This is a genomic window from Virgibacillus sp. L01, assembly GCF_052246775.1.
Classification (GTDB): Bacteria; Bacillota; Bacilli; order Bacillales; family Amphibacillaceae; genus Lentibacillus.
On record NZ_JBQQCP010000004.1, the window covers coordinates 173,014 to 288,356 of the forward strand.

At 36.8% G+C, this 115,343-nt stretch carries 125 protein-coding genes, 6 pseudogenes and 1 riboswitch (2 of these 132 only partly in view); of the genes and pseudogenes, 110 read left to right on the top strand and 21 right to left on the bottom strand.

The genetic code is table 11. The features are described from left to right. The 10 genes from ACTWQM_RS09645 to ACTWQM_RS09690 form a co-directional block, all read left to right on the top strand. Positions 1-1,341, top strand: the 3' portion of a protein-coding gene (locus ACTWQM_RS09645; protein ID WP_443257967.1) for a sigma 54-interacting transcriptional regulator. The gene continues 738 nt to the left of window position 1, outside the view; 1,341 of the gene's 2,079 nt are visible here — the last part of the coding sequence; its start codon lies beyond the left edge, outside the window; its stop codon occupies positions 1,339-1,341. Between the two features lie 106 nt (positions 1,342-1,447). Beyond that, positions 1,448-2,350 carry a phosphate butyryltransferase gene (yqiS, locus tag ACTWQM_RS09650; RefSeq protein WP_443257968.1) on the top strand — a complete coding sequence of 301 codons (903 nt, stop codon included), beginning with the start codon at positions 1,448-1,450 and terminating at the stop codon, positions 2,348-2,350. A gap of 13 nt (positions 2,351-2,363) precedes the next feature. Further along, positions 2,364-3,458: a Leu/Phe/Val dehydrogenase gene (locus tag ACTWQM_RS09655; RefSeq protein ID WP_443257969.1), complete on the top strand. Its 1,095-nt coding sequence runs from the start codon at positions 2,364-2,366 to the stop codon at positions 3,456-3,458. Between the two features lie 30 nt (positions 3,459-3,488). Beyond that, positions 3,489-4,574 carry a butyrate kinase gene (gene buk, locus ACTWQM_RS09660; protein ID WP_443257970.1) on the top strand — a complete coding sequence of 362 codons (1,086 nt, stop codon included), beginning with the start codon at positions 3,489-3,491 and terminating at the stop codon, positions 4,572-4,574. A 21-nt stretch (positions 4,575-4,595) separates the two neighbouring features. Next, the gene (lpdA, locus tag ACTWQM_RS09665) at positions 4,596-6,017 is read left to right on the top strand and encodes a dihydrolipoyl dehydrogenase (protein WP_443257971.1); all 1,422 of its coding nucleotides are present in this window, start codon (positions 4,596-4,598) and stop codon (positions 6,015-6,017) included. A gap of 21 nt (positions 6,018-6,038) precedes the next feature. Next, positions 6,039-7,031, top strand: coding sequence for a thiamine pyrophosphate-dependent dehydrogenase E1 component subunit alpha (locus tag ACTWQM_RS09670; RefSeq protein WP_443257972.1), 993 nt, complete (start codon positions 6,039-6,041; stop codon positions 7,029-7,031). Between the two features lie 15 nt (positions 7,032-7,046). Next, positions 7,047-8,030: an alpha-ketoacid dehydrogenase subunit beta gene (locus tag ACTWQM_RS09675; RefSeq protein WP_443257973.1), complete on the top strand. Its 984-nt coding sequence runs from the start codon at positions 7,047-7,049 to the stop codon at positions 8,028-8,030. 59 nt (positions 8,031-8,089) lie between these two features. After that, complete coding sequence (locus ACTWQM_RS09680) at positions 8,090-9,364, top strand: dihydrolipoamide acetyltransferase family protein (RefSeq protein WP_443257974.1); 1,275 nt, start codon at positions 8,090-8,092, stop codon at positions 9,362-9,364. 89 nt (positions 9,365-9,453) lie between these two features. Further along, positions 9,454-9,885 (top strand): BrxA/BrxB family bacilliredoxin, encoded by a 432-nt coding sequence (locus ACTWQM_RS09685; protein ID WP_443257975.1) that lies wholly within the window; start codon positions 9,454-9,456, stop codon positions 9,883-9,885. 170 nt (positions 9,886-10,055) lie between these two features. Beyond that, the gene (locus tag ACTWQM_RS09690; protein WP_443257976.1) at positions 10,056-11,042 is read left to right on the top strand and encodes an aromatic acid exporter family protein; all 987 of its coding nucleotides are present in this window, start codon (positions 10,056-10,058) and stop codon (positions 11,040-11,042) included. Positions 11,043-11,062: 20 nt separating this feature from the next. Here ACTWQM_RS09690 and prli42 read toward each other — a convergent pair whose 3' ends face one another. Beyond that, positions 11,063-11,194 (bottom strand): stressosome-associated protein Prli42, encoded by a 132-nt coding sequence (gene prli42, locus ACTWQM_RS09695; RefSeq protein WP_443257977.1) that lies wholly within the window; start codon positions 11,192-11,194, stop codon positions 11,063-11,065. Between the two features lie 115 nt (positions 11,195-11,309). On the opposite strand from prli42, the gene ACTWQM_RS09700 reads away from it, so the two are divergent. From ACTWQM_RS09700 to ACTWQM_RS09720, 5 genes are all read left to right on the top strand, one after another. After that, positions 11,310-12,962, top strand: a complete 1,653-nt coding sequence (locus tag ACTWQM_RS09700; protein ID WP_443257978.1) for an acyl-CoA mutase large subunit family protein — start codon at positions 11,310-11,312, stop codon at positions 12,960-12,962. 16 nt (positions 12,963-12,978) lie between these two features. Then, the gene (mce, locus tag ACTWQM_RS09705) at positions 12,979-13,803 is read left to right on the top strand and encodes a methylmalonyl-CoA epimerase (RefSeq protein WP_443257979.1); all 825 of its coding nucleotides are present in this window, start codon (positions 12,979-12,981) and stop codon (positions 13,801-13,803) included. Further along, positions 13,803-15,350, top strand: a complete 1,548-nt coding sequence (locus ACTWQM_RS09710) for an acyl-CoA carboxylase subunit beta (RefSeq protein ID WP_443257980.1) — start codon at positions 13,803-13,805, stop codon at positions 15,348-15,350. Before mce ends, ACTWQM_RS09710 begins: the two co-directional genes overlap by 1 nt. 21 nt (positions 15,351-15,371) lie before the next feature. Further along, a complete protein-coding gene (locus ACTWQM_RS09715) occupies positions 15,372-16,499 on the top strand; it encodes a M20/M25/M40 family metallo-hydrolase (protein WP_443257981.1) in 1,128 nt (375 codons plus the stop codon). A 186-nt stretch (positions 16,500-16,685) separates the two neighbouring features. After that, positions 16,686-17,933, top strand: coding sequence for a DNA polymerase IV (locus ACTWQM_RS09720; RefSeq protein ID WP_443257982.1), 1,248 nt, complete (start codon positions 16,686-16,688; stop codon positions 17,931-17,933). 371 nt (positions 17,934-18,304) lie between these two features. Here the strand turns inward: ACTWQM_RS09720 and ACTWQM_RS09725 are convergent, their stop codons facing one another. From ACTWQM_RS09725 to ACTWQM_RS09740, 4 genes are read right to left on the bottom strand one after another with little or no spacing between them, the layout of a single operon-like run. Then, positions 18,305-19,675 (bottom strand): aldehyde dehydrogenase, encoded by a 1,371-nt coding sequence (locus ACTWQM_RS09725; RefSeq protein WP_443257983.1) that lies wholly within the window; start codon positions 19,673-19,675, stop codon positions 18,305-18,307. 14 nt (positions 19,676-19,689) lie between these two features. Continuing rightward, positions 19,690-20,613, bottom strand: coding sequence for a ribonuclease Z (rnz, locus tag ACTWQM_RS09730; protein WP_443257984.1), 924 nt, complete (start codon positions 20,611-20,613; stop codon positions 19,690-19,692). A gap of 1 nt (position 20,614) precedes the next feature. Beyond that, a complete protein-coding gene (gene namA / locus ACTWQM_RS09735) occupies positions 20,615-21,631 on the bottom strand; it encodes an NADPH dehydrogenase NamA (protein ID WP_443257985.1) in 1,017 nt (338 codons plus the stop codon). Positions 21,632-21,652: 21 nt separating this feature from the next. Next, positions 21,653-22,396 carry a glycerophosphodiester phosphodiesterase gene (locus ACTWQM_RS09740; RefSeq protein ID WP_443257986.1) on the bottom strand — a complete coding sequence of 248 codons (744 nt, stop codon included), beginning with the start codon at positions 22,394-22,396 and terminating at the stop codon, positions 21,653-21,655. 67 nt (positions 22,397-22,463) lie between these two features. On the opposite strand from ACTWQM_RS09740, the gene ACTWQM_RS09745 reads away from it, so the two are divergent. From ACTWQM_RS09745 to ACTWQM_RS09755, 3 genes are all read left to right on the top strand, one after another. Continuing rightward, on the top strand, positions 22,464-24,092 hold the full coding sequence (locus tag ACTWQM_RS09745) for a M20/M25/M40 family metallo-hydrolase (RefSeq protein WP_443257987.1): 1,629 nt from the start codon (positions 22,464-22,466) through the stop codon (positions 24,090-24,092). Positions 24,093-24,168: 76 nt separating this feature from the next. Beyond that, positions 24,169-25,131 carry an MBL fold metallo-hydrolase gene (locus tag ACTWQM_RS09750; protein ID WP_443257988.1) on the top strand — a complete coding sequence of 321 codons (963 nt, stop codon included), beginning with the start codon at positions 24,169-24,171 and terminating at the stop codon, positions 25,129-25,131. Then, positions 25,121-25,915 carry an SDR family NAD(P)-dependent oxidoreductase gene (locus ACTWQM_RS09755; protein ID WP_443257989.1) on the top strand — a complete coding sequence of 265 codons (795 nt, stop codon included), beginning with the start codon at positions 25,121-25,123 and terminating at the stop codon, positions 25,913-25,915. The genes ACTWQM_RS09750 and ACTWQM_RS09755 overlap by 11 nt, the downstream gene beginning before the upstream one ends. A gap of 328 nt (positions 25,916-26,243) precedes the next feature. Here ACTWQM_RS09755 and ACTWQM_RS09760 read toward each other — a convergent pair whose 3' ends face one another. Both ACTWQM_RS09760 and ACTWQM_RS09765 read right to left on the bottom strand, forming a co-directional pair. Beyond that, positions 26,244-27,494 carry a DNA polymerase IV gene (locus ACTWQM_RS09760; protein ID WP_443258109.1) on the bottom strand — a complete coding sequence of 417 codons (1,251 nt, stop codon included), beginning with the start codon at positions 27,492-27,494 and terminating at the stop codon, positions 26,244-26,246. Between the two features lie 825 nt (positions 27,495-28,319). Beyond that, complete coding sequence (locus ACTWQM_RS09765; protein WP_443257990.1) at positions 28,320-29,240, bottom strand: aldo/keto reductase; 921 nt, start codon at positions 29,238-29,240, stop codon at positions 28,320-28,322. Positions 29,241-29,641: 401 nt separating this feature from the next. Here ACTWQM_RS09765 and ACTWQM_RS09770 point away from each other — a divergent pair, with 401 nt between their 5' ends. The 21 genes from ACTWQM_RS09770 (at position 29,642) to ACTWQM_RS09870 (ending at position 47,253) form a co-directional block, all read left to right on the top strand. After that, positions 29,642-30,187 (top strand): NUDIX hydrolase, encoded by a 546-nt coding sequence (locus tag ACTWQM_RS09770; protein ID WP_443257991.1) that lies wholly within the window; start codon positions 29,642-29,644, stop codon positions 30,185-30,187. A 3-nt stretch (positions 30,188-30,190) separates the two neighbouring features. Further along, positions 30,191-31,366: an endonuclease Q family protein gene (locus ACTWQM_RS09775; protein WP_443257992.1), complete on the top strand. Its 1,176-nt coding sequence runs from the start codon at positions 30,191-30,193 to the stop codon at positions 31,364-31,366. 92 nt (positions 31,367-31,458) lie between these two features. After that, positions 31,459-32,100, top strand: a complete 642-nt coding sequence (spoIIM, locus tag ACTWQM_RS09780) for a stage II sporulation protein M (RefSeq protein ID WP_443257993.1) — start codon at positions 31,459-31,461, stop codon at positions 32,098-32,100. Between the two features lie 110 nt (positions 32,101-32,210). Beyond that, the gene (gene fur, locus ACTWQM_RS09785; RefSeq protein ID WP_443257994.1) at positions 32,211-32,672 is read left to right on the top strand and encodes a ferric iron uptake transcriptional regulator; all 462 of its coding nucleotides are present in this window, start codon (positions 32,211-32,213) and stop codon (positions 32,670-32,672) included. Between the two features lie 227 nt (positions 32,673-32,899). Continuing rightward, entirely contained in the window at positions 32,900-33,106 is a 207-nt protein-coding gene (locus tag ACTWQM_RS09790; RefSeq protein ID WP_443257995.1) for a DUF4227 family protein, read from the top strand. A 5-nt stretch (positions 33,107-33,111) separates the two neighbouring features. Then, positions 33,112-34,005: a site-specific tyrosine recombinase XerD gene (gene xerD, locus ACTWQM_RS09795; protein WP_443257996.1), complete on the top strand. Its 894-nt coding sequence runs from the start codon at positions 33,112-33,114 to the stop codon at positions 34,003-34,005. A 93-nt stretch (positions 34,006-34,098) separates the two neighbouring features. Beyond that, complete coding sequence (gene deoB / locus ACTWQM_RS09800; RefSeq protein WP_443257997.1) at positions 34,099-35,277, top strand: phosphopentomutase; 1,179 nt, start codon at positions 34,099-34,101, stop codon at positions 35,275-35,277. A gap of 15 nt (positions 35,278-35,292) precedes the next feature. Then, positions 35,293-36,114 (top strand): purine-nucleoside phosphorylase, encoded by an 822-nt coding sequence (locus ACTWQM_RS09805; RefSeq protein ID WP_443257998.1) that lies wholly within the window; start codon positions 35,293-35,295, stop codon positions 36,112-36,114. A gap of 17 nt (positions 36,115-36,131) precedes the next feature. Then, positions 36,132-37,436 (top strand): pyrimidine-nucleoside phosphorylase, encoded by a 1,305-nt coding sequence (locus ACTWQM_RS09810; RefSeq protein ID WP_443258110.1) that lies wholly within the window; start codon positions 36,132-36,134, stop codon positions 37,434-37,436. Between the two features lie 577 nt (positions 37,437-38,013). Continuing rightward, entirely contained in the window at positions 38,014-39,183 is a 1,170-nt protein-coding gene (locus ACTWQM_RS09815; protein WP_443257999.1) for a D-alanyl-D-alanine carboxypeptidase family protein, read from the top strand. 112 nt (positions 39,184-39,295) lie between these two features. Next, positions 39,296-39,649, top strand: coding sequence for an anti-sigma F factor antagonist (gene spoIIAA, locus ACTWQM_RS09820; RefSeq protein WP_443258000.1), 354 nt, complete (start codon positions 39,296-39,298; stop codon positions 39,647-39,649). Then, a complete protein-coding gene (gene spoIIAB / locus ACTWQM_RS09825; RefSeq protein WP_443258001.1) occupies positions 39,646-40,086 on the top strand; it encodes an anti-sigma F factor in 441 nt (146 codons plus the stop codon). The genes spoIIAA and spoIIAB overlap by 4 nt, the downstream gene beginning before the upstream one ends. A gap of 8 nt (positions 40,087-40,094) precedes the next feature. Next, positions 40,095-40,847 (top strand): RNA polymerase sporulation sigma factor SigF, encoded by a 753-nt coding sequence (gene sigF, locus ACTWQM_RS09830; RefSeq protein ID WP_443258002.1) that lies wholly within the window; start codon positions 40,095-40,097, stop codon positions 40,845-40,847. Positions 40,848-41,378: 531 nt separating this feature from the next. Further along, complete coding sequence (locus ACTWQM_RS09835; protein WP_443258003.1) at positions 41,379-41,522, top strand: hypothetical protein; 144 nt, start codon at positions 41,379-41,381, stop codon at positions 41,520-41,522. A gap of 124 nt (positions 41,523-41,646) precedes the next feature. Beyond that, positions 41,647-42,264: a stage V sporulation protein AA gene (locus ACTWQM_RS09840; protein ID WP_443258004.1), complete on the top strand. Its 618-nt coding sequence runs from the start codon at positions 41,647-41,649 to the stop codon at positions 42,262-42,264. Further along, complete coding sequence (locus tag ACTWQM_RS09845) at positions 42,242-42,670, top strand: stage V sporulation protein AB (RefSeq protein ID WP_443258005.1); 429 nt, start codon at positions 42,242-42,244, stop codon at positions 42,668-42,670. Before ACTWQM_RS09840 ends, ACTWQM_RS09845 begins: the two co-directional genes overlap by 23 nt. A 25-nt stretch (positions 42,671-42,695) precedes the next feature. Then, positions 42,696-44,186, top strand: a complete 1,491-nt coding sequence (locus tag ACTWQM_RS09850; protein WP_443258006.1) for a spore germination protein — start codon at positions 42,696-42,698, stop codon at positions 44,184-44,186. Positions 44,187-44,289: 103 nt separating this feature from the next. Beyond that, on the top strand, positions 44,290-45,597 hold the full coding sequence (lysA, locus tag ACTWQM_RS09855; protein ID WP_443258007.1) for a diaminopimelate decarboxylase: 1,308 nt from the start codon (positions 44,290-44,292) through the stop codon (positions 45,595-45,597). Positions 45,598-45,687: 90 nt separating this feature from the next. Continuing rightward, on the top strand, positions 45,688-46,128 hold the full coding sequence (locus ACTWQM_RS09860; protein WP_443258008.1) for a peptidylprolyl isomerase: 441 nt from the start codon (positions 45,688-45,690) through the stop codon (positions 46,126-46,128). A 6-nt stretch (positions 46,129-46,134) separates the two neighbouring features. Further along, positions 46,135-46,584 (top strand): site-2 protease family protein, encoded by a 450-nt coding sequence (locus ACTWQM_RS09865; protein WP_443258009.1) that lies wholly within the window; start codon positions 46,135-46,137, stop codon positions 46,582-46,584. A 300-nt stretch (positions 46,585-46,884) separates the two neighbouring features. Further along, entirely contained in the window at positions 46,885-47,253 is a 369-nt protein-coding gene (locus ACTWQM_RS09870; RefSeq protein ID WP_443258010.1) for a GNAT family N-acetyltransferase, read from the top strand. Positions 47,254-47,356: 103 nt separating this feature from the next. On the opposite strand, the gene ACTWQM_RS09875 is transcribed toward ACTWQM_RS09870, so the two are convergent. After that, a complete protein-coding gene (locus ACTWQM_RS09875) occupies positions 47,357-47,440 on the bottom strand; it encodes a YjcZ family sporulation protein (protein WP_092492662.1) in 84 nt (27 codons plus the stop codon). A 172-nt stretch (positions 47,441-47,612) separates the two neighbouring features. On the opposite strand from ACTWQM_RS09875, the gene ACTWQM_RS09880 reads away from it, so the two are divergent. The 5 genes from ACTWQM_RS09880 (at position 47,613) to ACTWQM_RS09900 (ending at position 51,577) form a co-directional block, all read left to right on the top strand. After that, entirely contained in the window at positions 47,613-48,344 is a 732-nt protein-coding gene (locus tag ACTWQM_RS09880; RefSeq protein ID WP_443258011.1) for a segregation/condensation protein A, read from the top strand. Between the two features lie 2 nt (positions 48,345-48,346). Further along, positions 48,347-48,910, top strand: coding sequence for an SMC-Scp complex subunit ScpB (gene scpB / locus ACTWQM_RS09885; protein WP_443258012.1), 564 nt, complete (start codon positions 48,347-48,349; stop codon positions 48,908-48,910). A gap of 455 nt (positions 48,911-49,365) precedes the next feature. Then, a complete protein-coding gene (locus ACTWQM_RS09890) occupies positions 49,366-50,457 on the top strand; it encodes a D-alanyl-D-alanine carboxypeptidase family protein (protein ID WP_443258013.1) in 1,092 nt (363 codons plus the stop codon). Between the two features lie 2 nt (positions 50,458-50,459). Beyond that, the gene (locus ACTWQM_RS09895; protein ID WP_443258014.1) at positions 50,460-51,044 is read left to right on the top strand and encodes a nucleoside recognition domain-containing protein; all 585 of its coding nucleotides are present in this window, start codon (positions 50,460-50,462) and stop codon (positions 51,042-51,044) included. 2 nt (positions 51,045-51,046) lie between these two features. After that, positions 51,047-51,577 carry a spore maturation protein gene (locus tag ACTWQM_RS09900; RefSeq protein WP_443258015.1) on the top strand — a complete coding sequence of 177 codons (531 nt, stop codon included), beginning with the start codon at positions 51,047-51,049 and terminating at the stop codon, positions 51,575-51,577. A 147-nt stretch (positions 51,578-51,724) separates the two neighbouring features. Here ACTWQM_RS09900 and ACTWQM_RS09905 read toward each other — a convergent pair whose 3' ends face one another. From ACTWQM_RS09905 to ACTWQM_RS09930, 6 genes and pseudogenes are all read right to left on the bottom strand, one after another. Then, positions 51,725-52,048 carry a tyrosine-type recombinase/integrase gene (locus tag ACTWQM_RS09905; RefSeq protein ID WP_443258016.1) on the bottom strand — a complete coding sequence of 108 codons (324 nt, stop codon included), beginning with the start codon at positions 52,046-52,048 and terminating at the stop codon, positions 51,725-51,727. A 120-nt stretch (positions 52,049-52,168) separates the two neighbouring features. After that, positions 52,169-52,312 (bottom strand): hypothetical protein, encoded by a 144-nt coding sequence (locus tag ACTWQM_RS09910; protein WP_443258017.1) that lies wholly within the window; start codon positions 52,310-52,312, stop codon positions 52,169-52,171. Next, positions 52,309-52,524: pseudogene (locus ACTWQM_RS09915) on the bottom strand (XtrA/YqaO family protein). Before ACTWQM_RS09915 ends, ACTWQM_RS09910 begins: the two are co-directional and overlap by 4 nt. A gap of 270 nt (positions 52,525-52,794) precedes the next feature. Then, positions 52,795-53,022, bottom strand: coding sequence for a hypothetical protein (locus ACTWQM_RS09920; RefSeq protein WP_443258018.1), 228 nt, complete (start codon positions 53,020-53,022; stop codon positions 52,795-52,797). A 101-nt stretch (positions 53,023-53,123) separates the two neighbouring features. Next, positions 53,124-53,387 (bottom strand): RusA family crossover junction endodeoxyribonuclease, encoded by a 264-nt coding sequence (locus tag ACTWQM_RS09925; RefSeq protein ID WP_443258019.1) that lies wholly within the window; start codon positions 53,385-53,387, stop codon positions 53,124-53,126. A gap of 105 nt (positions 53,388-53,492) precedes the next feature. Beyond that, on the bottom strand, positions 53,493-53,693 hold the full coding sequence (locus ACTWQM_RS09930) for a hypothetical protein (protein ID WP_443258020.1): 201 nt from the start codon (positions 53,691-53,693) through the stop codon (positions 53,493-53,495). Between the two features lie 106 nt (positions 53,694-53,799). Here ACTWQM_RS09930 and ACTWQM_RS09935 point away from each other — a divergent pair, with 106 nt between their 5' ends. From ACTWQM_RS09935 to ACTWQM_RS09980, 10 genes and pseudogenes are all read left to right on the top strand, one after another. Continuing rightward, the gene (locus ACTWQM_RS09935; protein ID WP_443258021.1) at positions 53,800-54,246 is read left to right on the top strand and encodes a CBO0543 family protein; all 447 of its coding nucleotides are present in this window, start codon (positions 53,800-53,802) and stop codon (positions 54,244-54,246) included. A 136-nt stretch (positions 54,247-54,382) separates the two neighbouring features. Continuing rightward, a complete protein-coding gene (locus tag ACTWQM_RS09940) occupies positions 54,383-54,727 on the top strand; it encodes a hypothetical protein (RefSeq protein ID WP_443258022.1) in 345 nt (114 codons plus the stop codon). A 445-nt stretch (positions 54,728-55,172) separates the two neighbouring features. Beyond that, positions 55,173-55,415, top strand: a complete 243-nt coding sequence (locus ACTWQM_RS09945) for a hypothetical protein (RefSeq protein WP_443258023.1) — start codon at positions 55,173-55,175, stop codon at positions 55,413-55,415. 78 nt (positions 55,416-55,493) lie between these two features. Then, the gene (locus tag ACTWQM_RS09950) at positions 55,494-55,808 is read left to right on the top strand and encodes a hypothetical protein (protein ID WP_443258024.1); all 315 of its coding nucleotides are present in this window, start codon (positions 55,494-55,496) and stop codon (positions 55,806-55,808) included. Between the two features lie 156 nt (positions 55,809-55,964). After that, on the top strand, positions 55,965-56,174 hold the full coding sequence (locus ACTWQM_RS09955; protein WP_443258025.1) for a hypothetical protein: 210 nt from the start codon (positions 55,965-55,967) through the stop codon (positions 56,172-56,174). 106 nt (positions 56,175-56,280) lie between these two features. Then, complete coding sequence (locus ACTWQM_RS09960; protein WP_443258026.1) at positions 56,281-56,454, top strand: hypothetical protein; 174 nt, start codon at positions 56,281-56,283, stop codon at positions 56,452-56,454. A 158-nt stretch (positions 56,455-56,612) separates the two neighbouring features. Further along, complete coding sequence (locus tag ACTWQM_RS09965; protein WP_443258111.1) at positions 56,613-56,867, top strand: HNH endonuclease; 255 nt, start codon at positions 56,613-56,615, stop codon at positions 56,865-56,867. Positions 56,868-57,001: 134 nt separating this feature from the next. Further along, positions 57,002-57,316: pseudogene (locus ACTWQM_RS09970) on the top strand (P27 family phage terminase small subunit). Continuing rightward, positions 57,288-57,422, top strand: a complete 135-nt coding sequence (locus ACTWQM_RS09975) for a hypothetical protein (RefSeq protein WP_443258114.1) — start codon at positions 57,288-57,290, stop codon at positions 57,420-57,422. Before ACTWQM_RS09970 ends, ACTWQM_RS09975 begins: the two are co-directional and overlap by 29 nt. Positions 57,423-57,449: 27 nt before the next feature. Next, positions 57,450-59,053, top strand: a pseudogene (locus ACTWQM_RS09980) (terminase large subunit). Positions 59,054-59,121: 68 nt separating this feature from the next. Here ACTWQM_RS09980 and ACTWQM_RS09985 read toward each other — a convergent pair. Further along, positions 59,122-59,658, bottom strand: coding sequence for a DUF3231 family protein (locus tag ACTWQM_RS09985; RefSeq protein WP_443258027.1), 537 nt, complete (start codon positions 59,656-59,658; stop codon positions 59,122-59,124). A gap of 143 nt (positions 59,659-59,801) precedes the next feature. On the opposite strand from ACTWQM_RS09985, the pseudogene ACTWQM_RS09990 reads away from it, so the two are divergent. The 14 genes and pseudogenes from ACTWQM_RS09990 to ACTWQM_RS10055 all read left to right on the top strand — a co-directional run. Next, positions 59,802-60,868: pseudogene (locus tag ACTWQM_RS09990) on the top strand (phage portal protein); the annotation flags it as partial. 1 nt (position 60,869) lies between these two features. Then, positions 60,870-61,208: a head maturation protease, ClpP-related gene (locus ACTWQM_RS09995; protein ID WP_443258028.1), complete on the top strand. Its 339-nt coding sequence runs from the start codon at positions 60,870-60,872 to the stop codon at positions 61,206-61,208. Continuing rightward, entirely contained in the window at positions 61,157-61,651 is a 495-nt protein-coding gene (locus ACTWQM_RS10000; protein ID WP_443258029.1) for a hypothetical protein, read from the top strand. Before ACTWQM_RS09995 ends, ACTWQM_RS10000 begins: the two co-directional genes overlap by 52 nt. Before the next feature lie 1,058 nt (positions 61,652-62,709). Further along, positions 62,710-63,447 (top strand): pseudouridine synthase, encoded by a 738-nt coding sequence (locus ACTWQM_RS10005; RefSeq protein WP_443258112.1) that lies wholly within the window; start codon positions 62,710-62,712, stop codon positions 63,445-63,447. Positions 63,448-63,543: 96 nt separating this feature from the next. After that, positions 63,544-64,116, top strand: a complete 573-nt coding sequence (gene resA / locus ACTWQM_RS10010; RefSeq protein WP_443258030.1) for a thiol-disulfide oxidoreductase ResA — start codon at positions 63,544-63,546, stop codon at positions 64,114-64,116. A 27-nt stretch (positions 64,117-64,143) separates the two neighbouring features. After that, positions 64,144-65,781, top strand: coding sequence for a cytochrome c biogenesis protein ResB (resB, locus tag ACTWQM_RS10015; protein WP_443258031.1), 1,638 nt, complete (start codon positions 64,144-64,146; stop codon positions 65,779-65,781). Between the two features lie 29 nt (positions 65,782-65,810). Beyond that, positions 65,811-66,998 (top strand): c-type cytochrome biogenesis protein CcsB, encoded by a 1,188-nt coding sequence (gene ccsB / locus ACTWQM_RS10020; protein ID WP_443258032.1) that lies wholly within the window; start codon positions 65,811-65,813, stop codon positions 66,996-66,998. A gap of 54 nt (positions 66,999-67,052) precedes the next feature. Continuing rightward, positions 67,053-67,769, top strand: a complete 717-nt coding sequence (locus ACTWQM_RS10025) for a response regulator transcription factor (protein ID WP_443258033.1) — start codon at positions 67,053-67,055, stop codon at positions 67,767-67,769. Next, positions 67,769-69,532 (top strand): ATP-binding protein, encoded by a 1,764-nt coding sequence (locus ACTWQM_RS10030; RefSeq protein ID WP_443258034.1) that lies wholly within the window; start codon positions 67,769-67,771, stop codon positions 69,530-69,532. The genes ACTWQM_RS10025 and ACTWQM_RS10030 overlap by 1 nt, the downstream gene beginning before the upstream one ends. Positions 69,533-69,555: 23 nt before the next feature. After that, positions 69,556-69,739, top strand: a riboswitch (cobalamin riboswitch). A gap of 312 nt (positions 69,740-70,051) precedes the next feature. Next, complete coding sequence (locus ACTWQM_RS10035) at positions 70,052-70,483, top strand: DUF4430 domain-containing protein (protein WP_443258035.1); 432 nt, start codon at positions 70,052-70,054, stop codon at positions 70,481-70,483. Between the two features lie 5 nt (positions 70,484-70,488). Then, positions 70,489-71,004, top strand: coding sequence for an ECF transporter S component (locus tag ACTWQM_RS10040; protein WP_443258036.1), 516 nt, complete (start codon positions 70,489-70,491; stop codon positions 71,002-71,004). Between the two features lie 96 nt (positions 71,005-71,100). Continuing rightward, complete coding sequence (sigX, locus tag ACTWQM_RS10045) at positions 71,101-71,625, top strand: RNA polymerase sigma factor SigX (RefSeq protein ID WP_443258037.1); 525 nt, start codon at positions 71,101-71,103, stop codon at positions 71,623-71,625. Then, positions 71,622-72,809 carry a hypothetical protein gene (locus ACTWQM_RS10050; protein ID WP_443258038.1) on the top strand — a complete coding sequence of 396 codons (1,188 nt, stop codon included), beginning with the start codon at positions 71,622-71,624 and terminating at the stop codon, positions 72,807-72,809. The genes sigX and ACTWQM_RS10050 overlap by 4 nt, the downstream gene beginning before the upstream one ends. A 177-nt stretch (positions 72,810-72,986) precedes the next feature. Then, positions 72,987-73,247 (top strand): annotated as a pseudogene (locus tag ACTWQM_RS10055) (helix-turn-helix transcriptional regulator); the annotation flags it as partial. Positions 73,248-73,280: 33 nt separating this feature from the next. Here the strand turns inward: ACTWQM_RS10055 and ACTWQM_RS10060 are convergent. Next, entirely contained in the window at positions 73,281-73,535 is a 255-nt protein-coding gene (locus ACTWQM_RS10060) for a ferredoxin (protein ID WP_443258039.1), read from the bottom strand. A 153-nt stretch (positions 73,536-73,688) separates the two neighbouring features. On the opposite strand from ACTWQM_RS10060, the gene ACTWQM_RS10065 reads away from it, so the two are divergent. The 4 genes from ACTWQM_RS10065 to ACTWQM_RS10080 are packed head-to-tail and all read left to right on the top strand — an operon-like array spanning position 73,689 to position 77,189. Further along, positions 73,689-74,735: a helix-turn-helix domain-containing protein gene (locus tag ACTWQM_RS10065; RefSeq protein WP_443258040.1), complete on the top strand. Its 1,047-nt coding sequence runs from the start codon at positions 73,689-73,691 to the stop codon at positions 74,733-74,735. A gap of 13 nt (positions 74,736-74,748) precedes the next feature. Then, complete coding sequence (locus ACTWQM_RS10070) at positions 74,749-76,284, top strand: RecQ family ATP-dependent DNA helicase (RefSeq protein ID WP_443258041.1); 1,536 nt, start codon at positions 74,749-74,751, stop codon at positions 76,282-76,284. Continuing rightward, positions 76,277-76,864 carry a lysostaphin resistance A-like protein gene (locus tag ACTWQM_RS10075; protein ID WP_443258042.1) on the top strand — a complete coding sequence of 196 codons (588 nt, stop codon included), beginning with the start codon at positions 76,277-76,279 and terminating at the stop codon, positions 76,862-76,864. Before ACTWQM_RS10070 ends, ACTWQM_RS10075 begins: the two co-directional genes overlap by 8 nt. Beyond that, complete coding sequence (locus ACTWQM_RS10080; RefSeq protein ID WP_443258043.1) at positions 76,857-77,189, top strand: hypothetical protein; 333 nt, start codon at positions 76,857-76,859, stop codon at positions 77,187-77,189. Before ACTWQM_RS10075 ends, ACTWQM_RS10080 begins: the two co-directional genes overlap by 8 nt. 37 nt (positions 77,190-77,226) lie before the next feature. Here ACTWQM_RS10080 and ACTWQM_RS10085 read toward each other — a convergent pair whose 3' ends face one another. From ACTWQM_RS10085 to ACTWQM_RS10095, 3 genes are read right to left on the bottom strand one after another with little or no spacing between them, the layout of a single operon-like run. Further along, a complete protein-coding gene (locus ACTWQM_RS10085; protein WP_443258044.1) occupies positions 77,227-77,796 on the bottom strand; it encodes a manganese catalase family protein in 570 nt (189 codons plus the stop codon). Between the two features lie 36 nt (positions 77,797-77,832). Then, positions 77,833-78,096: a spore coat protein CotJB gene (locus tag ACTWQM_RS10090; protein ID WP_443258045.1), complete on the bottom strand. Its 264-nt coding sequence runs from the start codon at positions 78,094-78,096 to the stop codon at positions 77,833-77,835. Further along, positions 78,089-78,313 carry a spore coat associated protein CotJA gene (locus ACTWQM_RS10095; RefSeq protein WP_443258046.1) on the bottom strand — a complete coding sequence of 75 codons (225 nt, stop codon included), beginning with the start codon at positions 78,311-78,313 and terminating at the stop codon, positions 78,089-78,091. Before ACTWQM_RS10095 ends, ACTWQM_RS10090 begins: the two co-directional genes overlap by 8 nt. Before the next feature lie 150 nt (positions 78,314-78,463). On the opposite strand from ACTWQM_RS10095, the gene ACTWQM_RS10100 reads away from it, so the two are divergent. From ACTWQM_RS10100 to ACTWQM_RS10115, 4 genes are all read left to right on the top strand, one after another. Further along, entirely contained in the window at positions 78,464-79,222 is a 759-nt protein-coding gene (locus ACTWQM_RS10100) for a metallophosphoesterase (protein ID WP_443258047.1), read from the top strand. A gap of 232 nt (positions 79,223-79,454) precedes the next feature. Next, the gene (locus tag ACTWQM_RS10105; protein ID WP_443258048.1) at positions 79,455-80,039 is read left to right on the top strand and encodes a genetic competence negative regulator; all 585 of its coding nucleotides are present in this window, start codon (positions 79,455-79,457) and stop codon (positions 80,037-80,039) included. A 154-nt stretch (positions 80,040-80,193) separates the two neighbouring features. Then, on the top strand, positions 80,194-81,474 hold the full coding sequence (locus ACTWQM_RS10110) for a Glu/Leu/Phe/Val family dehydrogenase (RefSeq protein WP_443258049.1): 1,281 nt from the start codon (positions 80,194-80,196) through the stop codon (positions 81,472-81,474). Between the two features lie 248 nt (positions 81,475-81,722). Continuing rightward, positions 81,723-82,697, top strand: a complete 975-nt coding sequence (locus ACTWQM_RS10115; protein WP_443258050.1) for a YpdA family putative bacillithiol disulfide reductase — start codon at positions 81,723-81,725, stop codon at positions 82,695-82,697. Between the two features lie 312 nt (positions 82,698-83,009). Here ACTWQM_RS10115 and ACTWQM_RS10120 read toward each other — a convergent pair whose 3' ends face one another. Continuing rightward, positions 83,010-83,981: an asparaginase gene (locus tag ACTWQM_RS10120; protein WP_443258051.1), complete on the bottom strand. Its 972-nt coding sequence runs from the start codon at positions 83,979-83,981 to the stop codon at positions 83,010-83,012. Between the two features lie 85 nt (positions 83,982-84,066). On the opposite strand from ACTWQM_RS10120, the gene prsW reads away from it, so the two are divergent. From prsW to hepT, 18 genes are all read left to right on the top strand, one after another. Beyond that, positions 84,067-84,747 (top strand): glutamic-type intramembrane protease PrsW, encoded by a 681-nt coding sequence (gene prsW / locus ACTWQM_RS10125; protein ID WP_443258052.1) that lies wholly within the window; start codon positions 84,067-84,069, stop codon positions 84,745-84,747. A gap of 120 nt (positions 84,748-84,867) precedes the next feature. After that, positions 84,868-85,737: a spore cortex-lytic enzyme gene (gene sleB, locus ACTWQM_RS10130; protein ID WP_443258053.1), complete on the top strand. Its 870-nt coding sequence runs from the start codon at positions 84,868-84,870 to the stop codon at positions 85,735-85,737. Positions 85,738-85,752: 15 nt separating this feature from the next. Continuing rightward, complete coding sequence (gene ypeB / locus ACTWQM_RS10135; protein WP_443258054.1) at positions 85,753-87,114, top strand: germination protein YpeB; 1,362 nt, start codon at positions 85,753-85,755, stop codon at positions 87,112-87,114. 195 nt (positions 87,115-87,309) lie between these two features. Continuing rightward, positions 87,310-87,960 (top strand): flagellar brake protein, encoded by a 651-nt coding sequence (locus tag ACTWQM_RS10140; protein WP_443258055.1) that lies wholly within the window; start codon positions 87,310-87,312, stop codon positions 87,958-87,960. A 253-nt stretch (positions 87,961-88,213) separates the two neighbouring features. Further along, positions 88,214-88,894 carry a (d)CMP kinase gene (gene cmk, locus ACTWQM_RS10145; protein WP_443258056.1) on the top strand — a complete coding sequence of 227 codons (681 nt, stop codon included), beginning with the start codon at positions 88,214-88,216 and terminating at the stop codon, positions 88,892-88,894. Between the two features lie 13 nt (positions 88,895-88,907). Continuing rightward, positions 88,908-89,513: a lysophospholipid acyltransferase family protein gene (locus ACTWQM_RS10150; RefSeq protein WP_443258057.1), complete on the top strand. Its 606-nt coding sequence runs from the start codon at positions 88,908-88,910 to the stop codon at positions 89,511-89,513. A 74-nt stretch (positions 89,514-89,587) separates the two neighbouring features. Then, positions 89,588-90,718: a 30S ribosomal protein S1 gene (gene rpsA / locus ACTWQM_RS10155; RefSeq protein ID WP_443258058.1), complete on the top strand. Its 1,131-nt coding sequence runs from the start codon at positions 89,588-89,590 to the stop codon at positions 90,716-90,718. Between the two features lie 611 nt (positions 90,719-91,329). Further along, positions 91,330-91,932: a YphA family membrane protein gene (locus ACTWQM_RS10160; protein ID WP_443258059.1), complete on the top strand. Its 603-nt coding sequence runs from the start codon at positions 91,330-91,332 to the stop codon at positions 91,930-91,932. Positions 91,933-92,035: 103 nt separating this feature from the next. Continuing rightward, positions 92,036-93,346 carry a ribosome biogenesis GTPase Der gene (der, locus tag ACTWQM_RS10165; protein WP_443258060.1) on the top strand — a complete coding sequence of 437 codons (1,311 nt, stop codon included), beginning with the start codon at positions 92,036-92,038 and terminating at the stop codon, positions 93,344-93,346. A 13-nt stretch (positions 93,347-93,359) separates the two neighbouring features. Next, the gene (locus ACTWQM_RS10170) at positions 93,360-94,397 is read left to right on the top strand and encodes an NAD(P)H-dependent glycerol-3-phosphate dehydrogenase (RefSeq protein ID WP_443258061.1); all 1,038 of its coding nucleotides are present in this window, start codon (positions 93,360-93,362) and stop codon (positions 94,395-94,397) included. Between the two features lie 59 nt (positions 94,398-94,456). Beyond that, complete coding sequence (locus tag ACTWQM_RS10175; protein ID WP_443258062.1) at positions 94,457-94,717, top strand: stage VI sporulation protein F; 261 nt, start codon at positions 94,457-94,459, stop codon at positions 94,715-94,717. A gap of 213 nt (positions 94,718-94,930) precedes the next feature. Then, entirely contained in the window at positions 94,931-95,128 is a 198-nt protein-coding gene (locus ACTWQM_RS10180; protein WP_443258063.1) for a DUF2768 family protein, read from the top strand. A 10-nt stretch (positions 95,129-95,138) separates the two neighbouring features. Then, entirely contained in the window at positions 95,139-95,867 is a 729-nt protein-coding gene (locus tag ACTWQM_RS10185) for a hypothetical protein (RefSeq protein ID WP_443258064.1), read from the top strand. 206 nt (positions 95,868-96,073) lie between these two features. After that, on the top strand, positions 96,074-97,552 hold the full coding sequence (spoIVA, locus tag ACTWQM_RS10190; RefSeq protein WP_443258065.1) for a stage IV sporulation protein A: 1,479 nt from the start codon (positions 96,074-96,076) through the stop codon (positions 97,550-97,552). Between the two features lie 365 nt (positions 97,553-97,917). After that, on the top strand, positions 97,918-98,190 hold the full coding sequence (locus ACTWQM_RS10195) for an HU family DNA-binding protein (RefSeq protein ID WP_092492704.1): 273 nt from the start codon (positions 97,918-97,920) through the stop codon (positions 98,188-98,190). A gap of 348 nt (positions 98,191-98,538) precedes the next feature. Further along, positions 98,539-99,312, top strand: a complete 774-nt coding sequence (locus ACTWQM_RS10200) for a heptaprenyl diphosphate synthase component 1 (RefSeq protein ID WP_443258067.1) — start codon at positions 98,539-98,541, stop codon at positions 99,310-99,312. Positions 99,313-99,316: 4 nt separating this feature from the next. Continuing rightward, positions 99,317-100,027 carry a demethylmenaquinone methyltransferase gene (locus tag ACTWQM_RS10205; RefSeq protein ID WP_443258068.1) on the top strand — a complete coding sequence of 237 codons (711 nt, stop codon included), beginning with the start codon at positions 99,317-99,319 and terminating at the stop codon, positions 100,025-100,027. Positions 100,028-100,070: 43 nt separating this feature from the next. Then, on the top strand, positions 100,071-101,042 hold the full coding sequence (hepT, locus tag ACTWQM_RS10210) for a heptaprenyl diphosphate synthase component II (protein WP_443258069.1): 972 nt from the start codon (positions 100,071-100,073) through the stop codon (positions 101,040-101,042). Between the two features lie 78 nt (positions 101,043-101,120). On the opposite strand, the gene ACTWQM_RS10215 is transcribed toward hepT, so the two are convergent. Then, on the bottom strand, positions 101,121-101,306 hold the full coding sequence (locus tag ACTWQM_RS10215; protein ID WP_443258070.1) for a hypothetical protein: 186 nt from the start codon (positions 101,304-101,306) through the stop codon (positions 101,121-101,123). Positions 101,307-101,729: 423 nt separating this feature from the next. Between ACTWQM_RS10215 and ndk the strand changes: the two genes are divergently transcribed. The 16 genes and pseudogenes from ndk to ACTWQM_RS10295 all read left to right on the top strand — a co-directional run. After that, a complete protein-coding gene (ndk, locus tag ACTWQM_RS10220; RefSeq protein WP_443258071.1) occupies positions 101,730-102,176 on the top strand; it encodes a nucleoside-diphosphate kinase in 447 nt (148 codons plus the stop codon). A 58-nt stretch (positions 102,177-102,234) separates the two neighbouring features. Further along, positions 102,235-103,008: a CheR family methyltransferase gene (locus ACTWQM_RS10225; RefSeq protein ID WP_443258072.1), complete on the top strand. Its 774-nt coding sequence runs from the start codon at positions 102,235-102,237 to the stop codon at positions 103,006-103,008. A 647-nt stretch (positions 103,009-103,655) separates the two neighbouring features. Beyond that, positions 103,656-104,822, top strand: a complete 1,167-nt coding sequence (gene aroC, locus ACTWQM_RS10230; RefSeq protein WP_443258073.1) for a chorismate synthase — start codon at positions 103,656-103,658, stop codon at positions 104,820-104,822. Then, the gene (aroB, locus tag ACTWQM_RS10235) at positions 104,822-105,889 is read left to right on the top strand and encodes a 3-dehydroquinate synthase (RefSeq protein WP_443258074.1); all 1,068 of its coding nucleotides are present in this window, start codon (positions 104,822-104,824) and stop codon (positions 105,887-105,889) included. Before aroC ends, aroB begins: the two co-directional genes overlap by 1 nt. A 28-nt stretch (positions 105,890-105,917) precedes the next feature. Next, a complete protein-coding gene (gene hisC / locus ACTWQM_RS10240) occupies positions 105,918-107,018 on the top strand; it encodes a histidinol-phosphate transaminase (protein ID WP_443258075.1) in 1,101 nt (366 codons plus the stop codon). Between the two features lie 2 nt (positions 107,019-107,020). After that, complete coding sequence (locus ACTWQM_RS10245) at positions 107,021-108,121, top strand: prephenate dehydrogenase (protein WP_443258076.1); 1,101 nt, start codon at positions 107,021-107,023, stop codon at positions 108,119-108,121. 28 nt (positions 108,122-108,149) lie between these two features. Further along, positions 108,150-109,436: a 3-phosphoshikimate 1-carboxyvinyltransferase gene (aroA, locus tag ACTWQM_RS10250; protein WP_443258077.1), complete on the top strand. Its 1,287-nt coding sequence runs from the start codon at positions 108,150-108,152 to the stop codon at positions 109,434-109,436. A gap of 115 nt (positions 109,437-109,551) precedes the next feature. Further along, positions 109,552-110,817 (top strand): tetratricopeptide repeat protein, encoded by a 1,266-nt coding sequence (locus tag ACTWQM_RS10255; RefSeq protein WP_443258078.1) that lies wholly within the window; start codon positions 109,552-109,554, stop codon positions 110,815-110,817. Between the two features lie 41 nt (positions 110,818-110,858). Further along, entirely contained in the window at positions 110,859-111,431 is a 573-nt protein-coding gene (locus ACTWQM_RS10260) for a ReoY family proteolytic degradation factor (protein WP_443258079.1), read from the top strand. 98 nt (positions 111,432-111,529) lie between these two features. Continuing rightward, positions 111,530-112,000: a YpiF family protein gene (locus ACTWQM_RS10265; protein WP_443258080.1), complete on the top strand. Its 471-nt coding sequence runs from the start codon at positions 111,530-111,532 to the stop codon at positions 111,998-112,000. Positions 112,001-112,157: 157 nt separating this feature from the next. After that, positions 112,158-112,673, top strand: a complete 516-nt coding sequence (locus ACTWQM_RS10270) for a ubiquinol-cytochrome c reductase iron-sulfur subunit (RefSeq protein ID WP_443258081.1) — start codon at positions 112,158-112,160, stop codon at positions 112,671-112,673. A 3-nt stretch (positions 112,674-112,676) separates the two neighbouring features. After that, complete coding sequence (gene qcrB / locus ACTWQM_RS10275) at positions 112,677-113,351, top strand: menaquinol-cytochrome c reductase cytochrome b subunit (protein WP_375053156.1); 675 nt, start codon at positions 112,677-112,679, stop codon at positions 113,349-113,351. 19 nt (positions 113,352-113,370) lie between these two features. Beyond that, entirely contained in the window at positions 113,371-114,147 is a 777-nt protein-coding gene (locus ACTWQM_RS10280; RefSeq protein ID WP_443258082.1) for a c-type cytochrome, read from the top strand. 83 nt (positions 114,148-114,230) lie between these two features. Then, a complete protein-coding gene (locus ACTWQM_RS10285; RefSeq protein WP_443258083.1) occupies positions 114,231-114,809 on the top strand; it encodes a DUF1405 domain-containing protein in 579 nt (192 codons plus the stop codon). A gap of 227 nt (positions 114,810-115,036) precedes the next feature. Further along, positions 115,037-115,147, top strand: a pseudogene (locus ACTWQM_RS10290) (sporulation protein YpjB); the annotation flags it as partial. A 67-nt stretch (positions 115,148-115,214) separates the two neighbouring features. After that, positions 115,215-115,343, top strand: the 5' portion of a protein-coding gene (locus ACTWQM_RS10295; RefSeq protein ID WP_443258084.1) for a zinc metallopeptidase. 558 nt of this gene lie beyond the right edge of the window; the window shows 129 of its 687 coding nt (coding positions 1-129); it begins with the start codon at positions 115,215-115,217; the stop codon falls past the right edge of the window.

Below are 115,343 nucleotides of genomic sequence, written 5' to 3' on the forward strand. Positions count from 1 at the left end.
GAGGCGATAACGGTTGTAGATGAAAATGGAACTGGTATTATGATTAACCCAGCATACACAAGGATCACCGGCTTAAAAGAAGCAGATATTGTGGGTAAGCCAGCAACTGCTGATATTTCTGAGGGAGAAAGTATGCATATGAAGGTTCTCAAGACACGACGTGGTGTACGGGGAGTTCGTATGAAAGTAGGGCCAGCTAAAAAAGATGTTTTAGTAAATGTTGCACCGGTTATTGTTGATGGCAAATTAAAGGGAAGTGTCGGAGTTCTGCATGACGTATCCGAAATCCAGTCGTTGACAAGCGAGCTTAAACGTGCACGACAGATTATTCGTAACCTGGAAGCCAAATATACGTTTGATGATATTATAGGGCCATCATCTGAAATGAAAATTGCACTTGAACAAGCAAAGGTAGGAGCAAAAACACCTGCCACAGTCCTGTTGCGCGGTGAATCTGGCACAGGTAAAGAATTATTTGCACATGCAATTCATAATGAGAGTGATCGAAAGCATAATAAATTTATTCGTGTTAACTGTGCAGCAATTGCCGAATCTATACTGGAAAGCGAACTATTTGGATATGAAGAAGGTGCATTCTCAGGTGCCAAACAAGGTGGTAAAAAAGGTTTGTTTGAAGAAGCTAATTACGGCAGTGTATTTCTTGATGAAATTGGTGAACTATCTCTCCATATGCAGGCGAAATTGCTTCGGGTTTTACAAGAGCAGGAAATTGTTCGGGTAGGAGGAACAGATCCTATTACAATTGATGTTCGCATTATTACTGCAACAAACGTCAACCTCGAAAAAGCGATTATGAATAAAACATTCCGGGAAGATCTGTATTATCGTTTGAATCGCTTACCAATCTACATTCCATCATTGAAAGAGCGAATAAATGACTTACCAAGTCTAGTTGAACATCTAATTCGTAAAATTAACCAGGATTATGGAAGGAATGTTAAAACAATTAACCACGATGCAAGTGAGTATTTAAAAAATTATCATTGGCCTGGTAATGTACGTGAATTGGAGAATATGATTGGACGAGCAATGATCTATATGGATATGAATGAAGAGGTAATTAAAAAAGAACATATACCCAACTTATTGTCAGCTCCTAACTCTTCTAAAGAAGAGAAAGTAAAAGATAATGGAACGGAACTTAGAACATTGCAGGATGCTGTTGACCATTATGAAAAAGACTTTATCCGAAACGTATTTAAAGAAAATAATTATAACAAAACACAAACCGCAAAAGAATTAAATATTTCAATACGTAACCTGTACTATAAACTTGAAAAGTATAAAATTGAAAAAGATGACATGCAAAATTTTTCATAAGCGCAATGAATTGCATGGATTAATCCGCCTGAATAAAGCGCTTTCAGTGATTAAGGTGTTGGCACGGAATTTGCATATATATTTATAGGGAGGTTGGAAGGACCTGATGGAAACATTAACAGAGCTTAAGCAACAGGCTCAACGTCAAAAAGATCACGTAGTCTCAGTAGCTAACGCAGCAGATGAAGAGGTGTTGCTTGCAGTTAAAAAGGCTATAGAACAATCATTATGCTCTTTTTTACTAGTAGGCAGTAAAATAGAGATAGAGAAATTGGCACGAACGGTCGAATTGGATTTGACAAAAGAACAAATAACAATCATTCATGTCGACAGCAACCCTTCACGAGCCGCTGTTAAAGCAGTTCATGATAGAAAAGCTGATATCCTGATGAAGGGGAATGTTTCCACAAAAGATTTGCTGAAAGCAGTTTTGGATAAAGAATGTGGGTTACGTACTGGTGGCGTGTTATCACATGTTGCACTGTTTGAAATTCCGAATCAGGAGCGACTAGTTTTTTTAACAGATGCTGCAATGAACTTAACACCTACATTGCAGGAGAAAGAACAAATTATAAACAATGCCGTTCAGATTGCTAGGGGAGTTAATATATCTAACCCGAATGTAGCGGTTCTTGCTGCGGTTGAAGTTGTTAACCCAGCAATGCAAGCGACGATAGATGCTGCTTTGTTAACTCAGATGCAAAAACGTAATCAGATTAAGGGGTGTACAGTTGATGGACCTTTAGCATTTGATAACGCTGTATCTCGTAAATCTGCCAATCACAAAGATATTTACTCTGACGTAGCAGGGAATGCAGATATTCTGTTGGTGCCTACGATTGAAGTAGGTAATGCACTATATAAATCATTTATGTATTTTGCCGAGGCTAGGGTTGCTGCTGTCATTAGTGGAGCAAAAGCACCAATTGTATTAACATCTCGAACCGACTCGAGTGATAGTAAATTAAATTCTTTATCTTTAGCACTCGTATCTTCAAAAACATTCTAGGAGGAACATTATAATGGAAATTTTTACTTATATGGAAAGTTATGATTATGAACAACTGGTTTTTTGTCAGGATAAAAATTCTGGATTAAAAGCAATTATCGCCATTCACGATACTACACTTGGACCTGCTCTTGGTGGAACAAGGATGTGGACATACGATTCTGAAGCTGATGCTATTGAGGACGCACTGCGTTTAGCAAAAGGTATGACATACAAAAATGCAGCAGCTGGTCTTAATCTTGGTGGTGGAAAGACAGTAATAATTGGTGATCCCAAAAAAGATAAAAATCCAGAGTTATTCAGGGCCTTTGGCAGATATATTCAAAGTCTGAATGGACGTTATATTACTGCTGAAGATGTGGGGACTACGGTCCACGATATGGATTTAATTCATATGGAGACAGATTTTGTTACTGGGATATCACCAGAGTTCGGATCGTCCGGTAACCCTTCACCAGTAACGGCTTACGGCGTTTATAAGGGAATAAAAGCAGCCGCAATGGAAGCGTATGGTAACGATTCTCTTGAGGGTAAAACAGTGGCGGTTCAAGGTGTAGGTAATGTAGCTTACACAATGTGTGAGTACTTGCATGAAGAGGGTGCAAAATTAATTGTTACAGATATAAATAAAGAAGCAGTTCAGCGTGCTGTAGATGCATTTGGTGCTGAAGCTGTCGGGCCAAACGACATCTATGCTGTAGATTGCGACATTTATGCTCCATGTGCTTTGGGAGCAACAATAAATGATGAAACAATACCGCAATTAAAAGCTAAAGTCATTGCTGGATCTGCCAACAACCAGCTTAAATCAACAGAACATGGTGATATCTTACATGAAAAAGGAATTGTTTATGCACCAGACTATGTTATTAACTCTGGTGGGGTAATTAATGTTGCGGATGAACTTAATGGCTACAATCAGCACAGAGCAATGAAAAAAGTTGAAACGATATACGACAGTTTAACTCGTGTATTTGAAATCTCCAGACGCGATAATGTACCAACATATGTTGCAGCAGACCGTATGGCTGAGGAACGAATTAAATCAGTTAGTGCATCACGAAGCCAATTTCTATTAAACGGTCATCATACTCTAAGCAGACGGTAAATATCGTCTCAGGTTGTGGAGGTAGTCGAATTGTTAAATCAACTCTTTAGAATATTAGTCATCAACCCAGGGTCAACATCAACGAAGATTGGTGTGTTTGATAATGAAAATTGTATTTTTGAAAAAACACTTCGTCACGAAGTTGAGAGTATATCAGATTTCAGTCGTGTAATAGAACAATATGATTTTCGCAGAAGAGTAATACTCGACCAATTAGATTATGAAGGGATAAACATCTCGAAATTGAGTGCTGTTTGCGGCCGAGGGGGTCTTTTACGTCCAATTGAAGGCGGAACTTATGGTGTTAACGAGGCAATGCTGGAAGATTTAAAATTGGGCTTTAACGGCGAACATGCATCGAACTTAGGTGGGATTATTGCTTACGAAATTGCTGCAGGTCTGAATATTCCTTCATATATCGTAGACCCAGTTGTGGTAGATGAATTCAGTGAAATTGCACGGTTTTCAGGTGTTCCTGAAATTCCCAGAAAAAGTATTTTTCATGCATTAAACCAAAAAGCTGTAGCCAGAAGAGCTGCTAAAGATATCGGGAAACCTTACACAGATATTAACCTTATTGTAACGCATATGGGTGGTGGTATTACAATAGGGGCTCACCAGAATGGTAAGGTGATTGATGTGAATAATGGGCTTCATGGAGACGGACCTTTCTCTCCTGAACGTGCAGGCACGGTACCAGCAGGCGATTTAGTTTCATTATGTTTCTCAGGGCAATACTATCGTGATGAAGTAATGAAAAAACTAGTAGGCCGTGGTGGGCTGATGGCATATTTACAGACAAATGATGCTGTTGAGGTGGAAAACCGCATTGAAGCCGGCGATGAATATGCAGCTTCCATCTATGATGCAATGGCATATCAGATTGCTAAAGAGATTGGATCTATGAGTACTGTGTTGCAGGGGAATGTTGATGCGATCGTGTTAACTGGCGGACTGGCTTATGGAAAGCATTTTGTCGATATGATTTCAGAACGGGTAAAATGGATTGCTGATACAATTACTTATCCAGGCGAAAATGAATTACAAGCACTTAATGAAGGTACATTACGTGTGCTTAGAAGAGAAGAGTCAGTCAAAACTTATCAAGTAAATTAGAGATAAAGGAGTGTGTAACAAATGGCAAAAGATTATGATCTTGTCATCCTCGGAGGAGGAACAGGCGGATATGTTGCAGCAATACGAGCATCACAACTTGGTATGCAGGTTGCTGTTGTGGAAAAAGGAGATCTTGGTGGAACATGTTTACACCGTGGATGTATCCCGTCTAAAGCATTGTTACGAAGTGCCGAAGTTTTTAAACAGACAAAAGAAGCAAGCGAATACGGTGTCGACACAAAAGATACGACACTAAACTTTGTGAAAGTACAGGAACGAAAAGATAGCATTGTAAAAAATCTGCATCAAGGCGTACAAGGACTTATGAAAAAAGGAAAGATTGATGTATATGAAGGGTTTGGTCGTATATTAGGTCCTAGTATTTTCTCGCCAATGCCTGGGACTATCTCGATTGAGTATGAGAATGGCGACGAGAATACGATGATTGTGCCCAAAAATGTAATGATTGCAACGGGGTCTAAGCCTAAGTCACTTCCAGGATTAGATATTGATGGCGATTTGGTTATGACTTCTGATGAAGCCTTACATATGGAAGAATTACCGGCGTCTATTATTATAGTTGGTGGTGGTGTAATTGGTATTGAATGGGCCTCCATGTTAGCGGACTTTGGGGTCGAGGTCACTGTAGTTGAATATCTCGACCAAATTTTGCCAAGTGAGGATGAGGCAATTGCAAAAGAAGTGGAAAAGCTGCTTAAGAGTAAAGGAATTACATTTGTTAAAAATGCAAAAGTGTTACCTGACACACTCCAAAAAGAAAATGGCATAACCGTAGATGCTGAAATTAATGACAAAAATGAAACGTTTAAAGCTGATAAGATGCTCGTTTCTGTTGGTCGTGAAGCAAATACGACGAATATTGGCTTGGAGAATACGGATATTGTTGTTGAAAAGGGAGTCATTCAAACAAATAAACATTACCAAACGAAAGAATCACATATTTATGCTATTGGTGATGTAATTGGTGGTATGCAATTAGCGCATGTTGCATCACATGAAGGAATTGTTGCTGTCGAACATATGGCAAATGAGAATCCACTGCCATTGAATTATGACAATGTGCCAACATGTATTTATTCCAATCCTGAGGTTGCAAGTGTTGGATTAACCGAGAAACAAGCAAAAGAAAAAGGCCTGGAAATAAAAGTCGGTAAGTTTCCTTTTAAAGCAATTGGGAAAGCATTGGTCCATGGTGAATCAGATGGATTTGTAAAAGTAATTACGGATAAAAGTAACGAGGACCTAATTGGTGTCCACATGATTGGTCCACATGTAACCGATATGATATCAGAAGCAGGACTGGCAAAAGTACTTGATGCAGCATCATGGGAAGTTGCTGATACGATTCATCCGCATCCAACATTATCTGAAGTAATGGGTGAAGCGGCACTAGCAGTTGATGGAAAGCAAATTCACGGATAATCCGAAAAGGAGGGATTTTATATGGCTGAAAATCGCCATGAATCATTGGGCTTAACCAATGCCCAAGTTATTGACATGTATAAAACGATGCTCTTGGCTCGAAAAATTGATGAGCGTATGTGGTTATTAAATCGCGCAGGGAAAATTCCTTTTGTGATTTCCTGTCAAGGTCAGGAAGCTGCACAAGTAGGAGCTTCCTTTGCGCTAAATCGGGAAGTAGATTATGTAGCACCATATTACCGTGACATGGGAGTAGTTCTCGCTTTTGGAATGACTGCTAAAGAACTAATGCTCTCTGGCTTTGCTAAAGCGGAAGATCCAAATTCCGGCGGACGTCAAATGCCTGGGCATTTTGGACAAAAGAAAAACAGGATCCTGTCAGGGTCATCACCTGTAACGACCCAGCTTCCACACGCGGTAGGAGTAGCCCTCGCAGCAAAAATGGAAAAGAAAGATATCGCGTCATTAGTTACACTAGGTGAAGGTTCATCAAACCAAGGAGACTTTCATGAAGGTTTAAATTTTGCTGGTGTTCATAAATTACCAGTTATCACGATGGTAGAAAATAACAAATATGCTATTTCGGTTCCTATGGAAAGACAAATTGCGAGTGAAAAGGTTTCTGACCGTGCTCAAGGGTATGGAATGCCTGGCTTAACAGTTGATGGTAATGATCCTCTTGCTGTGTATGAAGCTGTCCATGAAGCAAGAGAACGTGCTACTAAAGGCGAGGGGCCAACATTAATAGAAGCAGTATCATACCGTTTGACTGCACATTCAAGTGATGATGATGATAGTCAGTACCGCGAGAGTGAAGAAGTAGAAGAAGCCAAGAAAAAAGACTCAATTTTTACATTTGCAGCTTATTTAAAAGAGGCAGGTATTCTTACAGAAGAATTGGAAAAAGAAATTAATGAAGAACTCGTTGAAATAGTAAATGAAGCGACAGACTATGCGGAAGATGCAGCCTATGCTGAAGCTGAATCAGCATTAAACTATGTATATGAAGAGTAGGGAGGGAAAATTAAAATGCCAGTAATGTCATATATTCAAGCAGTAACAGCTGCACTAACTGAAGAAATGAGACGAGATGAAAAAGTTTTTATTTTAGGGGAAGATGTGGGTAAGAAAGGTGGCGTATTTGGCGCAACCAAGGGATTATATGATGAATTTGGTGATTACCGTGTACTGGATACACCATTAGCAGAATCTGCAATTGCAGGTGTAGGCATCGGTGCTTCGATGTATGGAATGCGTCCGGTTGCTGAGATGCAATTTGCTGATTTTATTATGCCTGCAGTAAATCAAATTATTTCAGAGGCAGCAAAAATGCGTTACCGTTCAAATAATGATTGGAACGTACCGATGACAATTCGTGCTCCTTACGGTGGTGGCGTTCATGGTGCACTATATCATTCACAATCAGTAGAAGCTGTGTTTGCTAATCAGCCAGGCTTAAAAATTGTCATGCCATCAACTCCGTATGATGTAAAAGGTTTATTAAAAGCTGCAATTCGAGACAATGATCCTGTCTTGTTTTTTGAACATAAACGTGCGTACCGTTTACTTAAAGGGGAAGTTCCAGAAGACGATTATGTACTGCCAATCGGTAAAGCTGACGTAAAAAGAGAAGGTGCTGATGTTACAGTTATCACCTATGGCCTATCTGTACATTTTGCTCTTCAAGCTGCAGAAAAGCTGGAAGAAGAAGGCATTGACGCACATATTCTTGATCTCAGAACTGTCTATCCACTAGATAAAGATGCAATTATTGAAGCGGCTACAAAAACCGGAAAAGTACTGCTTGTCACAGAAGATAATAAAGAAGGAAGTATTATAGGTGAAGTAGCGGCTATTATCGCGGAGAATTGTCTGTTTGACCTGGATGCACCTGTACAGCGTTTGGCTGGACCGGATGTACCATCAATGCCGTACGCACCAACAATGGAGAAGTACTTTATGATTAACCCGGATAAAGTTGAAAAAGCAATACGTGAACTAGCAGAATTTTAGAAGCAAAAGTGAAACGCTTATCATTATTATATTTAAATGGATTAAAGGAGGGACCTATTATGGCTTCTGAAAAAATCAATATGCCGCAGCTAGGCGAAAGTGTAACAGAAGGAACAATAAGTTCATGGCTTGTCGGTGTCGGCGATAAGGTGAACAAATATGATCCTATTGCTGAAGTTATGACAGATAAAGTAAATGCTGAAGTTCCATCATCTTTTACAGGTACGATTAAAGAACTCGTAGCACAAGAGGGAGATACCATTGAGGTAGGCGAATTAATGTGTTATATCGATACAGAAGGCGGTTCATCTTCTGATAAAGGTTCAGAATCTAAGTCAAGCAGTGAAAAACAAGAAACGGTGAAAGAAGAAGAACCATCTGAAGATCAGTCAATGAAAAAGCGGTACTCACCAGCTGTGTTACGAATGGCGCAGGATAATGACATTGATCTAAGCCAAGTTAATGGATCTGGCCGGGGCGGCAGAATTACGAGAAAAGATATTGAGAAGGTCATTGCTTCAGGAGAAGTTCCGAAAGCAGATGAATCAAAAACTGATTCAAAAGCTGCACCAGTACAAAAGTCTGAGCCAAGTCAGGAAAAGCCAGCATCAGCACCACAGCCAACAACACAAACCGGTGACATTGAAATTCCTGTTACTGGTGTTCGGAAGGCAATTGCACAGAACATGGTACGATCCACACAGGAAATTCCGCATGCATGGATGACTGTTGAAGCAGATGTTACTGAACTCGTTAAATATAGAGCTGAAATTAAAGATGAGTTCAAGCAAAAAGAGGGCTACAGCCTAACATTCTTTGCATTTTTCGTAAAAGCAGTTGCTCAAGCTCTAAAAGAATATCCTCAGCTTAATAGTACATGGGCTGAAGACAAGATCATCCAACGTAAGGATATTAATTTATCAATTGCTGTGGCGAAGGATCAGGAACTTTTTGTACCTGTTATAAAAAATGCAGATGAGAAGAGTATTAAAGGTATTGCAAAGGACATCTATGAGCTTGCGATGAAAGCACGTTCGGGTAAACTAACATCAGATGATATGAAAGGCGGAACATTCACCGTTAACAATACTGGGTCATTTGGATCGATTCATTCCATGGGTGTTATTAATCATCCACAGGCAGCTATTTTACAAATTGAATCAATCGTTAAACGACCTGTCATTATAAATGATATGTTCGCTGCCCGTGATATGGTGAACTTGTCATTATCTCTTGACCATCGAATATTAGATGGGCTTGTTTGTGGGCAATTCTTAGCCAGAGTAAAAGAAATATTGGAAAATACCAATAAAGAAACAACGAAAATTTATTAGCAAGTAATATGAATTGAAATCGGACAATAAAATTGATAAGCTGATTATAGTTAAACTATAATTACTCTTTAAAGGGGATGGATGTTCATATGGATTTTAACTTATTCATGAACGACGTTGTAGATGCAGCGCGTAAAGACATAAAAGAAGCAGGTTACGAGGAGTTACATACTCCGGAATCGGTTGATGAAGTAATGAAACGTCAGGGGTCCACATTAGTTATGGTCAATTCAACTTGTGGATGTGCTGGAGGTGTAGCTCGTCCTGCAGCAGCAAACGCGATACATTATGATAAGCGACCTGAACATTTAGTTACTGTTTTCGCTGGACAAGATCGTGAAGCTACTGAAAAAGCCAGAGAATATTTTGAGGGGTATCCACCTTCATCACCATCATTTGCATTATTGAAAGATGGCAAAATAGTTACGATGCTTGAACGACACGATATAGAAGGTTTTAGTGCAGTAGATGTAATAGGCAAGCTTCAACATGTTTTTGATGAGCATTGTGAGGAAATATAGAATAAAACTAGTTTAACTAGTTATAATGAGGCTGTCTCAAGGTTTAAAGGGTCAGCCTCATTTTATTAGCAGATAGTTTAGTACATACGTGCGGCTAAGGCTAGGCGATAAGCTACGTTTTCTAAACCAATTTAATAATAGTGCTCATTGGCAGCAGGGGAGATTTTAACGTGAAAATTGGCTCTCGAACAATAAAGACAGCAATTGGTACGCCTATTGCTATTTCGATTGCCCAATTATTGGGTCTAACAAATTTCGTTTCAGCTGGTATATTAACCATATTATGTATCCAGCCATCCAGGAAAAGATCTGTATTAAGTGCGTGGCACCGATTTTTAGCATGTGTGACAGCTAGTATTTTTTCTATTATATTTTTTGAATTAATGGGGTATAACCCAATTGTTGTTGGTGTGATGCTTGCCTGCTTTATACCAGTAACTGTTTTACTTAAGGTAACACCAGGAATAGCAACTAGTTCAGTTATTATTTTGAATTTATATAGTTCGGAAGGAATATCATTATCATTTTTAACAGATCAATTCCTATTGATAATTGTCGGAATAGGCACAGGCTTACTTGTGAATTTATATATGCCTAGTCTGGAGAAAAACCTCAACCAGAAACAAGAAGAACTAGAAAATAAGTTTCAAGCTATTTTGTTTGAAATTGCTTTATACATAAGGGATCGAAATGATAAGTGGGATGGGGAAGAGCTTACAACTTGTGAGAATTTATTACAGGAAGCTGAGACTTTGGTATCCTTAGATAAGGAAAATCATCTATTACGCAGTAAGCATCCATATCACGATTATTTCACCATGCGCAGGAAGCAGTTTGATTTGCTTCAAAAAATGCTTCCGTTGGTTAGCAGACTCCCTAATACAGACTCTATCTCAATACAAATAGCAGACTTTTTTGAGAAACTATCTAACGCTGTTCACCCAGGTAATACTGCTATCTTATATTTAGAGGAACTTAAGAGATTACGTGAGACTTTTAATGCAGAAGATCTTCCTGAGACCAGGGAAGAATTTGAGACACGAGCAAATCTTTTTCGCCTTCTTCATGAAATAGAAGATTATTTAATACTTAAGAAAAAATTTAAAGCAAGTGATGTTTCGGAAAAAAGGAAAATAAAAAAGACTGGAACTAATTAGTCCAGTCTTGTAATATTTTATTATAAGAACATTACTAGTCCAGTTGTTAGTGAAGATAAAACCATTGCAATAATCATGATATAAATTACAATTTTCATTTTACGTTCACGCTTTGATCTTTTTCTTGTTGCTTGTGTTTGATTTTTAGCCAATCTTAATCCTCCTTCAATTCCATTTCCTAATTGTATTTTATCGTTATTTGTGGATTTGGACAAGTGCAATACTATATTATGTGTTTAATTATTAAAAAATGGGGGCCTTTATATTATGAATGATGAAAATTTACAATCTTCAAAGGAAAGCTGGAAAAAGTCAGTTGATAGAACGTTAGAACGATTTCCGGAAAGAAAAGATACATTTAAAACATCTTCTGATATCAATGTGGAACGATTATATTTTCCAGAAAATGATAATGAATATGAAAATAAGCTAGGTTATCCAGGTACATATCCTTTTACAAGAGGTATTCAGCCAACGATGTATCGCAGCAGGTTTTGGACAATGCGGCAATATGCAGGATTTGGTTCAGCTGAAGGGACCAATAGACGATTTCGTTATTTATTAGATCAGGGACAAACCGGGCTTTCAGTAGCTTTCGATTTACCTACACAAATAGGGTATGACTCTGATGATGTCATGGCAGAAGGTGAAGTTGGAAAAGTTGGTGTGGCAATTGATTCATTACAAGACATGGAAAGATTACTTGATCAAATACCACTTGATAAAGTAAGTACATCTATGACAATTAATGCACCTGCATCTGTTTTACTTTGTATGTATATTGCAGTAGGGGAAAAGCAAGGTGTTCCATTGGAGAAACTAACTGGAACGATCCAAAATGATATCCTGAAAGAGTATATTGCCAGGGGAACGTATATTTTTCCGCCAAAACCTTCGATGCGCCTTATTACCAACATTTTTGAATACTGTCAGCAAAATGTTCCGAAATTCAACACCATTAGCATTTCGGGATATCATATTCGCGAGGCAGGTTCTACAGCTGTCCAGGAAGCTGCATTCACTATTGCAGATGGAATGGCATATGTTGATGCTGCATTGGAATCTGGACTTGACATTGACACGTTCGCACCAAGACTTGCCTTTTTCTTTAATGCCCATAACAATTTCTTTGAAGAAGCTGCTAAATTTCGTGCAGCTCGGAGAATTTGGGCTAAAATCATGAAGGAACATTATCAGGCAAAGGATCCAAAAAGCTGGAAGATGCGTTTTCATACACAAACCGGTGGTTCCACTCTAACGGCACAGCAGCCAGATAATAATATTGTTCGTGTAACAATGCAAGCGCTTGCTGCTGTGCTTGGGGGCACGCAAAGCCTGCACACCAATTCCCGTGATGAAGCATTATCACTGCCTACCGAAGAATCTGCCCGTATTGCGCTTCGTACACAGCAAATAATTGCAAATGAAAGCGGAGTAGCAGATACTGTTGATCCACTTGCTGGTTCCTATTATGTTGAAGAACTTACTGATCAAATTGAGAAGGATGTGGAATCCTACCTGGATCGCATTCGTGATATTGGTGGAGCTGTTCAGGCTGTTGAAGAAGGATTTATGCAACGTGAAATCCAGCAAAAAGCATACGAAACACAAAAAAATATTGAAAAAGAAGAAGAAATTATTGTAGGTTTAAACAAATATAAGCTGGATGAAGAAGTAAATCCAGATTTACTTAAAGTTGATGAAGCATTAGAACAAGCACAAATACAATCTATGAATACTGTTCGTCAGCAACGTGATCAGGATGCCGTAGATAAATCATTAAAAGCGATAAGGGAAAAGGCAAAAGACAACAGTGCCAATTTGATCCCATTTATTTTAGAAGCAGTTAAGGTATATGCAACAATTGGAGAAATATGCAATGTATTGCGTGACGAATTTGGTGAATATACAGGAGTTTAAGAAGGGGGAGAATCAGATGGGAAAGATACGTGTTTTAATTGCAAAGCCTGGGCTTGATGGTCATGATCGCGGTGCATTAGTTATTGCCCAAGCTTTACGTGATCACGGCATGGAGGTTATTTATACGGGACTTCGACAATCTCCGGTACAGATAGTACAAGCGGCAATTCAGGAAGATGTGGATGTTATTGGTTTATCATCTTTATCAGGTGCGCATAAAACGTTGTTTCCAAAAGTAATGGAAGCACTGAGAGAAAGCAATGCGAGTGATATACCAGTTGTTGGAGGCGGAGTTATTCCGGCAGAGGATATTCCATATCTGCTTGAGCAGGGGGTAAATAAGATTTTTACTAGTGGTTCTTCCACCGAAGTACTAGCAGACTATATCCAACAGCTTATTGATCCGGAATCAGCTGTTATAACTCCTCCTAAAAAAATCGCTCATATTGGAATTGCTGTAAATAAGATTGACGATGTACTCTCGTTTTATACAGAAATGCTTGGCCTTGAGCTTGAGAGTGTAGAAACTGTCGAATCTGAAGGTGTTAAGGTAGCATTTTTGAAAATCGGCGAATCACGTATTGAGCTGCTGGAGCCGTTAAAAGAATCATCTCCAATAAAACAATTCCTAACAAAAAAGGGGGAAGGCGTTCATCATATTGCATTGGAAGTAGACAATATCGATGAAAGACTTAATTCCTTTAAATCAAAGGGGTTACCACTGATTAACAATGAAGCTAAACAAGGCGCACATGATAGCCAAATTGCTTTTATTCATCCAAAAGCAGCAAATGGGGTACTTTTTGAAATGTGTCAGCATCTAGAAGGAAGTGAGAAATAATGGATATTTTTGATAAAATAAGTGAACTGTACGATAAGCGACGACAGGTTGAACTTGGCGGTGGCGATGAGCGAATTGATAAACAGCATGATAAAGGAAAACTCACCGCAAGAGAACGCATTGATTATTTACTTGATAAGGGCTCATTTGTCGAGCTAAATCCATTTATGGAACATCGGGAAACTGATTTTGGTATGAATAATTCAACCGCAAACGGTGAAGGTGTTGTAACAGGTTATGGAAAAATAAATGGACGAGCTATCTACTTATTTGCACAGGATTTCACTGTATATGGTGGAGCTTTGGGTGAAATGCATGGCAAGAAAATTGCAGCTGTAATGGATCTTGCTGCTAAAAACGGTGTTCCTTTTATCGGATTAAACGATTCAGGAGGCGCTCGTATTCAGGAAGGTGTATCATCACTTGATGGTTACGGTCAGGTCTTTTACCGAAATTCTGTTTATTCAGGTGTTATACCACAAATTTCAGTTATATTGGGACCAAGTGCGGGAGGTGCGGTTTATTCACCGGCGATAACAGACTTTGTCATAATGGTAGAAAAAACCTCACAAATGTTTATAACAGGCCCTAAGGTAATTGGAACAGTTACTGGTGAGCAGATCTCATCAGAAGAACTTGGAGGGGCGCATGTACATAATGCTAAGAGTGGAAATGCACATATTAAAGCGCAAAATGAAGAACAGGCTCTAGATGCTGTGAAAGACTTAGTAACCTATTTACCTGCTAATAATAAGGAAAAACCCCCATTAGCTGAGACTGAGCTGAACGATGAAACACGCCCTGATTTAACTGATATTGTCCCATTTAATTCCACACGTCCCTATGATGTAAAACGTGTAATTGAACAGGTTGTTGATCCGGATAGCTTTTACGAAATCCATAAAGATTTTGCTAAAAATATTGTAGTAGGATTCGCACGTGTAAATGGTCAGACAGTTGGACTTGTCTGCAATCAGCCAAAATATTTAGCAGGTGGTTTAGATATTGATTCAAGTGATAAAGCAGCACGATTTATTCGATTCTGTGATTCATTTAATATTGCCTTAATTACGTTCGAGGATGTAACAGGATTTTTCCCGGGTGTAAAACAAGAACATGGCGGTATAATCAGGCATGGCGCAAAAATTCTATATGCATATTCAGAAGCAACTGTTCCAAAAATTACAGTGATAACACGTAAAGCCTTTGGCGGGGCTTATGTCGCGTTGAACAGTAAGTCGATTGGAGCAGATTTAGTTTATGCTTGGCCAAATGCTGAAATAGCAGTTATGGGTCCAGAAGGTGCTGCCAATATTATATTCGCAAAGGAAATAGCCGATAGCGAGAACCCAGAAGAAACTCGTCAGGAAAAAATTCATACATACCGTGAAAAGTTTGCTAATCCTTATGTTGCTGCGGGACTTGGTATGATTGACGATGTTATTGATCCAAGAGAAACCAGAGTAAAGTTAATTCAAGCATTAGAGATGCTTTATAACAAACAGGAAGAACGCCCGAAGAAAAAGCATGGTAATATCCCGCTGTAATAAAACTAGGAGGAACTTTTCATGATATTCATCAATCAAGACAGAGTGATCAAACAATTTTTGGAGCTCGTTCAAATTGATTCCGAGACGAAATATGAAACAAAAATTGCTGAAGTATTAACAAAAATGTTTACTGATTTAGGTTTAGATGTAGTAGAAGATGATAGTAAAAATGAAACAGGACATGGGGCAGGTAATCTGGTTTGTACACTAAAAGGTAATAAAAAAGGTGTAGATCCAATTTACTTTACTTCCCATATGGATACAGTGGTTCCTGGTAATGGTATTAAACCATCAATTGAAGATGGTTATATTAAGTCTGATGGAACAACCATTTTGGGTGCAGATGATAAAGCCGGTTTAGCCGCAATCCTGGAAACCATTCGGACACTAAAAGAAAATAATATCAAACACGGTGACGTTCAGTTCGTCATAACAGTAGGTGAAGAATCAGGTCTTGTCGGTGCTAAGGCTTTAGATGGATCACTTCTAAATGCAAAGTATGGTTATGCAATAGATAGCAATGGTACAGTAGGTGATATTATTGTTGCAGCACCAACCCAAGCTAAATTATTCACTGTAATGAAAGGCAAAACAGCACATGCTGGAGTTGCTCCAGAAAAAGGTGTTTCAGCAATTACGCTGGCAGCCAAAGCTATTTCCAAAATGCCTTTAGGCCGGATTGACGATGATACAACTGCGAATATCGGACGTTTTGAAGGTGGTAAGCAAACGAATATTGTTTGTGATCATGTGGAAATCCTGGCTGAAGCAAGATCACTAATTCCTGCAAAAATGGAAGAACAAGTTGCGAAGATGAAAGATGCATTTGAGATTACAGCTGAAGATTACGGCGGAAGTGCTGATGTCGATGTGAAAATTATGTATCCGGGCTTTAAGCATGAAGCAGGGGATGAAGTTGTCGAAGTTGCCAGAAGTGCAGCAAAGGCAATTGGTCGTGAGAGCAGCCTAAAGAAAAGCGGTGGCGGAAGTGATGCAAATATTATCGCTGGACTTGGAATTCCTACTGTGAACCTGGCAGTTGGTTATGAAGAGATTCATACAACCAGTGAACGTATCCCTGTAAATGAATTAGTTAAAATTACAGAACTAGTCACTGCTATCGTACAAGAAGTTTCAAACAAGTAGTAACTATGATGAAGACCTCTTTTTTAGCAAAGGGGTCTTTTTTGGCAGTTAATAAAGTATAAATCCTTTCTTACTGCATAAGTGCAACTAAGGCTTATCTATATTAGGACTTGGCGATAAGCCAAGTTTTCTAATAGTATGCTATAATATTGGTATAAACCACAGTTCTAAAAGGATGTAATATGTATGTCACAATGGTACCCCAAAAAAGGCCGCGTTATTTTTCATTTAGACATGAACTCATTTTATGCTTCTGTTGAAATGGCCTATAATCCGAAACTAAAAGGTAAGCCTGTAGCAATTGCCGGGAATCCTGAACAACGTAAGGGGATAATTGTGACAAGCAGCTATGAGGCCAGGGCTAAAGGTGTGAAGACAACAATGCAGTTATGGCAGGCTAAAAAGCTTTGTCCTGAGTTAATTGTTTTACGTCCAAATTTTGAACGTTATCGTACTGCGTCAATGGAAATGTTTAAAATGCTTGCTGAAATAACACCTTTTGTGCAGCCAGTTTCTATTGACGAAGGCTATATGGATATAACCGAAAGTGAACATCACGGGACTCCCATTGAGATTGCTCAAAACTTGCAGCATAAAATTCATCATGAGCTGGATCTCCCGTGTAGTATTGGAATTGCACCAAATAAATTTCTAGCAAAGATGGCATCCGATATGAAAAAGCCATTAGGGATTACAATTTTGCGGAAGCGGGATCTATCCCATAAACTTTGGCCACTTCCAATTGAAGAAATGTATGGTGTTGGCGAAAAAACCGCTGAAAAATTACGCACAATTAAAATTACAACAATCGGTGATCTTGCAAAAGGGGATGTTTATCAACTCAAGCGTGTGCTGGGGATCAACGGAGAACGGTTGAATAATAGAGCGAACGGTATTGACACTCGTTCTGTTGATCCTGAAGCAATCCATGAATTTAAAAGCATAGGCAGTTCCCAAACGCTGCCGGAAGATACTACGAATGAAGCTGAAATCCGTAATCTCATGCATCAGCTGACAGATAATGTCGAACGGCGAATGAAACGTAAACAAGCAGCTGGTCGTAGTGTTCAGATTATGATTCGCTACTATGATCATAAAACAATCACCCGAAGCAAAAAAATGCATGGTTATATTGAGAAAAAGGAAGATATATTGCACATTGCCAACGAATTATTTCAAAAGCACTGGAATTTGGACCCTATCCGATTGCTGGGCATTACGGTTCAGGACGTTGATGAAAAGCAAAATATCGCCAAACAGCTTGATTTATTTACGTATGAAGAAGAAGCAGGTAAGGAAAAATTATATGCTGTTATTGATGAACTATCCCAAAAATATGGAAAAAATCCTTTTAAGCAGCTGCAGAATGAAGTTAAGGACGAACAACCCCGGACAAGCTTTCAAAAAGATTTTCTAGATGATTTTAAGCGATAATATCCTAGATAGGCCACGTTTTCTTTCACACATATCAATAATGTGGATTCTGTGGTCCGTTAATTTAAGTATGTAATTGCAATGATTGCCATTCGAAATGAGGATCCGAACCCAAGCTTAAGATGAGGTTTTTCAAGGAAATAGCGGAAAGAGGATCCACCACACAATCGAAGTTCATCCTCATTCCGCTAAATAGCAGAAAAGATGCTCTCGGAAGGGTGAGACGGATCCTCGTTCCGCTAATAGCAAAAAATCAGCCAAATTTGAGGCAAAAATGACAAATAGCGGAATGAGGATCCGAACCCAAGCCTAAAACAAGTGTTTTCAAGGAAATAACGGAATGAGGATCCGCCACACGTTTATTTATTCATTTATTTCATAATTTTTTTCACCAGTGAATGTGCAATCTTGTTACCTGGGTATCGTAACGGCATATCAAACTTAGTTGTTTGTTTTAGTATGCTTTTCTTGTGTGTAAATGTGTCAAAGCCATACTTGCCATGATATGCTCCCATTCCACTATTCCCAACACCACCAAATGGAAGGTGTGGATTAGCTAGATGATAAAGTGTATCGTTAATACATCCGCCGCCAAAGGATACATTTTTTAGTATGCTTTGTTGAGATTTTTCTTTTTCTCCAAAATAATAGAGTGCTAGTGGTTTATCCAACTGCTTTAGTTCTGAAATGACATCATCAAGTTCGGTAAATGTTAGCGTTGGCAAAAGCGGACCAAATATTTCTTCTTGCATAATCGAATGATCCCAGGTGATCTTATCTAAAATAGTTGGTTCAATGGATAGCTTCTCTTCATCTACACTACCACCATACTCGACTTCACCATCAGCTAGGAATGCCTGCAATCTATTAAAATGTTCCTTGTGAACAATTCGAGTATAATCATCGTTTTGAAGTGGTTTCTTACTGTAAAATGTCTTGATATGTTTTTTCATCGCTTTTAACAGTTTTGGTTTTACTTTTTCATGAACATACAGGTAATCTGGTGCGACACAGGTTTGGCCTGCATTCGTAAATTTCCCCCATACGATTCGTTTTGCAGCAAGGTCAATGTTCGCATCTTTATCTATGATAGCAGGGCTCTTTCCGCCCAATTCCAATGTTACCGGGGTTAAATGCTTACTTGCTTGTTGCATAACAATTTTACCAACAGCTGAACTACCAGTGAAAAAGATGTAATCGAATTGTTGTTCCAATAATTGCTTACTGGTTTCTTTTGCACCTTCGACAACAGTAAAAAAGGTGCGGTCAAATGTATCACCGACTATTTCGGCAAGCAATGAAGATGTGGATTGCGTAAATTCGGATGGTTTTAACACAACTGTGTTACCTGCTGCAATCGCGCCTATGGCTGGACCAATTGCTAACTGCAGCGGATAGTTCCATGGTGCGATAACCAATGTAACTCCATAAGGTTCCTTGTAAATATAATTACTTGTCCCTTTATGGGTGATTGGCGCATCAGCTTTTTCCGGTTCCATCCAGTCTTTTAGCTGTTTTATGGCAAAATCAATCTCCGAATAGAGGAATCCAAGTTCGGTGGTTAATGTTTCATGTTCGGATTTGTTCAAGTCATCCTTCAGCGCCCGATAAATTTCCTGTTCATAATTTTTCAGCATACGCTTTAGAGCTTTGAGCTGATTTTTACGAAATGAATAGCCCAATGTCTTCCCATTATGAAAAAAATCCCGCTGGCTTTTAACTAGTTTTTCAATTTGTTCCATGTAAAGCACTCCTTTTATCTAGAGTTTACCGTAACTTTATGAAAGTCAGAGGCAAGTTCTGTGTTTGGAAAAATCTCTTGTGCCTGTTTTGCCAGGTCTTCAAAATCATCTTTTTGATAGCGCGAGGATATATGCGTTAATACGAGCTTTTTGACATGAGCCTCTTTTGCAAGGGAGGCAGCTTGTTTAGTAGTCGTGTGAAAATATTGTTGTGCTAAGTCTGCTTTTGAATCGTCGAAAGTTGCCTCATGTACAAGTACATCCGAACCTTCTGCAAATGTTTTAAATTGATGTGTTGACCGTGTATCGCCAAAAACAGTTATAACACGTCCTTTTTTGTCCGGACCTAGAAAATTAGGGCGATGAATTACCTGTCCTTCTTGTGTTTTCACCACATCATTCTCCTTTATTTGTTGATAAATAGGACCTGGCTCAATACCTAACTCTTTTAACTTGCCTACCAACAGCTCCCCTGGTTTATCTTTTTCTTCAATGCGAAATCCATAACTTGGTATCCCATGGTCCAGCTTTTTGGAGGTGACAATAACTTGTTCATTTTCAAAGACTACACCCTCTGCTATTTCAATAAAGGAAATTGGATAGGTTAGATGTGTCCCGCTTACCCTAAGACATGTCTCAACATATTCTTTAATTCCCTGTGGTCCATATATGGTCAGCAAATCTTCTCCCCCTTGAAAGGATCTGCTGCTTAACAGACCTGGAAGGCCATAAATATGGTCACCGTGCATATGTGTGATGAAAATTTTATTTATTTTGCGCGGTTTGATTGATGTACGCAGTATTTGGTGCTGTGTCGATTCTCCGCAATCAAACAGCCATATGCTATTTTGCTCCTGTAATAAGGTTAAAGCCATCGAAGATACGTTTCGGTTCTTTGACGGAACACCCGAACCAGTACCAAGAAATATTAATTCCATGTTAATTCCATCCTCGTTCATATTGTTTAATTGGTTCAAGTGAGTGACCTAATTCATCGGCAGCCGTCTTTGCCCAATATGGATTTCGTAATAAAGCCCGAGCCACAAAAACAAGGTCAGCACGATCGTTCTGGACTATTTCTTCAGCTTGAATGCCGCTTGTAATGAGTCCAACTGCCCCCGTAGCTACAGATGCTTCCCGTTTAATCGTTTCACACCGCTTGATCTGATAACCTGGATAAGGTGAAATGGAGGCTGGAACCACTCCGCCGGAACTGCAATCAATTAAATCGATACCTTGTTGTTTCATTTGTTTAGAGAAATACAGAATGTTTTTAAGTGTGTTTCCTTGCTCGTTATATTCGTCAGTAGATATTCGAACAAATAAAGGTCCGTTCCAGATGGATTTGATACTATCAATAATTTGAGATAAGAAGCGATAACGATTTTCCGGACCACCACCATATTCGTCCTCACGCTGGTTTGTTAATGGAGAAAGGAACTGATTAATTAAGTACCCGTGCGCCGCGTGAATTTCTATAATGTCAAAGTCTGCTTCCTTTGCTCGTTTTGCACCATTCTTAAAAGCTTCAATTGCCTCTTCAATGTCTTCAATGGTCATTTCAGTTGGTGTTTTGGATGACTCATTAAATGCTAGTGGAGAGGGAGCATATATTGCTGAATCAAGTCTTGCTTTTCTTCCGGCGTGTGCTAGCTGAATACCAGTAGCTGATCCATAGCTGTGAATTCGCTCATTTAACCTCTTTAATCCTTCAATATGATTGTCATGCCAGATACCTAAGTCTTCATGTGAAATGCGACCCTCTGGTTGAACAGCAGCAGCTTCCGTTAAAATTAAACCAACTTGGCCTGCAGCACGTGATATATAATGTGTTTCATGGAATGGTGTTATCTTCCCATCTTGCTCCACGCACGAATACATACACATAGAAGACATGGTAATACGATTTTTTAGTTTTATTCCTTTAAAGTCAATTGGTGAAAATAGTTTAGTCATTTTTGAATTCCTCCTAGTATATTATGTTGGTTTGTGTTTAAATAGCTCCCGATACTGTAGTGCTTTGTGTGGAATATCGGTAAAAATACCATCACAGGACATTTTGAAGCAACTTGCCATATGGGGGGGTTTATTAATTGTATAGACTCGAACGGCCATTTGCTCCTGATGACACTTATCTACAAATAGCTGATTTAATAACCGATATTTTATATGTATTGCATTTGCACCCAACTCTTTAGCGTACGACACAAGATTTTTACTTCGCTTTGATGTTAACAAAGCTACACCAATGTTACCATTAAAGGGCTTCAACCGTTCTACACTGTTTCGATTAAATGTCGATAATGTGGTATGATTCAGTAACTGATAGCGTGATACCATCTCATATACGATATTCTCAAGATTCTTATAATCTATTTTATTATTTTTTAACTCAATATTTAAACATAATGCCTTATCTTGAATCCAAATAAGAAATTCTTCCAAAGAAATTATTGCAGATCCAGCATATTTTACTGAGAACCAGGAGCCCGCATCAAGCTGTTTTAATTGGTCAAAGGTATAATCTTTTATATATCCGGTACTATTGGTTGTTCGTTTTACATTTTCATCATGGATTAATACTGGTATATTGTCTTTTGTCAGGTGTACGTCTGTTTCGATTCCTTCAGCACCTTGTTTATAAGCGAGTTCAAAGGCAGCCATTGTATTTTCAGGTGCTAAAGCACTGGCACCTCGATGTGCTATAATTTTAGTTATCAATTGTTTCACCTCTTGTTAAATTCTGTTTTATTTTTTGCAATAAGTCAATTTATTTAGGAGGAATTATATGAAAAACTGGCAGACTAAGGAACAATTAACTGATTTGTTATGTTCACTTGTCAACCATCAAAGTGTTACAGGGAGTAATGCTGAAATTGCTGTTGCAGAATATTTACAGCATTTATTGTCACAAAAAAAGTACTTTCAAGATAACCCGAATCATTTAAAATTACATCCATTAGATGATGGAAGACGGCTGTTAACGGCATTGGTAAAAGGTAATAATACATCTGAAACAGTTATTCTATTGAGCCATTTTGATGTAGTTGGTGTGGAAGATTATGGGTCATTACAAAACCTTGCATTCCACCCCAGGGAACTGACGAGAGAAATGGAACGTCTAAAAGAGGATTTGCCTGAAGCAGTGCAAAACGATTTCTCATCTGGAGACTGGCTATTTGGACGTGGCTCAATGGATATGAAAGCTGGGCTCTCTTTGCATTTCTCCATGCTTGAAAGGGCAATAGACGGCGAGTTTGATGGCAATATATTATTGTTGAGTGTTCCTGATGAAGAGGTGAATTCACAAGGAATGTTAACCGCTTTGCCAGTTTTACGTCAGTTGAAAAAAGAAGAAAATTTAACATACAATGCCTGCCTGAATGGGGAACCCATGTTTAGTAAATACCCGGGGGATCCTGCATATTATGTCTATACTGGTTCGATTGGGAAAGTTTTGCCCGGATTTTATTGTTATGGAAAAGAATCCCATGTTGGTGAACCATTTGCAGGTATGAATCCAAATTTAATGACAAGTTTCCTCTCACAGCAACTCGAATTAAATGAATCTTTTATTGAAAAAATAGAAGATGAGGTGACACCACCACCTGCAAGCTTAATGCAACGTGACTTAAAGGAAAACTATTCTGTGCAGACACCACATGCCGCAATCTCAATGTATAATGTATTGTATTTAAAACAAACGTTTAAGGAATTAAATGAAAAACTATTGACTGGTGCACAAACAGCTGCGCATGAAATTGAGAATTATGTCCATCAAAAAGCAAATAATTTTGCCAGTATTGCCGATGACTTTTCAATGCCTGCATGGAATGTGAATGTAATGATGTATGAAGATTTGTACGCGGAGGCACTAAAACGCTATGGTGAGGAAGAAATAAGCAGGATCCAAAATTTGCTTGTAAGCCAAAGAGATAAAGGTGATCGTGATTTCTCCACGCTTTTGGTACAGGAATTGGCTGCAATGTGTAAGGATTTAGCACCTATGATTATATTATTTTACAGTCCGCCGTTCTATCCAGCAGTTTCTTCTTATGATGACCCTTATATTAAAGATGTGATGAAGCACGTAAAAGAGTATACGAATACAAATTATCACATGGATTTAACAGTATCGGAGTTTTTTACTGGACTTTCAGACTTAAGTTATCTTGGTCCTGTTTCATCCAAAAGTAAACTGAATCAATTGACGACCAATATGCCTCTGCAAAATAATGGGTTTGTTTTCCCGGAGGATATTATGGAGCAACTTACGATGCCTATATTGAATATTGGTCCTTTAGGAAAAGATCCCCATCAGTGGACGGAACGATTGGAATTAACTTATAGCTTTGAGTACTTGCCGTCCATTTTAACAGAAGCGATTCATCACTTATTTGAAAAAAACAGGAGTTAATAGTGTGACTTTATCCTCTAAAAAGGATACAATAGGATAATAACTGAATGGTCATTCATTTTGGAGGATTTTAACTATGAAAGTATTAGATAAAACAATCAGTCAATTAACAATACCGACACCTTTTGCAGTAGGTGACACACATGTATACCTTCTAAAAGGGGAGACTCTTTCGCTTGTTGATGCAGGTGTTAAAACAAAAGAAGCATGGGATGCATTAAAAATGCAGTTAAAAGAACTGGGATATGTACCTGAAGATATCGAACAAATCATTCTAACACATCACCATCCGGATCATATTGGATTAATTGAACAATTTCCCCGGGCTGAAAATATTGTAGCACATAAAAATGTAAATCCATGGTTAACAAGGGACGAAGCTTTTTTTTCATATTATGAAGAATTTTTCAAGGACTTTTTTAACAAATGTGGAGTACCATCGAAATATAGTGCTGTTTTAAATAAGTTACGTGCACCGTTGAACTATGCTGGCCAGGGACAAGTAACCAAGATTATTGATGAAAGGGATATTTTGCCCGGTCATGAGGATTGGCAGGTCATTGAAACGAAGGGTCATGCACAAAGTCATTTGTCATTTTTCAGGGAAAGCGATGGAGCGTTTATTGGCGGTGATCATCTTTTACATCATATAACGCCAAACCCACTTCTTGAACCGCCGCAATACAATACGCAAGAACGGCCTAAGCCGATGCTTCAGTATCGAACAAACCTAAATAAATGTTTGTCATTGGGGATTAAAACGGTATTCCCTGGTCATGGAGATGTTTTTTCAAATGTGGATGCGCTTTTACCTGTTCAAATGGAAAAACAGGAAAAACGCGCAGCTAAAGTATATGCGTTTTTAGCAGAGAAAGCGCAAACGCCATTTGAACTTTGTCAGCAGATTTTTCCAAAACAATATGAAAAACAATTGGATCTGACTATCTCGGAAACAATTGGTCAGCTAGATTACCTGGAAAATGAGGGTTTAGTGGGAAAAGCCCTAAAAGATGGTGTCTATTATTACTATGCAGAATAAAGTATCAAATAAAAAAATTATCGTTACTGGTGCATCAAGTGGCATCGGAGAACGAATATGCTGGCATATTGCGAAGCATGGTGGCACACCCATCATGCTTGCTCGTTCAATTGAGAGGTTGCAAAATCAGCAAAAGCTGATTAACCAGACTTTTGATATTTCCAGTGATGTGTACCAAGTAGATTTGCTCAATGCAAATGAACTGGAAACAGTAATCAGACAGGTTTTATCAGAACATACGCAAATTCATGGATTAATTAATAACGCTGGAGCAGGTGTCTTTGACTATGTCAGGGACATGCAATGGCCGGATGTGGATCATATGTTTCAATTGAATGTGTTTGCATTAATGCGCGGAACCAAGCTTCTCTTGCCCCATTTTTCACAGAATCAGGAAGGGCATTTTGTAAATATAGCGTCACAGGCTGGAAAGATTGCTACGCCAAAATCTGCTATATATGCATCAACCAAACATGCGGTACTTGGATTTACTAATGCGCTTCGTCTGGAAATCACCAGTAAAAATATCCATGTTACTGCAGTCAATCTGGGTCCTGTTCGAACAAATTTCTTTACAACAGCAGACCCAAGCGGGAACTATCAGAAGAGTGTTGAACGTTATATGCTTGATCCAGATAAGGTTGCTGACAATATTGTAAAGCATCTATTTACGAATAAACGGGAAATAAATTTACCCTGGTGGATGGAGATGGGTAGTAAATTTTATCAGCTATTCCCGCGCGCATTGGAAAAGGTTTTGAAGAAACAATTTAATCAAAAATAGAAATGACTCTTTATTCGCAGTTAAGAAAGCAACATGGCTACCGTCAAGAAATGAATTTGTAATTGAGCTAGAGACTTCTTATCATATAGCAAATTTGAGATTCGCGGGCACGAGCGACTTTATTTTGCAGAAATCCACAAAAATGGTGATGTTTGCGGACACCAGCAACCTTATTTAGCACAAATCCCTCTATTAACCATGATATATGTTAAATAAGGGTTTCTGTGTCCGCTAATAAAAAAAGTCTTAGAAAGTTTTTATCTCATTAAGCCTTTTATAGCACAGTTAGAAAGCTAACCGTGCTTCCGCAACATGCAGCCACCAACTATTATGCTTGATGCCCGCCAATTTTTTTGCTTCTTCCAATGGTAATTCCGGCATCAGTATAGCTGGTTGCTCGCAGTATTGCGGTCGATCCATACTTATCTCGAATTGAATCCATTACATAGCCAATATCCTTTTTCTTAGGCTTGTCATCAAATAAATCCAGCTGGGTTTCTGCATTGTCATAAAGTTTATCCAGGGTCACATATACATGCCTAATATCACTGTGCCCATCATAAAATTCATTATATAACTGCATGCAGATGTCATAAATGTCCATTGTGGTATTTGTCGGAAGCGTAACAGATCTTGAACGGCTAAAGCCACCACCTGTTACCTTGGAATAGGAAACGCCAAGGTGGATCGTTCTTCCGGCTTTACCTGCAGTTCTTGCTCTGCGGCACACTTCTTCGCAAAGGTCGAGAATACAAATCGCAACTTCTTCTCCGGAGTAATCACGTAATAAAGAGATGCCATGGCCAAATCCTTTTTGTTCCGTTTTTGTAAAGTTACCAAAAACGGGGCTCAGATCAACACCCCAGGCATGCCAATAAAGCTGTTCTCCCATAATTCCAAAACGCTTCTTCAAATACTTCAACTCAGCGTTGGCAAGTTGCCCAAGATTGACAATCCCCATCCTATTAAGATTCCGTTTCATCCTGCTGCCAACACCCCATATCTTTTCTATAGGAAAAGGCCATAGCTTTTCTATTACATCCTCATATTTACATTCAGCAATCCCGACTTTTTTGGCGTGTAAATCCATAACTACTTTTGCCAGAAATTTATTATCACCTATACCAACTGAACAAGTGATACCGAAATTCTCCAGGATATCCTGTTTTATTAACCGTGCTACTTGCCACCGATCTCCAAATAACTTTTCAAGCCCATTCACAGTAACCCAGACTTCATCAACAGAGTATTGATGGATAGCTTCTTTAGGTACATATTGATTAATTAGTTTAGTGATTTCCATGGAAACTTGAAGATAATCAGCCATATGTGCAGGAACGATGACAATTTTCGGATCCTTAGGCAGTTCAAAAAATCGGCTGACATTGCTGACACCGTGTTTTTTCTTTAATGTTGGGGAGGCAGCTAAGACAATACTGCCCGGTCTATTGGGGTCCCCGACTACAGCAAGTTGAACCGTCATTGGATCCAGCCCTAACTTTATGGCTTCAACACTTGCATAAAATGAGCGCATATCGATGCACAGAACATCGTTTCGCGGGTAATTAGAGTAATCCATCGTATTTTTCACCTCAATAACAAGAACATTTGTTCTCATTATATGTCACATGACCTTACATTATCAATGGGAATTTATTCTTTCTGCTCTTATTTCTAAGCTCTTTCATAATGATTGTTGTTAATACCATAACAGTTGATATAAACTGCGAACTAACATGCTGAGTGCTATGACACCGCTTCGGAAATACACTTTGCGCACCAAGGGCGGCTGATGAGCCTCCTTGCTCCTACGTCACTGCGTAGTCTCATCTAGGCCTCAGCTCCCACAGGAGTCCCCGTGTATTTCCTACGCTGAGACTGTTTTTACCTTGATTTTCTTAGCCATAGAGAACACCTCAGCCCCTAATCAAGAAAGTCTCTTCCAGTGGAGGCAGAAATACGTAGACTCCTCGAAAATAAAAACCAATTTTCTTCGTGCGATGTAATGCTGCCGAGGCTTTCCTTGTCCTATGGGAACAGCACGTTCCGAAGACCCCGGAAGAAGCAACTAAATGAAGGCCGACTAAAGCCGTCCTTTGCGGACAACGTCGGCATACCCCTTGTCGGGGCAAGGAGGCTGAGGTCATGCCCATGGAAAGCGAAGTATTCTGCCGGAACGAATCGAAGCACTCAACTTCATTAAAAAATAGGGAAAGCAGCATAAAAAAAGTTTTTCACTACTTCGCAATTTATATCTTTTGTATCAAAACAACAAACTTCTAGAAAATAGTCTATTACTATAACGATAATCGTTTAAGAACAATTAAAAAGTGTCATCAAAAAAAACTTTTTTCCGATGACACTTTTTTCACTTCAGAATCGATTGTAATAGTGAAGGAACTACTTATCGATGCTTAGCATATTCAATTGGTTTTGTAATCTGCCTTAATCCTTCATACGTTTCATGAGTAAGTGTTTTGGATGAAATAAAATTTGTGTTATCTGTTACTTGGCTGAGTGAACTTGCCCCGAATACAGCTGTTGCAACAGCGGGATGTTGTAATACGTATTTAAGAGCTAACACATTGAAGGAAGGCTCATTATTAAATTGTTCAGCAATAGTTTGCTGAATTAATTTCAGTTCATTAAACGAATAATCCAAAAAGCCATCCTGTCCTTTTTTCTCGATCTGTTTTGCTGCGCTGTTGCTAAGCATTCCTTTTGCCAATGGACCTCTGGCTAGTACACTAATATTATTCTCATGCAGCAAATCTAATATTTCTTCTTCTGGCCGGCGGTCCAGCATATTATACTGCATCATAACACCATCGATAGTAGAACGGCTGACGTACTCACGAATAACATTGGGCCGGATGGATGATAACCCATAGGCACGAATTACGCCTTCCTTTTTAAGTGACTCAAATGCTTCAATTGATTCATCAATAGGATCATCAATTGTGCCCCCATGGAGCATATAAAAATCAATATAGTCTGTTTTTAAACGACGCAAACTTTCTTTTACACCCTCTTTGATATGTTCTTTGGAAGGGTCCCAAAACCAATCTTTCTTAGCCTTATCAAAGTTATTTCCAACTTTCGTCGTTAAAATGGCTTGGTCACGTTTACCTTTCAAGGCATCACCAACTATTTCTTCATTCATACCAAAATCATATAAGTCGGCAGTGTCCAGGTGGTTAATACCAGCGTCTAATGACTGGTTAATAATTTCGCTTGCTTTTTGAGTGTCTGTCCCTAGTGACATACAGCCAAGTGTTAGTTCAGATACATGTAAATCCGATTGTCCTAATTGGTTCTTTTTCATATTATTGACCTCCAGAATATGTCTATATTTATTGTAAGGACATCCATCTATTAAATACAACTATTTCGCGTATGATAAAATAGATAGTAGTATTTTAAGAAAGGCTGTTTTCCAAAGATTGTTGTGATCGAATCTATAATGACACGTGCTAAAAGAGTCCGATTAATATCAGTTAGTGAGGGAGGCTCTTTGACCACCAGCTGCTGAAATAAAAGCATACTTATCCATCACAATATATGGCAGGAGGTAGTTTTTGCTTCCGAGGTGGTTGAAGCTTTGCCCTAAGGTCCGCGCGGGAAATTTATTTTCGAAACGATATGTTATGACAAAGTTTATATCTAACTGGACAATTAAAAATTCAACGAACTTATAAAAGAGCTTTAAGAAAAGGATGATAATAAGTGAAGAAATTTGAAGAGAAAACAATTCATACTGAAAAAATATATGATGGAGCAGTAGTTAAACTGCAAGTAGACGATGTCACGTTGCCAAACGGAAAAAATTCAAAACGGGAATTGATAAACCACCCTGGTGCTGTAGGTATTATTCCGATTACAAAGGACAATAAAATTGTATTTGTGGAACAATATCGTAAGCCATTGGAAAAATCGTTAGTTGAGATTCCTGCCGGAAAACTGGAACCTGGTGAAAAGCCGGAAATAACTGCAATTCGGGAGTTAGAAGAAGAGACAGGGTATACGACGAACTCGTTACAGTTTGTGACATCATTTTATACATCGCCAGGGTTTGCAGATGAGATTATGCATTTGTACATAACGGATGATATTATCCCATTGGAGCATGAAGTAGCAGGTGATGACGATGAATTTGTTGAGCTAATAGAGCTCACACTGGAAGAAGCAATCCACTATGTAAATCAACAACGAATACACGATGCCAAAACGAATTATGCAGTACTATATTTACAGGCTTTAGAGAGGATGTAAAAAATGTTAAATTCATTTTTCGCTGATATGCATATTCACATTGGACGGGACATGTATAATAAACCGGTAAAAATAACTGGATCGAAAACATTGACCCTGACAAACATTTTAAAAGAAGCAAGTCGGAATAAAGGAATTCATATGGTTGGGGTAATCGATAGCCATGCTCCAGCAGTCCAGCAGGAAATAACACAGCTTATCGAGGCAAATAAAGCATATGAATTATCTGATGGCGGAATACGGTTTGAGAACGTCACCTTGCTGCTCGGTTCTGAAATTGAAGTTTATGACGAAAATTGCCGTGGACAAATTCATGTACTCTGCTATTTCCCGACACTTGCAAAGATTGAGGAATTTTCAGAGTGGCTGACAACAAAAATGAAAAATATAACATTAAGTTCTCAGCGTTATTATGGAGCAGCCAAAGAACTGCAATATAAAGTTAAAGAACTTTCCGGGATATTTATTCCTGCTCATGTGTTTACACCATTTAAGAGTATGTACGGAAAAGGGGTGCAAAACTCATTGAAAGAGGTGTTCGATCCGGATTTAATTGATGGAATTGAATTAGGACTAAGTTCTGACACTGCAATGGCCGATCAGATACAGGAGCTGCATGATTACACGTTTCTAACTAATTCGGACGCGCACTCATTAGCAAAAATAGCTAGGGAATATCAGGAAATTTATATGGAAGAACCATCATTTCAAGAATTCAATTGGGCGCTACACAATGTTCAGGATCGAAGGATAAAACAAAACTTTGGAATGAATCCACACTTGGGGAAATATTATACAACGGTTTGCAGTCAGTGTTTAGAACCATTGACACCTGAGGCTGAACATTGCCATAGGTGTGAATCTACAAAGATTGTTAAAGGTGTATTTGACCGTATTCAGGAGTTGGCGGATGCAAAAGAGGTGAAAGAACGTCCGCCTTATTTGTATCAAGTACCACTTGAATATTTACCTGCGCTTGGACCAAAAACGTTTAAAAAACTATTAACGCACTTTCAAACAGAAATGAACGTAATCCACCACGTAAACCAGGATGAGTTGAAAGAGGTTGTACCTGAGAAACTAGTAACTGCGATAGTCAATATGAGGGAGGGAAACTTAGCAATAAAAGCTGGTGGTGGAGGTAAATACGGCAATATAATTACGTCCCCTGAAAAATAATCAATAAGAAAACATTTTAAATTTGGTATTTTTATCTGGAATTCTTCATAGTTTTTAACTAGAGAGAAAATTACGAGCAATGGAGGATTCCAATGTATAATAAACGAACTCTAGCAGTAAATCATGTAAAAGAACATGCGACAATCTATATTTTTATGATTATACTATTTTTAACAGGAATTATTTTTGGTGCAATCATTGTTAATAGTATGAATTGGGCCCAAAAAGAGGATTTGTTCTTTTATTTGGAGCGTTTTTTTGGTGAAATTGCTGATAAGAAACAAATAGAAAATACGGAAATACTGAAAAGCAGTTTCTTTTATCATGCTAAATACCTGTTTTTATTGTTTATTTTGGGATTATCCGTTATCGGTTTGCCAATCGTGTGGGTGTTGTTATTTTTAAAAGGTCTTGTAGTCGGGTTTTCAGTTGGTTTTATTGTAAATCAAATTGGAATGAAAGGGCTGCTATTAGCTTCTCTATCAATTGCCCCGCAAAATATTATAATTATACCGATATATATAATAGCTGGCAGTCTTTCGATGATTTTCTCACTTACGCTCTTAGGAAAACTTTTTTCACGAAAAGTATCTCAGCCTGTTCTGCAGCCATTTGGAAAGTATGTAATGTTTTTTACATTATTATTGGCTGCATCTGTAGTTGCATCGGTATTAGAGGCATATGTTGCAAATGAAGCAATGGAGAGAATAATTAAATCATTTTATAATCAATAGTAAATATTATATAATAGTAATTATTGATTACAGTTTATAATAATTATACTTTGACACGCTTTACAAGTGTGCCTATAATAAAGATGGGGATACTAGGGAGGGGACTTGCCATGGAACATCGTATAGAGCGAATTAAAAAACAGCTCCATGCACAAAGTTATAAGCTAACTCCACAACGAGAAGCAACAGTTAGGGTTTTATTAGAGCGCGAAGAAGATCATTTGAGTGCTGAAGATGTATATTTACTAGTAAAAGAGAAAGCACCAGAAATTGGCTTGGCTACTGTTTATCGTACTTTAGAATTATTATCAGAATTAAAAGTTGTTGATAAAATAAACTTTGGTGACGGTGTTTCACGTTATGATCTTCGTAAAGAGGGTGCAGAACATTTCCATCATCATTTGGTTTGTATAGAATGCGGGTCGGTTGAGGAAATAGTGGATGACTTACTTGGAGATGTCGAAAAGATAGTTGAAAATGATTGGGGATTTCAGGTGAAAGACCATCGTTTAACTTTTCATGGGGTTTGCAAGCAATGTCAAAATGCATCAGTTCAATCTAAAACATCATAATAATAATGGAAAGCCTTTTTCTTATGAGAAAAGGCTTTTATTTTTTTTAGATTCTTACAGTGTAAGTGTAACTAAATATTCAATATCAATTTACAATTTCACAGAAATAGGTTACTTTTGTGTGGGAATGTATTATAATAGCCCTAGTTTCATAGTTGTATGTATATTGTTATCCATTTTTGGCATATCTTCTATTAGTAGATACTTTATTAGAGGGGACATGCCAGATGAAACATGTGATATGGGATACAATAAAGGTTTTTGTAATCTTCATAGCTTGTACATTACTATTTTATGTTGGATTAAGAGTAATGCATGACGAGTATGAACAAAATCACCGGTACGATCCGCCTGAGGGGGATTCTGTTAAAGTTTTTAATTTTAATGAAGACTTCATTGAACGGTTAAACTTATTTTTTCGATTAGGGGAGTAATGACTATGCTCAAGTCTGGTTTTGAAGATTTCGTTCACTATTTGCAAGTGGAAAGAGGTTTATCTGACAACACGTTAAAATCGTATAAAAGAGACTTGAAGCAATATATTCTTTACATTGAAAAAATAATTCAAAAAACACAATGGGACGACATTGGACGTACAGACATAGTAGGTTTTTTGTATAAGTTAAAGGATGATGGTAAGTCGGCTGCTACTATTGCGCGTACAATTGCATCAATTCGTTCATTTCACCAATTTTTAATTCGAGAACAGCTGGTAGTTCACGACCCAAGCATACATATTGAAACACCGAAAAAAGAGAGAAAACTACCTGATGTATTATCAACACAAGATGTAGAAGCATTATTAAAGATACAAGGCAACTCACCTTTGAAGATTAGGAATAAAGCAATGCTGGAATTGCTATATGCAACTGGGTTGCGGGTAACAGAACTGATATCATTAAAGATGAGTGATCTCCATTTAACGATGGGATTTGTTCGGTGTCTTGGAAAAGGTTCAAAGGAAAGAATAGTTCCTCTTGGTGAAATTGCAAAAGACGCAATGAATGACTATTTACAGAATGCAAGGGGAAGTCTGACTAAACGTAAAAATGATGATAATTTTCTATTTGTTAATCAACATGGTAGACCGCTATCACGTCAGGGCCTTTGGAAAATATTAAAAGGTGTCGCGCTGGAAGCTGGAATAAAGAAGAAAATTACACCACATACATTGCGTCACTCATTTGCTACCCATTTACTGGAAAATGGAGCTGATTTACGATCTGTACAGGAAATGCTAGGGCATGAGGATATATCAACAACTCAAGTCTATACGCATGTCACAAAAGCTAGATTAAAAGATATTTATCAGTCATATCATCCACGCGCATAATTTTTTATCTATAGTCGTCAGACATCCTACAACAAATTTAAGGAAACATATTATACGGGAAAGTAGGAAACATAGTTACAGGAGGTATTTATCATGCAAAATTTCAAACGTGTATTTTTAATAGTAATGGATTCGGTGGGTATTGGCGAAGCCCCTGATGCAAAAGATTTTAATGATAAAGGTGCAGATACACTAGGACATATTGCTGAACATATGGACGGACTTAAAATGCCTAATATGGCGAAGTTAGGCCTCAGTAATATTCGGGAAATTCAAGGAATCGAAAAAAATGTATCTCCTCGTGCGCATTACACTAAAATGCAAGAGGCTTCCAATGGGAAGGACACAATGACTGGACATTGGGAGATTATGGGGTTAAATATCCAGCAGCCATTCCGGACATTTCCAGATGGTTTCCCACCAGAATTGATTGCTGACCTAGAGGAAAAAACCGGACGAAAGGTAATAGGAAATAAGCCCGCTTCTGGTACTGCCATCCTGGATGAATTAGGGTCTGAGCACATGAGTACGGGGGCACTAATTGTATATACATCAGCAGATTCAGTCCTGCAAATCGCAGCTCACGAGGAAATCATTCCTATTGAAGAACAATATGAAATTTGTGAAATTGCCCGAGAATTGACATTAGATGAAAAGTATATGGTCGGCCGTGTTATTGCACGTCCTTTTGTCGGCGAACCTGGTGCTTTCCAGCGTACGTCAAATCGTCATGATTATGCACTGAAGCCTTTTGGACGCACCGTAATGAACGGATTAAAAGATGCAAATCATGATGTAATTGCCTTAGGTAAAATTTCTGATATATATGATGGTGAAGGAGTTACTGAAGCAATTCGAACAGACGATAATGAAGATGGAATGACTAAGCTGGTTGATTCAATGACGAAAGATTTTAATGGTATTAGTTTCCTGAATTTAGTTGATTTTGATGCCAAATATGGACATCGTCGTGATCCAGAAGGGTATGGAAAAGCATTGGAAGCATATGACGCAAGATTACCTGAGGTACTAAATCAACTTAAGGAAGACGATCTGTTAATTATTACTGCAGATCATGGAAATGATCCTATACACCATGGAACAGACCATACGCGGGAATTTGTACCTTTACTCATCCATCATAAAAATATAGATGAAGGGGAACGTTTACCTATTAGAGAAACGTTTGCTGATATTGGTGCAACAATTGCTGATAACTTTAATATAACGATGCCTAAGCATGGAACAAGTTTTTTAGATAATATCAAATAGAGAGGGAGATATTCCATGAACCAATCTGTAATAAGTGAAGCAGCAGCATTCATTAAACAAAAACTAACCCAAAAACCTGAAATCGGGCTCATTCTAGGGTCGGGTCTAGGGGTTCTAGCAGACAAAATTGAAAATCCTATAACATTTTCATACAAGGACATACCGCATTTTCCTGAGTCAACTGTATCTGGACATAAGGGTCAGCTCGTAGTTGGAATGCTGGAAGGTAAGCAAGTAATCGCAATGCAAGGGCGCTTTCATTATTATGAAGGTTATTCTATGCAACAAGTTACTTTTCCTGTTCGAGTAATGAAAGAACTGGGAATAGATTCGATTATTGTAACTAACGCAGCAGGGGGTATTAATAAAGCATATAACCCCGGTGACTTAATGATCATTAACGATCATATTAATAACATGGGAGACAACCCGTTAATTGGTCCAAATAACGACGAATTGGGCGAACGTTTTCCAGATATGTCACAAGTATATGATAAAACGTATATGCAGCATGCCAAGAACTGCGCAGAAAAACTGGATTTATCTGTTCAGAATGGTGTATATGTGGGTAATACTGGACCAACCTATGAAACGCCTGCAGAGATTAACATGTTACGGACACTTGGTGGAGATGCTGTTGGAATGTCCACTGTACCGGAAGTTATCGTTGCCGGGCATGCGGGGGTGCGTGTGTTGGGTATTTCATGTATTTCCAATATGGCTGCCGGAATTTTAGATCAGCCATTAACACATAATGAAGTGATTGAAACAACAGCAAAAGTGCGTGAAGACTTTTTGCAATTTATTAAGGAAATTATTCGCACACTACCAAACTAATTGTAAAGGTGATTAATATGAGAATGTATGACATCATTGAAAAAAAGCGTGATGGAGAAATACTGACAAATGATGAAATTAAATTTTTTATCGACGGCTATACAAATGGAGAGATACCGGACTATCAAGTTAGTGCGTTGTTAATGGCTGTATATTTTCAAGATATGACTGCAGAAGAACGGGCCCAATTAACGACAGCAATGGTTAATTCAGGTGATCAAATTGATCTTTCCGCTATTTCGGGTATAAAAGTAGATAAACATTCGACTGGTGGTGTTGGAGATACTACAACGTTAATATTAGCTCCTTTGGTGGCATCACTTGGTGTGCCGGTAGCTAAAATGAGTGGTCGAGGATTAGGACATACAGGTGGAACTATTGATAAGCTTGAAGCAGTCCCTGGATTTCATGTGGAAATTACAAGTGAGGAATTTGTTAATCTTGTAAATAAAAATAAAGTATCTGTCATTGGACAAACAGGGAACTTGACCCCAGCAGATAAAAAGTTATATAGCTTGCGTGATGTAACAGCAACGGTTAACTCAATTCCTTTAATTGCAAGCTCTATTATGAGCAAAAAGATTGCTTCAGGTGCAGATGCAATTGTGTTGGATGTAAAAACTGGTGCCGGGGCATTTATGAAGGAATTAGACGAAGCTAAAAATCTTGCAAGTGCTATGGTATCAATAGGAAACCGTGTTGGCCGAAATACAATGGCAGTAATCTCTGATATGAGTCAACCGCTGGGAAATGCGATTGGAAATGCCTTAGAAGTAAAAGAAGCAATTGACACACTTCAAGGTGATGGACCGAAAGATTTAACAGAGTTATGCCTAACACTTGGCAGTCAGATGGTTTTATTAGCTGGTAAAGCTGAATCTCTCGATGATGCGAGAAATCGCTTGATTGAGAATCTTAATAATGGGAAAGCGCTTGAACAGTTTAAAACATTTCTTAAGTCTCAGGGTGGTGATTCCAGGGTGGCTGATAATCCTGAGTCTTTGCCACAGGCAACTAATCAGGTTGAACTTCCAGCAAAAACATCTGGTTATGTTTCTGAGATGATTGCCGATGACATTGGAACTGCGGCAATGATGCTTGGTGCAGGAAGAGCGACAAAGGATTCTATGATTGATCTTGCAGTAGGAATAGTATTACACAAAAAAATTGGGGATCCTGTAAATGAGGGTGAATCGTTACTGACGATTCATGCAAATCAAGACGATGTTAATGACGTACAAGAAAAACTTTATGCAAGTATTACAATAGCAGAAGAGTCAGTCGAACCTCAGCGTCTCATATACGATACAATAACAAAGTAATAGGAACTGTTTTTCTAAAAGATTATTGGTATATCAGAGTTATGAAAGTTAAATAAACTGCGAACTAACTGCTGAGTGCTATGACACCGCTTCGGAAATTCACTACGCGCACCTAGGGCGACTGATGAGCCTCCTTCTCCTACGTCGCTTCGTAATCTCATCTAGGACTCAGTTCCCACAGGAGTCTTACGTGTTCCAGCAGTTAAATCGCAGTTTATATTTATTGCGACAAACTTTCAGCAAATAATTATAGAAAGAGACTAGATAACGTTCCGTGTCTAGCTAAGGAATATAAATAGTAAAACAAAGAAGGGTATTGAATTGCAGGAGCAATTTAATGCTTATTTTTTAGCAGTTAAATAAAAAACCAACCGTGATATTCGCCATAAGGGCTTATACTCTAAAGGATAAAGCACTTGTTAGAAATCCTTTAACGGATACCAGGTTTTCTAATATTATTCAAAATCATGTTCCCGCTTTTACTATAATATTCATACCGAAAGTATCAAATTTTTAAAGTATAAATTAGGCAGATATTGGTAAGCCTATAATTATATTGAATGTTGGAGGTAAAGCGATGAAAAAGTTTGTTTTGATGACTAGTATTATATTTTCAATTTTACTAGTAACAACTGGTACCATTTATGGTGAAGAGAATGGTTCGGAAAGTGAACTAAACCTTGCTCCCGATGCCAAATCAGCAATTTTAATCGAACGTGATACAGGGAAAATGTTGTATGATAAAAATGCTCACGAAAAACTACCACCGGCTAGTATGACAAAAGTTATGACTTTGTTACTAATAATGGAAGCGCTGGATAATGGTAAGATTGACAAAGATGAAATAATTCGTGTCAGTGACCGCGCAGCATCAATGGGAGGCTCCCAAATATTTTTGGAAGCCGGTGAAGAAATGAGTGTAAATGACTTATTAAAAGGTGTAGCAATAGCGTCAGGAAACGATGCGAGTGTCGCATTAGCCGAAAGAATTTCAGGCAGCGAGGAAGCATTTGTTAAGAAAATGAATGAAAAAGCCAAGAAATTAGGTTTGAAGAATACGCTTTTTCAAAATACAACTGGATTACCCGCTAAGAATCATTACAGTACCGTGTATGATATGGCAATTATGGCAAAAGAATTATTAAAATACGAAACTATAACAGAGTATACTTCTAAATATGAAGATTACTTAAGAAAAGGCCAAGAAAATGAATTCTGGTTGGTAAACACAAATAAATTGGTGAAATTCTATCCAGGTGTTGACGGACTAAAAACAGGCTATACAAATGAAGCAAAATATTGTCTTACAGCTACAGCAGAAAAAAATGATATGCGAGTCATTGCAGTCGTAATGGGGGCTGAATCGACAAAAGAAAGAAATTCGACAGTTTCACAAATGCTAGACTATGCGTTTAACCATTTTGAGACCACTAATTTATATAAAAAAGGTCAAACCATCACAACACTGCAGTTATTGAAAGCAGAAGAAGAAGATATTAATGTTGTAGCCTCAGAGTCGATAAGCACTATTCATAAGAAAGGTGAATCTGATGGTAAAGTTAAAGCCTCGGTGAAATTAAATACTAATCTGAATCTGCCGATTAAAAAAGGGAGTCAAGTTGGTCAATTGGTTGTGAAGAACAATAATAAAGTAGTATCAAAATCACCATTAATCGTGGATCATGATGTTAAAACTGCATCATACTTAACATTATTTAAACGGACAATGCAAAATATGGTGAAATAATAAAAGATTTTTCTAATTTAGTCGAAATGCTTCTTCTTTTGTCATATAGCAGGAATTGACCCGCTTTATAGCGAAAAAATAACTTACAAAGAGAATGTAAGGAGGAAACGTAATGGGTCTATCTACTATGTTTGAAGTTAAAAAAGATGTACTGATTGTACGAATGTCGGGCGAATTGGATCATCACGAAGCAGAAGCATTAAGAAATAATTGGAAAGAAATGATGTATACAAACTCCATACAACATGTTGTGTTAAATCTGGAGTCCGTTTCGTTCATGGATAGTTCGGGGTTAGGCGTGGTATTAGGCAGGTATAAAGAAGTATTGCAGGTAGGTGGAGAGATGGTAGTCTGTTCAGTTTCTGCACCGGTAAAACGCCTGTTTGAAATGTCCGGTTTATTTAAAATTGTCCGGTTAGAGGAGAACGAAGAACATGCGTTATTTACGTTGGGGGTGGCTTCATGAATAATGAAATGTATGTAGAATTTTCAAGTGTCAGTGAAAACGAATCGTTCGCGAGAGTAGCCGTTGGATCATTTGTTGCGCAGTTAGATCCAACAATGGATGAACTTACGGAAATCAAAACTGTTGTTTCTGAAGCAGTGACAAATGCCATTATCCATGGGTATAACAATGAACCAGACCATCTTGTTTCGATATCCTGCATTCTTCAGGATGGTGAAGTGAATTTAACAATTAATGATGATGGTATTGGGATTGGGGATGTAGATGAGGCAAGACAGCCACTATATACATCAAAACCCGAGTTAGAAAGATCTGGAATGGGATTTACGATCATCGAAAACTTTATGGATTCTGTAGAAGTTAAATCAACCCCTGATCAAGGGACAACCGTTCACATGACAAAACAATTAACTTTCAGTAATACGGTTTGTAAATAGGGATGCCTATGGATGTTAATGTTAAACATCAAAAACGTAAAGAGTCACTCACGGATGAACAGGTGAAAGAGCTAATTCATAAAAGTCAACAGGGTGACAAAGATGCAAGAGACACCCTTGTTGAAAAAAATATGAGACTAGTATGGTCGGTTGTTCAGCGCTTTATTAATCGAGGGTATGATCCAGATGATTTGTTCCAGATAGGCAGTATTGGATTAATAAAATCGATCGACAAATTTGACTTAACTTACGATGTTCGGTTTTCCACGTATGCGGTTCCAATGATAATTGGGGAGATACAGCGATTTATTAGGGACGATGGAAGTGTTAAAGTTAGTCGTTCACTTAAAGAGATTGGAAACAAAATACGAAAGAAACGAGATGAATTAACAAAAGATTTCGGGAGATCACCATCTGTATTGGAAATTGCGGAAGCATTGGATATAACATCGGAAGAAGTTGTTCATGCAGAAGAAGCGGCAAAATCACCACATTCAATACATGAAACTGTTTTTGAGAATGACGGTGACCCAATAACATTATTAGATCAAATAGCCGATCAGGATACAAAATGGTTTGATAAAATTACATTACAAGAAGCAATACGAGGGCTAAATGAACGTGAACGATTAATTGTGTATTTACGTTATTACAAAGACAAAACACAGTCTGAAGTGGCTGAAAGGCTTGGTATTTCACAGGTGCAGGTTTCAAGGCTCGAGAAGAAAATCCTGCGTGAAATGAAAGTAAATATGAATTAGCAAACTTGACTGATCGTTAAGTTGGACTTGGAGCGTGAAAAGTATTTATGCTCAAGTAAAAAGAATCATCACAAACTTTGTGATGATTTTTTTTTAGCTGTTTACTTATAGATTGTTTACTCTGACACAGTGTGAAAAATACTTAAGCTCTATGACATCACTACAGAAATACACTACGCGCATCTTAACCTGTGGGTTTCTCGGATGTTGCTTTTCCCGCAGGAGCATTCTCTGTGTATTCTTTCGTTGGATTTTGCTCACTATATTTTAAGTCCTTTAAACCAGAAGCTGGAGTACGCGAGATTCCTGTGGGGGAAACAGTGGAGAGGCAACTGAAAAAGTGGAAATTACCAAAAAGGAAGATGCTCATGTTCAGCCTGTTTTATGTAATGAAGTATTGCCATTCAGCCGAAGTGAATCCTCATTCCGCTAAATAGCAGAAAAGGTGCTCACGGAAGGCTGAGATGGATCCTCGTTCCGCTAAAAGCAGAAAAAACAGCTAAATTTGAGGCGAAAATGACAAATAGCGGAATGAGGATCCGAACCCAAGCTTCAAATGAGGGTTTTCAAGGAAATAACGGAACGAGGATCCGCCAAACAATTGAAGTGAATCCTCGTTCCGTTAAAATGGGCTTCTCACCAATAGGGGCGAAGTGTATGCTAATTATTATGTAATTTCCAATATTATGTCCCAAAACTAAACCCATTAGCTTAATAACCCAAAAATTTTTCTTATGATAATTCAATAACTTTTAGCAAATACTATTTTATATAACACGACGAAGAGGATGAGATCCACGTGTCAGAAATAGTATATTTACGGATGAAAAAAAATGTGGAATTAACTTATTTAAAGGAGTTAACACTAAAGGACATTGCTCATATTTCAGCTTCCTCTCAATTAAAAAGGAAATTGGAAAAAACAACTATATATCGAATTACTAAAAAGGATCGGAATATCGTCATAATTGACAGCTTCTTAGTAATTGATTATCTAGGGGATCTTTTTGGAAATTTAGAATTTCAAATCGTCGGACCACCTCAAAGCATTATTAGGATTAAGAAACATAAAAAGAAGCCAAATATAGTAATAGTGGCTACCGTATGGTTATTGCTTTTTATTGGAACTGGAATGACTATTATGAACTTTCACTACGATGTCAGCATGCAGGAAGTGCAACAGAAGTTACATTTCTTATTAACTGGTGAGGAGAAAAAATACCCATTGTGGATTCAGATACCATATTCATTTGGGTTGGGAATAGGAATGCTGCTATTTTTTAATCACTGGTTTACCAAACGTTTCAATGAAGAGCCAAGTCCACTTGAGGTAGAAATATTTAACTACCAGCAAAATCTCGATCAATATGTCAGTTACTATGAAAATAAGTTAAATGATACAAAACCTTATCATTAATATTCTTGAAATAGCAATTGGTTTAGCAAGTGGTCTGGCGGTTGGTGGTGGTTTTGTTGCCTTTTTAACAGTACTTGGTATTATTCCTAGATTAATTCAATTGAGTCGAACAGAAAGTTTGGTTCAAGTGTATATTGCTAGCGTTATAATTGGATCATTGTTTGGAACATATATGTCGTTTGCTGATGTAACCTGGGATCAGCCAGTCGTTATTCTGATACTGTGGGGGTGTTTTCATGGCATCTTCAACGGAATGCTTGCTGCAGCTTTAACAGAAGTACTAAACGTATTTCCTATAATATCTAAACGTTTGCGGATAGATGATAAATTATTATGGTTACTAATGGCCATCGTATTTGGCAAAATTGCAGGATCTATCTTCCAATGGACAATATTTGTTCGATAGTTTTCTTAGAGTGGAGTGTATTGGTATGGAACAAGATAAAACTAAAAGTCCGGTCTCCCCAAAAATAGACAAAACTGAAGCATACATGAAAGAAAAGATTGGTATAGGAACCTCATTTGACTTGGGTTTTCGTGAAATAATAATTTTAAAAAAGAAGATTCAAATTTACTATTTAACTGGATTGTGTGACACTTCTGTAATTTTGGAAATTATAAAGAAGCTTGTTGATATAAATGATAAGGAAAGTAATCTGAAAAAAGTTCCAGAGATTATTGAAAATCGATTAGTACATCAGCAAGTTGATAAAAGTAAGACGATGGATGAGGCTGTTGATCAGTTGTTGTCAGGTCTTATCATTATATTTGTAGATGGTGAAAGATACGCCTTTATGGTGGATGTTCGTAACTACCCAGGACGTTCACCCCAGGAACCTGATACAGAACAGGTAGTAAGAGGTTCCAGGGATGGATACACAGAAAATATTATCGAAAACACTGCATTGACACGTCGGAGAATACGTGATGCAAGGTTGCGTTATGAGATGATGAAAGTTGGTGAACGATCTAAAACAGATCTTTGTGTTTGCTACTTGAATGATGTAGCGGATGAAGGACTTATTAAATTGGTGAAAGAAAGAATTAATTCAATTGAAGTTGATGGAATAGCAATGGCTGATAAAACTATTGAAGAGTTTATCGTTACACGAAAATGGAACCCATTTCCATTAGTCAGATATACGGAAAGACCAGATGTTGCTGCAAGTCATTTATTGGAAGGACATGTTTTATTGATTGTTGATACATCTCCAAGTGTAATAATATTGCCAACAACATTTTTTCACCATGTCCAGCATGCTGAAGAATTTCGCCAGGCACCATCTATTGGAACTTTCATAAGATGGGTACGACTTTTGGCTATTTTCATTTCTATATTTCTGCTTCCCTTTTGGCTATTACTTGTAATGGAACCAACTCTTCTGCCAAAAGAACTTTCGTTTATCGGGCCGGAGCAAGAGGGAACAATACCTGTTGTTATACAACTTATACTTGCAGATCTAGGTTTAGAGTTCCTGCGTATGGCCGCAATCCATACTCCAGCACCTTTATCAACAGCCATGGGGCTGATTGCAGCGGTTTTGATTGGTCAAATTGCCATTGATGTAGGAATGTTTGGTCCTGAAGTGATCCTATACGTTGCAGTAAGCGCAATCGGTACTTATGTTACTCCAAGTTACGAATTGGGGGTTGCAAATAAGCTTTTTCGATTTTTGCTGGTTATCATTACAGGGATATTTGGTGTATTTGGTTTTACAATTGGATTTACGGCTTATATATTATATTTAATACAATTAAAGTCGCTTCGCACACCTTATTTTTGGCCACTGCTTCCGTTTAATCCAAATGCCATGACTCAAATAATCTTCCGTGTACCAGTTCCATTTTCTAATGAGCGTCCAAGCATTGTTCATCCACGAAATAATTATCGTCAGCCTATTGATAAGAAAGGACGCCGTTAGGAAATCTCAGGTGTTCTTTCCTCTTTAGTTTTTGGCTTTCATGTGATAAAGTATTTTTATCTATTTAAGAGCAATAGTTTTAGGTTGGACGGAGGATATGAATATGATATTAGATAATCACCCATTTGAGGTAAATGGGAATGGACACCTGGAAATAGGTGGGGTGGATTCGATCAACTTGGCAAATAAGTATGGCACTCCTCTATATGTTTATGATGTTTCAATTATCCGGGAAAATTGCCGGTCTTTTGTAGATACTTTTAAAGATTTAGGTGTAAGTGCACAGGTTGCATATGCAAGTAAAGCTTTTTCATCCACAGCGATGCTGCAGGTCATTAAACAAGAGGGACTTAGCTTGGATGTTGTATCACAGGGAGAGTTGTATACAGCACTGCAAGCAGATTTTCCGCCAGATAAAATTCATATGCACGGAAACAATAAAAGTATTGAAGAACTTTCGATGGCAATTGAACATGATATTGGCTGTATTGTTATTGATAATTTTTTTGAAATAGAGTTAATAAGTAAACTTCTCGAAAAATATAACAAAACAATTGATGTTCTAATACGAGTTACGCCAGGCATCGAATCGAAAACACATCAATATATTATGACAGGGAACGAAGATTCGAAGTTTGGGTTCAATTTGCACAATGGACAGGCTGATAATGCCTTTTCTCAGCTTTATAATCATAAGAACATTCATTTTAAAGGACTGCATTGTCATATTGGCTCACAAATATTTGAAGCAGATGGATTTAAAATGGCTACTACAATGTTATTTGAAAAAATAGCTGAATGGAATAAATTGCATGGCTACACACCAGATGTTTTAAATCTTGGTGGTGGGTTTGGCATTCGGTATACAAAAGATGATACACCTTTACCCTATTCATTAGTTGTTAAAGAATTAGTAGCTAAAGTGGAAGAACATGCTGTTATGTTTGACATGACGATGCCGGAAATTTGGATTGAACCAGGGCGCGCTATCGCTGGAAATGCTGGCTTGACGTTGTACACGATAGGTTCAAAAAAGGAGATTCCAGGAATACGCAATTATGTTTCAGTTGATGGTGGTATGACTGATAACGTGCGGCCAGCGCTTTATCAGGCTAAGTACGAGGGTGTATTGGCAAATAAGGCCATTCAACCTGTTACTGATTTAGTTTCGGTTGCAGGAAAATGTTGTGAATCAGGTGATATGCTTATATGGGACCTTCCAGTACCGGAAGTTGGCAGTAATGATATTTTAGCAGTATTTTCAACGGGAGCTTATGGGTACTCTATGGCAAGTCATTATAACCGATTCCCTAATGCAGCAGTTGTTTTTGTGGAAGATGGTCAAGATAAATTAGTAGTTAAAAGAGAAACTTTCCAAGATGTTGTAAAAAACGATTTATCCTATGAATAACAATGAATTTGCTTTCTTTTAATAGATTGGATAACATGGTATAGTAGACAAGAATTTTAGAAATGGGACAATTTAAAAGGGGATGAAGATATGAGTAAAACAGGTTATATATTAATGGAAAATGGGAATAAAATTGAGTTTGAATTATATCCGAATGAAGCACCAAATACAGTAGCTAATTTTGAAAAACTAGCCAATAGTAATTTCTACGATGGATTAACATTCCACCGTGTTATTGATGGTTTTGTCAGCCAGGGTGGTTGTCCTAAAGGAAATGGAACAGGATCAGCAGGTTATACAATTAAATGCGAAACAGAAGGTAATCCGCACAAACATGTTGAAGGCTCATTGTCTATGGCACATGCCGGAAAAGATACAGGAAGTTCTCAGTTCTTCATCGTACATGGGCCACAGCCTCATCTAAATGGTGTTCATACTGTTTTTGGTCAAGTTACATCAGGTATTGAGCATGCTAAAGCAATGCAAAACGGTGATGTTATGAAAGAAATGAAGATATCAGCAGAAGAATAAATAACTATGAATATTTCCTTACTGCTCTATCTATTAGTTGTAGTAGCCCCTATCGGCACAGTGTTGCATGAAGCAGGTCATATAATAGGGGCTAAATCGCTGAATGCTGATCGTATGAGGTTAACAATAGGAAGTGGAACAATTGTAAGTACTTTTTTCATTAGAAAAATACAAGTAACAATACGTGCGATTTTCTTTTTGGGTGGATTGGCTTCAAGCGAAAGAGAAAATATGTACAAACCATATGAACGTATATGGATAGCTCTTTGTGGACCATTAACTAATGGAGTCATTGCTTTTATCTTGTATTTTCTTTATAAAGCCTATCCTTCTAATTATCTATTATTACTTATATTATTTAATTTATGGATAGCAATTATTAACCTTGTACCATTTCGGTTCAAAGAGAAACAATCAGATGGATACACTATTGTTGAAGTACTCACAAATAAGTAAGTTCAGCCATTTGAAGTTATTCAGCAGTATGTTTTTCTGTAAAGATGTTAATGCTTGATAGAGGATGAATTAAATTGAGCCAACGCAAAAAAAATTGGATATTGTTAATTATTTTATTAACAATAGGCATAGTATGGGGCTTCATTTATTGGATTGTCTTTGTATTTTGAAAATGTAATTTGACAAATACTCGAATATAAGGCATAAATAAGTATACAATCTCCGGCAAGTATCAATATTGGGAAATTGTGCTTTTCACTCTCCAAAGTTGGTAAGTTATATTCATAGTGAGGGGTATCTATGTTAATTCGATATAAAAAAAATCTGGAAAAGATTGCAATGGGCTTATTATCTTTCATGCCAGAAGAAAAAGATGTAAAAAAATTGCAGCAAACAATAAAAGAATATGAAACCAACCCTGATTGGCATCTTTTCCTATGGAAAGAAGAAGATATATTGGGTGCAATCGGTATAAGGGTGGAAGATGATATTAACGCAGTAGTGCAGCATATTTCTGTTAATCCATCACATCGAAATTCGGGGATTGGCAAAAAGATGGTCGATGAAATAAACAATATGTATAAAAATAAATTTGCAGTTTGTCCAGATGATATGACCCAGCAATTCTACAATAAATGTAGTGATTCCGAACAAGAGAATGAGAACTAATCAAAAGCCAGCTCTGTCGATCCAGAGCTGGCTTTTGTTAAAGTGATAAATGTTGAATAGCTCTTGCAACAAATGATACTGCAATACTAATTCACATTACTTACTACATCCAAGCAGCACCAACGATAATTAGAAGAATGAACAGTACTACGATTAGCGCGAATCCTCCGCCATAACTACCACCCATAATTATATTCCTCCTTTTCCACTTAACGAATAAATGTTTTTTTGGTAACATTTATCTTACGTTAATAACTTATGTTAACCATAGCCATAGTGTATAGGCGAATATGATAAAAAAGGCTATATTTTTTAATTTCTTGCTAAGAAAGTTGCCTAATCAGAAGGGGGGAGGGGCAATGAACCAGTCATATCAAGTAAAATTGGATACTTTTGAGGGTCCGCTTGATTTATTGCTGCACTTAATAAATCAATATGAGATTGATATATATGATATTCCGGTTGCTCAGATAACGGAACAGTATATGCAATATATACATACCATGAAAAGTCTTGAACTGAATGTAGCGAGTGAATACCTTGTTATGGCAGCGACATTATTAGCATTAAAGAGTCAAATGCTATTACCCAAGCAAGAAATTGAAGAAGATGACGAATATATGGAAGATCCACGCGAGGAGTTGATGCATCGTTTAATTGAATATCGAAAATATAAAGATGCTGCTGAAAAACTTAAGGAAAAAGAAATAGATGCAAACCAGATTTTCACGAGACCTCCGGCAGTATTTGACCATATTGATTCCAGTCAACCGGTAGTAAAAGGTGACACATCAATTTATGATATGCTACATGCTTTAGGGAAGATGTTTGAACGAAAGAATTGGAATAAGCCGCTTGAAACAAAAGTAACACGTGGAGAAATTCCAATTGAACAGAAAATGACCGAAGTATTAGACCTTGTCAAACGTTCAAAAAAAGGAATAGCATTTGACGAATTATTTGATTATCCATCACGTGCACATATTGTAGCAACATTTATTGCTGTGCTGGAGTTGATGAAAGGAAATGAAATACAATGTAGACAGGAGAATCATTTTGAGTCATTATATGTTTTTTATATGGAGGATTGAAATTGGAAATCAATGATTTAAAAGCTGTTGCAGAAGGGCTCTTATTCGCAAGTGGTGATGAAGGAATTACAGTCAAACAGTTATCGCGGATATTGGAAATTACAGATAAAACTGTTGAACATCTGCTTGATGAACTGAAATACGACTATGAAAATACAAATCGTGGAATTATGATTATGCAGTCAAATCAAGTTTTTCACCTAACTACGAAACCAGAGCATAGTGTTTATTTTAAGAAACTTCTCGAAACACCCCAGACCACCAGGATGTCACAAGCTGCATTGGAAACACTTGCTATAATAGCATATCAGCAACCAATAACTAGAACTGAGATTGAAGAAGTAAGAGGGGTGAAAAGCGACAGACCTGTGCAAACGTTAATTGCAAGGTCTCTCATCGAGGAAGTTGGAAGAAGAGAAGGTGCCGGTCGACCAATCCTCTTTGCTACAAGTAAGGATTTTTTAACTTACTTTGGCCTGACTTCACTGGAAGAGTTACCACCATTGCCGGAAAATATGGATGAAGAAGACCTGGTGCAAGAAGCTGACTTATTTTTTAATAACTGAACCAATCTCATAATATGAAAATAAAGCAGTAAATCCAAACTATTTGTAATATGCTAGGTCTGTAAATTTTAAATTAACTAACGATAAAATGTTGATTACAAGAATTTATGAAATTGACTCAACAAAAAATATAAATTCTCTTTCACTGCATAAGTGCAGCTAAGGCTTGGTGAATGACAGGTGCTCTAAAAAGTTTTCTGCTCAAATAGCTTAATGCAATAATAACTCTTTAATTATATTATTTTAATCCTTGCGTATATTGCGCAAGGATTTTTAGCTTTTAAACAGTATAACTATTTTCCTGACACATCATTTGCAGCCAGGGCTTTTATAAGAGGCTCTAAGATAGCAAACCACCCTTTCGAACAGTCCCTTTCATTAGTAATTTTAAATCATATCTGTACATGCCAAGCATAAACTATATAGATAAATTATCAGCGGGAGGAAAACCTACTATGCGCTATATAGTCATTTCACTCTGTTTACTGTCAGTTTTTTTATTAAGCCCATCAATCGGACGAGCAGAACCCAATGTTTCTGCAAAAAATGCTGTTTTAATGGAACAATCATCCGGACGGGTTTTACTCGAAAAAAAAGCCCATGATAAAAGGCCAATAGCAAGTATAACGAAAATAATGACGGCTATTATTGCAATTGAATCGGGTAAATTAAATGAAACAGTAACCGTAAGTAAACGAGCTGTATATACAATTGGATCCTCCATTTATTTAGAACAAGGTGAAAAAATTAAATTAAAGGATCTTGTTTATGGGCTTATGCTTCGTTCTGGTAATGATGCAGCAGTGGCAATTAGTGAACATGTGGGTGGTAGTATGGAAGGTTTTGTGCACTTAATGAATGAGAAGGCACGGTGGCTTGGAATGACGAATACTTCTTTTGATAATCCACATGGACTTGACTCCGAAGATCACTATTCTACTGCATATGATATGGCATTGCTTATGCGCTACGCCATGGAAAATGAACAGTTTCGTCAAATAACAAAATCCAAAACATACAAACCTGATAGTGCGTACACATGGCAAAATAAGAATAAGTTGCTAACCCATTTTTATGAATATTGCATAGGTGGAAAGACGGGTTATACAAAAATAGCCGGAAGAACATTAGTAACTGCTGCAAAAAAAAATGACATGGATTTAATAGGTGTCACGTTGGATGCACCAGACGATTGGCGTGATCATATCGGAATGTATGAATGGGGTTTTAAAAACTATGATATGACGACAATTGGTACTCAAGGAAGGGTTAACTATAAGATTACTGAACACGACACTACTGCAGTAGGATATTTACATGAGGATATTAAATTCCCCCTTAACCAAAGTGAACAAAAAAAATTACAGAGTAAGACATTTATTTTAAAGAATGCGTCAACTAGCGCAAAAGAGATAATTGGTAAAACGATCTACTTTATAAAGTCAGTACCAGTTTTGGAAGTACCAATATATTCTGAAAAGAAACGGGAAGAGAATTTTTTTGCACGCATTGTCTCAGTATACCAGCGAATAATCGGGTTTAATTAACTATGGTAAATTTTATATGGGCATTTATGGCAATAATCGGCATTGTCTATGCTATGTTTAATGGGACAATGGAAGAGGTGAATAAAGCCTTATTTGAAAGTGCGGATGAGGCGGTAACATTATCGATAGGCTTAATAAGTATATTGGTGTTTTGGCTTGGTATCATGAAAGTAGCAGAAAAAGCTGGCATATTACGAGTGCTTACTAAAATATTTAGACCATTTGTTGTTAAATTATTCCCAGACATACCAAAGGACCATCCAGCGATGGGATATATTTTATCAAACTTTACAGCTAATATATTTGGGTTAGGTAATGCAGCAACTCCAATGGGAATAAAAGCAATGGAGCAAATGAAGGAATTAAGCGGAACAGATACAGCATCCAGATCAATGATTACTTTTCTAGCATTAAACACCTCAAGTTTAACAATCATCCCAACAACAGTAATCGCTATAAGGATGCAATACGATTCTATATCGCCGACTGAGATTGTAGGTACAACAATTATTGCAACATTAATCTCTTCAATAAGTGCGATAGTCATTGATCGGTTATTTTACTATAGTAGTCTCAGGGGGAAGTAAGTATGGGGATTATTACATCAATCAGCACTTGGTTAATACCATGTTTCATCCTAATTGTACTTTCTGTAGCCACATGGAAACGTGTCCCAACATATGAAATGTTTGTAGAAGGAGGGAAAGATGGTGTCAAAATGGCATTTTCTTTACTTCCTTTTTTAGTAGGAATGATCGTGGCAATATCTATTTTGCGTAGTTCGGGAGCATTGGAAGCATTAATAAATTTAATATCACCTCTGCTTGTTATGGTCGGAGTACCTCCAGAAATAGTTCCGCTGGCCTTAGTCAGACCAATTTCCGGAACGGCAGCTTTAGGGATGACTACAGAATTGATAGGTACACATGGACCTGACTCATTCATCGGCAGACTGGCTTCTACGATGCAGGGAAGTACTGATACAACGCTTTATGTATTAACTATTTATTTTGGGGCAGTTGGAATCAGGAAAATGGGCTATGCACTCAAGGTTGGACTATTAGCTGACTTAGTTGGTATAATAGCATCTGTAATAGTCGTAACATTAATATTTGGCTAAATCACGAAAGTAGCGTTAACATATAGTTAACTTATATAGATTAGGGTGACCCTGCCAATACTTGATTTATAGGGATTTTTATTATAGTAAATTCGTTTAAAAGTCCCTCGATTTTTGTCGGTAATAAACAAGTAATACACAAATACTTTATATTAAATCAATCGCTTTTTTTAGTTCTTCGATGTTTTTATGAGTATATACTTTATCGGTGATACCTTGTGATGCGTGACCCATAATTTTCTGTATTGATATTTTATTAGCGCCTGCATTATCCATCAAAGTAGCAAAAGTATGTCGGGAATCATGTGGCTTATGATTAAGGCTTAATTTTTCCATCAGACTAATAAAATCGGGGCGAAATACATTGTAAGCAAGTTTGTTTCCTTTGCTATTTAAAAATAAATACTTTTTCTCTTGATTCATCCGTTTTCTTATAAGCGGTTGAATTTTTTTATTTATCGGTAACATCATTTTCGAGCGCAAATTTGTACAGTTGGTTAAATAGTGTTCTTGTTATCTTTTTTGTGCTATATGACTTGTTCATATTATCGATAACAGCTTGCATGTAAGATTTTCGTATATCGATAAACTTCATCTTGTGCAGCGATTCGGATAGATTTGCTCTTTTGCTTGAATATACATAATACTTATCCCAATTCCTCCAGTTAATATTGCTCCTAAAAGTGCTCCCATAAACCCTGGATCAGAAAAGAGGTTTATAAAGTAATCTTTCAAAAATCCTCCCCCTCATCAAACTTAACCTTTTTCACCTTCCACTGGTGGGTAATCACTTTCGTTTCTCCATGTTCAGGAAGGTAGGTTAATTTAGCTTCCCTCCCTGACAATATACGACAACAAACGCCCTATCTCCTATCTCCTGCATTTACATCAACATCTACGTTTAAAATCCCTTTTTCTATTTCTACTGGAATTGGCTTTAGCCGCATAATCAGACCCCCTAGTCATTCAATGCCTTACTTAAACATGATTCACAAATATGGCTTGATTCCTTATGTGCTTTGTCACCACACTCTACACACTTACTCACCCTCAACACTCCTTTTCTTCTTCACGTATTCAATCCGAAACATGACCAGTGATGTGATATATAAAACCGCTGCTATTGTGAATAATGTTGTTAAGAATGTCATTGTTCCTCAACCTCCTGCCACTTTGCCCAATAATCCAAACGGGGATTCCTTCTTCTTCTGGTGTACCTAGACCATTCTGTCCTCGTCTATCACGGCGACCACTTTTTTAATTACTTTAAAGTCATCAAAATCATTTTCACTTTCTACGAGTTCAACAAATGATTCTCCTTCTACTACACCTTCAACCATCATGTCATCTTTCCAGCGATTAAATAGGTTCTCAGCTTCTTGTATCGAATACAGCTCAGTTAACTGTCCATCGTCGTATGCACTCTGTATAACTCCATTCTCCACCCTCCTAAAAATCATTTTAAGCACTGTCTCACGTTAATTTGTTTTGTTGTATGTATTATTTGGTTTAGTAATCTATCAAATTAAATGAGAGAGTTTATTTTTTAATGATTTGCTATATTTCCTAAAGCATCTAACAGATAAACTTCAACTTCTGAACGCTCTTTATCCTTCTCGCAAGCAAGAATTCTCGATTTCATTGCCTTAATCTGTCGGTCATCGTTGTAAACTATTTTATTCAGCGAATCGGTGACACCTTTAAATAAATTGTCAATATCACCATGTTTACTTCCACAGATATATAGCGTAATATTTACACCTACAGGCTCGTTGGTTGTTTTTTTTGCATGTACGACCGTGCTATCCATCCAACTTGCTTCTTGTATGCTAGATATCGTTGTGCGCTTTTGCTAATGTACTTACTCTTTTGTGTCATTCGTACAGCTGGCACTGGACGACCTGGTATGGTTAAATCAATCATTTTCCTCACCAATTAATAGCGCCTGCCTGTTCTTTGATTCGATGTGTGTATGTTCAAGAGTGAATAGGCTCACGTCTTCAATATCCCTGTCGTCACTCGTATGCGTAACACCTAATCGGTAAAGGTTATTCTTTAAATCGGCTTTACGATCATTTACTGCTCGCTGATGTTGATTTTCTGTTATATCGTTCATCTCATTTCCTCCTATGCTCTTGTAATGTTGTAATTTGTAATAATTTTAAATATTTGGGAACACTATTTTAGGTACCTATTTAGTTAACTTGAAAGGATATGCATAAATGACCTTTCTCCTTATTTCAGCCGTTATTTTCATAACGATAACAATACTGGTTCCTAAGAAAATAAAACGCTCAGAAATATATGCCGTCGCACTATTTTCGATTGTATTAGGCTTTACCACTGATATAACACTAGACCTTAAATACAACTGGTATGGTTATTTTGAACCAGGCGTACAGTATCCAGGTTTTTTGCCTATTTTGTTTCACTTTCCTACAACTGGCATTTTGTTCATAAACTTTTTTCCGTTTAAAAGGAATCTTATTCAAAGAATTTTTTATATTACTTTTTGGACTATGTTTTGTTTAACATTTGAATATTTATCAATAAAATCAGGTTATTTTTACCACAACGAATGGAAGTTCTCATATTCCGCTTTGGTATATCCATTTTTATTTTGGTTACATCTTTTACACTTTAACTTTTATAAAAAATATACTGGATAGGCTTTTACTGAATACTCACTTCCTTTTCCCTTCAGGTTCATGCACATACCGTCTACCACTAAGCTCACTCACTGTAGGTATATCCTTCTTCACTTTCTTAATGGTCACGACTGGACGGTACCCAATAAGCCATTACATGGAATCATACACTTACACTAAAGACTTGATTAATAATTCTGATGAACATCTTACTAATGAAGATGAGATTGATTTAGAACAAATTAAACTCTTTAAGGAAGAGTTTGGTTCAATGCCAGATATTGAGATGGATGTTAATTCGATTACTGATGAACAAAGGGAAGAGTTTAAACAATTAATCAAAGAGGCAAATAAGGAGGCGGCGAAAGGAAAAGAAGCCGATGATGGATTTATCGGAAAGATTTCTGGCTCAGTAAGTCTGTTTGTTGCCATTCCTCAAGTGCCCGGGGCGATTGAAAAATATTATGTAGTGATTAAGTTTCTTTACACCCTAGTAACTTAGTATAGTCATACTGCAAGTAAAAGACATCTCAAATACGAGGTGTCCTTATTTATATGGTTAAAAGGGAATTAATCGTGATACTTATAAACATGGTAAAGGTAGAGTCATTAGGAGTAAAAGGAAATAATTTGCAGGAATTTACTTCGTATTGTCGAATAGTGTAAGCAATAGGGAGAGTGATATTAATGGATAATAAAGATATTGCTGAATTAAGCGTGTTGTATGGAGAAGTTGTGGCAAAGAAGTCTTATGGTTGGGTGAATAAAAACTTGAACAGGCGAAGTTAAAGAAGTTAGGTGAGGAGCAGTCTATAGTTTATCAAGAGATCATAAATGAGTTATCACAAGAAAATCTAGAATTAGAAAACCTTGCAAGACAATATAAAAATGCTTATGAACGAGTTACTATAAGTGATGACGATATTGATTATCTACACAGAACTCTTATGCAATCACTTGAAGTTATAGGGAATTTTAATGCTAATGTTAAAGATAATCGGGAAGCACTTGAATTGATAGTTGATCTGGTAAATAAAGATACATTGAAAACTATGCAAATGCTAGGATTTAACTATAAAGAAGCGATAGGAGAACCATTAACTAATGTATGTTCTGAGTCAATATACAAATTAACAAATAGTCAAAAATCTTCTAAGCAAAATTCAAAAGAAAATGATATCGAGATTTGATTAAAGACATCTCACTGAGGTGTCTTTTTAATATCCCTCTTCTTTTGCCGATAATATTATTAAAAGGAGAGTGAGACATTGAAGCAGATAGACATAAAAACTATACAATTTGAAGATGGAGACATTCTTCATTTTCACACTGGTCATATTCTAGTTATAGAAAATGGCCTAAAAGAGAGCTGGAAAGTAGAATTACGATTCATTGTAGATGAAGCCCCATTGAGAAAAAGAGTTGAAGAAAAAGAAATGCTTACTATAAACATGACTAGCCTAGAAGATAATCCTTTAAAAGGTGTGGTGGGTATAAAGGATTTATCAGTCCTTCCAGGTGGGAGATTTGCTACTCTCGAAGGCATTGGTAAGCTTAAAGGATATAAAAACTTATATAGGTGATATCTAGACATCTCAAAAAGAGGTGTCTATTTTATTATACGAAGTAATTATATTGATAATCACTAACCAAAATAACGACAGTACAACAAAGAAAAAATTTGTCGAATATATTGATTTAAAAGAGGAAGGATAGAATATTAAAAGGGGGTATAATAAGTGAGTGAAAATCAGGAAGAGGGAAATAATACAATTGAAAATATGGCTAACCAGATAACGACTAACTTTGTTGTGGTATCTACAATAAAACAATTGCTTGTAGAAAATAACATACTAACTGAACAAGAAGTTGCAGATAAATTTGACAAAGTATTTGAAGAAGATAGCGATAATGTCTTTAACTTTTTGGAAACAGGTGAAACTGAGTAGAAGCAAACGTCAAGGCACCCAGTGAGGTGTCTTTTTTATATGCCATCCTATAGGTTATTGCCGTTTCAGTAAGAGATTTGATTCATAATATATCGTGATGGAGGTGATGATATGGTCTGTAGACGTAACAACTCCATTCGTGATAGAAGAAGAGCAAGAGGAAAGGATCAAGTCAGAGGCAGAGAAAGAGATCGAGATAAGGATGAAGTTATGGGAAGAGATCGAGACAGAGAAAGAAAATGTAGACATTGCTGTTAGTAAAAATGGACAAGGTGCCTGATTTGGCACATTTTTTATATACAATAGAAAAAGGAGCGTGTTGACCATGGCTGGCGAAAAGTCGAGTGAAGGTAAGTTAACTAAACTATCCAAATGACCCTCTCTAAAGAACAGGCCGCTGCCTTTTACAAAACAAGCGTATGGCAAAAGTGTAGAGAGATGGTTCTTTCAAGAGACTTGGGGCTCTGTCAAGAATGCCTGCCTACTGTAGGACCTGTACCCGCTGATACCGTACATCACATTAAACACTTAAAAGAATATCCTGAGTTAGAATTAGTCATGGACAACTTGGTTAGCGTTTGTGCTTCTTGTCACAACAAACTTCATCCTGAGAAACGGGAAAGGAAGCAGTCAAAGCCGATTTCAAATGGAATCAAAGTTGTTAAATTGTGTCAAAATCCCGAACAATTTTGATAATTGGACATGCCCCCTACCAATATTATGGACCTTTTTCTTCTATAGACCGAGGGGGCAGCTTCGCTCACAACGCGGAAGATTTTTCATGAAGGGGGGTGCCCCGAAAAAAATGCTAGAAGGGAGGATTTAGAATGGGAGTGCCTACTGCAAAATCATTAAGGAATTATCTTGGCGAATCGTACCAGAATCAGATGAAGAATTAATAAAATTATATGTGGAAACGCACCAGTTTTACCGAAAACTAAAAAAAGATAGGCAAACAGGATCTAATGTACGAATACACGAATAAAGCAGGGGCTACAAACCATACTAAAAATCCCCTTGTAGTCGAACAAGCGAAAACCGTACAAACATTAAACAATTTATTAAAGTCCCTTAGTCTTACACCTGCTCAACGTAAGAAAGTAGTGAATGGCAATGACAGCGACGACTTCGACTCATTCTAAGATTAAAAAAGTAGCACAAAGTTTTAGTTTTATCGCCTGGAAAAAAGAGCAGATTAAAAAAGGTGCCATATTAACCGATTCATCAGATAGGCTTTTAACAACCTAGTATGCTAAGCAATTTGTAAAAGGTAACATTCTTGAAAGTGAAAAAAATATATTATCTGCAAAAAGGCATTTAAACGATTTAAAAAGACAGGGCACAGAAGATTTTCCTTGGATATTCGTTGAAGATGACGGTCATAGGCCAATACGGTTCATTGAAAAGTATTGCAAACCTTCTAAAGGTGATTTTGATAAATTAGTTATACAACCATGGTAACACTTCATTGTTGGTTCTTTGTATGGTTGGGTTCATAAAGATACAGGTGTAAGGCGCTTTCGTGAGGGCCTTATTTTTATTGGTCGGAAAAATGGTAAATCAACGCTCGTTTCTGGACTTTCTCTTTATTCTGTTTGTAAAGATGGAGAAAACGGTGCTGATGTTTACTTGCTGGCTAATACAAAACAGCAAGCAGGCATCATTTTCGATAAAGCAAAGGCGATGATTAAGAAGTCGCCGAAGCTGAGAAAACGATTTAATCCGTTACGCGACAAGATAGAATTTGGAAGCACGATATCCAAAATAGAACCGCGTGCATCTGACAGTGAAAAGCTGGATGGTTTGAATACACACCTTGGCATATTCGATGAAATACACGATATGAAGGATTACAAGTTAATTAACGTCATTAAAAAGTCACGTGGATCTCGTAAACAGCCATTGATTTTATATGTGACTACAGCTGGGTATCAGTTAGATGGTCCCTTGGTTAATTACTATTCTCAGGGAGCAGATGCGCTTGAGGGCGCAATTGTTGATGAACGTACTTTTTACTATATGGCTGAATTGGATAATGAAAAAGAATTTGAAAAACCGGAGATGTGGGTAAAAGCTAATCCGAATATGGATGTATCGCTTGATTTGGATACATTAATTGAGGATTGGGAGAAAGATAAGCGAACTCCTGAAGAACGATCTGACTTCATAACAAAGCAGTTCAACATTTGTGAATGGTAGCAAGATGCCGTTCATTGATTTTAAAACGTTGGAGAAAAACAACATGTAAAAGACTTACAAGGAATGTATGCTGTTGATCTGATTCAGAGTACTTCACAAGAGCTTGCCTAGAGATACCAATAATGGCAACTGGTGATGTTTTTGTATTATCTCATTCGTGGATACCGCGAAAGAAAACGTTGTTGAACAATGAAAAGATTTCATATCAAGAATGGTCTCAAGAAGGGCTCCTTACCATTGTGGATGAGGATTACATCAATGAAGATACGGTTCATGACTGGTTTGTGAAGCAAGCGGATTATTTTAACCTTGAATCGATCACATATGACCCAGCTAAAGCTTTCCGATTGAACAAAGCCTTTGAACAAGAAGGTTATGAAACAGAAGTAGTTAGACAGGGGTTTCTAACATTAGGCCCAGCGATGGATGACCTTAAAAATATGTTCCTAGATGGAAAGGTTATCTTTAATGAGAACCCATTGTTACGCTGGTATATCAACAATGTGGAGTTAGTGACAGACAGAAATAATAACAAAATGCCCACTAAAGCTAATCGGTATCGTAAAATTGATGGTTTCGCAGCATTATTAAACGCCCACACAAAGGTAATGGAGAAGTTGGTAGTGCCACCTGGTGATGGTGATATCGGGGTTGTAAGTATGGCTGATTTGATGAAGTAGTTACCAATATTACTTAATAGATGAACAAGGTGACAGAAAAGATATAGCCTTAAAAATAAGAGCACCTATTAATTATTAGGTGCTCCTGGCGGGGAGTAATATGGAGGAACTTTAATCCAACCATGTTCTCTCATTTTAGTTTTAACATCCATCCCAATAATTACTTTTTCAGAATGGAATCTTGTCCACATTAGTCCTATATCACTTCGGATACACTGGCTAATGTTACTTGAACACATTACAGTGTTTGATGCTATTTTAGCTGACAAAAAGTTAGCAATTTCTGAATCAGTGGCTTTCACTCCAAGAGGAACGCTGTTGGGATCTGAATTTGGCTTATGTTCAGAGGAGTCAGGTAAAGTAATGCCTTCCTTAATCATAAAAGATTCTAAAGTATTTTTTTGATGTGTAGCTAGTTTCATACCATCTTTTATAAGTTCAACAAGTACATCATCAGTTGTAGTATTTAATGCTGATTCAAGCACGGGGATTTCCTCTGCTATTGCAGTGTAGTAAAGCCAGCATCCCATCGCTTCACCAATATGAAGTCTTGGCTTAGGTTCAGTATCAAATCTTGTTCTTAAATAATCAAACAATGCTTCCATCGTGTTCGGCAAAATAAAACACCTCGATTTTATTAGTCGTATTAACCATATATTTGACTGAATCGGGGTATTTATACATTAGTTCTTTTTCATTGAGTAGAATGCAATCATTTAGCAATAATCCCTATAAAGATGGTGATAAATTGAAATTCCTTCAACGCGTAAAATACTCTATTAACAGCGCATATATGGCATGGAAAGGAGTGAATTATGTCTTTTTTTCTTGGATAGGTAAAACATTTTGGGGTATTGAAAATTCCACCTTAGCCACCAATGAGACTATTTTTAGCGTAATCACTAGGTTATCAAATAGTATGGCTTCATTACCGTTGAAGCTATATAAAAATTATGACTCGGTGAGTAACGCTGCATCAGATGTATTGATAAACGAACCAAATCAAAACATGCATGGGTTCGAATTTATCCGAAACTTAGAAACATCGCGTAATGAAACTGGTGACGGGTATGCCATTATTGAAAGGGATATACGCAATCAGGTTTCTAAATTAACGAATATAAATGCCAATCATGTAACGCCAGTAATTGAAAGGTACTCACATGACTTATGGTATGAAGTTTTAGGTGAAGATGGTAATCGGTATTACTTTCATAATATGAACATGCTACATGTAAAGCATATTGGTAGTACGGGAGGCATTAAAAGTATTAATCCAATTAAGGCATTATCGAATGCAACAGATTTCGATAAAGCTGTTCGTGAATTCAGTCTGAAGGAAATGCGGAGCGCACCAAATTTATTCATTCTTAAATACGGCGCTAATGTTGATGCAGATAAGAGAAAACGTATTATTGATGACCTCAAACGATTTTATCAGGATAATGGCGGGTTTTGTTCCAAGAGCCTGGTGTTGAGATTGATGAACTGGAACGTAAATATGAAACAGCTGAAACACTGGCGACAGAACGTATTACTCGTTCACGAGTAGCGAATGTTTATAATATCCCGGTTACAATGTTGAATGACACAGAAGGCCAAAGTTATTCCAGTAATGAACAATTAATGCGTATGTTTGTGCAATTAACCTTAATTCCAATTGTTAGGCAGTACGAACAGGAATTTAATAGAAAATTACTTACACCAGCTGAAAGAAAAGCTGGTTTTTATTTTAAATTTAACGAAAAAGCATTATTTCGAGCAGATACTGCGGCTCAAGCCGATTATTATACAAAAGCAATTAGAAGCGGTTGGTGTGGAAGTCATTAATCTTTACATTAACTCACCTGGAGGCGCAGTTTTTGAGGGGGTTGCGATAGGTAATATGCTAAAACGCCACTCAGCGCACGTAAATGGCTATGTAGATGCGTTGGCTGCATCGATTGCGAGCGTAATATTAATGGCAGCTAACACTATCCATATGCCAAAGAACGCAATGCTCATGATACACAACGCACTAAATTTCGTTATTGGTAATGCCACTGAATTGAGGAAAGCAGCCGATGACCTTGATCGTATTAATGGTCAGCAATACAGTCTTACTTGGAAAAAGCAGGCGATAAACTTTCTGAAGAAAAGCTTAAAGAAATGTTAGATGCCGAAACGTGGTTATCAGCTGATGAAACGCTCCAATATGGACTATGCAATGTGGTATTAGATGCAAATGACATGGCTGCATCCATCAGTGATGAATTATTTGCTAAGTACAAGAATGTACCTGAAGCATTGGTAAAAGAAACTGAAGATCCAACCGGACCAAGCAAAGAAGAAATGGAACAACGTGATGTGGAGCTTGTAAAAATTAAGAATATAAATGAAGTAATCAAACAAGGTCCTTTAAAAATTGAATTAATTAATGCTAAAATCTTAAAAAGAACTAACTTGTCTCAAGAGTTTATAAACTTCATTAGGCAGTTTTCGCAAGTAAATGAAAAAGAAGTATCTTATTTACAGTTAAGATACAATGTTGAAAATACCAGTGATGAAGATGTGGCTTGGATGGATTTAATGGACATCGTAACAGATGAACAAGAGTAAATTGATGCAACCACAAATGAGCAGTAGAAAATCACAGCAAATTGTTAGCAAATGTAAAAAAAGAATTTATACAAGGATACATTCTGTTAAAACCAGATGTTAACAATGTAAGGTTAATTTTTGATTCAGTTAGCAAATTGGATTCATACGAGACTATCACTGAGAAAGTGGAACACAAATGTTCTTTTGAATAAAGTAAGAATTTTTAAAAGAGGGGGCTTAATTGCTCCTCTTTTTTGTGTTGGTTTTCAAATTATTTATAAACAAAAATATGTGATACAATTGGTTTAAAACTGTTTAGAATGGCCTTAGTAATATACTGGTAATAGACAAATTCGCTTTAAAACCCTTTATATATAGCGTTTATGGTTAACATATAGTTAACGCTATTATTATGGCAGAAAGAAAGTTAAACCTTTTATACTGCAAGAGCACAATTAGGATTTACGGCATTTACGATAAATGAAGCTTTTTTAAGTAAGGCTGTTTTCTAAAAGATTGTTACTTTATCAAAGTATTGAAATCATAACGCAGTTGATATAAACTGCGAATTACTTTTTTAAAAGTTTTAGTGTTATGACACCGCTCCGGAAATACACTTCGCGCACCTAGGGAAGCTAATGAGCCTCCTTGCTCCTACGTCGCTGCGTAGTCTCATCAAGGCCTCAGTTCTCACAGGAGTCTACGTGTATTTCCTACCCTGTTGACTGGAGTAGGAATCGCTATAGAATAAATGTGTGACAGCAATACTAGTCCGGGTGAGCGGAGGGCGGTGACTCCTGCGGAAATAGCACGTGTCCGAAGACCCCGCAGTGCGACTAAGTGAAGGCCGACTAAAACCGTCCTTTGCAGACAACATCGGCATACCCCCCTTGCCGGGGCAAGGAGGCTAAGGCCGTGCCCTAAGGTGCGCATCCGCCCGTAGCAACCCCGGACGGCAGGATGAGAGTTTACAGAGATTGCTCCAGCAGTTAGATCACAGTTTATATCGATTGCGAAGATTTAAAAAGCATCAAAAGCTAGAAAATTTAAGTAAAAATAATGAAAATGGTGATACAATGACAAATTCGTTCGAACGGTTACAGAAAGTTATTGCACAAAGTGGAGTAACTTCAAGAAGAAAAGCTGAGACATTAATTGTTGATGGTAAAGTAAAGGTTAATAACAAATTGATCACTGAGCTAGGAACCAAAGTAAGCCCCAGTGATGACATTGAAGTAAATGGTGTACTTTTGGAAAAAGAAGAACCTGTATATTATATGCTCTATAAACCTAGAGGGGTTATTTCCAGTATAAATGATGACAAGGGAAGAAAAGTTGTTACGGATTTTCTGGGAGAAGTTTCGGAGCGGATATATCCAGTTGGAAGACTTGACTACGATTCGTCCGGGATATTACTGTTAACGAATGATGGAAACTTTGCTAACCTGCTAATGCATCCAACATATGGTGTAGATAAAGTATACGTTGCTAAAATTAAAGGCATTCCTAGTAAAAGTGAGCTTAATCAGTTAAAAAAAGGTGTTAAAGTTGATGATGATATATTAAAAGCTATTGAATACAACATACTTGAGGTAGACAGACAAAAAGGAACAATGATATTGGAACTGACACTGCATGAAGGTAAAAACAGGCATATCAGACGTATGATGGATGGCTTAGGGTATCCTGTATCCAAGTTAAAGCGCGAGAAGTATGGTCTGCTAACATTGCATGGGATGCAACCGGGAAATTATCGCCCGTTAACCCCTCATGAGGTTAAAAAAATGCGACAATTAGCGGAGAACAAGGAATAGCAGGTTTGAAGCTAATTCACATGTGAAAAATTGTTGAATAATAGTCAAATTTACCACTATGATTACATGATATAATGGCGTGGGGAGTGAACTGATATGAGCACCGAACAGATAAAGGCTAATAAAAAACGGAAGAAACAAAGAAGGCTGGTTTTTCGAACAATCGTATTAGCAATCTTACTTGTCGCCGTTATATATGCATTGGTTTCTAATTTAAGCAAGGATAAAACAAATGTTGATGCAGGTAATGAAGCACCGGATTTTAAACTTCAGCAAATAAATGAAAACAACGAGCTGGAGACAATTCAATTAAGTGATTTAGAAGGTAAAGGTGTTATGCTTAACTTCTGGGGAACCTGGTGTAAACCATGTGAAGCAGAAATGCCTTATATGGAAAAGTTATACCCGGAATATAAGGATAAAGGAATTGAAATAGTTGCAGTAAGTTTGGATGCTACTGAATTTGTCGTAGATCGCTTTATAGATAAGTATAACTTAACATTTCCTATTCCACATGATACAAAAAATGAAGTAATGAATCTATATAATGTTGGTCCAATACCGAGTACTTTCTTCATAAATCCTGAAGGAGAAATTGTTGAAGTAGTTGAAGGTGCGTTAACTTTAGAAAAACTAGAAGATCACTTAAAAGAAATTCAACCTAAATAAAGAATGCAGCTATTGTGAGGGATATGAATGACAAATATAAAATGTGAGTGCGGGCATGTTAACCCAGAGGGTACGGTTCTGTGTGAGGCTTGTGGCAAGCCAATAGAAGGAAATCAGCATATTGATGGAAATGATAAAAAGAAACTGTTAAATATGCGGTATGATGGAAGTGCGCGCAGGTCACAAACATATAACAAGTCAACTGTTGACAAAATATGGAATTTCTTCTCTTCTGTTAGAGTTGGGGTATGGTTAATTGTATTAGCTCTAATTGCATCAGCAATGGGAACTATATACCCGCAGGAAATGTATATACCTGCAGACGCTGCTTCGAGAGATCCTGCTGTGTTTTATGAAGACCGATACGGGATTCTTGGTCAAATCTATTACCAATTGGGCTTTCACAACTTGTATGGATCATGGTGGTATATGTTGCTTATTGCCTTAATCGGAATTTCTCTGGTGATTTGCAGTATTGACAGGTTCGTGCCGTTGTATAAGGCATTAAAAATACAAAAGGCAAAACGTCACGCCTCATTCCTTAGCAGACAGCGATTATATAGTAAAACAGATCAAGTTAGTACAGAGGAAAAGAGTACTGTTGTGTCACGTTTGAAGAAAAATCGTTATAAGGTTACGCAAGATAATGGACATGTTTTAGCAGAAAAAGGTCGATTCTCACGTTGGGGCCCTTATGTAAATCATATCGGACTGATTATTATTCTGGGAGCAGCGTTACTGCGTTTTACTCCATTCATGTATCTTGACGAGTATGTTTGGGTAAGAGAAGGGGAACAAACCGTAATTCCAGGAACTAAAGGTGAATATTACATAAAAAATAAAGACTTTATTCTAGAAACGTATGGTGAGAATGATGAGCGTTTTCAGAAGGCTATCAAGAAAGAAGGAATGGTTCCTAAAAACTTTCAAACCAATGCAGTTGTTTATAAGGAATCCGGGGAAACTTTACCAGGAGAAGACCCTAAACTTGAGAAGGTTGCTGAGGATGAAATACGCATGAATCACCCACTTAAGTTTGATGGGTATACACTCTACCAAGCTGGCTATCAAATGAACGAGTTTTCCAGTATGTCCTTTAAAATTCATAAGACAAATGATCCAGATGAGAGTTCTCTTGGTAATTTCCAAATAGACTTAACATCGCCACAATCGGAGTATGAATTAGACAGTGGTTTTAAAGTTGTTGTTAATCAATATTATCCAGATTATTATTTGGATGATGGAGAACCAAAATCGAAAACAGATTATCCAAGAAATCCAGCATACGTGTTTTCTGTACATCCACCTGATGGCAGCGAGCCGGAAATGAGTTTTGTTGGAATTGGGAAAAATGTGGATGCAACTGGAGAGAATGACTACAAACTGGGGATTCAGGATTTCAAAATGCGTGATGTAAGTGGGATAACAGTAAGACGTGACTATACACTACCACTATTTGTTGTAGGTGCCTTTATATTTATGTTTGGGGTAATACAAGGAATGTATTGGCAACATCGCAGAATTTGGATACACCCTAAAGGGGAAGGAATTCTATTAGCTGCTCACACTAACAAAAATTGGTTTGGTGTGAAGAAGGATATTGAAAAAATAATTGAGGATACAGATATAAAAATGGCTGACGATCAACAGGAATTGGATGATTAATAACGTAATAAGAATCAAGGAGGATATACATGGACTTTTTAAGTATTAGTAGTACGATGCTATATACAGCTTTTATCCTGTATTTGATCGCTACGTTTTTCTTTGGCGCGACAATTAAAGAAAAAAGAACGGAAAAGAATAAAGGAACAGCCGGAAAAATAGCAATTTCCATAACAATTATCGGCTTTTTAGCACAAGTTGTTTATTTTATAACAAGATGGATAGCAAGTGCCCATGCCCCCGTTAGTAATCTGTTTGAATTTATGACGTTCTTTGGTATGGGGTTAGTGCTTGCTTTCATTATCATCTATTTTATTTACAAGCTTAATATCTTGGGGTTGTTTGCATTACCGGTTGCAATGATAATAATTGCCTATGCGAGTATGTTTCCAACCGAGATTGCCCCTCTGGTACCGTCGCTGCAAAGTCACTGGCTATATATTCATGTAACAACAGTGTCTCTTGGAGAGGCAATTCTATCGATAAGTTTTGTTGCAGGTCTGATTTATTTAATTAGACAAGTCGATCAATCAGTTAGGAGTAAGCGTACTACGTGGTTAGAAATCGTATTATTTTCTCTGGTTGTATTTATTGGCTTCAGTGTAATTACTGTAATATTTAACGTTTCTGGATACAGTGCTCAATTTGAATATACAGTAAATAATAGTACAGTTAGTACCGACTATCATTTACCTCCTATTGCTGGACCTAATGAAGGTACTTTGATAACCGGTGATAGGATGGAGGCATTATTTGACGCGCCGGGGTGGATGTATGGTGTCGATGCAGCCAGGAAATTTAATACAATTATATGGTCAGTACTGACAGGTTTGGTTATATATGGAATGATTAGATTAATCCTGCGTAAAAGAGTTGGTGCAGCAATTCAACCGTTACTTAAGAAAGTAAAACCCGATCTACTGGACGAAGTTTCTTATCGAGCAGTAGCAATTGGTTTTCCTGTTTTCACTCTTGGCGGAATAATATTTGCATCTATTTGGGCTCAAATAGCATGGGACCGCTTTTGGGGATGGGACCCGAAAGAAGTATGGGCATTAGTAACCTGGTTCTTTTATGCAGCATTTCTACACTTGCGATTATCCCGAGGCTGGCATGGTGAAAAGTCTGCTTGGCTTGCGGTTGGTGGATTTGCAATTATTATGTTTAATCTGCTTGCTGTTAATCTGATTTTAGCTGGTCTTCATTCATACGCGTAATGGACTAGCAGTTGGTAAGTTTTTCATTTATACTATTGGTTAGGGGGAACTTAGATGGAATCAAACGCTAAAGTGTTAGTTGTAGACGATGAGGAAAGAATTCGCCGTCTAATTAAAATGTACCTGGAAAAAGAAGAATTAATTGTCGAAGAAGCAGAAAATGGTACTGAGGCATTAGATCTTGCACTACAAAATGACTATGATGTTATTCTATTAGATATTATGATGCCGGAAATGGATGGAATTGAAGTTACACAACAATTACGAAAAAAGAAAATGACTCCTATTATAATGCTTACAGCAAAAGGAGAGGAAGCAAATCGTGTTCAAGGGTTTGAAGTAGGTACCGATGATTACATTGTAAAACCATTCAGTCCAAGAGAAGTAGTTTTACGTGTGAAGGCATTGCTGCGCCGAGTTTCTACGACTAACTTCAATGAAGTGGAGACACCTACAAAAAATCTAATCGTGTTTCCTCATTTGACCATAGATTATGATGCTCATCGAGTTACGGCTGATGATACTGAAGTTAGTCTAACTCCAAAAGAGTATGAATTGTTATGTTTCTTAGCAGAATCTCCAGATAAGGTATTTTCACGGGAGCTTCTGTTAAAAGAAGTTTGGCAATATGAATTTTTTGGGGATTTACGTACTGTAGATACACATGTGAAACGGCTACGTGAGAAACTAAATAAAGTATCTAAAGAAGCTGCTAAGATGATTGTTACTGTCTGGGGCGTCGGGTATAAATTTGAGGTAGATGATGTATAATGTTTTGGCGTAGTGTTGTAGGAAAGCTAGCAATAACGATATTATTGCTAGTTTCTTTTGTATTATTTATATTAACCATTTTACTTTTGGAGTTCTTTGAAAATTTTCATGTTGATCAGGCTGAAAATGATATGATGCAAACTGCAACAAAGGTTTCGCATATGGTAGAGCAATATGATAATCAACAATTGGCCTTAGAGACAGCAGAACGTGTGAAAGATCCAGCCAGCACCTTAGCTATTATCTATGAGAATGGAGATTTATGGTCATCTGAAAGTATTAATAGCGAACTTGGTAAATTGAATAGCCAATGGCTGAAAGAAAAAAATAATTTAATGGAAGTTATCTCCAGTGGTGAAAATGTAAAGAAACAAATTTTCTTACCTGATGGGAATGATAAAGTTATGATTGTTGGTACTCCAGTTAGCAAGGATGGTGCAGTTTTTGTATATCAATCGCTTGATATCGTAAACCAGACGAAAGCTGAAACAACTAAAATTATCTTTCTTGCAGCTGGGATAGCTATTATTTTAACAACTATTTTTGCTTTTTTCCTTTCTACGAGGATAACGTCTCCTTTAATCAAAATGAGGGAAGCAGCTTTTGACCTTACAAGAGGAGAATTCAATACAAAAGTACCAATTTTAACACACGATGAAATTGGTGAACTTGCAATGGCATTTAATCGAATGGGCAGACAATTGAAGTTTCACATTAATGCGTTAAGACAGGAGAAAGAACAGCTTTCAAGTATCGTAAGTTCCATGGCGGACGGTGTTATTACATTTAACCGAAATAGTGATATGCTGATCACAAATCCTCCTGCAGAGCGATTTATTGAAAATTTATATTACGAAAACGATATGAAAGATTCTAAAAGCAATCATAAAGCACCGAAGCCTTTAGATGAAATTTTAACGAATGTTATTCATGATGAAAAAGAAGCTATACATGAAATTAATATACAAGGACGTACATGGGTAATGATTATGACGCCTTTATATGATCAGACATATGTACGTGGAGCAGTGGCTGTTATTCGTGATATGACAGAGGAACGTCGATTAGATAAGCTAAGGAAAGACTTTATCGCAAATGTATCCCATGAACTGAGAACACCTATTTCCATGTTACAAGGATATAGTGAAGCAATTGTTGATGATGTGGCAGAAAGCACAGAAGATAAAAATGAGCTTGCACAAATTATCCATGATGAATCATTAAGAATGGGTCGTTTGGTGAACGAACTGCTGGATTTAGCACGGATGGAGGCAGGTCATATACAGTTAAATAAAGAAAGTGTAGAAGTAGAATCATTTGTTGAGCGTATTTTGAAAAAGTTTAAAGGGTTAGCAGATGAAAATAATGTTAAATTAGATTTAACGAAAGACATTACCAATCATCAAATAAACATTGACCAAGATCGTGTGGAGCAGGTTTTAACAAATCTAATCGATAATGCAATTAGACATTCTAATGAAAATGGAAAAGTTAATGTGATTATTGAGAGCAATACTGCTGATTTTAATGTATCCGTAAATGATAATGGGGGCGGGATTCCAGAAGATGATTTACCATTTGTCTTTGAACGTTTTTATAAAGCAGATAAATCACGCATGAAGAATAGTAAGAAAAAAGGTACAGGACTTGGACTTTCAATTGCCAAAAATATTGTTGAAGCCCATAATGGCTCGATCACGGTTAACAGTAAAGTTAATGAGGGTACAACATTTACGTTTAAACTACCTTTACAAGAGCAGTAAATATGATATGATAATATGGAATTGAATAAAGTTATAGAGCTTGGTGTAATTACTTAATAGGGAATCCTGTGAAAAGCAGGAACTGTCCTCGCAACTGTATGTGAGATACGAAATAAGTGCAAGCCACTGTGTGATTCGTCACATGGGAAGGACTTATAGTAGGCGTGAATCACAAGTCAGTAGACCTGCCAATTCTCTAACGTTTCAGTGCTTCGAGGATGTGAGTGATTGGGAGAACCGAGCACATTGTAAATGATTAATTTTATGTATCGGTTGTCTGCTTAGCTAACTCTGTAGAAGGGGTTAGTTTTTTTATGCAGTAAGGAAGTAATTCTGCCTGCACTCTAAAGATTTAGGGATTCTAGAAAGAAAAATAAACTTGTATAGAATTCTTATAGAGAATGCCGGGTTTTCTATAAATGAAGATATTCGATTGATACTTAGTACTAATTTTTTCAATGTATAGGTTTCCGACGTCCAATTCTCCTCAATATAAAATAGAAATGGAGGAATGGGAAAATGAATAAATGGTTTTTACGTATTGCATCATTACTGGTCGTAATTGGTTTATTGGTCGGGTGTGGTGCTGACGAACAAGGGCAGACAAATAGCCAGGAAAAGGAAAATACAGAAGCTGAGAGCTCAGAGGAACAGAGTGAAGAAACGGTTCGGATTACAATTTCAAAAGGTAAAGGTTCCGAATATATTAATGAAGAAGAGGTTGAAGTTGAAGAAGGGGCAACCCTTATGGAAGTAATGGAAAAGAACTTTGAAGTAAAAACTGATTTTGATGGTGGATTTATAACCTCAATTGATGGTGTTGCACCTAAGGATGGCGAGCAAAAATCATGGATGTTTACTGTGAATGGTGAAATGCCTACAGTTGGCGCAAAAGAATATAAGTTATCACCAGGTGACAAAGTGACATTTGATCTGCAAGCCTGGGAATGATTTAATTGAATACTTATAAACTCACGTTACTAGCACTGCTTGCTGCATTGGCGGTCGTTGGGAGATTCGCTTTTGCATTTCTTCCAAATGTCCAGCCTGTCACATCGTTAATTATTGTTTGTGGCTTATTATTAGGTCCAGTAGCAGCTATATTGCTAGCTATTTTAACTACATTCTTGTCTAATATGATATTAGGAATGGGAATATGGACAATTTGGCAAGTAGTTGCCTGGGCGCTAATCGGAATATTAAGTGGATTCTTAGGAAAATATCCTGCTAAAATTCCAGGATTTATACTAGTGTTTTTTGCGATAATTAGTGGCTATTTATACGGATTTATTATTTCACTGACAACATATTCAGTTACCGGAAAATTTCTTCCGTACTACCTGGCGGGATTACCATTTGACACTTATCACGCAATCGGCAATGGAGTATTTATGATTTTGTTATATCCAGTAATCGCTCATTTTTTTAGAAATTATGCTGAAAAACATTTCTATTTGCAAAATACCAACTAAATTAGGTTGGTATTTTTACGCTTTTCTAATATAGTATTAATAAGCTGTAACTTTATTATGCCATTAATCGACTATATAATTGAACGGGGGATCTTTATGAAGGCCGTTTTTGAGAAATTTTATAATAATTACCATCATGATTTATGCCAATTTATATTTTACATGGTGAAGGATAAAGAAACTTGTGAAGACCTCGTTCAGGAAGTATATATAAAAGTTTTAAAATCCTACGATTCATTTAAAGGTGACAGCTCAGAGAAAACGTGGCTGTTTTCGATAGCACGGCACATAACAATCGATTATTTTCGCTCTCAAAAAAGAAAACGAAATCGCATTCTGGAATTCTTTGACTGGAATGAAAAAGGGGAATTAATTCAAGATCAAAATCCACTCCCAGATGAAATTGCTGTGCAAAATGAACAAATGAAAAATGTTTATCGTTATATGGACAAATGCACATCAGATCAAAAAAGTGTTTTAATATTACGGTACATACAATCATTTTCTATTCAAGAGACAGCAGATATTTTAAATTTCAGTGTCAGCAAAGTGAAGACAACACAGCATCGTGGGCTGAGGACATTGAGCAAATACATAAGTGAAGGAGGAGATGTACTGTGAAAACATTCGACAACAATGAAGAGCAGATTAAGGAATCGTTAGAACAAATGCCAGAAGTAAAAGACAACATGAATAAAGATGTACTTTATCAGCGTATCTCCTCCGAATTAAATTCAGAAAGACAACCTAAAAAGAATAAAAAGCTAGTACTTATTCCTATTTTCAGTACAGTCATGGTGCTATTACTATTAGTCCTTATAATACCTTCAATGATGAATAATGCGATGTTTCAAAACAGCAGCCAAAATAGTAACGCTGATAAAGCGATGGATAGTGCTGGTTCCAATGAAAGTATGGAAGCAAGGGAGGAATCAAGTGAGCTTAAACAGGAAGATAGTGCATCATCATCTGCGAATAGTGACTCAGGAGTATTGATGATGGACACTAATATTCAGTCTTACGTTATACACTCAACAGGCAACAAAATGATAATATATAGTGCTCTTGCTGATCGTCAGGCACAATATGTTGTCCCATTATCACTTGTTGTTCCTAAAACTGATAATGCCGGGAAGTATTATAAAAAGTTAAGTACCTATCTGAATGAGAAGAAATGGGGGCTCAGCGACTATATGTTTCCGGGTGCAGAATTTCAATTAGATAAGCAAAGTAGCCAAGTAAATGTCAACTTGCCAGAAGATTTCTCTGTAACCTCAGGTGCTCAGGCGAATATGTTTCAACGGTTACTGACAACAATGTTTACCCCTTATCAGATTAATAAGGCTGTCTTTAGCCATCAAACTAATCTTGGTCCAATTGGAAAAGTAAAGGAATTATCATTAATACCTTCAAGGGTCTTATATAAACGCTACCAACTATCTGAAGATAAACGTAACTTCCTTGTACAAATACCAGTCGATGATAAAGGGGATATTAAAGCAGCATTTACTGAAATGAGAAATACAGAAGAATCATATAATATTTATCAATCAATACCAGATTATATTGATTTCTCTGTAGAGATGGATAATGACCGGCTTAGACTAAATTTTGATGATAAAAAAATGGTTCTCAATAACCAGGAAACGATTACGATGATAGAAGCAATTCTAATGACTGCAAAGAGTTATGGCTACCAGGAAGTTTTGTTTACAAATTATGCTAATAAAAATATTGGCCCATATAATTTATCTGAGCCAATAAAAGTTCCAGATGGAGTTAATCCGGTAAGAGTTGATAGTTGATTGAGTCAAAGCGTTCCGACAGAAAATCTCTGATAGGAACGCTTTGACTTTTTTAACAATGAGAATTATCATAAAATTATAAGGAATTCTTAACTGCGAAAAATGATTCTATTTCCAACGAGTCTACAGAAAATGTTACTAAGAACTTTTATAAAGCTTATTTTAGGGATGATTTCAATGGAACAAGAAAAGATTATCGATATGATATCATCAAAAGTAAAACTGATACGGGTGGAGTATAATTTTACGCAGGATCAAATGGCAACTGTATTGGGAATATCGAAGAAGTCGCTAGTTCAAATCGAGAAACGGCGAAACAATGCCAATTGGACTATGACAGTAGCGTTATGTGCGCTTTTTCGTAATAGTGAAGTAATTCAGTATGTCATAGGATATGATGTACTGACAATCCTCGAAACAGCAGCGCATAACAAAAGCTGATTCCAAAGATCACGAAACCAGCTTTTAATCCTATTCCTCTTCAAATTTTAGCGGATCACCATTGAACGGTTTATCAGCTATCTTAATAGAATCAGTTGGACAGCCTTCATATGCATCAATCATGTCCTCCTCCAATACTTCCGGTACTTCAGCAGTTCCTTCATTCTTATCCAAAACTACATATGCAATCCCTTCATCATCATAATCATATATATCAGGTGCAGCAGCACCACATGCTCCGCAAGCAATACACGTCTCTTTATCAACAATTGTATATTTAGGCATGAATTAACCTCCAGTATGTTTACAGAAAAAGTCTTGTATAAACCATTGTAAGACTGATTTTTATACATTTCAACTGCTATAATAAATGTTATCATTAAGGAGGAAGGAAACTCTGATAACCGTCACAATTTATTCATAAAGGAGTTTAGAGCATTGTCATTTGATCGTATTGTCATTTCATGTTGCTCCCAATTTAAATCTGGACGTAGTGTTCCAGCAATATATCATCTGCTAAAAGGGAAAAAGTCAATCCAGACCGTTCAGGATGCTCACATATATAAGTTGGATAATTTTTATGGGGTCTATAGGTCGCTAAGGAAGTATAACTTTGATGAAAGAATAGATAAGCTTCTTGCTGAAGGATTAATTTATCTTGATGATGATTCTTCAGCAATCCCAACTCCATTAGGTAATGATTGGTTACAGAAAAATTCGAGTAATATTCCCTTACATTACTTTAATGGAATGAAATACACTGGTTCCGCAACTCTTTTTTTTGAAAGATTGGTGCTTTTAGTTCAAACTATAACAAATAGTGGGAACAATAATCTTAATTTCATACCGGTTGTAGACAAACCAATGGTTACAAATTGGGTAAAAAAGCAATATTACGTTATTAAACAAAACCAGTTTAACTTTCTGCATCAACTATATGATGAATTGTATAGTCTTTTAAACTGTTTTCATGAACAAGAAGCGGGTATGTTTGTAGACAGTTTAACAGGTTTCAAACACTATGGGATGAGTAGTTATCAGCTTGCAGCTAATTATAACCTTAAATTAATAGATATACCTTTGGCATTAACAGGAATCATTCATTATATGTTATTCATGATTGAACAGAATTCAAGCGAATATCCATTATTATTAAGCATTAAAGATGATTTGCCAAAAGCTTCACAGACTTCTAAATCAGCAACTAAAACAAAGGAACTTTTAAATAGATTATATACTCCTGATGAGATTGCAGTTATACGCAACTTAAAGCTGAATACAATCTATGACCATCTTGTTGAAATTGCACTTTATGATAAACAATTTCCGCTTGAAAAGTACATTAATAAACAAGCCCAACAGGACATATTAAATGCAGTAGGCAAATTGAAATCCTATAAATTAAAGGAGATAAAACAAGAGATTAGCAAGGAAATAAGCTATTTTCAAATAAGACTTGTGTTGGCTGTTGAAAATATAACGTGATCAGGTGATAGATATGAGTGTAAATTTATTAAGAAAAGACATATTAAATCAATTTAATATTACATCATTTCGAGAAGGCCAAGAGGAGATTATTAATGATGTGATGCACGGAAAAGATGTATTAGGAATTTTACCAACAGGATCAGGAAAATCCTTGTGTTACCAGTTACCTGCCACAATTATGGAAGGAGTAACAATTGTAGTATCACCGCTAATCTCATTAATGCAGGATCAGGTAAAGCAATTAAAGTCAACAGGTTTTAAATCTGTTATTGCGTTAAATAGCTTTCTGGATCCAAACGAGAAAAAACGTGTATTTCAGCAGCTGAATGATTATAAGTTAATATACATATCACCGGAGCTTCTGCAGCAGGCCCAGACAATCCACTACTTTAAGACTATTAAAATTAGTTTATTTGTGATTGATGAAGCACATTGCATATCACAGTGGGGTCATGAATTCAGACCTGATTATTTACGATTAGGTACTGTTTTAGCGAATATGAATAATCCCAAGGTCTTAGCATTAAGTGCAACAGCAACCAGAGAAGTTCAGGAAGATATAATCTATTCACTAAACAGGCCCAATATCATGAAACATGTATATCCAATGGATCGTGAAAATATTGCTTTTACTATTGAAAAAGTAAATAAGGATAGTGAGAAACAGGAGTTTATTGTTAATCTCTTAAAAAAGAATCGTGTACCTACATTAATATATTTTTCAAGCAAACGTAAAACAGAAGAAATTGCAGCATTTCTGTCTGAAAATATTCCTTCCCACCGTATTGCTTTCTATCATGGTGGTATGGACCAATTAGACCGGATTACAATCCAGCAGCAGTTTATGAATGATCAGATAGATGTAATCTGTTGTACAAGTGCGTTTGGGATGGGGATCAATAAGCACAATATCCGACTTGTACTCCACTATCATTTTCCGCTTCAAATTGAATCCTATATACAGGAAGTTGGACGGGCGGGTCGGGATGGTGAATCAAGTGTAAGCCTTTTGTTTTACGCACCGGGTGATGAACTCATTCCCAATTCAATCATTGAAAATGAGTTACCAGCAGTTGAAAAATTAGATACAATCTTCATGAACCTCTATCAGCTATTTAGAAAATCATCAACATTTCTGTCGAATAAACACCTGCAGGAAGAATTACAGTTAAATGAATCAGAATGGCGATTTCTGCACTATCAGATGGAGATACATGGTATAATTAAAGGGAATATAATTGTTTACCAAAAGGAAAAATGGAAAAATGCATTAAGCGATATAAGTGCTCTTATTGAAACAAGGAAATCGTTAAAAGAACGAAAATTGAAAGAAATTATCGATTGGATTCATGAAGAGGAGTGTTTACGAAAGCACCTTTATAAAAGTTTTCAGGATAGTTATAAAACTCCAATGTATGGCTGTTGTACAAATTGCGGTTTTACAATAAATGACTGGAACGCGAAACAAACGGAAGTAAATCATACAGCACATACCTGGAAACATAAGTTACAGAATCTACTGTTATTTGGAGATCAGGATGCCTAATCAAAGTGAAATAATAAAACGAATGACTGATAAAGAATTAAAAAAACAAATAATTTTTTCACAGTTGGTATTACTTGTGATTAGCTTACTCTCAAGTTTAATACTATTTGATAACATGGCAGACTGGTTTGTTCTATTTCACTTTAACTTACAAGATATAGCATACTATGGAGTATTGCCGGGAATTATCATTGTCGCTATTGATATAATCTTCATTTATCTTTTTCCGAAAAAATACTATGATGATGGTGGTATAAATGATAGAATTTTTAAAAACCGCTCTGTCTTAGCGATTTTTACAATTTCCTTACTGGTAGCCATATCTGAAGAGTTACTATTTAGAGGAGTTATTCAAACTACATTCGGTTTTGTAGTTGCTAGTACTATTTTTGCGCTTGTACATATTCGATATTTAAAAAAGCCCGTATTGTTACTATCTGTATTAATTGTAAGTTTTTATATTGGCTATATTTTTGTACTTACGGAAAATCTGTTTGTTACAATTACTGCTCATTTTTTTGTAGATTTTTTATTAGGGTTAGTTATTCGCTTCAAAGGTGAGGTGTTGTATAATGAGTGAAAAGACAAAAGAACATAATGATCAGGCAGATGAATTACGAAAACTATTTAACGAAGTTCAAGAAGAAAGTCTACAATCTGCACCAATAAATAAAAGTGAAGGTGAAAACGAAGGTTCTGAAATAGAGCAGCATGAACGTGGAGTTGATATATTAGATCTGCCACCACGCAGCCAAGTGCATAGTACAAGTAATAAGCGGACAAGGGTTAAGTTAAGCAGGGCATCTCAACGCTTAATTATTGTTGTCGTAATCTTTTTAGCATTTTTAAGTGGAGCATTTTATCTATGGGGCCAGGAACTGATGGAGGTTATTATAAATATATAGTAAAAAGGTGCCGTTTGATAGACACCTTTTGATAAAGTTAGAATATAATCTTCTTATCCCTTTCCTCTTTAAGGATCTCGACGGCTTCCCTGAAACGTAATGAGTGTACAACCTCACGTTCGCGGAGATATTTTAAGCCATCATTAAGATCCGGATCATCGGATAAGTTAATAATCCATTGGTAGGTTGCTCTTGCCTTTTCTTCTGCAGCTATATCTTCATATAAGTCTGCAATTGGATCTCCTTTTGCTTGAATATAGGTTGCTGTCCATGGTGCCCCAGCAGCATTATGGTAAAACAAAGCCTTGTCATGGTTGGCATAATGGGCACCAAGGCCAGCTGCTTCCATTTGTTCTGGGGTGGCATCTTTCGTGAGTTTATAGATCATAGTTGCTATCATTTCGAGATGGGCAAATTCTTCTGTACCAATATCGGTAAGTAACCCAATTACCTTGTCAGGAATGGTATATCGTTGATTTAAGTAACGTAATGCCGCAGCTAATTCACCGTCTGCTCCACCGTATTGCTCAATTAAAAATTTAGCAAGATGGGGGTTACATTCGGTGACTTTAACAGGGTATTCCAGTTTTTTTTCATAATACCACAAAATATCTCCTCCTATATATCAGATATTCCATTAAAATCAAACCTGCCACGGCCATGGGGTGTTATCCCAATCCCATGGGTAATTAGAGTAGCTTCTTCCGTATTGCATTAATGGTCCGAATTTTTTTTCGAACTTAATTTTGAGTTCTTTGCTTTGTTTTGCGAATAAATTAAATTGTTCAATTGCATCATAGTCTTGAGGGTGTGTATCTAAATATAAAGTTAATTCGACCAATACAAAATCGACTGATTGAATTTCCTCGAGCAATTGGTAATATTCAGATGAGAGCACCTTATTCATCACCATCACCTCTTTTTTCGGGGCCAGGATAGGGACTGTATAACACTTTCCACAGTGTTCCATGATAGAGAGCTTCTTTTGGTTCAAATTGCTCTAGTCCCGGGGGTTGAAAGTTAATATATAATTCAGGTGGGGTTGAGAAGCTTTTTACTTTTATCGGTGGGCACGGATCAAACGGGCTTACGTAAGGTTCCCAGAATTTATATTGTGTGAACATAAAATTCTCCTTTCGAAATAATAATTATCCACTTCTATTCATGGTATGTATGGATATGGATGTCCTATTCAATTATTAATCATGGAGTTACATATCTTTTAAAATAATTAATTGGTAGTATGAATTTGTTCGGCAGAAAGGAGGATAACAATGACTTATATTATATCTGCTTGTGTACTAATACCCTTTGTGCTGATATTGTATATGTTATTCAAGGCTCATCATGATACAATTGAGAACCGAATAATAACAGCTAATGAGCTATTGACTGAATTTAATTTGTTTTTTATATCTGACATACACCGGAGAAATATTAGTACTAACACGTTACGGTCCATACAGAAAGAAATTAATCTAGTTGTAATTGGTGGGGACTTAACAGAAAAAGGTGTGCCAATTGACAGAACAAGGGATAATATCCGCAAATTAAAGCGATGGGATGCTCCAGTATATTTTGTATGGGGAAATAACGACTATGAGGCATTTCCGAGTGAAATTTACCGCTTGTTAAAATCGGAAGGGGTAACAATACTGACAAATAGCAATCATGATATATTAATTGACAAGCATATAATAAGCTTGATTGGGCTCGACTGCTGCCAGTACAGTGAAGCACGGATAGACCTTGCCCTGCAAAATGCAAATGGAAATTATAATATTCTTCTGACACATGACCCAACTGCTTTTTATGAAATGGAGGAATCATTTCAAAATAAAATTGACATGGTGTTAGCTGGTCATACGCATGGTGGTCAGATTCGTGTTTTTGGATTTGGATACTTTGAAAAGGGCGGATTAACGAATTTACGAAACACTAAAGTACTTGTTAGTGAGGGCTATGGATATACCAGACTGCCCTTTCGACTTGGGACAAGGTCAGAATGTCATGTATTAACTTTTCAACAATAATAATTATAATGTTCAACAAATACATCAATAGCATATACTATAGTGTTGAAGGAAGTTAAATTCTATTTAATTTTGTTTAGCAGTTTAGATAGGTTAGATACTTCCTACTGCATAAGTGAAATTTATGCTTCCTCTCCGAAGTTTAGGGGTTCAAAGAAAGCAAATACGCTTTCATAAAAGCCTAACGAAAAGCCTAGTTTTCTAAAAATGTATTTATAAAGGAGGATGCTTTATGCGAATTGAACGAGTGTCCGATAGCCAATTTACAATTTTTTTAACCTTTGATGATCTTGTAGATCGCGGATTTACGAAAGAGGATTTATGGCATGACGCTACTAACGTACGTAATTTGTTTAGTGATATGATGTACGAAGCCAGTACAGAATTGGGATTTGAATTGGAGGGTGTTCTCCTCGTTCAAGTTCATTTAATGCAGGCACAGGGAATGCATGTAATCGTGACTCAAAAAATTGAAAATCAAAGTTGGGAAGAGGATTTCATTGAGATGAAAGTTACGTTAGATGAAAGTAAGGAAATGATATTTTCTTTTAAAGAATTCGAGGATATTATTCAAGTATCATCCTACTTATCTGTTATAAATATGGATGGTGGACAGATTTATTATATGAATAGTCGTTACTATATGCTTCTTCATGAAAGTGAACTAACTCCAAAAAATAAAGAGAATATCATTGCAGTCATGTCTGAATTTTCTTCTCCTAGCATAATTACTTCTCACAGATTAAAGGAGTACGGAAAAATAATTATGCAAGGAAATGCTGTCAATCAAATTATGGAGATCTTTTACGATAATTAAAATCGATTAAAAAACACTAGTCTGAAATTGCCTTCAGTCCAAAATCAAATTCGTTACAAAATAGCCGTATTTTATTGCATATTTATCTTGAACGTGTATACTAATCTCTGAGTACAGATATAATAATTTTTTCGATAATCTAGGAGGTAAATTCATGGTAGCCGATAAACCAGCAGATACTGCCAAGGAAGCAATTGATAAACTGGATGTGTTAAATTCAACACGAACTGTTGTAAAAAGTGCATTAGAGAAATTGGGTTACCCTGATGAGGTATTTGAATTGCTAAAAGAGCCCATTCGAATGATGACAGTGAGAATGCCTGTCCGGATGGATGATGGTTCAATTAAAGTCTTCACTGGATACCGTGCTCAGCATAATGATGCAGTTGGTCCAACAAAAGGTGGGGTAAGATTTCATCCTGATGTTACAGAGAAAGAAGTTAAGGCCTTGTCAATTTGGATGAGTTTAAAAGCAGGAATTATGGATTTGCCATATGGTGGAGGTAAGGGCGGTATTATTTGTGATCCACGTGAGATGTCATTTAGAGAACTAGAAGGAATCAGTCGTGGATATGTACGTGCAATGAGTCAGATTGTTGGCCCAAATAAAGACATTCCCGCTCCTGATGTATTCACTAACTCTCAAATTATGGCATGGATGATGGACGAATATAGCCGAATTGATGAATTTAACAATCCAGGGTTTATCACGGGTAAACCTATTGTTCTTGGTGGTTCACATGGTAGAGAAACCGCTACGGCAAAAGGTGTAACAATTTGTATCGATGAAGCCGCTAGAAAGAAAGGGATAGATGTAAAAGGCGCTAGGGTAGTTGTCCAAGGATTCGGTAATGCTGGAAGTTTTTTGGCGAAATTCTTACATGATGCTGGAGCAAAAATAGTAGGAATCTCTGATGCATATGGCGGATTACACGATCCTGATGGTCTGGACATTGACTATTTACTTGATCGCAGGGATAGTTTTGGTACGGTTACAAAATTGTTTAACAACACAATTTCAAACCAGGATCTGCTAGAATTGGATTGTGATATTTTGGTACCTGCCGCGGTAGAAAATCAAATAAGGGAAGAAAATGCACATAAGATTAAAGCAAGTATTGTAGTGGAGGCGGCCAATGGTCCAACAACACTGGATGCTACAAGAATTTTGTCTGAACGTGGAATATTGCTTGTTCCAGATGTCCTGGCATCAGCTGGCGGTGTAACCGTATCCTATTTTGAATGGGTACAAAATAATCAAGGTTACTATTGGGAAGAAGAAGAAATTCAGGAAAAACTCAAAAAAATAATGGTTAAGGCATTTAACAATATTTACAATACTGCGGAAACCAGACGTGTGGATATGCGCCTTGCAGCATATATGGTCGGCGTTCGTAAAATGGCTGAAGCAGCTAGGTTCCGTGGATGGGTATAATGATTTAGTATTTTACTTAATAAAACGAAAAAAATGACGAAAAAACTCTTATCATGTATAGTTAGGTAGGAGTTTTTTTTGTAGTTAAGAAGGATGAACCCTTTCTTACTGCATAAGTGCTACTAAGGCACTCGTCACTAATGATTGCACTCAGAGTAAAAGGGGTTTAAGAAAGCAACATGCGCTTTCATAAGTACCCCATTATCCAAGTTTTTAAATGTTATATGTAAGAAAAGGAAGTGCTTTATATGCAAAAAGAAAATACAATAATTATTGGGGGAGGACCTTGTGGAATGTCTTGTGCCATTGAGCTTCAGAATCATGGCATAATACCATTGATCATAGAAAAAGAAAATGTGGTAAACACTATTTATAATTTTCCGACCCACCAGACGTTCTTCAGTTCAAGTGAGAAGCTTGAAATAGGAAATATTCCTTTTATTACTGAAAAACAAAAGCCGGTGCGTAATCAGGCTTTAGCATACTATCGAGCTGTAGCTGAACGTACACAGTTAAGAATTAACACATTTGAGAAAGTTGTAGCAATTAATCCAGGAGTAGATAGAATTCAGTTACAAACCGAAAAGAACACAGGTGAAAGATTGGAATATCAGGCAGAGAATTTAATAATTGCTACTGGCTATTATGACCAGCCGAATAAAATGGGAATTCCAGGTGAAGAATTACCAAAGGTGATGCATTATTTCAAAGAATCGCACCCTTATTTCAATAAGGATGTAGTTGTTATAGGAGGTAAAAATTCAGCAGTTGATGCTACCCTGGAATTGCATAAAGCTGGTGCAAAGGTTACAGTCCTATACCGGGGGGACAAGTATTCTGAAAGTATAAAACCCTGGATCTTACCTGAATTCGATGCGCTGGTCAGAAAAGACATTGTAACGATGGAATTTAACGCTAATATATCCAAAGTAACAAATGATAAGGTAGAGTACAGTGTTAATGGTGAAACGAAAACTATTGATAATGATTTTGTCTTTGCTATGACGGGTTACAAGCCTGATCTTCAGTTTCTGAAAAAGGCAGGCGTTGCAATTGATGAGGAGAATGGCTGTCCCATTTTCAATGAAAGTACGATGGAAACGAACGTGGTGGGAATTTACGTAGCTGGAGTAGTTGCAGCTGGTTATAACAATAATAAGATCTTTATTGAAAACGGCAGACACCATGGCGGACTTATCGCGGAATCTATTATGAAAGAATAGAAAAGCAAAGAGACGGGGACATCACTAAAACTTTCCACTTTAAAGACAAATAATAGCGGGATGGGATTTTTTATGTTTAGAATGTTCATTTCAATGGTTGATCTAATACGTGTTGCCCTAAGGTGCGCGAAGTGTTTTTCCGCAGCGGCTTCATAGCATTTAATCGTTTCTACACTACGTCGCACTTTATATCTAAATCAGAAACAAAACAAAATCCGAACTAATTCGAATTCTATTTCAAGAATTTTGAATCATAGTTCGGATTTTAGTTTGATTTAACACTTTTGTCTTGGCCACTATTATTTGTTTTAACTATAATTCTTTTTCAAAAATATCAGTTAATAAATTGACGTCCTTTGTTTTTTCTAACGCTATCATTAACTTAATTCTTGCTTTAGGCCCGGTTAACCCATTCGACATTATTACACCAATTTCCTTAAGTTGTTTACCGCCACCATCATATCCGTAAGTTGGCTGTACAATTCCTCGGAAACATCTGGATACCAATATAACTGGAATTCCTTTTTTAATAAACACTTGTATTGGCTTAACGGTACCATTAGGCAAATTCCCTTGTCCCAAACCTTCTATTACAAGGCCATGTGGATTGGCCTGGAGAATCGCGTTAAGAATCTGTTCATCCATTCCAGCGTATGCTTTTAGTAAAAATACTTTTTTAGTAATTTGACTTACCGGATGTGAATGCCTGGCTAAGATCGTATGATGAAAAATTATAGATTCTTTTGTTATGATTCCAATTGGACCATACTGTGGGCTTTGAAAAGTTGCTACATTACTTGTTGATGTCTTTGTTACATTTGTTGCAGTATGTATCTCATCGTTCATTACGACGAGTACTCCTTTGTTTGCAGCTTCATGATCTGTTGCTACTCGCAGTGAACTTATTAAGTTATAAAGGGCATCTGAGCCAATTTCATTAGTTGACCGCATTGCTCCAGTAATGACGACAGGTTTCTGTGTTTTAACAACCAAATCCAAAAAATATGCTGTTTCCTCCAGCGTATCAGTGCCATGAGTTATTACAACTCCATCATAGTTATATGTTAACTGGTCAACCTTTTTAGCTAGCTCCAGCATATGTTGTGGAGTTATTTGCGGTGATGGAAGAGAGAATAAGTTAATTTCATCAATATTAGCGTACCTTTGAAAATAACCCGAAAAATCTGTTAATGGGTGGTGTTTGGTTGTATTGACTTCACCTGTATTTTTATTTTCCACCATCGAAATTGTTCCACCTGTATGGATAATCACAATATTTTTCATGTACAATCACCAGCCTAAATTCTATTTTAATTTCTGAAACATAATGATACGATTATATCAAGATAATTGGAGAGAGGTCTTTGTCATGTTAGCTATTGTATCTGCCGGAATAGCACCTGCACTCGCATTAATGTCATTTATTTATTTGAAAGACAGATTCACAGAACCATTTTCACTAATCCTGAAGACGTTTATATTAGGTGCATTGCTCGTATTTCCGATAATGTTTATCCAATATGCACTCACCATAGAGAACGTCAGCAGTAATAATTTCATGCAATCATTCCTGGAAGTAGGTTTTATTGAGGAATTTTTTAAATGGTTCATTTTTCTGTATGTAATTTATCATCATACAGAATTTGATGCACATTATGATGGAATTGTATATGCTGTTTCTATAAGTTTAGGATTTGCTACAGTAGAAAACTTTCTGTACTTGCTTACAAACGGAATCGAATATGCATTTACAAGAGCCCTATTTCCGGTGTCATCACATGCTTTGTTCGGTGTGATAATGGGATATCACTTTGGAAAAGCTAAAGTTAACAGTTATTATAAGAAATGGAATATTGTTTTAGCATTGATTTTACCCATCACCTTACATGGCAGTTATAACTATATACTTAAAACGATAACGAGTAATTGGCTAACATTACTGATTCCATTTATGATTGTACTCTGGATAATCGGATTACGTCGAGTTAAAACTGCAAATCAGTCAAACTTGGAAGATATAGTTCAAAAAAAAAGAAAAATGCAAGCTTGAGATCCTTTGTATCCTATAGATACTGAGGATTTTTTTATTGTTAAAAATCTTAATGAATAAAAAGGGCGTTTAGTTAAAAAATAGGTATCATATGACAATGCATTAGCAGGAGGAAACTAAATGACCTATAAAAAACTGTTCCTATTCATTATCATTATATGTTTTTTAGTGGTAGGACTTCAAACATCACATACCACAAAACCAGTAAATGCATTTACCTCACAAGTTGTTCAACACGGTGCTGTTGGGGATGATGTAATTGAATTGCAGGCAAGGTTACAATATCTTGGTTTTTATAATGGGAATATTGATGGTGTTTTTGGATGGGGGACTTATTGGGCATTACGTAATTTTCAATATGAATTTGGTCTTAAAGTTGATGGCTTAGCAGGACTTACTACAAGGCAAAAGTTAGTAGAAGCGAGTGAGTATGATAGGGGCTATGTAAGAGAACAGATTCGAAAGGGAAAAGATTTTACACACTACGGCGGAGTTGATAATTCTAAACAGACGACTCCAGATAAAAAAAATAATCAACAGAAAAATCAGCAGGATAAGAAGAACAATCAAAAAGGTGCAAATAATGATCAACAAACATCAGTTGAACCCACTTCTGTAAATGTACCTCAAGGGTACTCTCAAAATGACATTCAATTAATGGCAAATGCGGTTCATGGAGAATCTCGTGGTGAATCTTACGTAGGACAAGTTGCAGTTGCAGCTGTAATTTTAAATCGGGTTGAAAGTTCCACATTTCCGAATACTGTTTCCGGTGTCGTTTTTGAACCAAGGGCATTTACTGCTGTTGCTGATGGACAAATTTGGTTAACTCCAAACGAGCAAGCGAAAGAGGCTGTCCTGGATGCAGTAAATGGCTGGGATCCTTCAGGAAACGCATTGTATTACTTTAACCCAGATACCGCAACTTCAGATTGGATTTGGTCAAGACCACAAATCAAAAAAATAGGGAAACACATATTTGCTAAATAGCAAGGAGTGATAAGAATGATACGATGGATTTTAATTGGCGTGCTTACTATTGGAATAGCGGGTACAGCATTTTGGGGTTATCAGGAGCATCAGGATAAAAACGCAATTCTAATACAAGCGGAAAATACGTATCAGCGAGCTTTTCATGAACTTTCATATAACATGGATTTGTTGAATGACAAAATAGGTACAGCATTAGCGATGAACTCAAAAGAGCGCTTGTCACCACAAATGGTTGAAATTTGGCGATTAACATCTGAGGCAATATCAGATGTTGGGCAATTGCCACTTACATTGCTACCTTTTAATAAGACAGAAGAATTTCTTGCTAATATAGGTGATTTTACTTATCGTACCGCAGTAAGAGATTTAAAGAAGGATCCATTGACGGATAAGGAAACAGCAACACTTGAAGAACTATATAAACAGTCAGGTGAATTAAAAAATGAATTAAGACAAGTACAGCATGTGGTTCTAGAAGAGAATTTGCGATGGATGGATGTCCAACTGGCATTAGCAACTCAAGACGAACAATCAGATAATACGATTGTCGATGGGTTTAAAACTGTTGAAAAGAAAGTGGAGGGTTACACTGAAAGTAATACAAATGCATCGCTCACTGGGACTTCCTCTAAAGAACATGAGTATCAATTTTTGAATGGAGATAAACTTGATAAAAATGAAGCATTAGAGAAAGGTAAAAAATTGTTCAATGTTAATAATGACAATAACCTTACAGTTACAAAGAGCGGTAAAGGTTCAGATATACCAACTTATAGTATTTCTTATAAGAATGGTAATAAAAATGCTTATATGGATATATCCCAAAAAGGGGGGCATCCAATAACCCTGTTAGTAAACAGAACTACCAAAGAACAAAAGATTAGTCTAAATAAAGGTTTGGAGAAAGCAAAGGGTTATTTAGAGGAAAACGGGTTTAAGGATATGACGATATTTTCAAGTAATCAATTTAGTAATGTTGGGGTGTATTCATTTCTCTACAAGCAGGATGACGTTCGGGTGTTCTCGGATGCAATTGAGGTGAAAGTAGCTTTGGATAATGGTGACTTACTTGGATTCACTGCCAGGAATTACTTTATGAACCATAAGAAAAGAGATATTCCCGAGCCAAAGTTATCTGTAAAAGAGGCAAAGAATAAAGTGAATCCTGAAGTTAAAATAAATGAGGAACATATGGCTGTTATTGACAATGATATTGGTGAAGAAGTATTAGTTTATGAATTTCTAGGTGTTCTTGATAATGAGACGTACAGAATATTTATTAATGCTATGGATGGTACGGAAGAAAAGGTTGAAAAGCTAGATGGAACTGAAATTAACTTTGCGATGAGAACACGAGTACAAGTATCTGTTTAGACGGATTATATGATTAAACAGAAACAAGATGAACTTGAGTGGTTTAGGAAATGTGATAGACTATTGTCAGTTGCTCACTTTCTAAAGCCCTCCGTCAGTTATAGTACAAAAGGGATGGACTTAGGGTCTTTCCCTTTTTTGATTTTTCTGTAATAATATAGGTATAAAGTATTGCTGAGATGGGGGGGATTGAACTTGAAGATCGGGACTTTACTGAATCTTGAGTTGAAACAGAAGCAAAAGGATAAGATTGAAAAATATCGTTGCAAAATAGTTGATAAAAATGAAGATTATCTATTTATCGACTATCCAATTGATATAAAAACGAATAAAACTGCCTTTCTTCATAAGGGCACGCATCTTTCAGCAGAATATGTGGGAAATGATCAATCCGTTTATAAATTCCAAACAGAGATAGTAGCAAAGGTTAAATTGAATGTCCCAACCCTTGCAATAAACTTTCCTGATAAAGACAATATAAAGAGGATTCAGCGGAGAGAGTATGTACGAATCGAAACCGCAATTGATATAGCATTTCATAGTTCAAATGACTCATTTACTACTGTAACTTCTGATATAAGCGGTGGAGGAATGTCTATAATTGTACCAAATGGAAATAAAATGAAGGAAAAAGAAGAGGCAAACGTCTGGATAGTTCTTCAGATGCACTCAGGCGAATTTCAATATGTAACAGCGTTGGTTGAGGTTATTCGAATTAAGGAATCCGAAACTGCAGCTAATATAGCATCCTTGAAGATTATTCAAGTAACAAAAGCAGATCGACAAAGCATTGTTCGTTACTGTTTTGAAAAACAACGTGAGGCGCGAAAAAAAGAATTACTCTAGAATATTATATTATTTTTGTACCATGCTTATTTATTCAGAAAGTTGTATCATTGGCCTCATTTACACTAGAGTGTGGCAATTTTTACATTGTTTAAGTTTAATTATTTTGGATTATATTAAAACCAATAGACCATGTTTTTATAGTTATGTTATTATCTTACATAAGGGTTTTATTTATACTTGGCTCTATGCCAAGTTTTTCTATAACGACATAGTTAATGACTTGAGATATTGAGGGGAATGAATTACGAAAATGAAAGCAATCGCAATCGCAATTGACGGACCGGCAGCGGCGGGTAAAAGTACGGTGGCTAAAATCGTGGCAAAAAAACTTACATATGTTTACATTGATACTGGAGCAATGTATAGAGGATTAACTTTAAAAGCTCTTAATAAAGGGGTTCCCCTGGAAGATGAACAGCAACTTGCTGCATTATTAGCAGATACAGAGATTGATTTGAGCATGGATAAAAAGGGGAATGGACAACGTGTTATGGTTGATAACGAGGACGTTACGCGCAGTATACGTACCGAGGAAGTAACAAATAATGTATCATATGTTGCCAAACATCCCAGTATTCGAAATGATATGGTGAAAAGACAACAAATACTTGCGGAAAAACGTGGAGTTGTTATGGATGGGCGTGATATTGGTACACATGTTTTACCAAATGCGCAGGTAAAGATATTTCTGATTGCCACTGTGGAGGAACGCGCTAAACGAAGGTATGAAGAAAACATACGAAAAGGATTCTCTGCTGACCTGGAGAGATTAAAGCAAGAAATCCAGCAAAGAGATTTGATTGATTCTAAACGGGAGGCAGCTCCACTGACAAAAGCAAATGATGCAATAGAGATTGACACAACTGCCTTAACAATTGATGAAGTAGCTGAGTCAATACTACACCAGGCATCTAAAGTGATTGCTGAGTAGAGGGGGGGCAAGTATGAGTCTTTATAAATTTGCCAGAACAGTTGTAGCAATAATATTTTTCCCATTGTTTCGGATTAAAATAATCGGAAAGGAAAACGTTCCAAGTAATGGGCCGGTTATTATATGTTCAAATCATATCTCAAATCTTGACCCACCAGTAGTTGGGATCACTTCGCCTCGTGATATATTTTTTATGGCAAAAGGTGAACTATTTGAAAAACCATTTTTGGGGAAACTACTGTTAGGAATTCGTGCATTCCCTGTTAAGAGAGGGTTGAAAGACCGCAATGCTTTACGTAAGGGATTAGACATTTTAGAGAATGGCGAGACATTAGGCCTGTTTCCTGAGGGTACACGCAGTAAAACGGGCGAACTTGGAAAACCATTAGCAGGAGCAGGGTTTTTCGCGTTAAGATCTAATGCGACAATTGTACCGTGTGCGATAATAGGTCCATATAAGCCAGGAAGAAAACTTACTGTTATCTATGGAAAACCCATGGACATGCAATCCTATAGGGAGGCTAAGTCTTCTGCAAAGGATGCGGCTGACGCAATCATGTCTGAAATTAAAATTTTAATCGAAAAACATAATTCCCAGCCTGCATCACTTGACAAATAATTATAAATATTAGAAGTTATAAAAAAGAGAGTTTTAATGTATTGTTGTTTTGTACTTTAAGGAGGGCTAATTGTATGAGTGAATCTAGTAATGAAATGACGCAGTTTGAGATAGGAGATATTCTAACAGGAACTGTGGTTAAAGTTGAGGATAAACAAGTTCTTGTAGATATTGGTTATAAATCGGAGGGAATTGTTCCGATCAGCGAACTATCAAGTCTGCACATCGATCAAGCGAGTGATCTCGTAAAAGAAGGTGATACACTCACACTACAAGTGAAGAAAATGGAAGATGATGAAATTATTTTATCCAAAAAAGCAGTAGATGCTGAAAAAGCATGGGAAGCGTTAGAAGAAAGCTATCAAAATAATGAAGTATTTGAAACAGAAATTAAAGAAGTAGTAAAAGGTGGTCTGGTTGTAGACGTTGGTTTACGCGGATTCATTCCTGCATCTTTAGTAGAAACTTACTTTGTAGAAGACTTTTCAGACTATAAAGACACAACATTAACTGTTAAGATCGTTGACTTGGATAAAGAACAAAATCGAGTTATATTATCTCATAAAGATGTTGTTCAGGATGAATCTAAACAACAAAAGCAGCAAGTACTACAAACGCTGGAACAGGGTCAAGTTTTAGAGGGTGTCGTTCAGCGCTTAACAAGCTTTGGTGTTTTTGTTGACCTTGGAGGCATTGATGGACTTGTTCATATTTCTCAGCTAGCCCACGAGCATGTCGAAAAGGCTTCAGATGTTGTGGCTGAAGGTGATAATATTAAAGTTGAAATCTTATCTATTGATCGGGATAATGAGCGTATTTCTCTCTCTCGTAAGAAAGTATTACCAGGACCTTGGGCAGATATTCAGGAACGTGTTTCAAAAGGAGATGTTCTGGAAGGAACAGTCAGACGACTTGTGAACTTTGGTGCATTTGTAGAGGTTTTATCAGGGGTTGAAGGACTTGTTCATATTTCCCAAATTGCTAACCGACACATTGGTACACCCCAAGAAGTACTTGATGTTGGTCAACAGGTACAAGTCAAAGTACTTGATGTAAGTGAACAAGAAGAGCGGATGTCGCTTAGCATAAAAGAACTTGAGCAGGAACAGGAAGCTGCAGAATTTAAACAATATGAAAAAGATGAAGACCAGTCAGGGTTTCAGCTTGGAGATTTCATTGGTGATAAATTAAATAAATACAAATAATATTTTATTCAGCTCTTCCGACAGCAGGGAGAGCTGTTTTTTTGAAAAGCTCTTGTAGTATGTTTAAAATGGTTAAGTTTTGGCAGAGGACAATACTACTAAGATTAGAAATCACATCATAATAAGCATTCATTTCGCCCAGATGTTGAAGTAGCGGAATGAGAATCCGTCTCAGCCTTCCGAGTGGAAATACTTCATTCCCTTAATTGTATAATCCTTCCAGTTGGAACACTCCACTTCCTTGTGAACTTTCATGGTAGTGAGTGTTCCTTGCGAACAAGGAAGACTAAGAACGCCACACCTTGTGTCAATGTCTGCACTAGAACGTTTTATGCGTAGGAGCTTGTGATGACCCCTAGATACGCGAGTATATTCCAGTTGCGTGATCAGAGATCCTCACTAACTGACACTAATCGGACTTCCCTTGTAAGTCTCACAGTTTATATCAACTATTTGTTAGAATCGATTGGTTGAAAAAAGCAACATATTTAAAAATTAGCCTTTAGAAAAGGATTATTATTTATAAACCCTATTTATATTTAAGAACATACGGTATTTGTTTAAAAGTAAAAAATAAATGCCATAATAGTAAATATAGTAGGTGGTTAAACATGGGTAATGGACTTATTTTTTACTGGCTTTGTTGGGTCTTATGGATTATAGTTACGTTCTTTATGAAAAAAGAGAAGCAAAGGATGTTTTTGGCATGTTGGATTCTTTTGCTAATCTTATTTTCCAACTTGCAGCTTTCCATAGACTTATTTAGCATTTCGGTTAGTTTCATTATTTTTCTTGGAGGAACACTGTTCTTACATGTGAAACTCCCACGGTTGATATATCATTCAATAATTTCATTTATTGTATGCATTGGGTATATAGGTATCCTAATTTGGGTAAATATTACCCCTATAAGTCTTTTCCTCCCTCAGCTAATAACAGTTTCCGTTCTCCTGTTAATTTTAATTATGTTATTGACAAATGGTCTTTTAAATAGACTAGGAGCAGGTTTATTTGGTATTGCATGTGGTGAAATGGTATTTAGTATGATTATGGCTAATTATTCAATCCAAAAGACGGTAGGGGATATGATTTTCTTTGATTGTGTGCTGATCGTTACAATGCTTTTACTTTGTAGTAGTATATTTTTAACATTGAACCGTAAAATTTATATATTTGTTTCAACAAATAGACATTTAATAAAGCAACGAGCTTAATAATGATTGTGAATATAACTTTCTTTTGCTAGAATTAGGAAAGTTAATGGAGTACTAAATTAATGTAAAAACTTAGAGATATTAAAGAAAGGATGTTCCTTTCATGAGGAAATCTGTTGTTGCAATTGTAGGGAGACCTAATGTAGGAAAATCGACTATTTTCAATAGACTGGTAGGAGAAAGAATATCTATTGTGGAGGATGTCCCAGGGGTAACCAGGGACCGGATATACGCCCAAGCTGAATGGTTAACATCAACATTTAATTTGATCGATACGGGCGGTATAGAGATTGGTGATGAGCCGTTACTTGTTCAAATGCGCCAGCAAGCTGAGGTCGCCATCGATGAGGCTGATGTAATAATATTTTTACTAAATGGCCGTGAAGGAATAACGGGTGCAGATGACGAAGTTGCTAAAATGCTATTCAAGTCAAATAAACCTGTTGTGGTTGCTGTTAATAAAATGGACAACCCGGAAATGCGTGAACAAATATACGAATATTATTCCTTAGGTTTTGGTGAGCCATATCCTATATCAGGGTCTCATGGGCTCGGGTTAGGCGATTTATTGGATGCAGTTGTAGATTATTTTCCAGAAAAAAGTGATGAGGATGTAAAAGATGATACAATCTACTTTAGTTTAATTGGAAGACCAAATGTTGGAAAGTCTTCTTTAGTTAATTCTATGCTTAATGAAGAAAGAGTTATTGTAAGTGAAATAGAAGGGACTACAAGGGAAGCTACTGACACACATCTGCAAAGAGATGACCAGGATTATGTAATAATTGATACCGCCGGAATGCGTAAACGTGGAAAGGTGTACGAGACCACAGAGAAATATAGTGTATTACGTGCATTAAAAGCAATAGAACGTTCTGATGTGGTTCTGGTTTTAATTGACGCCGAAACAGGAATAAGAGAACAGGATAAGAAAATTGCTGGTTATGCACATGAAGCTGGAAGAGCTGTTATACTTGTTGTAAATAAATGGGATACAGTTGAAACGAATGAAAAAACGATGAAAGAATTTGAAACCAAAGTACGTTCGCATTTTCTATTCTTGGATTATGCCCCAATTGTATTTCTTTCTGCTAAAACAAAGAAACGACTGCATACGTTAATTCCAGCAATAAAAGTTGCCAGCGAAAATCATGCAAAGCGTATCCAAACCAATGTCTTGAACGATGTAATTATGGATGCGATAGCAATGAATCCAACTCCGACAGTAAAGGGAAAACGCTTAAAAGTGTTATATGCAACGCAAGTGGCTGTTAAACCACCAAGCTTTGTTGTTTTTGTTAATAATCCTGAGTTAATGCACTTTTCATACGAAAGATTTTTGGAAAATAAAATTAGAGATGCCTTTGGTTTTGTTGGAACTCCAATAAAAATATTCGCACGAAGTCGTCAATAGGGAGGATTTGAAAATGGGTAAAGTAGCTGTGTTAGGCGCTGGCAGCTGGGGAACAGCATTAGGAATTGTATTAGCTGATAACGGACATGATGTTCGCTTATGGACTCATCGAAAAGAACAAGCCGATGTAATTAATACGACGCACAAGAATGAAAATTATTTAGATATAACGATTCCTGAACAACTGAAAGCCTTTCATGATTTGGAAAAAGCAGTTGATGATGTCACGGCTATTGTATTGGTTGTCCCTACGAAAGCCATTCGTGATGTTTGCAAGCAGTTAGATACAATACTAAAACACAAAGTTACTATAATTCACGCCTCCAAAGGTATTGAACCAGAATCGCTAAAACGGGTATCTGAATTAATTGGCGAGGAAATGAGCGAATATACTCAGGAGGATATTGTTGTTTTATCTGGACCAAGTCATGCGGAAGAAGTAGGAAAAAGACAGCCAACGACTGTGACAGTATCATCAAAGGACATCCAAAATGCTGAATTAGCTCAGAATTTGTTCTTTAACGAATCATTTCGTGTTTATACAAGTCCTGATATAGTAGGGATAGAACTTGGTGGTGCATTAAAAAATATTATTGCGCTTGGAGCTGGAATTTCAGATGGGTTGGGTTATGGAGATAATGCAAAAGCAGCCCTTATTACCAGAGGGCTAGCAGAAATAACACGGCTAGGTGCATCGCTTGGTGCTAATCCATTGACTTTTCTTGGACTGCCCGGTGTTGGTGACCTTATCGTTACATGTACAAGTGTTCACAGTAGAAACTGGCGCGCCGGAAACCTGTTAGGAAAAGGACAGAAGCTGGAAGAAGTATTAGATGAGATGGGTATGGTTGTTGAAGGTGTAAGAACTACTAAGGCAGCTAATCAATTTGCACAAAAGCAGCATATTGAAATGCCGATTACTAACGGCATATATCAGATTTTATTTGATGACTTGAATCCAAGAGATGTAGTTGAGCAGCTAATGAATCGAAGCAAAAAAGAAGAAATGGACGACCTTGCAACGTTGCTCCGTACAAACTATTCAAAATAACACGGAATCGTTCTCCTTGCATACAATATGGTGAATTAACTATGCAAGGAGGCGAGCATGTGAGTAATTTTCAAGACAATCTATTTGACAAAATACAACAAAAGTCAGATGTAAATCCTGATGAAATTTATAAAGTCGCAAATTCTGTAAAGAACGCAGATTTTTCTGATGAAAAAACTGTAAGAGATCTAGTAAGGCGATTGTCCAGAGTTGCCAATAAACCAATTTCTAAAGCCAAGGAAGACCAGATTGTTAAATCTATAACCAGTAGTAACATGCCAGTGGATATGCAATCTTTAAATAAAATGTTCAAAAAATAGTCATATCTGGGCAAGTGAGGATACATTAGTTCGTATGCTCGCATAAAATGAATCGCACAAGCATTCATGGATAGAGTTGCTGTGGGTATTATTTAGTCAAACCGGGATGGAGATAGCCCCCCTTCATCCCGGATTTTTAATGTGTACATAATGCTCTTACAAACGCCCTTATGTTATAATACGATGTGCATATTAAGAATAGGAGTGAAAGCAATGTCAGTATCAATGCTTAAAATGTATATATCATTTGGTGGCATGGCACTATTACTTTTAGCTATTGGACTTATCATACTTAGCAGATATAAATTAAATGGCATTTTAGCAGGGATTGTTTCTGTTTTAGCGTATCTTTCTTTGATACTCGGAGGGATAATCATAATATATATCGTTTTTAGTGGTCCAACAGGATAGGAGGCTTATCATGAAACATACATATATTCGGGCTTTGAGTGCATTTCTGATTATCATTTTTCTAACTGGATGTCTCTATCCAAATAGTGAATTATCGAAAAATAAAGTACCAAATGAAGCTCAGCTAGAAAAAATTCAGTCAGCAGTCGATACGTATCAGAAAGAAACTAACGGACTGGTTCCGATAAAAACCAAATCAAGCGATACACCAGTCTTTCAAAAGTATCTAGTCGATTTTGGCAAGCTAAAAGAACGGAACAATATAGCGGAAATACCTGGGAACGCATTTGAAAACGGTGGTATTTATCAATATGTGTTAATTACCCCTGAGGATAACCCGCACGTCAAGCTAATTGACTTACGAATCACTGAAGCGATCAGGGATGTGAGTGTAAAACTGGAAATTTATCGAAGTGAACATATTTATCCTCCATATGGAGAAGAGGTTGCAGATGGTGTTTTTAAAGTAGATTATAAAAAATTAAATTTAGATGATTATCCTTATGTTACAAGTCCATACTCAAAAAATAATCTGCCTATTGTAATGGATACAAAAGGAAAACTTTATGTGGATTACCGTATTGATTTGATGAATGCATTAAAGGAATATGAACACGATTTTAAATCTGGAGAAGATATCCGGTATATACTTGCAAATAATAGCCCCTTTGTTCCCGCTTACTCTTTACCATATACTATTCATGAAGGTGAGCCTGTTTTTAATAACACAACAAAATAAACTATCATAATAAATCCCTTGTTACATATATTGTGTTGCAAGGGGTTTTTTGCGTATTATCTGTAAAACTCTTTTGATGACTTAACAAAAATTATCTTTTAGACATAATTAAGTCATATTTTGATAGGACAACATCATAGAATTGTAATGTCAATTATTCTTAGTTTGTTTAATATTAATGGAACAGGAGATCGGGAGGGGATCGTTTGGAGAGAGTTGATATTTTTAAAGATATTTCGAAACGGACGAATGGAGATATTTATCTTGGAATTGTAGGTGCAGTCCGGACCGGGAAATCAACTTTTATTAAGCGCTTTATGGAGTTGGTAGTTTTACCGAATATTGCAGATGAAAGTGAACGGGGAAGAGCACACGATGAGTTACCTCAGAGTGCAGCAGGAAAAACGATAATGACAACAGAACCTAAATTCATTCCGAACCAGGCTGTATCGGTACATGTGGACGAGGGACTTGATGTTAATGTCCGGTTAGTGGATTGTGTTGGATATGCTGTTAATGGTGCTAAGGGATTTGAAGATGAGAATGGCCCTAGAATGATTAATACACCATGGTATGAAGATCCAATACCTTTCCATGATGCAGCAGAGATTGGTACGCGAAAAGTAATTCAGGAGCACTCTACAATTGGTGTTGTTATAACCACAGATGGATCAATCGGAGAGATTGAAAGAGCAGATTATCAGGAATCCGAAGCGAAAGTTGTTGAAGAATTAAAAGAAGTTGGTAAACCATTTATCATGGTCGTAAACTCTGTTAGACCAACAAGTCAGGAAACCGAATTGCTTCGTCAGGAACTAGTAGAAAAGTACGATATCCCAGTGTTAGCTATGAGCATCGAATCAATGACTGAACATGACGTTTATAATGTACTAAGAGAATCACTTTATGAATTTCCGGTTCTTGAAGTTAATGTGAATTTGCCCAGCTGGGTCATGGTCTTAAATGAGGATCATTGGTTAAGGAAGAATTATCAGGAAGCAATTCAGGCAACAGTAAAAAATATAAGAAGACTAAGAGATGTGGATCATATAGTTGGAGATTTTTCAGATTATGATTATATTGACAACGCAAACCTTGCAGGTATGGAAATGGGGGAAGGAGTTGCAGAAATTGATCTTCATGCCCCAGATTACTTATATGATGAAGTATTAAAAGAAATTGTTGGAGAAGAAATTCGCGGTAAAGACCATTTGCTTGAATTAATGCAAGATTTCGCCCATGCAAAACGTGAATATGATAATGTCTCAGGTGCATTGCAAATGGTAAAACAAACTGGTTATGGGATAGCAGCTCCAACCTTGGAGGATATGGAATTAGAAGAACCAGAGATTATTCGTCAAGGATCAAGATTCGGAGTCAGGTTAAAAGCGGTTGCCCCTTCCATTCACATGATTAAAGTTGAAGTGGAGTCAGAATTTGCACCAATTATTGGAACTGAAAAACAGAGTGAAGAACTAGTAAGGTATTTAATGCAAGATTTTGAGGAGGACCCTTTATCCATCTGGGAATCTGACATCTTCGGCAGATCCTTGAGTTCGATTGTAAGAGAGGGAATCCAGGCAAAAATAGCATTAATGCCAGAAAACGCTAGGTATAAATTAAAAGATACGCTTGAACGTATAATTAACGAAGGTTCAGGTGGCCTAATAGCAATTATCTTATAGCAGCTTTAATTAGTTGCTATTTTTTTTATTTTTCTTTTCTAAAAGTTGCAGGAATTTCTCTATCTATGTCGTATATAACTAAAAGAGCCTATTATAACTAGTCTTAATACTATTGAACATCACGATGGATTATTTTTCCATAATAGCAATTTTTAGATGCAAAAATGGGAAAAAATAGCTAAATATTAAATAAAAACTGAGAAAATAGGCGATTATTGTTGAAATTTATTTCAATCTCGGTTAGTATAAGCCTTGTCATCAATGAATTTGGTGGCAATAGGTATAAAAAATGACAACTTGGTAACAAATGGAATTAGAATAATTTTGTACCAATGTCGAATGAATTTTGGGAGGAGGTGAATGTCATGAATAAAACAGACCTAGTAAACGCAGTTTCAGAAAAAAGTGAGCTTTCAAAAAAGGATGCTACTAAAGCAGTAGATGCAGTTTTTGAATCTGTCATGGATTCACTTAAAGATGGTGAAAAAGTACAATTGATTGGATTCGGGAATTTCGAAGTACGTGAGCGTTCAGCACGTAAAGGTCGTAACCCGCAAACTGGGGAAGAGATCAAAATTCCTGCAAGTAAAGTTCCTGCATTCAAACCAGGAAAAGCCCTAAAGGAAAGCGTTAAATAATATCTTACATAGGGCGAAAAAAGGGCACGTAACTACGTGCCCTTTTTTCTTTGTAAGAAAATATGAATCCTTTCAACCGTATAAGTGCAACTAAGGCTTATTTACATCAAAGCTTGGCGATAAGTCAAGCTTATGAATTCAACTTGTTGTTGCGAATACAACTGAAACTAACGTTAGCCATCCTGTGATATTCAGTTATAATTTATCATTACGAACGATAATTCCTTCTATGCTGTTCACTTAACTTTTTTGATTATGGAACATGTTTAAATTATGCTATAATAACAATATCAATAAGGAATGCTTGAAAGGGAACAGGTGGTTGTTTTGCAGACATCCAGTATGGATATGGGAAACTTAAAAACATTAATAAAAGAAAGAATGCATAATTCATATTTAGAAAAATACTTAAAAGCCCCGGTTTTGAATGAAGATAAATTATTTATATTAACTTCAATCTTAGACAATACTGATTTGCCAGATGATAAAAAAAAGAATTATACCGTATCAACAATGCTAGTACAAATGGCATTAGATACACATGATTTGGTTCCCAAAACAAATGATTCAGAGCAATCCAATACAGATAAAGTCACAAAGCAATTATCAGTATTGGCTGGGGATTACTATAGTGGATTATACTATTTACTTCTGGCGGAAATAGAAGATTTAGAAATGGTTCGTATCCTAGCTACTGCAATCAAAGAAATTAACGAGTATAAAATGCAATTATATTATAGACATATAGAATCCTTCGAGACATTTATAACGATCGTTAAAAAAATTGAAACACTACTGTATATTCATGTGGCTGAATATGTGGGTGAGACAACTGTTAGCGGGATTTCGGCTAGATGGCTATTAACTAGAAAACTTAATGAAGAAAGAAAGAGTATGCTGCATAGTAGTACTTCCGCGCTGTTTTCTAATTGGTATAATCAAAATTCTTCAACTAATACATTTACAATGCATGTTGCAGAGACATATGTTAGCAAGGAAATTGGATCCGTGAGAAACCAGTTGAATCACTTTCCAAAGCATCTTACAGCAGTAAAATCACATATTCAAGAGACTTTGAATGAATTTCCTAATGGAAACAGAAGAATTGTGGAGGAAGGGTAGGCAAATGAATCAGCAATCAAAAGAAGAACGTGTTCATCACGTATTTGAAAAAATCTATGATAACTATGATTCCATGAACTCTATAATTTCTTTTCAGCGCCACAAGGCTTGGAGAAAAAGTGTTATGCAGCGGATGAATGTTGAAAAAGGTTCAGTTGCACTTGATGTATGTTGTGGCACTGGAGACTGGTCCATTGCTCTTGCTGAAGCAAGTGGCAGTACAGGTGAAGTAATCGGTTTGGATTTCAGCCATAATATGTTATCTGTCGCAGAAGAAAAAAACGAGGTATTAGACTATAGTCAGCTTTCCTTTGTGCAAGGAAATGCAATGGATCTGCCATACGAGGATAATTCATTTGACTATGTCACAATTGGTTTTGGGTTGCGGAATGTTCCAGATTATATGACTGTATTAAAAGAAATGTATCGCGTTGTTAAGCCAAATGGAAAAGTAGTTTGTCTTGAGACTTCACAGCCAACAATGAATGGATTTCGTCAAGGTTACTATTTTTATTTTCGTTTTATTATGCCATTATTAGGTAGAATGTTTGCTAAAAGTTATAAAGAATATGCATGGTTACATGAATCAGCTAAAGATTTTCCTAATAAGAAAGAGCTGAAACAGATGTTTCAATCAGCAGGATTTACTCGTGTACAAGTGAAAAGCTATACAGGTGGTGTAGCTGCAATGCATATGGCAACAAAAGAACAATAAATAATCGACTTTAGTTCGGAACTTAAAGTAAAAGGTGACATGCATGAAACTATCTAAAACTTACGGGTATTTAAACAAAGAACTGGATATTATAGAGTATGCTTTAAGTAACGCTATTCAAGCAGACAACGATGTATTACGTGAGGCGTCTACACAGTTACTGCAGGCAGGGGGGAAACGAATTCGCCCTGTTTTTGTGTTGTTATGCGGACAGCTTGGAAACTACAATATCGATCGCATTAAAACGGTTGCGGTATCGCTAGAATTAATACATATGGCTTCATTGGTCCATGATGATGTAATAGACGATGCAGAATTGCGAAGAGGTAAACCTACAATTAAACAACTCTATGGGAACCGTGTTGCAATGTATACAGGTGATTACATACTTGCTCGAGCGCTGGAAAACATAACAGCACTCTCAAAGCCAACTGCACATCGTGTTCTTTCTAAAACAATGGTACAAGTGGCTACGGGCGAAATAGAACAAATTAAAGATAAATATAATTGGGATCAGAACTTACGGAGTTATCTCCGCAGGATTAAACGTAAGACAGCTTTATTAATTGCTACAAGCTGTAAATTGGGTGCAATAGCTGGTGATGTACCTGAAGCAGATGCAGAGAAACTATATCGTTATGGATACTACATAGGTATGTCCTACCAGATTATTGACGATATTCTTGATTTCACGGCTTCTGAAAATGAACTTGGCAAACCTGCTGGAAATGATCTCTTACAGGGAAACATCACATTACCTGTTTTAGTTGCAATGAAAGATAAAAATTTTAGCGATTTAGTAAAGGACACATTTAAGGATCCCAATCAGGTTTCTGAAAGACAAATGGCTAACTTATTGACTGAGTTAAAGAAAACAAATGCAATAACTGAATCTTATAAGATAAGTGACCATTATTTAAAAAAGGCATTAAATGAATTAGTGACAATCCCAAACCACAAGGCCAAACAAACTTTGCAGAGTATTGCAAAATATATTGGCAAGAGACGCTCGTAGATAGTGTCTGTTTTCTAAAAGTTTATTGCATTGAATATAAATGCGACACTGTGAAATACTTTTCTGATTTGTGATGTCTTAGAACAAGGAAAGCGTCGGCAGCATTACATCGCAAGAAGAAAATTGGTTTTTATTTTCGATTTGGAGAAGACAGATGCCAATAACATTAGCAATCACATAATAATCAGCATAAATTCGGCCAATTGTTGAAGAACTCATTTTTAATAGTATGAGATCAGGTTTACTAATTTTGCGGATCCTCATACCGTTATTTGCTTGGTAGTAAGAAGGTATAAATACTTTATTACTGCATAAGTGCAACTAAGGCTTATCTGTATTAAGGCTTGGCGATAAGCCAAGTTTTCAAAAAAAACTCGTTTATGCTTGGGTACGGATCCTCGTTCCGCTATTTGTCACTTCTACTTCAAAATTGGCTGATTTTCTGCTTTTAACAGAACGAGGATCCACTTCGACTGCCAGCACGAGGAGGTTTTGTCAGCCTTCCGCCGAAAGCGTAATGTATTTCCGAAGTGGTTCATAGATCTTAAATTATTTTCCTTCATTACTCTGCAGTAGTAGATTAGTCTTTTAAAAAATAGTGTATATAATTGTTATTTCAATAAAAGTTTGTTAAAATTTTAAAGGTTGCTTATATAAGAAAAAATACATACTAAATGAGGTGCAAACATGGAAAAAACATTTTTAATGGTAAAACCAGATGGCGTTCAACGTAATTTAGTTGGTGAAATTATCAACCGCTTTGAAAGTAAAGGATTTAAATTAGTTGGTGCAAAGCTAATGAACATTTCCAATGACTTAGCTGAGACTCACTATGGTGAACATAAAGAGAGACCTTTCTTTGGAGAATTAGTTCAATTTATTACTTCCGGACCAGTATTTGCGATGGTATGGGAAGGCGAAAATGTTATCCCGATTGCTCGCGATATGATGGGGAAAACTAATCCACTTGAAGCTGCATCAGGAACAGTTCGTGGAGACTTTGGCGTGACTGTTGGGAAAAACATTATCCATGGCTCAGATTCTCCAGAAAGTGCTGAAAGAGAGATTAACTTATTTTTTAATAAAGATGATGTGTTGTCTTATTCAAAACAAGATAGTGAATGGATTTACTAATTATTCGAACCTCCGTTTTCTAACGGGGGTTTTTTAACATGAAAGAGGCGTTCATTAGATGTCACAAGATTACATAAAATTTGTCTCAGATATTAAGCGCAAATTAGAAATTGATTTAACCTTATATAAAGAAACACAAATGAAGCGTCGTCTTACATCGTTGCGGGATAAACGCGGATATCCAAGCTTTAAGTCTTATTTTAAAGCGATATCGCAGGATGGATTACTTTTAAATGAATTCCTCGATCGTATTACGATAAATGTTTCTGAATTCTATCGTAACCCGAAAAGATGGCAAGTATTGCAATCTGTTATTCTGCCTTCTTTATTGAATAACGGCAGGAAGTTATCAATATGGAGTGCAGCTTGTTCTACAGGGGAAGAGCCATATAGTATAGCGTTGATGATGAAGGAACACTTCCCAAATACAGAGTTCGAGATTTTAGCTACAGATATTGATAATATGGTACTGGCAAGAGCGAAAGAAGGAATCTATACAGAGCAATCACTTAAAGAATTACCTGACTCTCTAAAACATAAATACTTTAGACAGGAATCTGGTTTTTACCATATTGATAACGCTGTAAAACGGCATGTACGTTTTAAAAAGCATGATTTATTAGCTGATGGGTACCCTCGCAACATGGATTTAATTGTGTCCCGAAATGTTCTGATATACTTTACCGACCAAGCGAAAACCATAATTTATCAGAATTTTTCGGATTCATTAAGACGTGATGGTGTATTGTTTGTCGGCAGTACTGAGCAAATATTCAGTCCTGATAAATATAATATGTCGTTAATAGATACATTTTTTTATAAGAAAAATTAGAACGATTATTTATTATTGAACTTCCTTTATAACTGTTTTCTAAACGTTTATTGTTTATGACATAATAGATATAAAATGAGAACTAACAGTTGGAATAACCTCTTAAAACTATAGTCCCACCGTCCAGGATCACTACGGGCGGTTGCTTTCCACGGGCACGACCCAGCCTCCTTGCCCCGGCAAGGGGTATGCCGACGTTGTCTGCAAAGGACGGTTTTAGTCGGCCTTCATTTAGTTGCTATGCGGAGTCTTCGGACACGTGCTTTTCCCGCTGGAGTCACCGCCCTCCGCTCACCCGGACTAGTGTAACTGTCACCATTTATTCTATAGCGGTTCCTATATTCCAGTCAGCAGCGATGGAAATACACGTAGACTCCTGTGTGAGCTGAGGCCTAGATGAGACTACGCAGCGATGTAGGTGCGCGAAGTGTATTTCCGAAGCGGTTTCATAGCACTTATAAAGGATGGAAGCAAACCACGTAAAGTTACGTTGCAGTTTATATCTATTACGATGGTTAACATGGCATACTACCAAGCCCTAGTTTCACTTATGCAATAAGAAAGTATTGAAAATTTTTACTAAATACAACAAAAGTAAAATGAGATATGATATAGTAATACAAAATTATCGAGAAGGAGGAGGTTTCATGCGTTATTTAACTGCAGGTGAATCACATGGTAAACAATTAACTACAATTATTGAAGGAATCCCCTCAAATATGCCTTTAGTAACAGATAATATTAATGAATCATTACTTCGCAGGCAAAAAGGACATGGCAGAGGAAAAAGAATGCAAATTGAAAAGGATTTGGTGGAAATCACAAGTGGTGTTCGCCATGGATACACACTAGGGTCACCTATCTCACTAGTGATACACAATGATGATTTTAAACATTGGATAGATATAATGGGAGAGGATCCTATTGAAGGTGATAAAAAAGTTAGACGAACTGTCTCTCGTCCAAGACCTGGTCATGCTGACTTGAATGGAGCATTGAAATATGGCCATCGCGATATGCGTAATGTACTTGAACGTTCTTCGGCACGAGAAACCGCTGCTCGAGTTGCAGCAGGTGCTGTTGCTAAGACACTTTTGAAACACCTGGGAATCGAAATTTCAGGTTACGTGAAAGAAATTGCTGGTATCGTAGCAGAAGACAACCCGTCTATGAAAATGGAAGATAGGAAGTCGACATCTGAAGAATCACCTGTTCGAACGTTAGATAAAAATGTAGAACAACAAATGATGGATGCGATTGATCAAGCAAAAAAAGAAGGAGATTCGATTGGCGGAGTTGTCGAGGTATACGTAGAAGGAATGCCAGCTGGTGTTGGATCATATGTACATTATGACCGTAAGCTGGATGGCAGAATCGCTGGCAGTGTCATGAGTGTCAATGCTTTTAAAGGAGTTGAATTTGGCTTAGGCTTTGAGGCTGCTCGAAAAAATGGCAGCAAAGTCCATGATGAAATCGCCTGGAACGAAGACGTTGGTTATTATCGGAAGACGAACCGTTTAGGTGGATTTGAGGGAGGAATGACAACTGGTATGCCCCTCGTAATAAAGGGAGTAATGAAGCCAATCCCAACCCTCTATAAACCTCTGCAAAGTGTTGACATAGAGACAAAAGAACCGTTTAATGCAAGTGTTGAGCGCTCAGATTCTTGTGCGGTACCTGCTGCTTCTGTTGTAGTGGAACATGTTGTTGCGTTTGAACTTGCGAAAGCAATTACCGAACAATTTCCAAGCGATCAGTTTCCGGCTTTACAGAAAGCAATAAAAGATTACCGTGAAGAAACAAGGTGTTTTTAGTGAAAGCAACTAAAGTAAAATCTGCTTCAAATACCTACAATGTTTATATAGGCGAAAACATAAGATATGACTTAAATTCCTTTTTGCCAAAGGATTACTCATCTATTTTTATTATTACAGATGAAGTAGTAGCAAAACATTATTTAGAAGGGATAAAGAATACCTTATCCCATAAGCATGTCCATTGTTCGATCATTCCATATGGTGAGAAATCAAAGAATCTAAACACGTTTTACCAATTGCATACGAATGCGATTGAATTCGGATTAGATAGGCAGTCACTTATTATAGCTCTAGGTGGTGGTGTAGTTGGTGATGTAGCAGGTTTTGTTGCAGCGACCTATATGCGCGGGGTTGATTATATCCAAATGCCAACGACAATTCTTGCCCATGATAGCAGTGTCGGCGGAAAAGTTGCGATAAATCACGAGCAAGGGAAGAACCTGATTGGTAACTTTTATCCCCCTGCCGCAGTTGTCTATGACGTACAAACACTTCAAACCTTAGACGAAAAAGAAATTAGGTCAGGCTACGCTGAACTGATTAAGGAAGCATTGATCCAGGACTATGATTTCTTCCAATCGTTACTAGCTTCAGACCTTTCTTCATTAACAAATAATGTCTTAGCTGATCAGTTAAACAGAGGGATTGAAATAAAGGCTTCTGTTGTTGAGGTGGATGAACGTGAATCAGGTGTACGTAAACATTTGAACCTGGGGCACACATTAGGGCATGCATTAGAATCTATTCTCGGCTATGGTACCCGTACACATGGAGAACTGGTTGCCATTGGACTATTATTCGCCTTACATGTAAGTGAAAAGCTATTTTCAGTTAGGCTTCCTTATGATCAGTTGTTGCAGTGGTTAAACCTAAATGCGTATCCGATACAGTTGACAAATATAAATAAAAAACAAGTACTGAATCGAATGAAATTAGATAAAAAAACAGTAGATACAACAATACAAATGGTTCTTTTGAAAGGTATTGCACAACCTGTCGTTGTTAAAATAAGCGACGAGGACATATTATGTTATCTAGATACCTTTTTGAAGGAATTAGAGTAAATACGAATGAAGAGTGGGGGAGTATGAAATGAATGGAAAACAAATTTTGAAGGAAATGACCCCGTATAAACAAGGAAAACAATTGCATGAAGTGAAAAAAGAATTTGGATTAGAACGAATTGTCAAACTGGCATCAAATGAAAATCCGTTTGGATACTCCAATCAGATAGATAAATACCTATCAGCTCAATTGCCTTCATTTGATATTTACCCTGATGGATATACAGCGGAATTACGTACAGCGGTGGCAAACAAACTGAGCGTTAACGAAAAGCAACTCATTTTTGGTAGTGGAACAGACGAAATTGTTCAAATGGTAGGACGTGCATTCCTTTATCCAGGTGTAAATACAGTAATGCCTGCGCCAACATTCCCGCAATATAAGCATAACGCTAGAATCGAGGGAGCAGAAGTTAAAGAAGTGCCAACCCTAAATGGTTATCACAATCTCGATGGAATGCTTAACGCAGTTGATGAAAACACGAATGTGGTTTGGTTGTGTTCACCTAATAATCCAACAGGAAGTCTAATTCCAAAAGATGATTTTGAATATTTTATGGAAAAGTGTCCAAAGCATGTGCTTGTCGTTTTAGATGAGGCCTATTATGAATACGTTGAAGAAAGTTTGAAATCAAATAGTTTAGATAGATTATCGAGCTATAATAATTTACTCGTATTACGTACGTTCTCTAAAGCATATGGATTGGCAGGTTTGCGGATTGGATATGGAATAGCAAATAAAGCTCTTATTGCAAATCTGGATGTAGTTAGAGGACCGTTTAATACATCGTCAATTGCACAAAAGGCGGCGTTAATAGCGCTTGACGATGATGAGTTTATTTTAGAATCAACGTCAAGGAACAGAAGTGTAAAAGATAACTTTCAACAGTTTTTAGATTCAATAGGCTGGCATTATTATGATTCACAAACAAACTTTTTACTGGTCTCTACTCCAAAAAGTGGAGATGAAATATTCCAGCACTTACTGGAAAATGGATATATTGTAAGGTCAGGCGATGGCTTGGGCTGTCTGAATACAGTTCGCATAACAATCGGAAATGAAGATGATATGGAACAACTGCAGGATATTATTTACCAATTACACCTGGATATAAGCAAGGAGAGATAGTCATGAAAAGAAGAATTCTCGTAATCGGTTTAGGATTAATCGGGGGCTCACTTGCTAAGAGTGTTGGTGAATCAGACGAGAACCATATAATTGGCTATGATACAAATAAAGAAACACTTGAATTTGCGCTCATGAATGAAATTATTCATGAGTCTTGTTCCACTATTGCAGATTCCGCTTTAATGGCCGATATTATTATATTGGGTACACCAATCACTGAAACAATTAAATTTATGAAGGAGTTAGATCAACTAACCTTTGATCATGATGTAATTGTTACAGATGTGTCGTCGGTCAAAAAGCCTGTTAATGACGTTGCAAAAGCACTAACGAATAAACAGATTAAATTTATTGGCGGTCATCCGATGGCAGGGTCACATAAAAAGGGAATCAAAGCAGCTAAAGGGCACTTATTTGAGAATGCCATTTATGTTCTCACTCCTACTGCTGAATGCACTGACCCGATGATAAACTCATTAAAAGCTGTGCTAAAAGAAACAAAGAGTAATTTTGTAGTGCTGCAAGCAAATGATCATGATGAAATGACTGGGGTTATCTCGCATTTCCCTCATTTGATAGCGTCTGCCCTCGTTCATCAGGCCAAGAAATGGCAGAATACACATTCATTTATTCCAAAGCTTGCAGCTGGTGGGTTTCGGGATATTACTCGCATAGCATCCAGTAACCCCGAACTGTGGCAGGACATCTTTTATCATAATAAAGGAAAAATGATGCACCTGATTGATGACTGGATCATGGAAATGCATGAACTAAAGCAGATGCTCGAACAAAATGATAAAGTAAGTTTAAGCTCTTATTTGCACCAGGCAAAGGATTACCGAGACGATTTGGGAACAACCAAAAAAGGAGTAATCCCGTCCTTTTATGATTTATATGTTGATATACGAGACCAAACTGGTGCAATTGCATCTGTTGCTCAACTATTGGCTAAGAAGGAAATCAGTATTAAAAATATGCAAATATTGGAGATACGAGAAGGAATTACTGGCGTTTTGCGGTTAAGTGTACCAACAATAGAGGACCAGCAGGAAAGCTATCAATTATTACATAGTAATGGATATGAATTGATGGTTGAAAAATAGCAAGAAATGAAGAAGGAAGTGAATAGGTTTGAAGGATATGAAGTTATCACCTTGTTCAAATGCTCTTAACGGCGAATTACAAGTCCCTGGAGATAAATCTATATCCCATAGGGCAGTTATTCTTGGTTCACTTGCAAAAGGAACTACAAAAATCACTCATTTTCTACCTGGAGAAGATTGTCATCGAACTATTAATGCGTTCAGATTGCTGGGTGTAGAGATTGAGGTAGATAATACAACAGTATATATCCATAGTAATGGTTTATCTCATTTTAAGGAACCAATCGAACCAATTTACTTTGGAAACTCTGGGACAACGGGCAGACTAATGCTTGGAGTGTTATCCGGCTTGCCATTCTTCACTACTGCTTATGGAGATGGTTCGTTGACATCTCGACCAATGGATCGTGTTATCATCCCTTTAAAGCAAATGGGAGCTACTATTGACGGACGAAGAAATGGCAGTTATTTACCATTGGCAATTAAAGGGGAAGGGCTGAGTGGAGTCCGATATACCTTACCTGTGAAAAGTGCCCAAGTTAAATCGGCTATATTATTAGCGGGCCTTTTTGCTGATGGAACTACTGAGGTTACTGAACCAACAGCAACCAGAAACCACTCAGAGAATATGTTGAAAGCTTTTGGGGCGGATATCTCTATAAAGGATACAACTATCACGATTAGAAGCAAGACCCTGACTGCTACAGATGTATTTGTACCTGGCGATATTTCCTCCGCGGCATTCTTCATGGTAGCCGCCGCAATTGTTCCAGGTAGTAACTTGACTTTGAAAAATGTTGGATTGAACGATACACGAACAGGGGTTATTGATGTATTAACAGAAATGGGGGCTTCTATATCTATCACAAATAAACAAACTATTAGCGGAGAAGATTCTGGGGATATAACCATCTCCTACAGAAAATTAAAAGGGATTGAAATTAAAGGTGATATCATTCCGCGTTTAATTGATGAACTTCCGATAATTGCACTTTTGGCAACCCAGGCTGAGGGTGAGACAGTGATAGGTGATGCAGCAGAACTACGATTAAAGGAAACAGATCGAATAGAAGCTGTAGTAGAAGGATTAACTAGTATCGGTGGTAATGTGAAGCCAACAAAAGATGGTATGGTTATTAAAGGGAATACTGCACTTATTGGTGGAAAAGTTAAATCTTATAATGATCATCGTATTGCCATGATGCATGCGATCGCATCCTTAGTAACTCGTGAGGAAGTTATAATTGATGATGTAGCTTCTGTAGCCATTTCATATCCTAATTTCTTTCAGGATCTTAAATCAATAAGTAGTTAGTTTGGAAAAGAATCTGTTTATGTGCAGATTCTTTTCTGTTTGAACAAAAATACACTTTTCTGTATGATAAAATGCATCAGATAGTTTTGCACGAACAAAAGAGAGGAAGTTCATAGTGGACACCAATATAATGGAAGCCGTTAATTTAATGGAAAATAAACAATCAGAAAAAGCTATTTCACTCTTGGAAAATTATTTACCTAAGGCTGATGATGAAGAAAAATATACAATTGCAGAACTTTATATTCAATGGGGTTTTCTAAAAGAGGCAAGTAACGTACTGCAAGAATTGTTACAGAAATTTCCGAAAGAAAGTGAAATCAAGGTAATGCTTGCAGATGTGTATACGGAGCTTGAAAATGATGAAGAGGCAATTAATCTACTTAGTGAAATTGAAGAAGATGATCCAGCATTTGTTCAGAGTATGATTCAGCTGGCAGATCTGTATCAGGCGCAGGGTCTTTTTGAAGTGGCAGAACAAAAACTGTTAATTGCTAAGCAATATGAGCCCAATGAACCTATCATTGACTTTGCTCTAGCTGAACTGCTGTTTTCTACCGGTTCATATAAAAATGCTATTACGTATTATGAAAAAATACTACCCATTACAAATGAAATGGCCAATGTACCGATTAATGACCGTATAGCTGAAGCATACGCAGCAATAGGAGAATATGAAGTTGCACTAAGTATCTTTCAGGATATTGATAGTGAGAATCCAGATACAATATTTAAATATGGTTTCACAGCCCTGCATGCAGGCCGACGTGATATTGCCATTAAAGCATGGAAGCAAGTGATTGAACTTGATACCTATTACCATGCTGCATACTACCAATTAGCAAAGGCATATGAAGCAGAAGAAATGCCTAAAGAAGCATACGAGACAGCGAAACAGGGATTACAGGTTGATGAGTTTAATAAAGAACTATATTTCTTTACCGGTTCTTTAGCACACCAATTAAATGAAGATAGTGAAAGTGAAAAATTGGTGCGTGAGGCAATAGCACTTGATCCTGACTATAAAGAAGCAGTTTTATTTTTAATTGAGCTGCTTAAAAAACAAAATAATCAGGAAACAATCGTTGAACTGATTGTTGAAATTAAAGGAATGGGCGCAAATGATCCTCTTTATGAATGGGAGCTTGCACGAGCATATAATGAAATTGAATCGTACGACAATGCATTAAAGCACTATGACGAAGCATATAATAGCTTAAACCAAGACAGTGACTTTCTGAAAGAGTATGGATACTTTCTAACAGAAGAAGGGAGGATGGAAACAGCAATCCGTATATTTGAAGAATATTTAAAACAACAACCATTAGATGTTGATGTCGAAGAATATATTGCTCGACTAAAACAATCAAGAGAACTATAATATAAAAAAATTATGGATGTTAAGGGAGGTTAGTTTCACGAATGCATACTCCTATTTCCGTGCAGGATAAGAAAAGTTTTATTCAATGGTTTTTAAATCATTATCAGTTAAAGAAGCGTGAAAGTGTTTGGATATTAAATTATTTAATAAATCATAAAAAGATATTATCTAATGTTCATTTTGTGCGCGAAGCAAAGTTTTGCCCAAGAGGTATTATTATAACCAGTCATTGTTCTGAAGAGGTACCATTTCGATTCTATAAAAATCAGTTAGTAACTACTGATGCAGAAAAATCATTTCATGATATCAGAATGAATCAACATGAACCCTTATACATCCAATTGAATTTTAAAAAATCCTATCAGAACGTATTATATGCAGCAGTTTTGGCTGAAAATCCATTTATTCCTGATGAGTATTTTATTACTAAAAAAGATCAGGAAACTGCAAAACAACTTCTGGAAAAATCACTATACGAGTATCAAAAGAATCAATTGCAGGTTAAAATAGATCGTGCCCTTGATGAAAAAGATCAACAAACTTTTCAGGAGTTGGCCAAAAAACTACATAGACTGGATAGCATGAAAATAGATCAACCTAACTTACAAAGGTAATAGGTTGATTTTTTTTGCTCATTTAAGATACTATTTAAGTTAACATCATATTTTTTCCAATATGAAGAAGAATAGATAGCAGGGAAGGGTTGTATACTATGAAATGGACGAAGAATGATTTACAGCAGTATGTAAATGCAAAAGAATATGTGGATACAATAATAGTCCCATTGTTGCCCTTTCAATTATCTAACGATTCAGTACTTGAAAAGGATGCATTTCAGCGCGAAGTATTAGTCGCTTTCTCTCAAGAACTTGAAAAAGAGTTAACAGGAAGAGTATTGCTCACACCAAATTATAATTATCTTAAAACTTCCAAAAAAGAACAAGAAATAGATCGAATTCATTCTTGGATTGATGACATAGAACAACAGCCTTTCAATCATGTTTTTTATGTTACATTTGATTCTACTTGGAAAAAGAATGAACAGGCTCTGCGTGGAACTTTAATTTGGTTGCCAGGCATCACAAGTGGTACACTACAATCAGATGAAATGCATTCCATCATACGCAGTAATGTTGGACAGGTAAGTGAACTTATACGATCTTACTGGAAAGATAAAGACTAGAATAATTTAATCGCCAATTAATAATCAATTTACGAAACTTTTATGTCAAAACGGATTATTTATTGACCAGATAAACAGTTTGCGCTATTATGGTAATGTCCTAGTAATCTGATTAATATAATCTTGTCCGTGAAAAATGTATAGAGGGGGGAAATTCATGAGCGAAGAGAAGCAGCAAGTATCCCGTCGTCAATTTCTAAATTATACACTAACTGGTGTAGGTGGATTCATGGCAGCAGGTATGCTTGTTCCCATGTTACGTATGGCTGTTGATCCAGTATTACAAGAATCAAGTGCTGGAGATTTGGCAAATGTTAGCTTGGCAGTAGAGGATATTACAAACGAACCACAACGTGTAGATTGGAAAATTAAACAGGTTGATGGTTGGTATGAGTCCGAAGTTACTAAATCCGCATGGGTTTACAAAGACGATAATGGCGATATAGTAGCACTTTCCCCAATTTGTAAGCACCTTGGCTGTGTTGTTTCATGGGAAGGTAGCGAAGACTATCCAAATCAATTTTACTGTCCATGTCATGACGGCCGGTACTACAAGAGTGGCGTAAATGTGCCAAATACACCACCAACAGCCGCATTGGATGTATATGAACAAAAAGTTGAAAATGGGATGTTATACCTTGGTAGTGCACATCCACGAGGGGAGGCTAAATAGTATATGCTACAGAAAATATATGATTGGATTGATGACCGCGTAGATATTTCGCCTTTGTGGCGTGATATTGCAGACCATGAAGTACCTGAGCATGTTAATCCTGCCCACCATTTCTCAGCTTTTGTTTATTGTTTCGGAGGGTTAACGTTTTTCGTAGTCGTTATCCAGATTTTATCAGGTATGTTTTTAACGATGTATTACGTTCCAGATATCGAAAATGCGTGGAAGTCGGTTTACTATCTACAAACTGAAGTTGCGCATGGCCAAATTGTAAGAGGTATGCATCACTGGGGTGCCAGTGTTGTTATTGTAATGTTGCTACTACATACACTACGGGTATTTTTCCAAGGTGCATATAAAAAACCACGTGAACTAAACTGGATAGTTGGGGTTCTTCTGTTCTTTGTTATGCTTGGACTTGGTTTTACTGGTTATTTGTTGCCTTGGGATAATAAAGCATATTTTGCGACTCAAGTAGGTCTCGAAATAGCAGAACAGGTTCCATTTATGGGAGAACAAATTAAAACTTTACTTGCTGGTGATGCAAATATTGTCGGCGCACAAACATTGACCAGATTCTTTGCTATCCACGTATTCTTCTTACCAGCTGCCTTGTTCGGTTTAATGGCAGCACACTTTGTATTAATACGAAGACAAGGAATTTCCGGACCACTATAAATAAAAAGGAGGTAAAGCTGTGCATAAGGGTAAAGGAATGAAATTCGTCGGTGATTCACGGATTTCGGCCGAACGCAAACCAAACATACCAAAAGATTATTCTGAATATCCCGGAAGAACTGAAGCATTTTGGCCCAACTTCTTATTAAAAGAGTGGTTGGCAGGTTCTGTATTTTTAGTTGGTTTTATGTGCTTAACACTTGCGCATCCATCCCCGCTTGAAGGAATGGCTGATCCAACAAATGCAGGTTATATACCTTTGCCAGACTGGTATTTTCTATTCTTATATGAACTTTTAAAATACGAATTTGCTAGTGGACCATTTATTTTGCTAGGTATTCTGGTAATTCCTGGACTAGCATTCGGTGGACTGTTGTTGGCACCGTTCTTGGATAAAGGGCCTGGCAGACGACCACACCAACGCCCAATTGCTGTTGGAATGATGCTATTGGGATTAGCTTCTGTCATATGGCTAACATATGAGTCAGCCTCACATGTTGATTGGGCACAGCGGGCTGAAGCAAATAAACCAATACCACCCTCTGAAGTCGAAATTGACAAGCAAGACCCAGGCTATGCAATTTACGAAAATAATTGCATGACCTGTCATGGCGGTGATTTATCTGGTGGAGCAGCAGCACCACCTTTAATTGGTATTGATAAATCTGCTGAAGAAATTGCAACAATTGCTCGTGAAGGTATAGGGTCAATGCCGGCAGATCAATTTACAGGATCCGATGAAGAACTGAAGAAGTTAACTGACTTTATTGTTTCTGTAAATAAACAAGCAAAATAATTTAAAAACACCTTTGCCATACAGCTGGTGAAGGTGTTTTTTTACTGTATATAATCGGAACATGCAAGGAAGGGATTCATTATATGTTAAAATATATACTTTTAGATAAGCGTTTTTTGTTAGGTTTATTCATCGTAAACTTACTAGGTACTATTTACGGCTATTATTGGTATCGTTCGCAGCTTTCCATAACACCAGATATTTTTTTAGTATTTGTACCAGACAGCCCAACAGCAAGTTTATTTTTTACTGTCTTTTTACTATTATTTTTATTTAATAGAAATACACCTTACATAGAAGCTCTGGCAATTATTACGCTTTTTAAGTATGGGATTTGGGCAGTTGCAATGAACTTATTCACACTCTACGTTGATGGATCGTTAAGCTGGCAAGGATACATGCTAATGGCGTCACATGCCGGAATGGCAATTCAAGGTTTTCTATATGCCCCGTTTTACGCCATTAAAGTACACCATATAATGTTTGCAGCCTTATGGACATTACATAATGATGTAATTGACTATGTATTTGACATGATGCCGATGTATTCCTCCGTAACAATGTATATGGAAGAAATAGGGTACTTTACCTTTTGGTTAAGCATTTTATCGATTTTTATAGCGTATAAGTTAACGATCAAACCCCAAAATTCATTACCGTAACCTGTTATATTAAACTATAACCGCACATACATTAGTGGGAGAAGATGTTATGTGAGGTGAACTCTATGAAGCATAGTCCTTTGGTAAGACATTTAATTTCCACGATCATAGGGGTTTACATTTACTTTCAACTGACGAAAACAATCACTTACGCAATGCAAATAATCCCTGTTAATAATCAATATATTTTATCATCTAATAATAATGCAGACATGATTCCGTTTTACTGGATGGTGACAATTGTTGGTGGGTGTATAGCTGTTACATTAACTTATGTAAGTTGGAGAAAATATAAAGGTGAGAAAAAGAAACGAAGTGAAAGAGATTCAAACAGTTGACTATCTATCCTTATTTGACTAAAATTGACCATAAGGTACTGTATACTATAATGATGGAGGAATGAACATGCTAGGTGGCCTTGGAGGATATATAATATATATAGCATTGTTAATGATTATCCCAATTTGGGCTCAATCAAAGGTTAAAAAAACGTACAAAAAATATTCAAAAAAAGCGACTTCTTCACAAATGACT

Excerpts from the sequence above, each read along its gene's own strand:
- ACTWQM_RS09930 (WP_443258020.1), bottom strand. The coding sequence starts at position 53,693 with ATGAACGATATAACAGAAAATCAACATCAGCGAGCAGTAAATGATCGT.
- ACTWQM_RS09790 (WP_443257995.1), top strand. The coding sequence starts at position 32,900 with ATGAAACATGTGATATGGGATACAATAAAGGTTTTTGTAATCTTCATA.
- ACTWQM_RS09875 (WP_092492662.1), bottom strand. The coding sequence starts at position 47,440 with ATGGGTGGTAGTTATGGCGGAGGATTCGCGCTAATCGTAGTACTGTTC.
- ypeB (WP_443258054.1), top strand. The coding sequence starts at position 85,753 with ATGATACGATGGATTTTAATTGGCGTGCTTACTATTGGAATAGCGGGT.
- ACTWQM_RS09985 (WP_443258027.1), bottom strand. The coding sequence starts at position 59,658 with ATGGAAGCATTGTTTGATTATTTAAGAACAAGATTTGATACTGAACCT.
- ACTWQM_RS09680 (WP_443257974.1), top strand. The coding sequence starts at position 8,090 with ATGGCTTCTGAAAAAATCAATATGCCGCAGCTAGGCGAAAGTGTAACA.
- ACTWQM_RS09850 (WP_443258006.1), top strand. The coding sequence starts at position 42,696 with ATGGAACAAGATAAAACTAAAAGTCCGGTCTCCCCAAAAATAGACAAA.
- ACTWQM_RS10080 (WP_443258043.1), top strand. The coding sequence starts at position 76,857 with ATGAGTGAAAAGACAAAAGAACATAATGATCAGGCAGATGAATTACGA.
- ACTWQM_RS09900 (WP_443258015.1), top strand. The coding sequence starts at position 51,047 with ATGGGGATTATTACATCAATCAGCACTTGGTTAATACCATGTTTCATC.
- ACTWQM_RS09965 (WP_443258111.1), top strand. The coding sequence starts at position 56,613 with ATGGTTCTTTCAAGAGACTTGGGGCTCTGTCAAGAATGCCTGCCTACT.
- ndk (WP_443258071.1), top strand. The coding sequence starts at position 101,730 with ATGGAAAAAACATTTTTAATGGTAAAACCAGATGGCGTTCAACGTAAT.
- ACTWQM_RS09710 (WP_443257980.1), top strand. The coding sequence starts at position 13,803 with ATGGATATTTTTGATAAAATAAGTGAACTGTACGATAAGCGACGACAG.
- lpdA (WP_443257971.1), top strand. The coding sequence starts at position 4,596 with ATGGCAAAAGATTATGATCTTGTCATCCTCGGAGGAGGAACAGGCGGA.
- ACTWQM_RS09775 (WP_443257992.1), top strand. The coding sequence starts at position 30,191 with ATGTTAAATTCATTTTTCGCTGATATGCATATTCACATTGGACGGGAC.
- ACTWQM_RS09720 (WP_443257982.1), top strand. The coding sequence starts at position 16,686 with ATGTCACAATGGTACCCCAAAAAAGGCCGCGTTATTTTTCATTTAGAC.
- ACTWQM_RS10170 (WP_443258061.1), top strand. The coding sequence starts at position 93,360 with ATGGGTAAAGTAGCTGTGTTAGGCGCTGGCAGCTGGGGAACAGCATTA.
- ACTWQM_RS10090 (WP_443258045.1), bottom strand. The coding sequence starts at position 78,096 with ATGAATAAGGTGCTCTCATCTGAATATTACCAATTGCTCGAGGAAATT.
- ACTWQM_RS10030 (WP_443258034.1), top strand. The coding sequence starts at position 67,769 with ATGTTTTGGCGTAGTGTTGTAGGAAAGCTAGCAATAACGATATTATTG.
- ACTWQM_RS09815 (WP_443257999.1), top strand. The coding sequence starts at position 38,014 with ATGAAAAAGTTTGTTTTGATGACTAGTATTATATTTTCAATTTTACTA.
- ACTWQM_RS09845 (WP_443258005.1), top strand. The coding sequence starts at position 42,242 with ATGATACAAAACCTTATCATTAATATTCTTGAAATAGCAATTGGTTTA.
- resA (WP_443258030.1), top strand. The coding sequence starts at position 63,544 with ATGAGCACCGAACAGATAAAGGCTAATAAAAAACGGAAGAAACAAAGA.
- ACTWQM_RS10265 (WP_443258080.1), top strand. The coding sequence starts at position 111,530 with ATGAAATGGACGAAGAATGATTTACAGCAGTATGTAAATGCAAAAGAA.
- ACTWQM_RS10150 (WP_443258057.1), top strand. The coding sequence starts at position 88,908 with ATGAGTCTTTATAAATTTGCCAGAACAGTTGTAGCAATAATATTTTTC.
- ACTWQM_RS09700 (WP_443257978.1), top strand. The coding sequence starts at position 11,310 with ATGAATGATGAAAATTTACAATCTTCAAAGGAAAGCTGGAAAAAGTCA.
- ACTWQM_RS10245 (WP_443258076.1), top strand. The coding sequence starts at position 107,021 with ATGAAAAGAAGAATTCTCGTAATCGGTTTAGGATTAATCGGGGGCTCA.
- ACTWQM_RS10195 (WP_092492704.1), top strand. The coding sequence starts at position 97,918 with ATGAATAAAACAGACCTAGTAAACGCAGTTTCAGAAAAAAGTGAGCTT.
- ACTWQM_RS10075 (WP_443258042.1), top strand. The coding sequence starts at position 76,277 with ATGCCTAATCAAAGTGAAATAATAAAACGAATGACTGATAAAGAATTA.
- ACTWQM_RS09880 (WP_443258011.1), top strand. The coding sequence starts at position 47,613 with ATGAACCAGTCATATCAAGTAAAATTGGATACTTTTGAGGGTCCGCTT.
- sigF (WP_443258002.1), top strand. The coding sequence starts at position 40,095 with ATGGATGTTAATGTTAAACATCAAAAACGTAAAGAGTCACTCACGGAT.
- ACTWQM_RS10180 (WP_443258063.1), top strand. The coding sequence starts at position 94,931 with ATGTCAGTATCAATGCTTAAAATGTATATATCATTTGGTGGCATGGCA.
- sleB (WP_443258053.1), top strand. The coding sequence starts at position 84,868 with ATGACCTATAAAAAACTGTTCCTATTCATTATCATTATATGTTTTTTA.
- xerD (WP_443257996.1), top strand. The coding sequence starts at position 33,112 with ATGCTCAAGTCTGGTTTTGAAGATTTCGTTCACTATTTGCAAGTGGAA.
- ACTWQM_RS10035 (WP_443258035.1), top strand. The coding sequence starts at position 70,052 with ATGAATAAATGGTTTTTACGTATTGCATCATTACTGGTCGTAATTGGT.
- ACTWQM_RS09755 (WP_443257989.1), top strand. The coding sequence starts at position 25,121 with ATGCAGAATAAAGTATCAAATAAAAAAATTATCGTTACTGGTGCATCA.
- ACTWQM_RS09940 (WP_443258022.1), top strand. The coding sequence starts at position 54,383 with ATGGAATCATACACTTACACTAAAGACTTGATTAATAATTCTGATGAA.
- ACTWQM_RS10270 (WP_443258081.1), top strand. The coding sequence starts at position 112,158 with ATGAGCGAAGAGAAGCAGCAAGTATCCCGTCGTCAATTTCTAAATTAT.
- ACTWQM_RS09870 (WP_443258010.1), top strand. The coding sequence starts at position 46,885 with ATGTTAATTCGATATAAAAAAAATCTGGAAAAGATTGCAATGGGCTTA.
- ACTWQM_RS10205 (WP_443258068.1), top strand. The coding sequence starts at position 99,317 with ATGAATCAGCAATCAAAAGAAGAACGTGTTCATCACGTATTTGAAAAA.
- hisC (WP_443258075.1), top strand. The coding sequence starts at position 105,918 with ATGAATGGAAAACAAATTTTGAAGGAAATGACCCCGTATAAACAAGGA.
- spoIIAA (WP_443258000.1), top strand. The coding sequence starts at position 39,296 with ATGGGTCTATCTACTATGTTTGAAGTTAAAAAAGATGTACTGATTGTA.
- ACTWQM_RS10225 (WP_443258072.1), top strand. The coding sequence starts at position 102,235 with ATGTCACAAGATTACATAAAATTTGTCTCAGATATTAAGCGCAAATTA.
- ACTWQM_RS09935 (WP_443258021.1), top strand. The coding sequence starts at position 53,800 with ATGACCTTTCTCCTTATTTCAGCCGTTATTTTCATAACGATAACAATA.
- rnz (WP_443257984.1), bottom strand. The coding sequence starts at position 20,613 with ATGGAATTAATATTTCTTGGTACTGGTTCGGGTGTTCCGTCAAAGAAC.
- qcrB (WP_375053156.1), top strand. The coding sequence starts at position 112,677 with ATGCTACAGAAAATATATGATTGGATTGATGACCGCGTAGATATTTCG.
- ACTWQM_RS10005 (WP_443258112.1), top strand. The coding sequence starts at position 62,710 with ATGACAAATTCGTTCGAACGGTTACAGAAAGTTATTGCACAAAGTGGA.
- ACTWQM_RS09675 (WP_443257973.1), top strand. The coding sequence starts at position 7,047 with ATGCCAGTAATGTCATATATTCAAGCAGTAACAGCTGCACTAACTGAA.
- ACTWQM_RS09805 (WP_443257998.1), top strand. The coding sequence starts at position 35,293 with ATGAACCAATCTGTAATAAGTGAAGCAGCAGCATTCATTAAACAAAAA.
- mce (WP_443257979.1), top strand. The coding sequence starts at position 12,979 with ATGGGAAAGATACGTGTTTTAATTGCAAAGCCTGGGCTTGATGGTCAT.
- ACTWQM_RS10120 (WP_443258051.1), bottom strand. The coding sequence starts at position 83,981 with ATGAAAAATATTGTGATTATCCATACAGGTGGAACAATTTCGATGGTG.
- ACTWQM_RS09895 (WP_443258014.1), top strand. The coding sequence starts at position 50,460 with ATGGTAAATTTTATATGGGCATTTATGGCAATAATCGGCATTGTCTAT.
- ACTWQM_RS10215 (WP_443258070.1), bottom strand. The coding sequence starts at position 101,306 with ATGAGGATCCGCAAAATTAGTAAACCTGATCTCATACTATTAAAAATG.
- namA (WP_443257985.1), bottom strand. The coding sequence starts at position 21,631 with ATGACTAAACTATTTTCACCAATTGACTTTAAAGGAATAAAACTAAAA.
- der (WP_443258060.1), top strand. The coding sequence starts at position 92,036 with ATGAGGAAATCTGTTGTTGCAATTGTAGGGAGACCTAATGTAGGAAAA.
- ACTWQM_RS10200 (WP_443258067.1), top strand. The coding sequence starts at position 98,539 with ATGGGAAACTTAAAAACATTAATAAAAGAAAGAATGCATAATTCATAT.
- ACTWQM_RS09725 (WP_443257983.1), bottom strand. The coding sequence starts at position 19,675 with ATGGAACAAATTGAAAAACTAGTTAAAAGCCAGCGGGATTTTTTTCAT.
- ACTWQM_RS09685 (WP_443257975.1), top strand. The coding sequence starts at position 9,454 with ATGGATTTTAACTTATTCATGAACGACGTTGTAGATGCAGCGCGTAAA.
- ACTWQM_RS10260 (WP_443258079.1), top strand. The coding sequence starts at position 110,859 with ATGCATACTCCTATTTCCGTGCAGGATAAGAAAAGTTTTATTCAATGG.
- spoIIAB (WP_443258001.1), top strand. The coding sequence starts at position 39,646 with ATGAATAATGAAATGTATGTAGAATTTTCAAGTGTCAGTGAAAACGAA.
- ACTWQM_RS09715 (WP_443257981.1), top strand. The coding sequence starts at position 15,372 with ATGATATTCATCAATCAAGACAGAGTGATCAAACAATTTTTGGAGCTC.
- ACTWQM_RS09890 (WP_443258013.1), top strand. The coding sequence starts at position 49,366 with ATGCGCTATATAGTCATTTCACTCTGTTTACTGTCAGTTTTTTTATTA.
- ACTWQM_RS09865 (WP_443258009.1), top strand. The coding sequence starts at position 46,135 with ATGAATATTTCCTTACTGCTCTATCTATTAGTTGTAGTAGCCCCTATC.
- ACTWQM_RS10060 (WP_443258039.1), bottom strand. The coding sequence starts at position 73,535 with ATGCCTAAATATACAATTGTTGATAAAGAGACGTGTATTGCTTGCGGA.
- ACTWQM_RS09765 (WP_443257990.1), bottom strand. The coding sequence starts at position 29,240 with ATGAAAAAGAACCAATTAGGACAATCGGATTTACATGTATCTGAACTA.
- ccsB (WP_443258032.1), top strand. The coding sequence starts at position 65,811 with ATGGACTTTTTAAGTATTAGTAGTACGATGCTATATACAGCTTTTATC.
- rpsA (WP_443258058.1), top strand. The coding sequence starts at position 89,588 with ATGAGTGAATCTAGTAATGAAATGACGCAGTTTGAGATAGGAGATATT.
- ACTWQM_RS09655 (WP_443257969.1), top strand. The coding sequence starts at position 2,364 with ATGGAAATTTTTACTTATATGGAAAGTTATGATTATGAACAACTGGTT.
- ACTWQM_RS10105 (WP_443258048.1), top strand. The coding sequence starts at position 79,455 with ATGCGAATTGAACGAGTGTCCGATAGCCAATTTACAATTTTTTTAACC.
- spoIIM (WP_443257993.1), top strand. The coding sequence starts at position 31,459 with ATGTATAATAAACGAACTCTAGCAGTAAATCATGTAAAAGAACATGCG.
- ACTWQM_RS09925 (WP_443258019.1), bottom strand. The coding sequence starts at position 53,387 with ATGGATAGCACGGTCGTACATGCAAAAAAAACAACCAACGAGCCTGTA.
- ACTWQM_RS09745 (WP_443257987.1), top strand. The coding sequence starts at position 22,464 with ATGAAAAACTGGCAGACTAAGGAACAATTAACTGATTTGTTATGTTCA.
- ACTWQM_RS10070 (WP_443258041.1), top strand. The coding sequence starts at position 74,749 with ATGAGTGTAAATTTATTAAGAAAAGACATATTAAATCAATTTAATATT.
- ACTWQM_RS10095 (WP_443258046.1), bottom strand. The coding sequence starts at position 78,313 with ATGTTCACACAATATAAATTCTGGGAACCTTACGTAAGCCCGTTTGAT.
- lysA (WP_443258007.1), top strand. The coding sequence starts at position 44,290 with ATGATATTAGATAATCACCCATTTGAGGTAAATGGGAATGGACACCTG.
- deoB (WP_443257997.1), top strand. The coding sequence starts at position 34,099 with ATGCAAAATTTCAAACGTGTATTTTTAATAGTAATGGATTCGGTGGGT.
- prsW (WP_443258052.1), top strand. The coding sequence starts at position 84,067 with ATGTTAGCTATTGTATCTGCCGGAATAGCACCTGCACTCGCATTAATG.
- ACTWQM_RS10185 (WP_443258064.1), top strand. The coding sequence starts at position 95,139 with ATGAAACATACATATATTCGGGCTTTGAGTGCATTTCTGATTATCATT.
- ACTWQM_RS09760 (WP_443258109.1), bottom strand. The coding sequence starts at position 27,494 with ATGGATTACTCTAATTACCCGCGAAACGATGTTCTGTGCATCGATATG.
- ACTWQM_RS09945 (WP_443258023.1), top strand. The coding sequence starts at position 55,173 with ATGCAATCACTTGAAGTTATAGGGAATTTTAATGCTAATGTTAAAGAT.
- ACTWQM_RS09835 (WP_443258003.1), top strand. The coding sequence starts at position 41,379 with ATGAGGATCCGAACCCAAGCTTCAAATGAGGGTTTTCAAGGAAATAAC.
- ACTWQM_RS09750 (WP_443257988.1), top strand. The coding sequence starts at position 24,169 with ATGAAAGTATTAGATAAAACAATCAGTCAATTAACAATACCGACACCT.
- ACTWQM_RS10025 (WP_443258033.1), top strand. The coding sequence starts at position 67,053 with ATGGAATCAAACGCTAAAGTGTTAGTTGTAGACGATGAGGAAAGAATT.
- ACTWQM_RS10115 (WP_443258050.1), top strand. The coding sequence starts at position 81,723 with ATGCAAAAAGAAAATACAATAATTATTGGGGGAGGACCTTGTGGAATG.
- yqiS (WP_443257968.1), top strand. The coding sequence starts at position 1,448 with ATGGAAACATTAACAGAGCTTAAGCAACAGGCTCAACGTCAAAAAGAT.
- sigX (WP_443258037.1), top strand. The coding sequence starts at position 71,101 with ATGAAGGCCGTTTTTGAGAAATTTTATAATAATTACCATCATGATTTA.
- ACTWQM_RS09960 (WP_443258026.1), top strand. The coding sequence starts at position 56,281 with ATGATATGGTCTGTAGACGTAACAACTCCATTCGTGATAGAAGAAGAG.
- ACTWQM_RS09860 (WP_443258008.1), top strand. The coding sequence starts at position 45,688 with ATGAGTAAAACAGGTTATATATTAATGGAAAATGGGAATAAAATTGAG.
- ACTWQM_RS09670 (WP_443257972.1), top strand. The coding sequence starts at position 6,039 with ATGGCTGAAAATCGCCATGAATCATTGGGCTTAACCAATGCCCAAGTT.
- ACTWQM_RS10110 (WP_443258049.1), top strand. The coding sequence starts at position 80,194 with ATGGTAGCCGATAAACCAGCAGATACTGCCAAGGAAGCAATTGATAAA.
- ACTWQM_RS09810 (WP_443258110.1), top strand. The coding sequence starts at position 36,132 with ATGAGAATGTATGACATCATTGAAAAAAAGCGTGATGGAGAAATACTG.
- ACTWQM_RS10285 (WP_443258083.1), top strand. The coding sequence starts at position 114,231 with ATGTTAAAATATATACTTTTAGATAAGCGTTTTTTGTTAGGTTTATTC.
- fur (WP_443257994.1), top strand. The coding sequence starts at position 32,211 with ATGGAACATCGTATAGAGCGAATTAAAAAACAGCTCCATGCACAAAGT.
- ACTWQM_RS10160 (WP_443258059.1), top strand. The coding sequence starts at position 91,330 with ATGGGTAATGGACTTATTTTTTACTGGCTTTGTTGGGTCTTATGGATT.
- resB (WP_443258031.1), top strand. The coding sequence starts at position 64,144 with ATGACAAATATAAAATGTGAGTGCGGGCATGTTAACCCAGAGGGTACG.
- cmk (WP_443258056.1), top strand. The coding sequence starts at position 88,214 with ATGAAAGCAATCGCAATCGCAATTGACGGACCGGCAGCGGCGGGTAAA.
- ACTWQM_RS09905 (WP_443258016.1), bottom strand. The coding sequence starts at position 52,048 with ATGATGTTACCGATAAATAAAAAAATTCAACCGCTTATAAGAAAACGG.
- ACTWQM_RS10100 (WP_443258047.1), top strand. The coding sequence starts at position 78,464 with ATGACTTATATTATATCTGCTTGTGTACTAATACCCTTTGTGCTGATA.
- hepT (WP_443258069.1), top strand. The coding sequence starts at position 100,071 with ATGAAACTATCTAAAACTTACGGGTATTTAAACAAAGAACTGGATATT.
- aroC (WP_443258073.1), top strand. The coding sequence starts at position 103,656 with ATGCGTTATTTAACTGCAGGTGAATCACATGGTAAACAATTAACTACA.
- ACTWQM_RS09975 (WP_443258114.1), top strand. The coding sequence starts at position 57,288 with ATGACAGCGACGACTTCGACTCATTCTAAGATTAAAAAAGTAGCACAA.